We start from the raw sequence: 115,343 nt of genomic DNA, 5'->3' as shown, positions 1-115,343 counted from the left end.
CTCCCGTTGCACCTAACATGTGGTCTTTGGGAGTTGTAATATTTACCGTAAAATCTCCAAATTCTAAAGCAAATTCGCTTCTTCCCCAAAACTGACCGTTTTGCCATCCTTCTACATTATCATATACACACAATCTTGGATAAAACTGTGCAATTACATAATTGTTATTGTCATTTTCTGTAAAATGTTCAAATCCAGAACGACCACCTTGTGTTCTGTGGTTATTAATATTGTACCACCAATTTATTTTAAAAGAAAAAGTTTCTCCAGAAGCCAAAGGTTTTGGTAAGTTAATACGCATCATTGTTTGGTTAATGGTATGAGATAAGTTGCTACCGTTTGTGTTTGTTACACTTGTAATTTTAAAACCACCATCAAAAGGTTCAGAATCATAAGTACTCTCAAACTGGGTTTTACTAATGCTTTTAGCAATTTTATTAGGTTGAATATCTGGCGTTTTAGAATCTTTAGCCCTCATATTTTGGTCTAATTGTACCCATAAATATGATAAATCATCTTTAGAGTTGTTATGATAGGTAATGGTTTCTTTACCTGTTATTTTTTGATTTTCATCATCTAAAACAATATCCATTACATAATCTACCTTTTGCTGCGTGTAATTTACACCTGGAGCACCAGAAGCTGTTCTTTGGCTATTTGGGGTAGCTAGTTCGTCTTTAAGTTGTTTAAATTTGTTTTGATTTGTGTGCCCCTGTTTTGTAATGTTTTGTTCTTGAGCATACATGGTTGTCCCAATAAAAAACAGCGTAAGTAAGAGTAAAGTAATTTTTTTCATTTGTACCTGAGTTGAATTAGCGTACAAATTAAGGATAAGTAGTTAAAAAAGTTAAAAAGAGTTAAAATTTTAACAAACCTTTATCATTTTTAGCGTTTAACAAAATACTTTTGTGTTTTTTACCCACTTTAGACTTTATTAAATTTTGTTGTTGAGGAAAATGTGTTGTAAGTATTTTATTTGAAATTTCTATGGTATTTACTCCAGTAACATCTTCTATTTCTAGATAGAAATAAACTAAATCACCATCGTACTCTTTACCAATGTAATTAAAGGTTTTAGAAACGTCATCAATTTTTAAATGTAATTTTTGATTTAGATATTTCTTAAAATAAACATCATTATCTTTTAATTCTTTTTTGGTATCTAATTGTAAATCGATATTGTAATCTTTGTTTAAGGCAGTCTCTATATCATCAATAAAAACATTTATAGTTATTTGTACTGTATGTAATTCGCTTCTATATTCTATTTGTGTTAAGCTCAAATAGTACTTGTGAGCAGAGAAGGAGAGAAGGGGAATTATAAATAAAAGTAAAATAGTTTTTTTAGTATTCATGAGGATGATAAAACAATTATTGCGCCAAATTACTCTTTTTTTATGATTTTTAAATAAGGAACACTTTCTTTCTGAAAGATTTTTATAAGTTCTAATATCTTATTTTCTTTATGTAATTCTTCTACACCCAAAGGATTACAGTATTCTAAAAAATGGAAGTAATGATCTACTGGGATTTTTAATTTTTCGAAAAAGAATTTTTCACCTAATTCTGACATTATTTTATACGGAAATTGTTTTTTACGTTCTAATTTTTTACGCAATGCCCATAAACGTTCAGAATCACGAAAAGGAATTTTAGCACCAGCTCCTGCGCCTCCAAAGGAATTAGGTACGGTGTTTACAATAGGTGGTTTTGCTTTAACAACGGCATCAATTGTAGGGTCTTTTTGTTTAAAATTGATGTTAGAAAAATCTAATACCTTGCTTAATAAAGAGTCTTTTCTACTTCTAGGAACTCCTTTTAAATCTGCAGTTAATCTGCCCATTAAATCATTTCGTTTTAAATCGAATGCATCTAAAACATAAGTGTTTTGTTTAAGTGTAATAGTTATCGATTTTAAATCTTTAATTGTTTTGGTAATCTTTATTTTTTTGGTAATGTGTTGTATTGTTGAGACTTGTAAAGAATCTCCTTCTGAAACAAAAATTCTAAATCGGCCATCATCCGAAGAAAAAGTACCTTGGTTTGTTTGTATGTTAATGATATTTGCATTTTTAACAATGCCCAAAGAATCTATAACTTTACCAGATAGTAATATTTTTGTTTCTTGTGATAGAGTAGTAAACGTTACAAAAAACACGAAAATTGTAAGTAGTTTTTTTACCATGTCAGATAGGTTTATTCTTCGTTTAAAGTTTCTAAGTAAGATGCGCTTTCTTGTTGAAATATTTCTATAATCTTTAAAAGTCTATTTTCGGCATACATTTTTTCAATACCAAAAGGTAAACAATATTCTATAAAATGAAAGTATTTTTCTTTAGGAATTTTTAATTTATTAAAGAAAAAATGGTCACCAAATTCCACCAATATTTTATTTTTAAATACTTTTTTACGATCAAATTCTTTATCTCTAGATTGTGTTTTTTCAAACTTTTTAGAAGAAAATAAACCACCTATAATTCCGCCTACATTAAGTCCAGAATACGAATTAGCAACCGTGTTTACTACTTTAGAACTTGCTCTATTATTAGCATCAATTCTATGGTCTTTTAAAGAGAAATCTACATTAGAAAAATCCATATTACTTTTTAATAACGCAATTTTTTCGTTTTTCGGTACAGATTTAATATCAACAGCTAACTGCCCAATTAAGTGGTTTCGTTTTAATTCAAATTCATCTAAAACATAAGTATTTTGTTTTAAAGGAACAATTAACGCTTTATTTATGATTGTTTTTTTGTTAATTATGATTGTTTTGGTGCTGTATTGTATGTTTGAAATTTGTATAGAATCGCCTTCTGAAACATAGATTTGAAAACGGCCATCATCAAAAGAAAAAGTACCTTGTTTTGTTTTTAGGTTGATGATATTTGCATTTTTAACAATACCAATAGAGTCTATAACTCTACCCGAAATTAATGTTTTATCTTCTTGAGAAAAAGCAGTAAATGATAAAAAAAATAAAAGTAATTGAAGTAGTTTTTTTTCCATTTACGAGTATTAATGGTTGGTTAAATAGATGTCTTCTTCCATTATTCTGTGAGGAAATAGTCTACTTTCTTTTATTAATAGTTTGATGACATCTAATTTGTTATCCCTTTTAAAAATACGAATTATATTTTTATCAATACAATCATTTAAAAACTGATTGATATAAAGTTTCTTGATTTTTAAATCAGTAATAAAAAAATCATCCGTAAAATGTTTTCTAATTTTTTCGAGTTCACTATCTTCTAACGCCATCTCTTTCATTTGTTTTTCTCTTCTGTGGCTTCCGTTTAAAGCACATATTAAATTATCTAAACTGATGGCAGCTCCAGAACTAAAACTAACGATAGATTTATCTTTCTTAGCAAAAGTATTTGCATATGGCAGGTTTAATTTCTTTGCATTTACAACAGGGCCACTATAATTTGTTATTTCTGGATCTTGATAAAAAATACTTCGTTGTTTTTCTAAAACCATCTCTTTTAAAACAACCGTTTTTTCTTCTAAAGAAATGTTTATTTTTTGATTTACAATTGTTTTATCTGTGATGATAATAACTTTGTCTTGATATTGTAAATGTGAGAAAAATAAGGTATCACCAAGACGAACAGGAATTTTGAAAATACCATTATCATTACTAATTGTACCAATTTTTGTATGTTGATTGATAATATGTACATTAACAATAGGCAAACTATCTAACACCATTTTACCTGATATGATTTTTCTTTTTTCTTGTGCGTTTAAGAAATTTAGACACATAAAAAGAGTTAGAAAAGTAAGTATTTGTTTCATTATTACAAAGAAAGGAGGATTGGGTCTTAAAACTCTATTAAGAGAATTGTAAACTTGTGTTAAAAAGGATGGTTTAAAATTCTTATTTTTGATGTATGAAAAAAATGATTATTGCAAGTACATCTACAGTGCATGGAAGTAAATATTTAGCATATTTATTACCTACTTTAAAGAAGCATTTTACTGGAGTAAAAGAATTGTTATTTATACCGTATGCTAGACCAAGTGGAATTTCTTACGACGAATACACTGCAATAGCTAAAAAAGCCTTTTCAGAGATAAATATTGATGTAAAAGGGATTCATGAATTTGAGAATGCAAAAGAAGCTGTTAATAATGCATCAGCAATTTTTACAGGAGGAGGAAATACGTTTGAATTAGTAAATCAATTGTATAAAAATGATGTTTTGACTACTTTAAAAGAAGTGATTGAAAACGGAACACCTTATTTAGGTACAAGTGCTGGAAGTAATATTTGTGGGGTTAATATGAAAAACACCAATGACATGCCTATTGTGTATCCGCCAAGTTTTACCACCTTAGGTTGTATTAATTTTAATATCAATGCCCATTATTTAGATCCTATTGATGGTTCTACACATATGGGAGAAACCAGAGAAACGCGCATTAAAGAATTTCATGTGTTTAATGAAACTCCAGTTTTAGGTTTGCGTGAGGGAAGTTGGTTAGAGGTTGATAATGATGCTGTTTTTTTAAGAGGAAAATTGACTGCTCGTTTGTTTAAAAGAAACGAACAGCCAATTGAATTAATAAGCGGGGATTTATTAAAATTTTAAATAGACTAAACCATAGCTCCGTTTGCGCCAATAACTTGACCAGAAACCCATTTAGAATCATCATTGGCTAAAAATAAAACAACACGAGCAATATCTATAGGTTTTGCTAATCTGTTAAAAGCATTCATACCACTAAGTGTTTTTATGAATTCTGGCGATTTACCTGTTAAAAATAATTCGGTTTCTGTTGGGCCAGGAGCAAGGGCGTTTACCGAAATTCCTCTACCAATTTCTTTAGAAAATACACGTGTTATTTGCTCTACAGCCGCTTTTGTGGCAGAGTAAATAGCGTAAGTGGGTAACATTAGTTTTACGGTACTCGATGAGATGTTAATTATATTACCATTATCTGCAAGTTTACTTTCTGCTTCTTGTAATGTATTGTATACGCCTTTAACATTTACATTAAAATGATGGTCAAAATCATTTTCTGTAATGTCTTTCAGTTTTTTAGAATTCATAACACCAGCATTGTTAACTAAAACGTCTACTTTGCCGTAGAGCTCAATTGTTTTATCGAACAAATGTGTTACTTCTTTCCTTTTACTAACATCGGCCTTTATGGCAAAAGCAGAACCACCTCTATTAATGATGATATTTACGGTTTCATTGGCTTCTGTTTCACTATTGGCATAGTTTACAATTACTTTAGCATTATTTTCTGCTAAGAGTATAGCTATTTCTTTCCCAATTCCTTTTGATGATCCCGTTACAATTACAACTTTGTCTGCTAGTTTCATAATTTGTTTATGCTTTTATTTGGTTAATGTATAAGGATAAACCTAGAATATATTCCTCTATAATTTCATCATTATCATATAGTTTTCGTATTCCTCTGATGCCTTCAAAAGCACTGATTAAATAAACAGCGGTAGCCTCACTAGAAATAGCATTTTTAATAGTTTTTTGTTCTTTTCCTTTTTCAATTAACTGAACTATTGCAGATTTCCAATCTTCAATAATACTTTTTAGTGCCAATTGATAAATTTTGTCTGAGTTTCCAATTTCATTGATTAAATTATTCATTGGGCAACCTTGTTGTTTTTCTTCTATCGGAAAAGATTTAATTCTATCTAAAAAAGTAGATTTTAGAATCTCTATTGCATTACCATTGGTAAAAAGAGGAGAAATCATACCTTCATAAACTCTTTTTTGTAGTTTTAACTTAATTACATCTAAACCTAATTCTCTTTTGTTTTTATAATGGTAATAAAAAGCACCTTTTGTAAGCTTTGTCTTTAGCATTATTTTATCTACACTGGTTGTTTTAAAACCATCTTTATAGAATAGTTTAAAAGACTCATTAAGAATTAATTGCTTGGTAAATTCAGATTTTTGCTTTTGTAACATTTTCAAAGTTAATAAAAAATACCAAGTAGTATGTTTTATTAACTTTGTTTAACATTTTTGATATTGTAATTTTAAAAAACAGTAATTTGATAAATAGGGAATAAGGTCTTAGTAGCCTACGTAATCTACAATTTCTAAACCATAACCGATCATACCTACACGTTTTGTTTGTTGTGTATTGGTAATTAGTTTTAATTTTCGGATGTTTAAATCGTGTAAAATTTGAGCTCCAATTCCAAAATCTTTATTATCCATTTTAATTTCTGGCGCTTTCATTTCTCCGTTTAACTGATTTATTTTTAAGCCAGCCAATCTACTTAATAAGTTTTGAGATTGATTTTGTTGATTTACAAAAATAATAGCACCTTTTCCTTCTTCATTAATCACCTGAAACATTTTATCTAGCTTCTTATCAGCATCATTTGTTAAGGTTCCTAAAATATCATTATTTACTAAAGTAGAATTTACTCTTGTAAGAATTGGTTCGTCTTTAGTCCAAGCCCCTTTTGTAAGAGAAATATGTACTTGATTATTTGTTGTTTGTTGGTATGCTCTTAATCTAAATTCGCCAAATCTAGTTTTTATTTCAAAATCTTCTTTGATCTCAATTAAAGAATCATGTTCCATTCTATAGGCAATTAAATCTTCTATAGAAACAATCTTAATATCTAGTTTTTTAGCTACTTCTAAAAGTTGAGGTAGACGTGCCATTGTTCCATCCTCATTCATAATTTCTACAATAACACCTGCTGGTTGTAAACCTGCTAAACGAGCAAAGTCTATTGCAGCTTCTGTATGCCCCGTTCTTCTTAAAACACCGCCTTCTTTTGCTATTAAAGGAAAAATATGACCAGGTCTTGCTAAATCGAAAGGTTTTGTATCTTTATCTACCAAAGCTTTTATAGTTAAAGCTCTATCTCCTGCAGAAATACCAGTTGTAACACCTTTACCACGTAGATCTACAGAAACTGTAAAAGCCGTTTCCATAGGGTCTGTGTTGTTGTTAACCATAACATGTAAGTCTAGTTCTTTACAACGAGTTTCTGTTAAAGGAGCACATATTAACCCTCTACCATGAGTAGCCATAAAGTTAATCATCTCTGGGGTTACTTTTTCTGCTGCAGCTAAAAAATCACCTTCGTTTTCTCTATTTTCATCATCTACAACAATAATTATCTTACCATTTCTAATATCTTCAATTGCTTCAGAAATTGAGTTTAATTGCGTAGTTGTTTTAGTATTTTGAACTGTCATAATAGTTATGCTTCTTTTTTTGAAAATATTTTTTTAAAGAAATTAATAATAGGTTGCGTAATAGCATCTACATTAAAAATTCCTTTGTCTTTTGTAGCTCTTCTTGTTAATAGGATGGCTATTGGAACCATAATAAAAGCAGCTATCCAAGAGCCTAAAAATGATGAAATAGAACTTTCTTCTGCTAAGTTTTTACCAAAGGTATTACTAAAGAAATAGGTTACGTAAATAGCTATTGCAAGAATCATGGGTAAACCAAAACCTCCTTTTCTAATAATAGAACCTAAAGGTGCGCCTATAAAAAATAAAATTAGACAAGAAAGTGAAAATGCAATTCTATTATAATATTCTGTATCAAAGAAATTAAGATTTTTTCTTTTGTATTTAATAGAACTCATATTGTTTTTTATAGAACTTAATGCTCTACCTGCTTTTGTAGAAGCAGAATTTAGAATATTAATTTTGGCTTGTAAATCAAAATTTGCTAAAATATCAATATCAATGTTTTCTGTTTTTAATGAATCTGGATATTGGTATAAATCCCTTGCAACAGTTGTTGCGTATAAGTTTTTAGATTTAAGTAATAACACTTCATCGTAGCTTGCTTTTAAATCTGGAATTGTGTCTCCTAGTTGATTTAAACTAAGCATCATAAAGTTCTTGGTATGATTTGTTTTATCTAAGTCGCCTTCTCCTGTTACAGATGAAATATCAATGTTAAATTCATATTCTTTAAAGGTAGCATTAGATGCTGCCATTTTTTTTATTTGCAGATTTGTTCTTGCAGATTTTACATGCTCTTGATAATAAAAACCATCGTACAAAACAAAGGTCATGTATCTACTTCCTTCTTCAGAGATAATTTTACCTCTTTCTGCTGTAATAACTTTTTGGTTTCCTTTACCTTCTGATAAATCGTAGATTAATACTTTTCTAAGTAAGTTTTCATCTTCACCATATTTTTCATCAAACTTAATTTGAAATCCTGGAATATCACTATTAAAACTTCCCGGAACCAATGCTAGTGCAGGTTTTTTCTTTTTAATATTTAAATATAAATTCTTTTGCTTTAGTACAGCATAAGGATAAATGTTGTTTAGAAATAAAAAATTTATACCACTAAGAATTATGGTTAAGAAAACCAATGGCCTTACTAATCTTTGTAAAGAAATACCAGCAGATTTTGCAGCGGCAAACTCGTAGTTTTCTCCTAAATTACCTAAGGCCATGATAGAAGATAAAAGTACGCCAATTGGCAATGCTTGCGGGGTTATAATTAAGGTAGAGTAATATAGAAATTTTAAAATAAAAGGCAAGCTAATACCTTTACCAGCTATGTTTTCGAAGGTTTGCCATAAAACTTGCATCACCAAAACAAAAAGCACAATTAGAAATGTAGCTACAAAAGGTACTAAAAATGTTTTTAGGATGTATTTATCTAAAATTTTCATCTCGACAAAAGTAGTTTCTTAAGATGAAAGAAGCTACTAATTTTCTGTTAATTGGACAATTATTAATCTATTGAAAAATGTAGCTTTTTGTATTTTTCTTCATCAAAAGAGAAAAAACTGCTAGATAAAGTTTGATTACTTTTAAATTCTGTAATTGTAAATGTAGTTTTAGAACCATTAGAACCTGTTTGAATTAGCTTATAAATATGCTTTGTTTTAGCATCTATAGCCAACTCTACTTTTACTATGTCAGAAGCGCTATCTATTGGGCTTAAGGTGATTAATTGAATTTTTCTGCCGTTTAAATTTTTTAATTCTCCCATTTCAAAATTGTAACCTTCTTTGTAAAAAGTTAATAATTTAGAAGGGTAAATAAAACCATCATCTCCACCCATATCACCTTCTGTAATGGTGACTTCTTTTTCATCATTGTTAATTACGTATAGTTTTTTTCCGTCAAAAATAAATCTATTTCCTAAGTAATTAAGGCTGTATTTTTCCCCTTGGAGTGTAATTTGTCCTCTAATTGGTGGTTCATCACCTTCCATAATACCTGCATCTTCATTACTTAAGGTTTGGCTAAAACTTATAGACATATTTTTATAAGCTCCCATTTTGGAAGAAACTTCGTCTAAAAGAGATTTTGCTTGGTCTGCATTTTGAGAAAAAGTAATGGTTGTTAAAAATAAACTTAAAAATAAGATTCCTATTTTTTTCATAATTCTATTTCTTGTCATCCCGATTTTAGTCGAGAAACTATTGATTTTTTTCGTTTTCTAATAATTGTTCTAAGGCTATAAAATCGGGTACTAAAACTTGTCTGGCTTTGCTTCCTTCAAAACCACCAACAATACCAGCAGCTTCTAATTGGTCTATCAATCTACCTGCTCTATTATATCCTAATTTTAATTTTCTTTGCAATAAAGAAGCAGATCCTTGTTGTGCTGTAACAATAATTTCCGCAGCATCTTTAAAGAGCTTATCTCTATCGGAGATATCTATATCAAGACTCGTGCCACTTTCATCATCTACATATTCTGGTAATTGGTATGCTTCTGCATAGGCTTTTTGTGACCCAATAAAATCGGTAATTTTTTCGACTTCAGGTGTGTCTACAAAGGCACATTGAATTCTTTTAATTTCGTTTCCTGCAGTATATAATAAATCTCCACGTCCAATTAATTGGTCTGCACCACCTGCATCTAAGATGGTTCTGGAATCTATTTTAGAGGTAACTCTAAAAGCAATTCTTGCAGGGAAATTTGCTTTAATAATACCTGTAATTACGTTTACAGAAGGTCTTTGTGTTGCTACAATTAAATGAATACCAATGGCTCTTGCAAGTTGCGCTAATCTTGCAATTGGCGTTTCTACTTCTTTACCAGCGGTCATAATTAAATCGGCAAATTCATCAATAACCAAAACAATATATGGTAAAAATTGATGTCCATCATTAGGATTTAATTTACGCTGCTTAAATTTAACATTGTATTCTTTAATATTACGTACCATTGCCGCTTTTAGCAAATCGTAACGGTTATCCATTTCTATACACAAAGAATTTAAAGTGTGTACAACTTTGGTGGTATCTGTAATAATAGCATCTTCTACATCGGGCAGTTTTGCTAAGTAATGACGTTCTATTTTATTGAATAAAGTTAACTCTACTTTCTTTGGATCGACTAAAATAAACTTTACTTCTGCAGGATGTTTTTTATATAAAAGTGATGTTAAAACTGCATTTAAACCAACCGATTTTCCTTGCCCTGTGGCACCTGCCATTAATAAGTGAGGCATTTTTGCTAAATCAACTACAAAGGTTTCATTAGAAATTGTTTTACCTAAAGCAATTGGCAACTCCATAGTAGATTCTTGAAATTTCTTTGATGAAATAACAGAATGCATAGAAACTATGGTCGATTTTTTGTTAGGTACTTCTATACCAATAGTTCCTTTACCTGGAATAGGAGCAATAATTCTAATACCTAAAGCAGATAAAGAAAGCGCAATATCATCTTCTAAATTTTTAATTTTAGAAATTCTAATTCCGGCTTCTGGTACAATCTCGTACAATGTAATTGTTGGTCCTACAGTTGCTTTTATTTCTGCAATACCAATTTTGTAGTTTTTTAAGGTTTCTACAATTCTATCTTTGTTAGCTTCTAGCTCTTCCGGATCAATAGAAATAGATTCGTTATATTGTTTTAAAAGATTAAAAGTTGGAAATTTAAAGTTGCCTAACTCTAGAGTAGGATCAAATTCACCGAAATCTTTTACCAATTGATTGGCTAAATTTTCTGTAGAGTGTTCTTCATCTCTACCAATAGCTACATCAATTTCAACATCCATTTCTGTACCTTCTTCAATTCCCTTTTCTTCTTCTTTGGCAACTTCTGTTTTTAATACAGGACCCGATTTTTTTTCTACATTTAAAGTAATTTCTTCTTTTTTTGTAGTTACCTCAGAATGTTTAGAAATAGTTGGCTGTAAATTTTCTAATGAAAGCTCAACATCAGATTTTTCTTTTTTATCTGTTTTTAAAGAGATCGTTGCTGTTTCTTCTGATGCTTTAACAGGTGGTTTTTCTATAATTTTTTCTTCTGTTAAAGTTTCATTTTCTATAAGTGCTTGCGCTTTTCTTTCTTCTCTTTTTATTTTTAAATTTTCTATATGCTTATCAAAAGTTACTTTGTAGCGTACCACTAAATAGGTAATCAATAAAAATGTTAATAGTATTACTAAACCTGTATTACCAATAAAAGCATGTAAATACTCATTAATTTCAAAACCAACAATACCAGATAGAATCGCATAATTATCATGTACAAAACCCAAAGAAATAGAAATCCATAACATGGCAATAAGACCCCAGTTCCAAGAAATAATTATAGCAGCTAATTTCTTTTTAACAAGAATGTAAGAGCCTGTTAGAAATATTTGAAAAGCAATTATAAAAGCGGCAATACCAAAACCTTTGTAAATAAAAAAGTTACTTAAACTGGCGCCGATTTTACCTAATAAATTTTTACTTCTAACCGTTTTATTTGCCAATTCTGTAAGTGCACTTTGATCTTCTTGCCAATTAAAGAAAAAAGAAATAAAAGCAATACAAAGAAAGGCTGAAAATAAAATTAAGAAGGTACCTAAAATTGTTTGTGCCTGTCTAGATTTAAAAAAGGCAAAAATATTCGGTTTATTTTCCGAAGAATTTAAGGGTGTTTTTGTGCTTGTTTTCCTTTTAGTCATTAATAATTTTTGGTAGTTTTTAGCAGTAAATATACGTATTTACCTAAAATAATAAGGCTATTTTAGGAAGGTATATAAAGCCCGCAACAATTAATGAAGTAAAAGCTGCAAAACTTGGTGCGCCTGCAGCTATATCTTTTATAAAACCTATTTTTTCATGATAATCTGGATGTACAAAATCTGCTACTTTTTCTATAGCAGTGTTTAAAGCTTCGGCTACTAAAACGAGCCCAATTACTATAAACTGAAACATCCATTCTACATTAGATATCTTAAAATAAAAACCTAAAATAGTAGCAAGCACAGCAATAAAAAGTTGCGCTTTAATGCTATCTTCGGTAGTCATTAAAAGCCACATTCCTCTCAATGCAAACTTAAAACTACGAAGTCTTCCTCTTAAAAAGCTATCATTAGGATTCTTCATAGACTAAATTGCGTTTAAAGCAGCTGTATAATTAGGTTCGTTAACAATTTCAGAAACTTGTTCTGTGTAAACTACGTTTGCATTTTCGTCAAGAATAACAATTGCTCTAGAATGTAAATGAGCTAAGGGACCATCTGCAATTTCTAATTGGTATGATTTACCAAAGTTTCCGTCTGCAAAATCAGATAACATTACTACATTATCAATTCCTTCTGCACCACAAAAACGAGCTTGAGCAAATGGTAAGTCTTTAGAAATACATAAAACAACAGTGTTTTCTAAATCGGCTGCTTTTTTGTTAAATTCTCTAACAGAAGTAGCACAAGTACCTGTGTCTACACTTGGAAAAATATTTAAAATTACTTTTTTACCAGAGAAATCTGATAAACTTTTTTGAGATAAATCTACTGCAATTAACTTAAATTCAGAAGCTTTAGTTCCTACTTTTGGTAAATTACCTATTGTGTTTATTGTGTTTCCTTTTAATGTGATATTTGCCATTTTAGTATGTTTTTTTGGAATTTCAAAAGTAACTATTTTTATTCATAAAACTTTATTAGAAAATGGATAACTTCAACATAAAATGATCTTGCATTAATACTTATCTTCGCAGTCTTAAAAAAATAAAAAAGACATTGAATATTTCTCAATACACATCAGAATTCAAATACAATTGGAAACTTGCTGCACCTGTAATGTTAGGAATGTTAGGACATACATTTGTGAGTTTTGTAGACAATATTATGGTTGGGCAATTAGGTACTGCAGAATTAGCTGCAGTTTCTTTGGGTAACAGTTTTATGTTTATTGCCATGTCTATTGGTATTGGTTTTTCTACAGCTATTACGCCTTTAATAGCAGAAGCAGATTCTTCTAATAATTTACAACAAGCAAGAGCTACTTATAAAAGTGGTTTGTTTTTATGTACAACATTAGGGATTGCCTTGTTTTTAGGAATTTACTTTTCTAAACCTCTTATGTATTTAATGAAACAACCAAAAGAGGTAGTAGAATTGGCTATTCCATATTTAGATTTGGTAGCGTTTTCTTTGATTCCTTTGGTTGTTTTTCAGGCTATTAAACAATTTAGTGATGGTATGTCTATGACTAAATATCCTATGTATGCTACTTTAATAGCTAATATTGTTAATACCTTTTTAAACTATGTATTAATTTTTGGGAAATTTGGTTTTCCAGAAATGGGAATTGTAGGTGCCGCCTATGGTACGCTAGTTTCTAGGCTTATTATGGTTGTTTACTTATGGTTGTTGTTGCGTTATAAAGAACGATCTGCAAAAATTGTAAGAAATATAAAATTCTTTGTTTTAGATATTTTTACAATCAAAAAAATTATCAATTTAGGTTCTTTAAGTGCCATGCAAATGTTTTTTGAAGTTGCTATTTTTACATCTGCAGTTTGGTTAAGTGGTTTGTTGGGCAAAAACCCACAAGCGGCAAATCAAATAGCATTAAATTTATCTTCTATGACATTTATGGTTGCAACCGGGTTAAGTGTTGCTGCTATGATTAGAGTAGGGAATCAGAAAGGATTGCAGAATTATAAAGAATTGCGTAGAATTGCTTTTTCAATCTTTTTGTTAGGTGTGTTATTAGCAACGTTTTTTGCACTACTTTTCTTTATTTTTCATGAAAGTTTACCATATATGTATGTTGATTTAAGTGATGCTACTAATTATATGGATAATATGGAAGTAGTTTCTATTGCTTCAAGCTTATTATTAGCGGCAGCTTTTTTTCAAATTTCAGATAGCATACAAGTTGTTTTTTTAGGAGCTTTGCGCGGTTTACAAGACGTAAGAGTACCCACTATTCTTACCTTTATTTCTTATTGGGTGGTAGGTTTTCCTATTTCTTATTTTTTAGGAAGTGAAGAAATGTATGGTAGTTTTGGTATTTGGTTGGGCTTGCTAGCAGGTTTAACTACGGCTTCTATTTTATTATTTATTAGATTTAATTCGTTAACTTTAAAGTTAATAAGAGAAAAGGAATAATAATTACCTCTCGAGCGCAGTTGAGAGGTTGTTTACAAAAAAAATAAATTAATTTTCGACTGCGCTCGAACAGACATAATTACTATAATAACAATGACTTTACCTAAATTTTTATTAGCAGATAACAGTAAGTTTCCTGAAGATATTTTTGTGTTACACACAGAATTTCCTCGTTTTTTAATTAATTTAAAAGATGATGAAATAGAGTGGTTCGAAGATTTAACAGGAGAAAGTGAAGAAGATATAGCAACTGAATTAGCCGATTTAATGGATAAAGCCGGTGCTTTTTATGATGAAGAAATGAAAGACCTAGAGTAGGGCGGCTTAGTTGCTTTGTATACATAGTAATTACATAAAAAAACAAAGGCTCAAAATACGAATGGATTGTATTATGAGCCTTTAATTTTAGTGTCTAAATTTATTGAAGAATAGTCTTGTTTTTTTAGCTGAGTTCTTTGTTGTGTGTTCGGCTTTATTCTATTCTTTTCTTAATTTCATCAAACCAAGACTTAACTTCATCAAAAGCATTTCTTTGTTTTAACGTTTCTATAGTTATTCCAGATGATGTTTTTCCATTTAAATGTTTTTTTACAAAACTAGAACATCTGTCTTTGTAATTTTTTCCTTGTTGTTCCCATGGTTTATCAGGATTTCTTTTTAAATGTCTCAGTTTTGCAATTGAAGTAGGAATGTCGGAATCGTCATCAATTGTTAGATTAATAGAGAAGCCGTCTGAAACCGCAAAACTTGGAATTATAATATTTTCGTGATAATAATTTTCTATTTCTCTTTTTTTAGTAAGTGTTGCGTAATGATTCAAACCTCTATTGTTTATTTCAGTTACAAAGTCTTGATATTTTAAATCTTCATCTTTATCATATACGTGAATTTCAGTTTTATTAAGTTTCTTTAGGTAATTATTAGTAACCCAATGTCCTAATGTACCACCTCCTAAACTAATAGCTACAATTCTTTCGTCATTAATTAAGTCTAAATCAAATAGAGGTGAAACATTATTGAAAAACATTATGTCTGTTGGTCCTTCTAGACATAGAAAGGCTTTAACTTTATCTGTATTTTTTTCTATCGAAGGTAGAACACCTAATGTTGAGGCTATTTTTTCCAAATTTTCATTGTTACCAACTTCAATGAGATTATTTCCATTTACTTTATGAATAAAACGTAAATTTTCCACAGCAATAAGACTCGCTAATGCAGGACTATGCGTTGTAGTTATTACTTGAGAAGTACCACTTTCAGAAATTTGGGTTAGTGCTTCAATTAATTTTATTTGCCAATCGGGATGTTGAGATGTTTCAGGTTCTTCTACTGCATAAATTACACTAGGTATATTTTTAGCATTTTTCTTTCTTTCCGCTTCGGCTCTAAAAAAATTAATTAATAATAAACGTCTTACTCCACTTCCTCTTTTATTCATAGGAATTTCATCACTTGTCAATGTGGGTGAAAAAAGATTAGCCCATTTTAATTCAGCAGGAAAATTTGTTGAAAGTTGAGATGCTACTTCAGGATTCATTTCTTTCAACTTTTCTATTGTTAAATTAGAAAGTTCAGCAATTTCATCTTCAACTTCTTTTTTGATTTTATTAAGAGCTTCTGTATGCTTTTTTAAAGCTTGTTCAGCAGCAAATTTTAAAGGGTCTTGAATTTCTTTGTCTTTCTCATCATTTTTTCTGTCCGATTGAAATAAAGCAAATAATGGTAATTGTGGTGATATTTTATTCCAAATATCTTTCACTCCATCTTGACTTATTTCAATCTCAGCGGTTGAAAGGTTAATTTGGTTTTCAAAACTTTTCCAAATTGCTTTTCTTATTTCATTTTTGACATTAGCCTTAAAATCCTCTTCTAAATTAATTTTCTTAATTCTATTCTGAAGGTCCTTAATTTTTAGACTATGTAAATCATTTCCATTCTCATTAGTTGGATGGTTACAAACGATATAAGTCTTGGGTTTTGTAAGGGCTGTGAAATCTTTTTTTATTTCTAAAAACTTTTCTTTATTTAAAAGGTACTCACTTTCCAAATCTGTTATTGCTCCAGCATCTAAACCAATTTCTTTTGGAAGATTTGAAAAGGCAACTGATAATTTTACAGTTTCCTTGTTTTTCTTAGCTTCTATATTTACATCATTAGAATCTAGTTTTCTATTTTCAAAAAATATATCGAGAGCTTCTAAAATAGTTGATTTGCCAATGTCATTTTTACCTATTAATACTGTTAAATCATTAAAATAAATTTTAGTTGAATTTCGATAACCTCTAAAATTTTCTATAGTTAAACTTGCAATTTTCATTGGATTACTGTTTTTTTTTAGCTGACGTACAACTTCTTAATAAAGAAATTGCAACGATGCATATCCACCATATATCAAAGGGATATACGTGTTAATTTTTTTCATTTTTAAGGAAATTCTTTCATAGCTAATTAGAAGAATTTGATGTTATAAATTTACAATAAATACCAATGCTCTGCAGTGTGATAGTTTTAACATTTAAGGGGAGTTATCAAAAAGAAACCAATCAGTAAAAATGGTTTTATTTTTAATAGTGTTTACAGATGGATTTATTAAGTTTGAAATGGCTTCACAACTATGTAGATCTGTAGGAATCACTCCAACGATAAGAGTCTCTGGAAGTAGTGTATTGCAAAGAATTAGAATACCTAAAGTAGGCAATAGGAAGTTACAGAACCTTTTGTTGCTCTGTGCTTTTACAGCTTGTAAGCATCTTAAAGGATGTCGTGAGATTTATGAGCGAATTGTAAACAAGGTTTAGGGTAATAAATTCGCTTTCAGAGTGGTTTGTAATAAGCTTTTAAAATAGGCTTTTGCTAATGCATAATCAGGACTAACTTACGATACTAATTACAGAAGTACTTTTGTGAAAAGTTAATGAGTTTTTACTAGTTTTTTACCACAGTACTTTGTTGTGTTTAGTTTTTATTCAGTTCTCACAAATTTACTTCTAATTCCATCCACATTATTGTCAGAAATATTGAGGTTTTCGTTTTGGTCAATTTGCACAATTCCATTTTTTACAAATTCCAAGTATTGTTGATCAATTGTTTGAAGTTTAATAAACCTTTCCATTTCTCCAGAGTATATAGATTTTTTCATAATTAACTCATAAACTCCATTTGATATTTCAGTCTCATTTTCGGTTACTGAATATTCATAGTTTTTGTTTAAATTCAGAAGGATTATTTTTCCAGTTGTTTCTGGTGTTTCGTGAATATGAAATCCAATTCCACCGTCGGTATTTGTCCAGTTCCAACTTCCAATTAAATCGGAGTTATCAATTCTCGTTTCGTCATCTGAACTACAAGAAATAATTCCTAAAGTCAAAATAAATAAGTAAATCAAATTTTTCATAATTTTCTTTTTTTATTAGATGTTTAAATTTCAATTTGGTTGCGTCAAATTACACACAACGTTGTTTTGGATGGAAAGTTGCGTTTATTTAAAACGCAATAAACCTTGATTAAGCCAAATTTAGAAATTTTTTATACAAGGTGTTGTGCGTTCGTTTTTTTACCATTCAGCATTATTTTTCAATAATTCAATTGGTATTTTTCTTTTAATATAAATTTTTTTTCCAAATGAATTTCCTTTTCTATTTATTAATAGCGTGTCTCCTCTAAATTCAAAAGTTTGTTTTATTATTCCTACATCACCCATTCCAGAAACTTGAGTTATTAAATCTCCTTTTATTTCACCATTTTTAGAATATAAAACTCCACGCCAACCTGTAAATTCAGGGTCAAACATATTGCTTTTCAATTCAGGGTTTTCTCTGTTTAGAATAAATAAATTAAAATTTCCATTCTCATAAAACTTATAAACTCCATATGAAGTGTGAGAGTTTTCATAATTTTTTCTAGCTAAAACATTAACAAGTTTATTTCCAGAATAAAAAGTCGTATTATATTCTTCGTAGATTATTTGAGTATCAATATCTTTTAAAACACCTTTTTCAAAATGTTTTTTATTCTTGTAAACTTTTTCGTTTATTGCTGCTCTTGAATAACCATTCTTCAATTTAAATGTTTTTATTCCACAAGATATAGTGGTTGCTAAAACAAATAATATTATTAAGTTTTTTTTCATTTTCAATAGTTAATTCTTCAATTCAGCGTTTTGCTTGGTAATGACGCACAATTTCTTAATATAGAATTTACAACTATGCATATCTGCCATTTATCAAGGGGATATACGTTTTAAATTGTTTCATTTTTAAGGAAATTCTTTCATAGTAAATAGGAAGGATTTGAGCATATAAATTTACAATAAATGCCAATGTTATGCAGTGTTAAGGTTTTAACATTTAAGAGGAGTTATCAACAAGAAGGGTATTGATTTTGGTGATGTAAGCTACTTGTTTAAAACTAATTCTAAGTTGGAAAAAGGTTCATTTAAATAGAAAAAGCTCTCTGATTTCAGAGAGCTTTTTGTAATTATATAACTTGTAAAGAATGTTATTCTTATTTAACATCCATTAATTCAACATCAAAAATTAGTGTTGCGTTTGGTGGAATTACGCCTCCTGCACCTGCAGCACCATACGCCAAATTAGATGGAATTACAAAACGAGCTTTATCTCCTACTTGTAATAACTGAATTCCTTCATCCCAACCAGAAATAACCTGACCAACACCAACATTAAAGTCAATTGGTTCTTTTCTTTTGTAAGAAGAATCAAAAACAGTACCGTCTAATAATTGACCTTTGTAGTGTACAGAAACTCCAGCTCCTTTTGTAGCTTTTTTTCCTGTTCCTTTTTGTAAAATTTGGTAACGTAAACCACTTGCAGTTTCGTCATAACCAGCAGCAACAGTATCTAATAATGCTTTTTGTTTTGCTTTTTCTTCAGCTTCACGTTTTTCTCTAGATCCTTCAAAAACTCTAAAAGCTTCTACAGCATTAAAAGCCTCTGCATCTGCACCAACTCTAATAATTTCTACAGAAGTTAATTCATCTCCTTGTGCAATTGCATCAACAACATCTTGCCCTTCTATTACAGAACCAAAAACAGTGTGTTTACCGTCTAACCATGGAGTAGGAACGTGGGTAATATAAAATTGACTTCCGTTGGTTGCAGGACCCGAATTAGCCATTGCTAATTTTCCTGGTGCATCATGTTTTAATTCTGGATGAAATTCATCATCAAATTTATATCCTGGGTTACCTGTACCAGTACCTTGTGGACAACCACCTTGTATCATAAATTCTGGAATTACTCTGTGGAATTTTAATCCATCATAATAAGGAGTTCCTTGCTCTTTTACTGCATTTTCTAAATTACCTTCTGTTAAAGCAACAAAATTACCTACAGTTCCAGGAGTTTTTTCATGTTCTAATTGTACTAAAATTTCACCTTTTGGAGTGGTGAATTTTGCATAGATTCCGTTATTCATTGTATTCTTATTTAATTTTGTTTTCTCGAGCGCAGTCGAGAGGTTTTATTCATTTATTAGTTCTCGACTGCGCTCGAACTGACATTAATTGTAATCTTAAAATGGATTAAGATTTTTTTTGATAAAAGCTGATATTAAATCAGTAGATATTATTTTTTAGCATTTAAAATTGATAGTCCATAAGACAAGCCTATATTAATATTTGTTGAATTTACGTTACCATATGGAGACCACATTTGTCCGCCCGAAAAGTTAAAAGATAAATCATCATTTACGTGGTAATTAATACCTGCGGTAGGTCTTACTAAAACACCTTCACCAGAATCTACTCTTCCGCCACCTGCAACACCTGCAGCAGCTTCTGCAAATAAAGATAGTTTGTTATTAGCAAATCTATTTGATTTTATTCCCAAACCAAAAATTCCGTGAGCATAACCACCAGATTCTCCTTCGTATGCAAAAGAAGCTTCTCCAGCAATATAAAAACGATGATTTAAATCGTAGTTTACTTTGATGGCAATTAGTTGTAGATTTCTATAGGTTTCTTCTGGAGTTAGTCCAAATCTTTTAACTTTTAAATAAGTTTGATTTTGAACGCCAATTTGTATTCCTTGTGTTTTTATACTTGTTGCTTCTTCATTCGAAAAAGGATCTTTAGTTCCGCCACTTAAGCCATAATATTTAATACTAAAACCAGCCGTATAAGCTTTGAAGGTACCGCCAATAGACCTGTGATAACCGCCATGAGCACTTAAACCAAATTTTTCTGTAATTTTTACATCGGCACCAACACTTGGGTACATGGTTAAACCTCCTTCTGGGTAAATTCTACCACCTGCAGCTCCCATACCAAACTTACCAAAGAAATTTACATATTTGGTTTCAATAAAGTTTTTTCCAACACCCATAAATAAATCCATAAAACCAGCAGTTAAACCTGCATACATAGCATCTACATGTGCATAAATAAAAGTATTACTTGTTAAATAGCGTTGGTACTCAAAACCAATAACAGATAATGTGTGGTCTATAGGTTTGTAGTTTGGTGTTGTACTAGCATCTGTTCTAGAGTCACCAAAAGGAAAAAAGTAGTCGAAAGTTACTTGTTGCACACTTTTTACAGCTGGTTTTGTCCAAAATGCATCTTTAGACTGGTTGTTGTTTATAAAAGTTTTTTGAGCATCAGCATAAGTAGTAGATCTTAATGAAGTTGGTATTTCTATAAAAAATGAAACATTATCACTTTTCTGAATACCCGTAAAAAAGTTTACGTAACCATACTGCACACCAAAAGAATAGTTTTTGGCTTTGTATTGTAAACCTGCATTAGGGTAAATAATTCCACCTCCGTTAACCAAACTTCTAAATCCACCACCACCACCAAAGTGAACGTTAGCATCAAAATATAGGTTTTTATAAAGTTGTTTGTTTACGCCTAAATTAACACCCAAAGTAAACAAGCCGCCTTGATCTCCTGTAATTGCTGCATGGAAACCTACACCAGTATACAACCAATCATTTAAAGGGAAATTATAATTTAAACCAATAAACCCCATGGTTGGGTCTAACTCGTAGTTTACATCACTTACCGGTTGATGAACTAAAATATAATTTAAACGAATACTGTTGCGAAGTTCATTACCTTTTAAATTGGATAGATTATCTGTTTGAGAAAAAGTATTTAGGGCTACAAAAGTAATCAGTAAAAAAAATATTTTTTTCATAACTTTAATTTTTAAATTCACTCGTAAAATGCAATTTTACTGTAGGATATTTGCTTTGAGTCATTTGTATGGTAAACTCAGAATCTGCTAAAAATACTAACTGACCTTGTTTATCTTTAGCTAAATAACGTTGTTTAACACGTTTAAATTCTTTAAATTCTTCGTTTTTAATATCTTCAGGCTCTACCCAACACGCTTTGTGAACACTTAAGTTTTCGTAAGAACATTTTGCGCCATATTCATGCTCTAATCTATATTGAATAACCTCATATTGTAAGGCACCAACAGTACCAATAACTTTACGACCATTCATGTCTAATGTAAATAATTGGGCAACACCTTCATCCATTAATTGGTCTAAACCTTTAAATAATTGTTTAGATTTCATAGGGTCTGCATTATTTACGTAACGGAAATGTTCTGGAGAAAAACTAGGAATTCCTTTAAAATTCAATTCTTCACCTTCGGTTAAAGTATCTCCAATTTTAAAGTTTCCGGTATCATGTATCCCTACAATATCACCCGGAAAAGATTCTTCTACAATTTCTTTCTTTTCAGCAAAAAAAGCATTCGGACTAGAAAACTTTACTTTTTTACCGTTTCTAACATGTAAATAAGGTGCATTTCTTTTAAAAGTACCCGATACTATTTTAATAAAAGCCAAACGATCTCTGTGTTTTGGATCCATGTTTGCATGAATTTTAAACACAAATCCTGTCATTTTTTGCTCTTTAGAATCCACTAAACGCTCTTCTGCCTTTTTAGGTTGAGGCGAAGGTGCAATTTCTATAAATGCATCTAACAATTCTTTTACTCCAAAATTGTTTAAAGCAGAACCAAAAAATACAGGTTGTAAATTTCCTTCTAAATAATCGTTTCGGTTAAATTCTGGATATACTTCACTAATCAATTCTATTTCTTCACGTAGTGTGTCGGCGGCTTTTTCTCCAACAATTTTATCTAATTCGGGGTTCGATAAATCATCAAACTCAATTCCTTCAGAAATAGAGGTTTTATTATCACCAGAAAAAAGATTTAATTTCTTTTCCCAAATATTATAAATTCCTTTAAAGTCGTATCCCATTCCAATTGGGAAACTCATAGGTGTAACAGTTAAACCTAATTTTTGTTCTACTTCGTCTAATAAATCAAAGGCATCTTTTCCCTCTCTATCCAACTTGTTGATAAAAACCAACATAGGGATACTTCTCATTCTACAAACTTCAACCAGTTTTTCGGTTTGAGGTTCTACACCTTTTGCAACATCAATAACCACAATAACACTATCTACAGCGGTTAAGGTTCTAAACGTGTCTTCAGCAAAATCTTTGTGACCAGGCGTATCTAAAATGTTTATTTTTTTATCTTGGTAGATGAATGCCAATACGGAAGTAGCTACAGAGATACCACGCTGACGTTCAATCTCCATAAAATCGGAAGTTGCTCCCTTTTTAATCTTATTATTTTTTACAGCACCTGCTTCTTGAATTGCTCCTCCAAAAAGTAATAATTTCTCTGTTAATGTGGTTTTACCAGCATCTGGATGCGATATAATACCAAAAGTTCTTCTACGTGCTATTTCTTCTAAAAAAGTCATCTACAAAATTTGAGGTGCAAAGATAGGTTTTACTAAGAGAAATATCAATCTAAAATTTCGATGGTCATTTTTACATTATCAATAGGCCATTCATCAACACCCACCCTTACTTTAGAGATTTTTTCCATGGTAGAAAAACCAGAAATTACTTCACCAAAAACTGTATGTTCGTTATCTAAATGATGCGCGCCACTTTTTTTCTGAACAATATAAAATTCAAAAGGACTCGATAATTTATTAGGATTATGATCCCATTCTCTAGCAGCAGCCACTGCGCCATATTTATGTTTTCTATTACTTTTAAATTCGGGCTTTAATAAGTAGTTTCCGTATTTTCTTCGTTCTCGTTGGGTGTACATTTCATCAGAATTACCACCTTGAATTACAAAGTTTTTAGCAATTCTATAAAAAACTGTTGTATTAAAATATTTTATTTTAGTTAAAAATATAAAATTAGCTCTGTGTATAGGTACATCTTCGTATAAACGAATTTTTATGTTACCAAAATCGGTTTTAATTAACACCTTTGTTTCTGGGTTTTGTTTGCCAAACTCGGTTAAAAAAGCTTCTGTATTATGGCTGTTTAAACTATCCCAAGCTTTAACTATTTCTTTTTTTACTTTCTTTTTCTTTAACGATAAAGTCTTTTTTTCTACCGTTTTTTTTTCGTCTTTGCATTGATAAAAAGCGATGATTGAGAGTACTAAAAAGAGTTTAAATAAAATTTTCATGCAGGCAATTGGTTGTTAATTCTTACAAATATATGTTATCATAATAAAAGAATAGAAAAGACTTATGGGTTTTGTAAATATTTTATGATTTATTACTCTTTGATTTTCTTATTTTTGCAATTATGGAAGAACAAGTAGTTTTAGTTGATGAAAAAGACAATCCGATAGGATTGATGCCAAAAATGGAAGCACATGAAAAAGCTGTTTTACATAGAGCTTTTTCTGTATTTGTATTTAATAAAAAAGGAGAATTAATGTTGCAGCAAAGAGCAGCAAGTAAATACCATTCGCCTTTATTATGGACTAATACTTGTTGTTCTCATCAAAGAGATGGAGAAACTAATTTAGAGGCAGGTAAAAGAAGGCTTGAAGAAGAAATGGGTTTTGTTACCGAAATTAAGGAAGTTTTTTCGTTTATTTACAAAGCGCCTTTTGATAATGGTTTAACAGAACACGAATTAGACCATGTAATGATTGGGTATTATGATGATGCGCCAAACATAAATAAAGAAGAAGTAGAGGCTTATAAATGGATGACTTTAGTAGATGTGCAAAAAGACATTGAAAAGAATCCGCAAGAATATACAGAGTGGTTTAAAATTATCTTTGACAAATCTTTCGAAAAATTAACAAATGCCTAAAGTAAAAGTTTACAGAAGAGCACATTTTAACGCAGCACATAGGTTGTTTAATGCGGCTTGGTCTGATGCCAAAAATGCAGAAGTATTTGGTAAATGCAGCAACCCTAATTATCATGGTCATAATTATGAAATGATAGTGGCTTTGTTTGGAGAAATAGACCCTGTAACAGGTTTTGTATATGATTTAGGTTTGTTAAGAGAGTTGATAAAAAAAGAAGTAGAAGATCCGTTTGATCATAAAAACTTAAATATTGAAGTGGCAGAATTTAAAAACTTAAATCCAACTGCAGAAAACATTTCAATTGTTATTTACAATAAATTACGTCCTCATATACCAGCACATTTAGAAATAGAAGTAACTTTATACGAAACACGAAGAAATTTTGTGCGTTATGCAGGAGAGTAATTACTTTTACAAGCGCCTCATTAAAAATATTTTATGAAAATAATTGCCATGATTCCTGCACGCTATAGTGCATCTCGTTTTCCAGGAAAGTTAATGAAAGATTTAGGGGGTAAACCTGTTATTTTAAGAACGTATGAAGCGGCTTTACATACCAATTTGTTTGATGATGTTTATATTGTAACAGATTCTGATATCATTTTTAAAACGATAGAAAATGCCGGAGGAAAAGCAATTAAAAGTACCAAAGAACACGAGTGTGGTTCTGATAGAATTGCAGAAGCTGTAGAAAATATAGAAGCAGATATTGTTATTAATGTACAAGGAGATGAACCTTTTATAGATGCAGTTTCTCTTTCTAAATTAATTGATGTCTTTAAAAAAGATGATAAAAAAGAAATTGATTTGGCTTCTTTAAAAGTACAAATTACCAATAAAGAAGATATAGAAAACCCTAATAATGTTAAGGTAATTACCGATGTAGATAATTTAGCTATTTACTTTTCTAGAAGCGTAATTCCTTATCATAGAGATAAAGATGTAGCAGTAAAATACTACAAACACAAAGGAGTCTATGCGTTTAGAAAACAAGCATTAATAGACTTTTACAATACTCCGATGACGCCCTTAGAAGCGGTAGAAAAAATTGAAGCCATTAGATATCAAGAAATTGGTAAGAAAATTAAAATGGTAGAAACAGATGTAGAAGCTGTTGGTATAGATACACCAGAAGATTTAGAAAAAGCAATTCAATTTTTAAAACTATAAATTATGACTAAAATAAGTAAAAACATAAAGGTAATTGCTTTTGATGCAGATGATACTTTATGGGTAAATGAAACTTATTTTAGAGATGCAGAGCATCAGTTTGCAAAACTATTAGCAAAGTACGAAACCGAAAATAAAATAGATCAAGAACTTTTTAAAAAAGAAATTAAAAACTTAAAACTTTATGGTTACGGAGTTAAAGGTTTTGTTTTATCTATGGTAGAATGTGCTTTAGAATTGTCTAATTATCAAGTAAAACAAAAAACGATAGCGGCAATTTTAGAAATAGGTAAAGAAATGATAGAAAAACCTATAGAATTGTTAGACGGAGTAGAAGAGGTGTTGCAGTCTTTGCAGGATAAATATAAATTAATTGTGGCTACTAAAGGAGATTTACTAGATCAAGAAAGAAAACTAGAGAAATCTAATTTGTTAAAATACTTTCATCATATAGAGGTGATGAGTGATAAAAAAAAGAAAGATTATAAAAAACTGATAAATCATTTAGATGTATCTCCATCAGAATTTTTAATGATTGGTAATTCTTTAAAGTCAGATGTTTTACCTTTAATAGAATTAGGTGCTTCTGCCATTCATGTTCCTTTTCATACCACTTGGATGCATGAAGAGGTGAGTGATGAAGAAAAATTAGAAGTTGATTATAAAACAGTTGCAAATATTAAAGGTATAATTGATTTGTTATGAATTATTTAGATATAGATAACTGGAATAGAAAACAACATTTTGAACACTTTAGTAAATTAGAAGATCCTTATTTTGGAATCACAGCAAATGTAGAGGTTACTAACGTTTTTAATAAATCTAAATTACAAAAGGAATCTTTTTTTGCGATGTATTTACATGACTGTTTAAAGGCATTAAATAAGGTAGAAAATTTTAAATATAGAATTGTTACAGAAAATAAAGTTGCTATTAGTGATGTATTGCATGCTTCGGCTACAATTGCAAGAGCAGATAATACTTTCGGATTTTCATTTATAAACTTTTCTGAAGATTTTAAAACCTTTAATCAGAATTTTTTAAACGAAAAAGAACGAATTTTAAATTCTACAGATTTGTTTCCGCCTATAAATTCTGATGATTGTATTTATTGTTCTGCATTACCTTGGGTTTCATTTACAGGGCATAAAGAGCCCAATTCTGGACAAAAAAACGAAAGTATACCCAAGTTAGCATTTGGTAAAATATTTAAAGAAAACACAAAAATTATGATGCCTGTGGCAATTTCTGTAAATCATGCATTGGTAGATGGTTATCACATTGGTTTATTTTTTGAAGAATATCAAAGGCAATTAGATAAAAACACCTAACTTTGCAAAATTAAAATTTATAATAAGTTATGGCAAGTATAAAAAACTTAAAAAAAGATATCAATTACGTTTTAGGTGATGTTATCGAATATGCATTAGATGTTTCAATCTTAAAAAATGCACCAGAAAAAGGTGAAGCAATTATAGATGAAGCTATCGAAACTTTTGATGCTTTAGTATCTAAAGTTAACAATAACAAGGTAGAAAACAAAAAAGCACACTTTAAATCTATTAATGAAGAATTAGAGGTAAAAGCAAAAGGTTTGGTAGAAAAGATTAACGCTTTATAATCTTAACAAATTTTTAAGCAAAATTTAAGACCATCATTTGATAAAAATGATGGTTTTTTTGTTAAATTTGATAAAACATACTAAAACGATATAGTAAACGTTATTATTGTATAATTTAATTCTTAAAAATGGCTAGAGCAATGTTTGAGTACACTAAAACGGTACTAAAAAAGGTGAGTTTTAATTCAGATTTGTTTTGTAAAGAAGTAGAAAAGGCGTTAAGTCGATTGTTACCTTATGAGAGAGATGAGTTAACAATTTGGTTAAAGCAGTTTACCTCTAATAAACCAGAATTATATTCTTGCTTAGCATTAATAGAGTAAAGACAAAAAAAGGAAGCGATTAGCTTCCTTTTTTTGTTTTACCTATTAGAATTTTATTTTCTATGCTTGTATTTTCGCATTAACTTCCTACCAAATTCCATTTCTGCTAATTGTAATTGAATTATTTTTTTGTAAGAAATTACTTTTTTTATGTTTTCTATAAAACTCTTTTGAGATTCGTAAAACTTTTTATCTGTTGTTAATTTTAACACGATTAATCTTTCTGCTTCTTTTTCTGAAACAGCATTTATATCATTTTTAATCGAATTTTTTATTTCAGATTTAAGTTTATTTCTTAAAGCGTATTGCTCTTTAGAATAGGCATTGTAAATAGGCCAAAATTTTTCAGCTTCCCTTGGTGTTAAATTTAATTGCTCTGTGATGTACGATACTTTAAGGGCCTTAATTTTTTCTCTACTATCTATGTTTTCTTGTGCAGATAAAGTAAGACTATAAAAAAGGGTAAAGCATATAATTGTGATTAATTTTTTCATATTCTTAATTTTAGTTTATTTCATTTAAAAATGAAGTGTTATCTATGGAGTTTATATAATCTTCTATATTTTCATCTTCTAAGGATGAAAAATAAAAATCGGTTTCTTCTAAAACCTCATTTTCTAATACATTCGCAATATCTGTGGTATTAATTGTGTTAGAATCTAACCAATATTCAATATCATCATCAGAAAGAGAGTCTATTGTAATTTCTTTATTCTGATTAAAAACAAAAGAATTTAATCCAATAAATAAAATTACAGAGGCAGCTGCTGCAAAAGGAATTATTTTAAAAACTCGTTCTTTAAAAGATATAACTTTTGCTTCTTTTTTTGGTATTGTAACTTTAGCTAATATTTCGTTTTCTAGTTCTTTAAAATAATTGTCTGGTATTGTAAATCCTTGCTCTTTTGTTAAAGCTTGTTCAGCCAATTTTGTTTCTAATGTTTCTTCAATGTTGGCAAAATAATCTTTAGGAACAGAAAAACCAGTTTTTTTTCCTAGTATTGAGTTTAAATATTGTTCGCTATTTTTGTTTTTGTCTTCCATGATACTTTTTAGACCTTTTATTTGTAAAAAGGTTTAATTTGTTTCCTTTTTAATATAGAGTTCAATTTTCTTAACTGCATGAAAATAAGAGGCTTTTAAGGCACCTATTGAGGTTTCTAGAATTTCAGAAATTTCTTCATATTTCATTTCATCAAAATATTTCATGTTAAAAACTAGTTGCTGTTTTTGTGGTAAAGTAGCTACTGCTTTTTGTAAAATAACTTGAATTTCATCGCCTGTAAAAAAATCATCATCCGCTAATGTAGAGGTTAATTCTTGTTGATAATCAGCAATATCTACATTTCTGTTTTTTGCTCTTTTATTGATAAAAGTAATCGACTCATTGGTGGCAATTCTATACATCCAAGAAAATAGTTTGCTTTCTTGGTTAAATTTATCGATATTTTTAAAAATTTTAATAAAAGTATTTTGTAAAACATCATCTGCATCATCATGAGATATCACAATTTTACGTATGTGCCAATACAAACGTTCTTTATAGAGCGTAATTAGTTCTCTAAACGCTTTTTCTTTAGTCTTAACGTTTTTTAACTGTTCTATTAAAAGAGTTTCATCTGTCAATTAAGTAGTTTCTAATATTTAGACTTTAAAAGGTTACAAAGGTTTAATGTTTATTTTTTTACTCTAGATCTAGAGTACCCAAATAGTCTTTTTTGTTTAATAGTATCTGCAATACCTTCTGGTAACATTTCTTCCCAACCTTGTTCTCCGTTTAAGATCATTTTTAAAACGGTACGAGAAAAAATATCTAAAATATTTTTGTCAAAATCATCAATATTAACAAGTTTACCATTGTGTTTAAAGAATTTGTACAATTCTTTCATTCTAGGATGTACTTTTAAGTTTTCGCTATCTATATAGTCTCCGGTAGCTGCATCATGGTATGGGTACATGTATACTTTTAAATCTCTATAAAATAATTTACCAAAAGCTTCTAAGATCCCTCCGCTTAAATTTCTGTAGTATTTTTCATCAAAAATTTGAATTAGATTTTGCACTCCCATGGTTAATCCCATTCTTTCTTTTGTAAATTCACTAAAATATTCTACTAACTTAAAGTATTGTTGAAAACTAGTAATCATTACATTTTGTCCTAAAGAACACAGTAATTCTGCTCTATCTAAAAAGTCTCTTTCATTAATTTTACCTTCTGCAGAAAGGTTACTTAATGTAATTTCGAAAATAACTTGCGTTTTACTTTCTTCAACTTTATTTTCGGCTAAAAATAGTTTTTTAGATTTTTCATACATGTCCATATTTACCTTGGTAACAGGTCTAAAGCTACCACGTAAGGCTAATATGTTTTTTTTGTACAATACCTGTGCAGGTAATAAGTTGTTTCCGTCAGGGCCAAACATAACCGCATTGGTCATACCGTTTTTAAGTAGCTGTAAACTCATTAAACGGTTGTCTACATACATAAAACGTGGCCCAGAGAAATTAATCATATCAATTTCTAACTGGTCATTACTTAAGTTATCATAAAAAGATTTTACTAAATCTTTAGGGTTGTCATTTAAATAAAAAGCACCATAAATTAAATTTACTCCTAAAATACCTAAAGTTTCTTGTTGTAAACGTGCATCCGTTTCTTTAAAACGCAAGTGTAAAACAATTTCATTATAACCTTCTAAAGGATCTAATTGAAAACGAATACCAACCCAACCATGGCCTTTAAATTGTTTTGCAAAATCTATGGTAGTTACTGTATTGGCATAACTAAAAAACAATTTATCAGGATGTTTTTGTCTGCTTAAACGATCTTCCATTAAATCGATTTCGTGACCTAACATTTTTTTTAAACGTGGCTGTGTTACATAACGATTGTCTTGTTCCATGCCATAAATTGCATCAGAAAAATCTTTATCGTAAGCACTCATCGCTTTAGCTATTGTTCCAGAAGCAGCGCCAGATCTAAAAAAGTTACGAGCAGTTTCTTGTCCTGCGCCAATTTCGGCAAAAGTTCCGTAAATATCTCTATTTAAATTAATTCGTAGTGCTTTGTTTTTTATAGTAGGAACACTACTAATTTCTTGATCTCCTTTTAAAGAAATTGCCATATAATGCTATTTTTAGGTTGAAACAAATGTAGTAAAATAGACTGCTATGAGTCAATTTTTATGTTATTTTTGTTCTAATGAACTTTACCAAGAAACAACTGAATATTACCTTTTTAGGAACAGGTACTTCGCAGGGAATTCCTATGATAGCAAATAACGATCCAGTTTGTCTGTCTAAAGACTTGAAAGATAAGAGATTGCGTTCTTCTATTTTAATATCTTGGGATGCTGTTTCTTATACCGTAGATTGTGGCTTAGATTTTAGGCAACAGATGCTAAGAGAGAATGTACAGTCTTTAAATGGAGTCTTTTTTACACATGAACATGCAGATCATATAGGTGGTTTAGATGATTTAAGAGCTTTTTGTTATCAAATAGGTGAGATGCCTATTTATTTAAATGAAAGAACGCTGCATAGTTTAGAAAAAAGGTTCGAATACATTTTTAGCACAGAAAATAGGTATCCGGGTGCGCCAAGTGTGCTGCCAAATATAGTAGATTCATCTAGTTTTTATGTTGATGAATTAAAAGTAACCCCTATAAAAGTTTTACACGGAAATTTACCAATAACTGCATATAGATTTGGTGATTTTGGATATTTAACAGATGTAAAATCTGTTTCTGATGAAGAAAAATTAAAACTGCAAAACTTAGATGTTTTAGTAGTAAATGCGTTAAGAATAGAAGAGCATCCAACTCATTTTAATTTACAAGAAGCATTAGATTTTATAGCAGAATTAAAACCCCAAAAAGCATATTTAACTCATATAAGTCATAAGTTAGGTTTCCATGAAGCTGTTTCTAAAATACTACCAAATAACGTTTTTTTAGCTTACGATGGCCTAAAAATAAGCGTTTAGATTTTTATAAACTGTTTTTTAACGTATATTTGTTAGGAGTGCTTCTTTTTAAAAAATTATAAAGAATAAAATAACTCTTTTTAGTAATCAACCTTTAGTATAAATGGAAAAAAATTCAGAAAATAAACAGCCTGTAGTTGAAAATCATAAAATTGATGATAGAATTGCAGCTGTAAGAGATTTAATTTTTGGTGAAAACATGCAACAATACAGCAGCGAGTTTGCTGATGTTTATGACAAAATTAAAACACTTAAAGAACAAACTGATAAAAATATTTCTGAGTCTGTTACAAACCTAGAAAATAAATTAGCCGATTTAGAAAGTTTAATGGAACACAAGTTTCAGGACTTAAATGACGATTTAGATAAGAGATTGGCAGATTTAGATGATGAAAAAGCAGACAGAAAAAAACTAGGTAAAGCTTTAGAGAAAATTGCATTGATGTTGCAAGAATAAATGAAAAATACACCTGCAGATAACAATAAAGACAATCGTTTTGAGTTGCTCAGAGACCTTTTATTAGCCGAAGATAGAGAAAAGTTTGATTCTTTAAGTGAAGAAATTATTCTAAGAGAAAAGTTGTCTAAAAGAGTTACTCCTCTTGTAGATGAGAAAATTTTAGATTTACGTAAAAATTTTTCAAGAGACTTTGGTGATACAATTACAGAAACAATAAAAGTTCAAATTAGAGACTCTCAAGACGAAGTTGTAGAAGCCTTGTACCCAATTATGGGTAAAATGGTTAAGAAATTTATTGTTGCAGAAATTACAAAGTTATCTGACAGTATTAATAGAACAGTAAAAGAAAAATTCTCTATTAAAGAAATGCTTAAACGATTCTTTAAAGGAAAAAGAAATGATGCTGGTATTGTTTTAGAAGAGGTTTTTGAATTTGTTATCGAAGAAGTTTTTGTAATTGAAAAAGACTCTGGGTTACTTTCTGGTAGCTATTCTAGAGGTAATATTGCAGATAAAGATATGATTTCTGGTATGTTAACGGCAATTAAATCTTTTGCCGAAGATGCATTTTCTAAAGAAGGTCAGGATTTAGAAAATATAAAATTTGAAACATTTCAACTTTCTATTAAAAACTTTAAAACCATTTATATTGCAATTGCTACCTCTGGTGTTTTAACACAAGAACATACAGATGAACTATCTGATAATATCAATAATTTTACAGAAATTATTTTAAGAGATCGTTCTTATTTAGCAGATGAGGAACGCTTAAATCAATTAATATTTAACGAATTAATTAAAGAGTAAAAAATCAATCATAATTTATGATAGCAAAAAAAGTACTACTCGTTGGTAATTTTGGTGTTGGTAAAACTTCATTAATTAGAAGGTTTGTTTTAAATGAATTTTCTGAAGATTACATTAGTACTATTGGCGTAAGAGTAAGTAAAAAAGTAGTAGAATATCAAAATGAAACCATTAAATTAATGATTTGGGATGTTGCTGGTACCAATGGTAATGAAAAAATACCGAAAGCCTATTTTTTAGGTTCTCATGCAGCCATGTTTGTGTTTGATGTAAGCAGAGAAGAAACTTACCTATCTATTGATGAGAATTTAAAGATGGTTAAAGACCTATCTGGTTTAAATAATATAACTATTGTTGGTAATAAAAAAGATTTACTTTCTAATGAAGAATTAGAAAATGTAATACAGAAGGTTTCTGTAGATATCGATTTAATTACAAGTGCAAAAGAAGATGAAAATGTAGAAGATGCTTTTATGAAATTAACCAGTTTAACTTTAAAATAATTTTTATTGATACCTGCAAAAATAGAAGATGTTTTTTTACAATTAACTACTGATTATTCAGGAGTTATTACAAACATTATTGCAGGAAAATTTACAAGAAAAGAATTTGTAATTCAAGAATCTATCTATGATGCTTGTCCGTTTTTAGAAGGTACTTTAGAAGCCTTGCCTTTAAAAGAACCCTTTCTTTTAGAAGGGATGATTTTAAACTCAGATACAATAGAATACAATATAGATTTAGAACTTTTTAAGGCCGATGATTCAATAGCTATTTTAATACATAATAGAACAAATGTATATAAATATGTAAGTGAATTAAATCAGAATAGAAATGATATTTTCTTTATAAAAAGAGAGCTTGCAGAAAAAAACATAGAGTTAGATGCATTGCGAAAAATTGCTGATAAAGCTAATGAAGAGAAATCTCGATTTTTAGCAATGATGAGTCATGAAATTAGAAATCCTTTAAACTCAATTCTTGGTTATGCAGCAATGATTTCTTCAGAAAACTTAAATCAAAAAGTAGCGGCATATATTAAGAGTTTATCGTCTGCGGGTAATAACTTAAAAGTTATTGTTGAAGATATTTTAGATTTATCTCGTATTGAAGCGGGTAAATTAAGGTTAGCTTCAGAAGAAGTTTGTATTCAAAAAATAATTCAGAATTGTAAAAATGATTTTGAACAACTACATACAAATACAGCGGTAGAATTGATTTTTATTACTTCTAGCAAGCTTCCTAAATTTGTGTTAGGAGATGCTGTTAGAATACAACAAATACTAGTAAACTTAATAAGTAATGCTATAAAATTTACGAGTATTGGGCGTGTAATAACAAGTGTAAAAGTGGCATTTGAATCTGCAAAAGTGGTTAACCTTCTTTTTGAAGTTACAGATTCTGGAAGAGGAATGTCTGAAGCACAATGCTTAAAAATATTTGAAGAATACGAACAGAATGAATTAGATGATAATAGAATTCATGGAGGTGCTGGTTTAGGTTTGGCAATTGTAAACCGTTTAATAGTTGCCATGAATGGAAAAATTTCTGTTAAAAGTGAATTGAATGTTGGTACTTCTTTTTTTGTTGAAATTCCTTTTTCTAAAACCACTAAAATATCAAAAGAAATAGAAGAAACTCTACAGCAGAAAGATAAATCTCTAAAAGGTAAAAATATTTTAGTAGCTGATGATGATATTATGAATCAAACTATAGTTGCGCATATTTTAGGAAAAGAAAAATCTAATTTAACCCTTGTAAATGATGGTTTAGAAGCGCTAGCTAAAATAGAAAAGGAAACCTTTGATGTTGTTTTATTAGATATTAATATGCCTAATATGACAGGTGAGGAGTTGATGAGGAAGTTACCCTCTGTAAAAATGAACTTAGAGACACCTTTTATGGCTTTAACAGCCAATACGTCTAATGAGGATTTAGAAAGGTATTTGGCTTTAGGTTTTTCTGGTGTAATTTCTAAACCGTATACAATTGCTGGTTTTGTAGATAAGGTTAAAACTGTTTTGTAGTAGTTGTAGAGGAGGTTTTAAGTAATCAATTCAATAGTTAAGTCTCTCTTTTTTATAAATATAAAAACTATTTACGGTCCATAAAATCTTGAAAAGCATCTTGCGAAATTGCTTTTCCTAAGGAATCTAATGCGGTAGCGGCTGTACCTTCTTCTAAAATTGGTTTTTTACTCACATAATCAAATAAATAAAGACCGTTTTTGGTTAATGTACCAAACCCTTTGTTAAATATATAATGCGCGTATTGTTTGTTAGAGGTATTAAAGATGTTTTTACTGAATTTAAAATCAGAATTATCTCCTTTTAATAAATCTAGTAATGTGTAAGAAATGTCTATTTGACTGGCAATATTATCAATTTCAATTCCTTTTTGGTGTAAAGCTCCACCTAGCCATAGCATTGGTATTTTAAATTTTTTAGGCGAATTAAAAGCTCCTTCATGTTTAGGAGTACGATGCCCATGATCTGCAACAATAATAATTAAAGTGTTTTTGTACCAAGGTTGTTGTTTTGCAAATTTTATAAAATTACCAATGGTTTTATCAGTGTAAGCATGTGCACTTCTAAATTTATTTTCTTCTGTATCTTTGCCAAATTTATAGGTGTCAGGGAACTCGTAAGGCTCATGACTGGTAAGTGTTAAGGCAATTTTAAAAAAAGGTTGGCTCTGTTTGTTTTCTAAATCTTTAGCAAAACGATTCATAAAAACATGATCATGAGCGCCCCATTTAGAGTTCCAGTCTTTTTTGTCAAAATCATTTCCATCCACAAAATTGGTAATTCCTGCATTTCGTAAATAGGTATTCATGTTACCAAAGTTTAAATCTCCACCGTAATAAAAGGAAGTTTTGTAACCTAAATCAATCATTTTTTTAGGTAACATGGGTAAGCTTCTTGTTTTATTTGGCATTTTCATAATGCTCTGAGTCGGTTGTGGGTAATAACCGCTTAAAATAGCAGGAATTCCTTTATCTGTTCTATCTCCATTTGCGTAAAAATTTGTGAATAGAATTCCTTCTTTAGAAAGTTTGTTGAGGTTTTCTGTTACGTTAGGCTCGCCACCTAAACAGCCAACAACTTTTGCGGTTAAGCTTTCCCAAACAATTAAAATAACATTGGGGTTAGTAGTGTTTAAAATACTATCTGTATTTGCTGTTAACAGTTTGTTTTGTCTTTTATTGATGATGTTTTTTGCAACTTCTTCATCAAAATATTTATATACATTTTTAGTAATAGACTTATGAGTGAGTGCGTTAAAAAAATTCCATCCATAATTAATGGCTGCATGGTTGGCAAACATTTTTTTAGAAAAATAAACGTTACTTTGGTTAACAGGTATGGTTTGTAAACCACCTCTAACAGGTATAATTAGGGCGGCAGTTATCAATAAAAAAATAACAGATTGTAGCCAGAAACCTTGTTGAACGTTATTTATTTTATTAGTAATTACTTTATTAAAAATTTTAATAAAAAGAAAAGAAATAATTACCCAAAAAAAAGTGCCTGTAATTTTTTGAAATGTAGATGCAGAAGCAATCATAATTTCAGGAGTATTTAAATACTTTAAGAAAGAAGTGTCTAGACGAGTGCCCCAAGATTGGTATAAACTGGCATCAATAATTAATAATAAACTTAAAATAATAATAAGAGTTGCCGAGTACCATTTTATAATAACTCCTATTTTTTTAGGGTTGATAAAAACAGAAAAAAAGATTGCTAAAAACGGAATAAAACATAAATAAGCAGCAAAAGAGCTATCTAATCGTAAACCGTAAACAAAAGTATTTAATGTCGTTAAAAATCCTAAATCCTTGGTGTTATCAAAATAAAAAAGCAGGAAAAAGAAACGCGCAAATGCAAAGTATCCAATCCATAAAAGAAAATAGTAAATATTGAATAAAAGCCTGTTTTTAAATGTTTTCAAGGAGTGAATTCTATGAGTTAATTATGCGTTTTCTGATACTTTTAAACGAGCCTTTGCGGTTACGGAAACATCAGAATAATCGTTGTTTAAGTATTTTAAATACCCTGTTATAGCAATCATTGCTGCATTATCTGTTGTGTATTCAAATTTAGGGATGTAGGTAGTCCATCCAAAATGTTTTTCTGCTAATTGTAAACGAGCTCTAATTTCTGAATTTGCAGAAACCCCACCAGCAATAGCTATGTGTTTAATACCTGTTTGTTTAACCGCATTTTTTAATTTATCCATTAAAATTTCTACAATAGTATATTGTATAGAGGCACAAATGTCATTGAGGTTTTCTTTAATAAAATTAGGATTTATTCTTACTTGTTTCTGAATAAAGTATAAAATTCCGGTTTTTAATCCACTAAAACTAAAATCTAAATCGCCTACTTTAGGTTTTGTAAATTGAAAAGCTTTTGGGTTTCCTAATTTTGCGTGTTTGTCTATTAACGGGCCTCCAGGATATTTTAAGCCTAAAATTTTTGCAGATTTATCAAAAGCTTCACCAACCGCATCATCTATGGTTTCACCTAAAACTTCCATTTCAAAATGATTGGTAACCTTAACAATTTGCGTATGTCCGCCACTAATTGTTAAGCATATAAAAGGAAAAGGAGGCATTTTTTTGCCATCATCTTCAATAAAGTGCGATAATATGTGTGCTTGCATATGGTTTACATCAATTAAAGGAATTTGTAAACCTAAAGCAAGAGACTTTGCAAAAGAAGTGCCTACTAACAAAGACCCCATTAAACCAGGACCTCTAGTAAATGCAATTGCAGACAAATTTTCTTTAGTAATACCTGCTTGTTCTATGGCTTGTTGTACTACTGGCACAATGTTTTGTTGATGCGCTCTAGAAGCTAATTCTGGCACAACTCCGCCATATTTAGAATGTATTACTTGGTTGGCAACAACATTACTTTGCACTTTGTTGTTACAAATTACAGAAGCACTCGTATCGTCACAAGAAGATTCAATACCTAAAATATAAACAGGTTTTTTCATTAAAAAGGTTAATTTAAAGCAAAATTAAGGATAATTTTAGGTTGTCGTCCTTTTTTAAGAATAGAAATTTAATTCTTTGTTAAAATTGCACGTTCTTTGTAATAATTGGCAGTGTTTTTGATTCGTTTATATCATCTTTGTTACATTCATTTTAAATAAAAATCATTATCAAAAAAGTTGGAAAAATATTACTAAAATGGCTTAAGTACTTTGTACTCTTTTTGCTATTTGTTATTATTTTACTTTCTATACCAGCTATTCAAACAAAATTAGGAAATTACGCTACTAAAAAATTAAATGAAGATTTTAATACTAATATTTCTATAGAAAAAATAGATCTATCTTTTTTAGGAAATGTACAGTTAAAAGGAGTAGAAATTAGAGATCATCACCAAGATACTTTAATCTTTGTAAAAAAATTAAGTACTTCTATTTTAAATGCAAAAAAAGTTTTAGAAAGTCAAGTTAATTTAGGTAGTATTTCTTTAGATGGAGGGTATGTTTATATGAAAACATATAAAGGAGAAAAAGATGATAGTATGTCTGTTTTTATAGATGGCTTTGATGATGGTTCTCCTAAAGACTCTTTGGCGCCAAAGTTTATATTAAAATCTTCTAATGTTTATGTTAGTGATTTAAACTATAAATTGATTGATGATAATCGTAAAAGTCCTATTTTATTTTCTGCATCAAACGTAGGTGGAAATTTGCAAGATATGTTAGTTTACGGACCTGATTTTTCATCAAAAATTAGAGGCCTCTATTTAAAAGATAACAGAGGATTAGATATTACAAACCTTACTACCGATTTTTCGTATTCTAAAACAGCAATGCATTTTGTAAATACAACGCTACAAACAAGAGAATCAGAAATTAAGGCAAATATAGATTTTACTTACAAAAGAGAAGATTTAATAGATTTTAATAATAAAGTAAATATAACAGCCTCCTTTGTTAAAAGTAAAGTTTCTGTGCAAGACTTAAAAAAATATTACAATGAGTTAAGTGGTAATGATGATATATACTTTTCTGGAAATTTAAAAGGTAAATTAAATAATTTTTCTTTAAATAAACTTTGGTTAACTTCTAGAAAAGGAATTAAAGTAATTGGTGATTTAGATTTTGTAAATGCTGTTAACTTTGAAAAAGGGTTTGTGTTTAGAGGTAATTTAAGGGATTTAACAGCTACTTATAAAGATTTAAAAAGTGTTTTGCCAAATGTTTTAGGAAAAACGTTGCCTTCGGAATTTATAAAATTTGGTGAGTTTACAATAAAAGGAACAGTTGATGTTACCCCAAAGGAAATAAAAGCGAACCTAGATTTAAATTCGGAAATAGGTGCTGTAGTTTCTGATTTACAGATCTCTAATATAGATGATATTGATTACGCTGCTTATAGCGGTAAAATTGCATTAAATAAGTTTAATGTTGGCGAATTGTTTAACGATCCTTTGTTTGGAGAAGCTTCTTTAAAAGGAGATGTAGAAGGAAGTGGATTTAAGCTAGAAAATATTAATACTTCTTTTATAGGTACAGTTTCTGAACTCAATTTTAAAAACTATACCTATAAAAATATTGAGGCAAATGGGCAATACCAAAACAATAAATTTGATGGAGATTTAAATATTGATGATGTTAATTTTAAAATGAAATTTAATGGGTTGGCAGATTTATCTACAGAGGTAAATAAGTTCGATTTTAAATCTAATATTGAATATTTAAATTTAAAAGAAACAAACCTTTTTACCAGAGATAGTATTGCTGTTTTAAAAGGAGATATAGCATTAGATGTAGAAGGTAATACGTTTGATGATATAACTGGTAAAGCTACGTTTAAAAATGTTTTATACACCAACCAATCAGAAGAGTATAATTTTAAAGAATTTAATGTAACATCATCTTTAAAAGATAGTATTAAAACCATAGAAGTATCTTCTAAAGATATTGCAAAAGGGTATCTTTCTGGTAAGTTTTCTTTTTCAGAACTGTTACCTGTGTCGCAAAATGCTTTGGGTAGTATTTATACAAATTATACACCTTATAAGGTAGCTCCTAACCAATTTTTAGATTTTAATTTTACCATATACAATCAAATTGTAACTGTATTTTTTCCTGATATTTCTATAGATGATAATACAAAAATCAAAGGAAAAATAAAGGCAGATAAAAATCAATTGAGATTAACTGTTTCATCTCCAAAAATTGAAGCTTATGGTAATGAAGTAAAAGATCTTTTGTTAAGGACAGATAATCAAAACCCGCTTTATAATTCGCATTTAACAGCCTCTGAAGTACATACAAAATATTATGATGTTTCTAAGTTAAACCTCTTAAGTTTAAACCAGAATGATACTTTGTATTTTAAATCGGTATTTAAAGGAGGAGTAAAGAAAAATGAAGATTTTAACCTTGATTTCTTTTATACCTTTAATCCCGAAGGGAAATCTGTAGTTGGTTTTGAAAAATCGTCATTTATATTTAAAGAAAACACGTGGGAAATTAATCCTAATGAGTTAAATAAAAACAAAGTTACGTTTAATATAAAAGAAAATGATTTTAATTTTAGTCAGTTTAAATTAACCTCAGGCGAACAAAAAATAGAATTTTCAGGAACTTTAAAAGGAGATTCAGAAAAAATACTTTTAGCTGATTTTACAAAAGTAAAACTGCAAAGTTTTTTACCTAAAATAGATAGTTTGTCTTTAAAAGGAAAACTTTCTGGGCACTTAGATTTTGTACAAAACAAAGGCGTATATAGTCCGGAAGCATTGCTTTCTATTAAAGATTTTCAAGTAAATAACTTTAAACAAGGAGATTTATCTTTAAATGTAAAAGGAGATAATTCTTACGAAAAGTATAATGTTGATTTGTCTATAAATAATGAAAAAGTAAAAAGTATTGCTGCAACAGGTTCTTTAGATTTTTCAGAAAAAAGACCTTTGATAGATTTAGAGGTATATTTAGAAGAATTTGGTCTTGATGCTTTTAGTCCATTAGGGCAAGACGTTTTATCCTCTATAAGAGGAGTTGCAAGTGGCGATTTTTCTTTAAGAGGTTTTTTAGGAAATCCAGAAATGGAAGGGACACTTACCCTTAAAGATGCAGGTTTAAAGTTTCCGTATTTAAATGTAGATTATGATTTTGAAGGAGAATCTATTATTAGTTTGCAAGAACAATCTTTTATCTTTGAAGGAGTTTCATTAATAGATACCAAACACAAAAGTAGAGGGCGGCTTATTGGAGATATAACCCATTTAAATTTTAAGAAATGGTTTTTAAATATTGAAATAGAGAGTAATAATTTATTGGTCTTAGATACCGAAAATACAGATGAAGCATTGTACTATGGTACCGCTTTTATAGATGGTGTTGCTAATATTACAGGTTTAACAGACCAACTAACTATAGATATTAATGCTAAAACAATGGCGGGAACTAGTTTTGTAGTTCCTTTAAAAGATGTAGAAACCGTAGATAGTTATAGTTTAATTCATTTTAAATCTAAAGATTCAGAAGTTAAAAAGAATCAAAAAGAAGTTGCTTTAGAAGCCATTAAAGGACTGTCTTTAAATATAGACTTAGATGTAACAAAAGACGCAACAGCACAGGTTGTTATCGATGAGATAAACGGGAGTCAGTTAACCGGTTCAGGTAAAGGAAACCTTCGAATAGAAATAAATACCCGTGGTAAATTTAATATGTTTGGCGATTATACGATTGACAGTGGAGTTTACGATTTTAAATATGGAGGTATTGTAAATAAACCATTTTTAATACAAAAAGGAGGCACCGTTTCTTGGAACGGAAACCCTTATGAAGCTAATTTAGATGTTACTGCAATTTACAAAGCAAAAGCAAACCCAGGTGTTTTATTACAGAATTTTAATTCTAATAGAAAAATTGAAGTAGACTTGGTAACCAGAATAACAGGGGGTTTGTTTAGTTCTAAGCAAGATTTAGATATTCAATTAACCAACGTAGACCCAACAATTGCAAGTGAGTTAGAGTTTATTTTAAATGATAATAATGTAAACGAAAAAACAACTCAATTTATATCATTACTTGCTTTAGGTAATTTTGCAAACCCAGATAAAGCAGACTTTAGTGCGAGTGAAACTTTTTCTAATACAGCTTCTAGTGCTGTTTCTACAGCTTTTTCTAGTTTATTAAATAATCCTGATGGTAAATTTCAATTAGGGGTAGATTATCAACAAGGGTATAGTGGGAGTGATGTAGATAGGCTTAATATAGACAATCAGGTAGATGTTTCTGTAAGTACACAATTAGGCGATAAAGTAATTATTAATGGTAAGGTAGGTGTGCCTGTTGGTACACAAACTCAATCTAGTGTTGTAGGAGAAGTTAAAGTAGAGGTATTGTTAAATAAAGAAGGTAATTTTAGAGGAGTTATTTTTAACAGACAAAACGAAATACAATATTCTACAGAAGAAGATGGCTACACGCAAGGAGTGGGGCTTTCTTACCAAGTTAACTTTAACACCCTTTCTGGCTTATTAAATAAAATAAGAGGTAAAAAGGGTAAAATAAGAAAACCTAAAGCACCTGTTAAAAAAGATTCCGTAAAGAAATTAAGAGAAAATTTAATTAATTTTGAAGGAAATTAAAAAAATATCTATTTATTAGTAAAGGTGATTTTTATCATTTAATTTTCTTGCTTCCAAGGTTAATTTTGCGTTTCAAAAAATTAACAAAATAATAATGAAAACTATTAAAATTGATTTAAAAAAAACAGCTACTTTTCACTTATAATAGCGAGAATTAGCCTAAAACGATTTCGTAGTTTTATTATTTTAAATGGTTATAAAGCAGTAAATTTACATCAGAATATATGAAAAAAATTACAAAAATAGCAGTTATGACTTCTGGAGGAGACGCTCCAGGGATGAACGCCGCAATTAGAGCCGTAGTTAGGTCTTGTGCTTACTATAGTTTAGGTTGTGTAGGTATTTATAGAGGGTATGAAGGTTTAATTGAAGACGATCTAGTAGATTTAAATGCAAGAAGCGTTCATAATATTATTAACAAAGGAGGTACTATCTTAAAATCGGCAAGATCTAAAGGATTTAGAACCAAAGAAGGCAGGCAAAAAGCTTACGAGAACTTAATGGAACGTGAGGTAGATGCTATGGTGGTAATTGGTGGAGACGGTTCTTTTACTGGGGCAGTATTGTTTAACGAAGAATTTGGTTTTCCTGTAATTGGTATTCCAGGAACTATTGATAATGATATTTTTGGAACTTCTCATACATTAGGATATGATACCGCTTTAAATACAGCAGTAGAAGCAATTGATAAGATTAGAGATACAGCATCTTCACACAACAGACTTTTCTTTGTAGAGGTAATGGGGCGTGATGCAGGTTTTATTGCTTTAAATGCAGGTGTAGGAGCAGGAGCAGAAGAAATCTTAATACCTGAAGAAGATTTAGGATTAGATAGATTACTAGAATCTTTAGAAAAAAGTAGAAGAGCAGGTAAGTCATCTAGTATTGTTGTAGTGGCAGAAGGTGATAAATCTGGTAGAAACGTGTATGAATTAGCTTCTTATGTAGAAGAAAATTTACCTCAGTATGATGTTAGAGTTAGTATCTTAGGGCATATGCAAAGAGGAGGTTCTCCTTCATGCTTTGATAGAGTTTTAGCAAGTAGATTAGGTGTAAAAGCAGTAGAGTTATTATTAGACGGTCAAACCAATCTAATGGTAGGTTTAAAAGATAATAAAGTAATAAGTACAGATATTAAAGAAGCAATTTCAGGTGGTCATTCAATAAACTATGAGTTACTTAGAATTTCTGATATTATAACAACATAAAATAATTAATTAAAAATTAGTAAAATGATTAAAATAGGAATTAACGGGTTTGGAAGAATTGGAAGATTAGCATTCAGATCTACAGTAAATAGAAAAGACGTACAAGTAGTAGCAATTAATGATTTATTAGATGTAGATTATTTAGCTTACATGTTAAAATACGATTCAGTTCATGGTAAATTTGATGGAACTGTTGATGTAAAAGACGGTAAATTAATTGTAAACGGTAACGAAATTAGAATTACAGCAGAAAGAGATCCAGCTAACTTAAAGTGGGATGAAGTTGAAGCAGAATATGTAATTGAATCTACAGGATTTTTCTTAACAGAAGAAACTGCAGGAAAACACTTAGAAGCAGGAGCTAAAAAAGTAGTTTTATCTGCACCTTCTAAAGATCATACACCAATGTTTGTAATGGGTGTAAATAATACTGAGTTAAAAGCAGATCAAAAGATTTTTTCTAACGCATCTTGTACTACTAACTGTTTATCTCCTATCGCTAAAGTATTAAACGATAACTGGGGTATTTCAGAAGGATTAATGACAACTGTACACGCTGCAACTGCAACTCAAAAAACTGTTGATGGTCCTTCTATGAAAGACTGGAGAGGTGGACGTTCTGCAATTGGTAACGTAATACCTTCTTCTACAGGAGCTGCAAAAGCTGTTGGAAAAGTAATTCCTGCTTTAGATGGAAAATTAACTGGTATGGCTTTCAGAATTCCAACTATGGATGTTTCTGTTGTTGATTTAACAGTTAAATTAGAAAAACCAGCTACTTATGCAGAAATTTGTGCTGCAATGAAAGCTGCTTCTGAAAGTGGAGCTATGAAAGGTGTTTTAGGATACACTGAAGATATGGTAGTTTCTCAAGACTTTGTTGGAGATACTCGTACTTCTATCTTTGATGCAAAAGCAGGTATCGCATTAAATGATAACTTTGTAAAAGTTGTTTCTTGGTATGATAACGAAATAGGATACTCAACTAAAATAGTTGATTTAATTGAATATGCAGCTTCTTTATAAGAACTCAAAAATAAATTCAATAAAAAACCTGATAGATTAATTTCTATCAGGTTTTTTTAGTTTTGAATACTGAATACTGAATACTGAATACTGAATACTGAATACTGAATACTGAATACTGAATACTGAATATTATTTTACAGCAATAGCGCTAATTTCTACATTTACAAATTTAGGTAAGTTAGCTACTTCCACCGTTTCTCTTGCTGGAGCCGTTTCTTCATTAAAATAGTTTCCGTAAACCTCGTTTATTTCTCCAAAATTATTCATATCAGAAATAAATATAGATGTTTTAATTACGTTTTCAAAAGTCATATCAGCAGCAGCTAAAACTTCTTTTAAATTTTCCATAACTTGTGTTGTTTCTTCTTTAATAGAGTCTAAAACAAGTTCTCCTGTATTAGGGTTAATAGCTATTTGGCCAGAAGTATATAAAGTGTTTCCGCTTAATACCGCTTGGTTATATGGGCCTATTGGAGCTGGTGCTTTTGTAGTTGTTATTATTTTTTTCATTTTTTTAAAGTTTCAAAGTTTCAAAGTTTTCATTTTTGCTAACTGCTAACTGCTAACTGCTAACTGCTAACTGCTAACTAGAATAACCTTCTATCTGCTGGTTTGTTTTTATCCCATTTTAAATCTGATAATACAGAAGATTTTACCCCTATAAAGAAGGTGTAAGAAGAATTTGTACCAAAAGGAACCCAGTTAAAATTAAATTGCCAGCTATCTAAATCTCTTGTAAAATTAAATCTAGAAAACGTAAATGCACCTCCTTTAACATCGTATCCAGAAGAATACCCCATTTTCCATTTAGGAGATAACTCTAGATTACCGCTAAACATAATACTGTGTATACCTATATTTCCACCATCTATACCATTATTGGTATAACTTGTAGAATATGCCAAATTTATAGACCAAGGTATGTCTGCTCTATATAGTTTTGCTTCTTTGTTTTTATCTTTCTCTTCAGTATTAATGCCTTTTTGTTCTCCAAATCGATCCGTTGGGTTTATATCTGCTCCAATAACATCAGGAGGATTGTTTGCGTTGTTATTTTGTTTGTCTTTAGAGTCCTTATCAAAATCGGCACTAGAAATAGAATAATTTGCGGTTAAACTTGCATTGGTTAAGCGCAGTATGTTTGCATTGTATTCATTAATTCTTATTCCTTTACTGTTTACTTTATAAGGATCCATAGAACCACTTAAATTAACAGATAATTTATCTTTAAACAATCTTGTTCCTGCAGAAAAACTAACAGGAGACCATCGTAAACTATCCGCAGCAATATTATAAGAACTACTAAAGTTTAAATTATTTAAAATGGTAATTTTTTCATCCTCTTCATCACTATCTGGGTCTTTAGGTGCTACTTTGGCTTCAATTACGTTGTTTAACGAAATTCCTATAGAATTACTTAGTCCTGATGATGGAGCTCCGTAGATACCTTGATCATAAACGGTGTAGTCTAATAAATCGGTAGCATCTGCACTTTGTTGTACTTGCTGAATGTATTTATCTTTAAAATCGGGTCTGTATGAATAAGAAATAGAAGGCCTAAAAGTATGTCTAATTGTTTTTAAACGTCCTTTCTTAAAATTGAAGGTACCATAAATATTTGTAGATAAACTAATACCAGCATTGTATTCTCTATAACTTTTAAAACCTCTAAGAGTATCGGTTACTACAACATTATCTGTAATGTCGTATTTTTTTTGAATATAATCAAATTGCCACGTTTCTTCATAATTAGCACTTGGTGATAAAGTAAAGTATTTAAATGCTTTTATGTTTGTGCTGGTTCCTGTTTTATGTTGTACACCAGATCTTGCTGTTTCAAACATTTTAGCAGTAAAAAACTCATCATCATTGGTGTTAATTAAATACTGACCTTGCATGGTGTAATTAAAACCCATTTTTTGAATGGGCGTTTTTTGCACACCACCTTTTCCTGCAAACGGATATACCCTGTTCATGTTTACCGTTAACGATGGTAAAGTCATGGTGATTTTTTCTGTATTGGTGTTTTGCTGATGACTCGCCGTAAGGTTCATATTAAAAGGTGTACCAACAAATGTTTTACTATAGTTTATAGATGAATTAAATGTATTTGTTTGTGTCTGAGAAACATTATATTGATTTTGAGATTCTCTAAAAAACTTACTACTCCCTAAGTTTACAGAAGCTGTAAATCTAGAATTAGGACTTGCTTTTGCGTCTTGATTATGAGACCACCTGATATTAAAATTATTGGCTTTGCTATAATCATCAAAACCTCTAATTCCGTTAATATTATTTTCAAAATTGAAACTAAAAGAACCACTAAAACGATATCTTTTTCTGTAGTTAGAGCTTATTCTGGTTCCCCAACTTCCATTAGAGTAAGCATCACCTAAAACAGTTAAATCCATATAATCACTTATAGCAAAGTAATAACCACCGTTTTGAAAACCGATACCTCTATCACTACTACCTGTATCAAAAGCCGGAATTAAAAAACCAGATACACTTGTTTCCGTTATCGGAAAATAGGCAAATGGTAAAAAGATAGGTGTAGGTATGTCTGCCAAAACTAAATTACTTGTACCAACAATAATCTTTTTTCCAGGAACAAGTTTTGCTTTGTCTGTAGCAATATAATAATCGGGTACTTTTTTTTCTGATGTTGTAAAACGGATGTTTCTAATGTAAATAGTAGAGTCGTTTACACGTTTGGTTTTTTCACCATAGGTAAACATTTCTCCTTGTTTGGTTTTTAAACCGTAAATTAATGCTCTTTTACTTTTTAAATTATAGATAATAGAATCTTGTTCAGATTCTTGGCTACCTTGTTTAAAAACGGGGCGCTGTGTGTACCCTGTACTATCTATAATTCCTTTAGCAAAAACGGTGTTCTTTTTATAATCTACTATTATTATTCCTGCTTTTAAATCGATGTCTGTATACGTAATATTCGCTTCGTTATAAAGTGTAACCTTTTTGTTCTTTGCGTCTTGTATGGTGTAGTCTTTAGCTACGTGTACAATAAGATCTTCTATAGTTTCTTTAGGTTTTAAAGAATCTAATGCAATTGTATCCGCTTTTTTTAAGGCTAAAGAGTCTTTTGAGCTTTTAAAGATAGAGTCTTTCTTAGCTACAGAAAGTGCCGTTGTGTTCTTAGATTTAAGGTCTTGTGAGAAGCCTATTTCTATAAAAAATATAGAGCAAAATAAAAGAATGTATGATAGGTTTGTTTGCAATGCTTTAAATGCTATTTTTGTATAAAGGTAAAAGTATGGCTCAATATTTGGAACACCAAATTTAAGAAGCCAAAATTAGTTAAATTTTATTGATGCATTTTAAACAAAACAACAAAATTAATATCAAAGTAAGAAATCTTTTATTTTTTTTCTTTGCATTCTCCTTTTTGATGAATTCATCAACGGTGTTTGCTCAGAAAAAATACGTCATAGTTATTGATGCAGGCCATGGAGGAAAAGATCCTGGTAATTTAGGAAATGGTTATAAAGAAAAGAATATAGCATTAAAAGTTGCTTTAAATATTGGTAAAAACTTATCTAAAAAGAAAGATATAAAAGTAATTTACACCCGTAATAAAGATGTTTTTATTGATTTGTGGAAAAGGGGAGACGTCGCTAATCATGCAAAAGCAGACTTATTTATATCGATACATTGCGATTCTCATACATCAAATGCCTACGGAGCAGGAACCTTTGTTCTGGGATTAAGAGGTAATAAAAAAAACTTAGAAATTGCAAAAAGAGAAAATGCAGCCATTTTTTTAGAGGATAATTACAAAGATAAATATGTGGGATTTGATTCTAATTCGGCAGAATCTGTTATTGGGTTATCTTTATTGCAAGAAGAAAATTTAGATAGAAGTTTGGCCATGGCTAGCCTAATACAGAATAATTTTGTCTTTAAATTAAAAAGGCACGATCGTAAGGTAAAGCAAGATAATTTTCAGGTTTTAAGAGAAACCATTATGCCAAGTGTTTTGGTAGAACTAGGTTTTTTAACGAATAAAACAGAAGGTAGGTTCTTAAATTCTAAAAAAGGGCAAGAGCAAATGGGGAATGCTATTTCAGATGCTGTGTTAAATTATATTAGTAATTTAAAGTTAAATACAGTTATTAATAATGTAGTAGAAGGTAAAGAGATAGTAGGAAATGTAGAGTATAAAGTGCAAATTGCTTCTGGAAAAAATAAAATAGCAACTAAATCATACAATTTTAAAGGCTTAAAAGATGTTGAGAGAGTTTCTATTGGGAATTTTTATAAATATTATTTTGGAAATACTTCTAATTATAAAAATGTAAAGCAATCGTTAAAGGTTGCTAAATCTAAAGGATATAGATCTGCTTTTATTGTGGCATTTATGAATGGAGAAAAAATATCTGTTCAAGAAGCTATTAAAATGCAGTAGTTTTGGTGGTTTCTACCAAAAATTATTAGTAATATTGTTGTTAAATTTTTATGGATGTCTAAAGAATTAAAAACAGGAATTGTAGCAATTGTCATTATAGCCATATTTATATGGGGCTATAATTTTTTAAAAGGGCAAAACTTGTTTGATACAAATACGCGTTATTTTAAAGTAGAATATACCAATATTGGTGGGTTAACAGAGTCTAGCCTAGTAACAATTAACGGACTAAAAGTAGGTAAAGTTATAGATATTGGGTTTAACAAAGCAGAAGATAAAAAAGGGCAATTAGTAGTTCGTTTTGCTATAGAAAAAGATTTTAAATTCTCTAAAAAGAGTATTGTAAAAATATATTCTCCAAGTCCTTTAGGAGGTTCTAATTTAGCAATTATACCTAATTATGAAGGAGAAGATGCCGTATCGGGAGATTACCTTAAGGGGCAAATTGAGTCTAGTTTATTTACTTCTATAGGTGAGCGTTTAGATCCGCTTCAGGCAAAATTAGAGCATGTAATTATTAGTGCAGACACTTTGTTTAAAAACGTTAACAATGTTTTAGATTTAAACACTCAAAACAGTTTAAAAAATTCAGTTAAAAGTCTTGAACATACTTTAGCAGAAGTAAAAAAAATGATGTTTTCTGTAAATGGTATGATTGCATCTACATCTACAGATTTAACAGAAAGTGTTAAAAACACAAAAGTAATTACAGCTAATTTTGCAAAAGTTTCTGATACTTTGGCAAATGCAAATATTGGCGGAATATTAAATAAAGCAGAAGTTACCTTAAATTCTGTAAATTTAATGTTAGAAGGAATACACTCTGGTAAGGGAACAATTGGTAAATTAGTTACAGACGATGCTATGTATAACAATTTAACATCGATGTCTAAAGAGTTGGAAAACTTATTAAGAGAAATGAAGTTAAACCCAAAAAGATTTGTTCATTTTTCATTATTTGGAAAGAAAGCAAAACCCTATACACCTCATAAAGATGGTGAAGTAGAGAAAGAAGCTAATAAATAATTTTATATATAATTTACCTGATATGCAATATTTACCAAACATACTTTTTGCCTTGGCTCTTGTTCTAGGAGTCGGTTTTTTTGTGATGAATATTCGCAAATTATCTAGAAACATTAAATTAGGTAAAGATGTTAACAGAACAGATAATAAACCAGAACGTTTAAAAAATATGATAAAGATTGCGTTAGGGCAATCTAAAATGGTAAAAAGACCACTTTCTGGGGTGCTTCATATTATTGTTTATGTTGGTTTTATCATTATTAATATAGAAGTTTTAGAAATTATTATTGATGGACTTTTTGGCACTCATAGAGTTTTTAGAGGTTTTTTAGGTGATGGTTTTTATGGATTTTTAATTGGTTTTTTCGAAATATTAGCAGCCTTAGTTTTTATAGCTGTTGTTGTTTTTTGGTTACGTAGAAACATCTCTAACATAAAACGTTTTTTGAGTAAAGAGATGAAAGGTTGGCCTAAAAAGGATGGTAATAATATTCTTTATTTTGAAATGGTTTTAATGACCCTGTTTTTGGTAATGAATGCAACAGATTTTCATTTTCAGCAAGCAGCAATTGGTAACCCTATCAGTCAATTTATAACTCCTTTGTTTGATGGTTTTTCTTTAGAAACTATTCATACGATTGAAAGAAGTGCTTGGTGGATTCATATTTTAGGAATCCTAGTTTTCTTAAACTATTTATATTATTCTAAACATTTACATATTTTATTAGCGTTTCCAAATACGTATTATGCAAATTTAAATCCTAAAGGACAATTTACAAATTTAGAATCGGTTACTAATGAGGTAAAGCTAATGATGGATCCAGATGCAGATCCTTATGCAGCACCACCAGAAGGAGAAGAAGAAGCAATTCCAGAAAAATTCGGTGCTTCGGATGTTACAGATTTAAACTGGGTTCAGTTAATGAATGCCTATACATGTACAGAGTGTGGTAGATGTACATCATCTTGTCCTGCAAATTTAACAGGAAAAGAATTATCACCAAGAAAAATCATGATGGATACGCGTGATCGTTTAGAAGAAGTTGGTAGAAATATCGATGCTAATAAAGGAACTTTTGTTGATGATGGTAAACAATTACTAAACGATTATATTTCTCCAGAAGAACTTTGGGCATGTACAAGTTGTAATGCTTGTGTAGAAGAATGTCCTGTAAATATAGATCCATTATCTATTATTATGGATATGAGAAGATATTTGGTGATGGAAGAAAGTGCAGCACCACAAGAGTTAAATATGATGATGACTAATATCGAAAACAACGGTGCTCCTTGGCAATACAATCAACAAGATAGGTTGAATTGGGCTAATGAAGAGTAAAATTAATTTTTAGTTTTAAGTGTAAAACTAAAAACTAACAACTAAAAACTACAGAGTATGAACGTACCTACAATGGCAGACATGATGGCGAAAGGCAAGCAACCAGAAGTATTATTTTGGGTTGGAGCAGCAGGAAGTTATGATGATAGAGCCAAAAAAATATCGAGAGCATTTGTAAAAATATTGCATCAAGCCAATGTAGATTTTGCTGTTTTAGGAACTGAGGAATCATCTACAGGAGATGCTGCAAAAAGAGCAGGAAATGAGTTCTTGTTTCAAATGCAAGCCATGATGAATATTGAAGTTTTAAATGGTTACGAGGTTAAAAAAATAGTTACCTGCGATCCGCATTCCTTTAATACTTTAAAAAATGAATATCCGGGGTTGGGTGGTAAATACGAAGTTTTTCATCATACACAATTCATTCAAAATTTAATTGCAGAAGGACGTTTAAAAATAGATGATACTACTTTAAAAGGTAAAAGAGTTACATTTCATGATCCTTGTTATTTAGGAAGAGCTAATGAGGTTTATGAATCACCTAGAGAATTAATAAAAAGATTAGGAGTTAATTTAACAGAAATGAAACGCAACAAATCTACGGCTTTATGTTGTGGAGCTGGAGGTGCACAAATATTTAAGGATGCAGAAAAAGGTGATAAAGAAATTAATGTTTTAAGAACTGAAGATGCTTTAGAAACCAAACCAAATATTATTGCTACTGGTTGTCCGTATTGTAATACCATGATGACAGATGGAATAAAGTTTAAGGAAAAAGAAGCAGAAGTAGAAGTTAAAGATATTGCAGAATTAATTGCAGAAGCAAATAAATTATAACATAAAAAGGCTTAAAAATATATTTGTTGTTCCCGCTTATGCGGGAATCTCATTTTATATAAATCAGAATTTGTATCCTAAAGATGATTAAAAATTATATTAAAGCAGCACGTTTAAGAACTTTACCTTTATCTGTTTCTGGTATTATTGTTGGAAGTTTTTTAGGTGTAAAGAGCTTAAATAATCAAACTTCAATCTTAGAATCATCAATTTTTTGGTTGGCAATTTTAACAACAATTGGTTTTCAAGTGTTATCTAATTTTGCCAACGATTATGGAGACGGAATAAAAGGTTCTGATAAAAATAGAACAGGAGAAGCACGTATGGTTTCATCTGGCGCAATTACTCCAAATCAAATGAAATTTGCGATGATAATTACTACTATCATCACTTTAATAATAGCTTTATTGTTAATTTATGTTTCTTTCGGGAAAGAAAATTTTGGATTTTCAATTTTATTTTTTGGATTAGGAATTGCATCAATAGCAGCAGCAATAAAATATACCGTTGGTAATTCTGCATATGGTTATAGCGGTTTTGGTGATGTTTTTGTATTTTTGTTTTTTGGTTTGTTAAGTGTATTAGGAAGTTATTTCTTGTATACAAAAAACCTCAATTTAGAGGTTGTTTTACCTGCAATTTCTGTTGGTTTACTAAGTACAGCTGTACTTAATCTAAATAACTTAAGAGATAAAGAAGAAGATAAAAAGAATAATAAAAATACCTTAGTGGTTAAACTAGGGAGTCAAAAAGCAAAAAAATATCATTATTTTTTAATTTTCGGAGGGTTAATTTCAGCTTTAACATATGTTTTTTTAGATTTTAGAACAATATATCAGCTTCTTTTTTTAGTTGCATTTGTTCCATTAACTAAAAATGTAATCACAGTTACACAAAATAAAATACCTGCAGATTTAGATGGTGAATTAAAGAAAGTAGCGTTAAGTACATTTTTATTTGCCATTCTTTTTGGAATCGGACAATTTTTATAATTTAAATATAGTTTTAGTATGAAGATTCAATTTTTAGGACATTCTTGTTTTTCTATAGAAATTAATGGAGTATATCTTTTAATAGACCCTTTTATAACGGGTAATTCATTAGCAGCACATATAGATGTATCTAGCTTAAAAGCAGATTTTATTTTGTTAACACATGCACATCAAGATCATGTTTTAGATGCGCAAGTTATTGCCGAAAGAACAAATGCGGTTATTGTATCTAATTATGAAATTGCCATGTATTTTGCAGCAAAAGGATTAGAAGTAATTGCTTTAAATCATGGTGGAGTGGTCAAAAAAGATAATTTTACGGCTAAATATGTAAATGCAATTCATACTTCTTCTTTTGAAGATGGCACTTATGGTGGTGTACCAGGTGGTTTTGTGATATCATCTAAAGATAAAAATTTATATGTTGCTGGAGATACTGCGGTAACTATGGATATGAAATTAATACCAATGTTTACGACATTGGATGCTGTTATTTTTCCAATTGGTGATACATTTACAATGGGAGTAGAAGATGCCATTATTGCAAGTAATTTTGTGGAGTGTAATAAAGTAATAGGTTGCCATTTTAATACTTTTCCTCCAATAGAAATAGATACCAATGATGCTATAGCTAAATTTGCATCAAAAGGAAAAGAATTAGTAATTTTAGAAATCGGAAAAAATATAAATATATAGCATGAAAATAATTAAAATAATTTTAGGGATTATTTCTGCAATTGTAGTGGCTTTTCTTCTTACGGGTTTAATCGTAAAAGAAACAGTTTATAAGGTTCAGGTAACTGTAAATAAGCCTGTTTCAAACGTTTTTGAAGCTTTTAATAAATCAGAAGATTTAAAAAACTGGATTCCAGAAGTTCAGTCTTTCGAAGTTTTAAATGACAATCCAGGTAAAACGGGTAGTGTGTATAAAGTTGTTGTACTTAACCAAGGTCAAGAAATTACCATGACAGAAAAAGTGATGGCGTATGTACCAAATGAAAAAGTAACTTTGTTTTTTGATGCAGAAGGGATGCTAAAAAAAGATGATTATACTTTTACTGAAAATGATGGAGTTACAACCATTACTTTAAACGCTAGTTGCCAAAGTGAAACATACCTTATGGCTTGTGTTTTTCCTTATTTTAAAGGAACTTTTATAGAGCAAGACCAATCATACTTGAATAATTTTAAAGAATTTGTAGAAAATAAATAAGCTATACTTTTGATAAAAGCTACCTATAAAAAATACATCCTTAATTTTAAAAATCCAAGTGGAACATCACGTGGAATTTTAAGAACAAAAGAAACGTGGTTTATCATTTTAGAAGAAAATGGCAAAACAGGTGTGGGAGAAACGGGCTTGTTTAGAGGTTTAAGCTTTGATGATGTAGCCAATTATGAAGAGAAATTAATTTGGGCTTGTAATAATATCAATAAAGGTTTAATTTTTTTATTAAATGAACTTCGTCAGTTTCCATCCATACAATTTGGTTTAGAGCAAGCTTTTTTATCACTTAAAAGTCAGGATTCGTTTCATTTATTTCCATCAGAATTTACAAAAGGAAATAACGCTATTGCTATAAACGGACTTATTTGGATGGGCGAAAAAGAGTTTATGAAAAAGCAAATCAAAGAGAAATTAGAAACCGGTTTTTCTTGTATCAAAATGAAAATTGGTGCCATTAATTTTGATGCTGAAATAGAATTATTGACATCCATTAGAAAAGAGTTTTCTTCTAATGAAATAGAATTAAGGGTAGATGCAAATGGTGCTTTTAATCCAACGGATGCTTTAGAAAAATTAGAAAGATTATCAGCATTAGAAATTCATTCTATAGAACAACCTATAAAGCAAGGGCAGGTAGAAGAAATGGCAACTTTATGTGCAAAAACACCATTACCAATTGCTTTAGACGAGGAGTTGATTGGCGTTGTAAATACTGAAGCTAAAAAGGAACTATTAAAAATAATTCAGCCTCAGTATATTATCTTAAAACCAAGTTTAATTGGTGGTTTTGCAGGGAGTTTAGAGTGGATTAAGTTTGCAGAAGAGTTAAATGCAGATTGGTGGATTACTTCTGCCTTAGAAAGTAATATTGGGTTGAATGCAATTGCACAATTTACATATACTTTACAATGTAGTTTGCCACAAGGTTTAGGAACTGGTGGTTTATTTACAAATAATTTCACAAGTCCGTTAACCGTAAAAAACGGAACTTTACAATACAATCCAGCAAAAAACTGGAATTTTAATTTATAAAAATGAATTATATACAACAAGCATATAAAGGAAACAATGAGTGGTTTCATTGGGTACTAACAATTATTTTAGTATTTGTAGGTTGGCAAGTTATAGGCGTATTGCCTTTAATGGCATTGGCTATTATGCATTCTGCAAACATGGCAGAGTTTACAAAAGCAGCACAAGATAATTTTATGAGCTTAGGTATTGATAAAAATCTTTTTCTCTTTTTTATGATTCTAATGTTCTTTTTTGGTTTAGTAAGCCTTATTATTGGTGTAAAATACATTCATAAAAGAACCGTAACTTCTTTGGTTACAAGTAGAAAAAAAATTGATTGGAAACGTTTTTGGTTTGGTTTTATTCTTTGGGGAGTTATCTCTTCTGTGGTAATTATGATGGGGGTTTTTATTTCTCCAGAAAATTATGTGTGGAATTTTAAACCTGTTCCTTTCTTTACTTTATTAGCAGTTTCTTTTCTTTTTTTACCTTTTCAAACTTCGTTTGAAGAATTGCTTTTTAGAGGTTATTTTATACAGGCTTTAGGTATTTTGACTAAAAACAGATGGTTTCCATTAATTTTTACCTCGGTATGCTTTGGTTTGCTGCATGGTGCAAACCCAGAAGTAGAAAAACTAGGGTACATCTCTATGGTTTTTTATATTGGTACAGGTTTCTTTTATGGGATAACTACTTTAATGGATGAAGGTACCGAGTTGTCGCTTGGTTTGCATGCTATTAATAATATAGTAGCTGCTTTTTTTGTAACTACAGATTGGACTGTTTTTCAAACAGATGCTTTGTATGTAGACACTTCAGAGCCATCTGTAGGATGGGAAATGTTTTTCCCTGTATTGGTTTTATATCCTTTAATTTTATTTGTTTTTTCTAAAAAATACGGATGGAAAAACTGGAAAGAAAAATTAACTGGAAAGATTTACGAACCCGTTGTTTTAAAAGAAAACTATAGAATTTTAGAAGATTGATACTAGATAAGTTTCATAAAGATTTTCGATTAAATGGTACTTCATTTTCTTCGGTAGATGAAATTCTAGGTTATACTAGTAGTTTTTCTGATGAAATTCATCAATTTTTAACAATTTGGTTCTCAGATCAAGCTTGTGTTGTTGTAAAAACATCAGGCTCTACAGGTATTCCAAAAGAGATTAAACTAGAGAAAAGACAGATGATAAATTCTGCCTTAGCTACCGGTGATTTTTTTGATATCAAAGAAAATACAACGGCATTATTGTGCTTGCCAACAGAATACATTGCGGGTAAAATGATGTTGATAAGGGCTTTAACTTTAGGTTGGCATCTAGATATTGTTAATGCAACTTCTTTTCCACTTCGTGGGATAAAAAAACACTACGATTTTTCTGCAATGGTACCGTTACAGCTAGAAAATTCAATAAAGGAACTACATCAAATTAAAACTTTAATAGTAGGTGGAGGAGTTGTTTCTGTTAATTTACAAGATAAAATTAAGGATACTACCTGTGCTATTTTTGCTACTTATGGTATGACAGAAACCATAACACATATTGCGGTTAGAAAGTTGAATAATAGTTCGTTATTTTCAGGAAGTGTGATTAAGCAACCAATTTATAAAGAATACTATAAAACCTTACCAGATGTAGAAATTTATATAGACTCAAGAGGTTGTTTGGTAATTCATGCTCCCAAAGTATCTAATGAAGTTATTTTTGCAAATGATAGGGTTCGTTTAATTTCTGATCATCAATTTGAATGGTTAGGGCGTGTAGATAATGTGATAAATTCTGGAGGTGTAAAGTTACATCCAGAAGAAATTGAAGAAAAATTAGCTAAAATTATTCGTAACCGCTTTTTTGTAACAGGGATACCAGACGAGCAACTAGGGGAGAAGCTTGTTTTGATTATAGAGCAAGTTGGTTCTTGTGATATAAGTAAGTCTTTAAAATTAGAAATAGCAGAATTAAAGACAATTAGTAAATTCGAAATTCCTAAAGAAATTTATTTTGTAGATAAATTTATAGAGACTGAAACAAAAAAAATCCAACGAAAAAAAACGTTGGATTTAGTTAATTATTCAACTAAGTTTAAAAGGTAATCTCTTAAGTCTTCCTCTTCACTCAAATTCATTTTCTTTTTAATTCGGTACCTTGCTGTTTGTACAGATCTTGGATCAATTAATAATATTTTTGCAATTTCCTTAGTATGCAAGTGTAATTTTATAAACATACAGTGTCTAAGTTCTGTTTCAGTAATTGTAGGGTGTTTTGCAATTAAAGTATCGTAAAAGTTATCATAAACTGCATTAAAATGTTCCTTTAAGATAGTCCAATCTTCATCTCCTTCTAAAACATAGTCTATTTGATTAATAATGGCCCTAGTTGCAGATTTATCATCTGTTTTAATTCCTTTTAAATCGGCTTTTATTTCTTTAAAATATTGTTTATGATATAATAAGTTTGTAGATAAAGTAATCATCTCTTTATCTTTTTTTGTGTTTTTAGCTTCAATAAGTGCCATTTCTTTATTTTTTTCTAGGTTATTTTTTTTAACATTTTCTAGAATAAAATAATAGCCAATTAATGCCATAATAAATAAGAGGCTAATTAAGGAAACCATTACTTTTAGATTGTAGTTGGTACTTTCTAAGCCTTGTTTTTGTAGTAGTATTTTCTCATACTCAAATTTAGAATTTAAATCTTTTATCCTACTTTCTAATTCTTGGTTTTTTTTATCTTTATTTTCTAAAACAAAAGATAAAATATCAGGATTATTGTGACCTATTAACTCTAAACTAAAAATACAATCACTAGAGTTTCGATAAGCTTGATGAATAGACACGCTAATAATATTTTCTCCGGTTTTAAAAATGGTATTGTCAAAGAAATGTTGTTTAAATAAATGTTCATCTTCTCTTTTAATGGTACTTAAGGCAAAGGTATTACTGCTAATGGTAGAATTGGGCATATTATCTCTAAAAATCTCTTTTCCATTTACGTAAACTACAGCACCATCATCTCTTTGAATTTTAAATTCATAAGCTATATAATTGTTGTCAAAATTGAAGGTTTTTTTAAAATACTTTGTAATGTGTTTCTTTTCTTTATCTCCACCATAATCAAGTTTTGTGAAAACTTTATCATCTCCATAACCTAAAGGAGATTTGCCACTTTTCCAATCAGAAAAATCCGAGAGTTCTATCCAATCATTTTCTAAGTATCCTTTGTCATAATAAGACCAAAAATCTTGATCTTTTATGATTAAATCTTGTGAAAAAAAGTGGGTGATTTGAAAAAATAATAAAAGAAAAAGTATTTTCTTTAAAATAGGTAGTTTATTCATTTACACGCAATTATTCTTTATTGTTGTGTAAATATAGTAGTTTTTGTGTAAAAAATATACATGTGTAGTAGTTTAGTGTGTATTATTATATATTTTGTATTTAAAACTATTGTATATTTGTGCTTATTCTGAAGATAATATGTAATAATGAAATTGGGGGATTGAATTTATTATATTCTAAGAATAAAAAAAGAAAGTCGTAATTTTATAATTACGGCTTTTTACTTTTTAAGAACTATATTGGCACTTATTTTTACAGAATAAATGATTGCTTTTTTTAGAAAAAAAGGAAGAATTTTATTATTATTTAGGTCAAACTTTCTCTAGTGTTTTTTTTTTGGTATTATTTTTGATATTTTTGATAAAACTACTATTTATGAAAAAAGTTATATTCCTTTTTGCTATTTGTTTTTTTACGATTACTAATAATGTAGCTCAAGAACAAAATGTACAAGTGTTAGATTCTGTTTCTTTAAATTGGGAATCTACTTTTAAGAATGCTTTAAAAAAATCAAAACAAGAAAATAAACCAATACTTATTTATTTTACTGGATCAGATTGGTGTGGTCCTTGTAAAGTTTTAGATAAAAAGCTTTTTCATACAGAAAAATTTAAAGCAATTGCTGAAAAGGACTTAATACTTTATGAGGCAGATAGTCCTAGAAATATAGATATAATTTCTCCTGAAAAATTAGAAATAAATAATGATTTAAAGAGGCAATTTAAAATAAGATCATTTCCTACACTTGTTTTTGTAAATCATAAAGGAAAAATGATTGGTTATAAAAAAGGATTAATCTTAACGGAGTATTATTATCCGTTTATAGAATCTGTAATTGAAAATTACTAAATAAAAAAACCGAAGTTCTAGCTTCGGTTTTTTTTTGTTTTAAAAGAAGATGTTTACGTAGTTATTTACTTTGTTAAAGCTTCTCTTTTGTCGCTTGTAGGCTTTCTATATTTTTTATTTACCTTTCTTTCTAACTTATTCATTTAAGCTAAGTTCAACCTTATTATATGCGGTATACTCCTTTAGATTTTATTGATGTCTAACAAAAGAAAAAATACATAAGGTAGCTTATAAATATTGCTTCAATTGTTTTCTTATATACATATTGGGTTTTAAAAACAATATAGAGTTATCTAAATAAAAACCTTATACTATTTTAAAAATGCATTTGATTGCTGATAATATGGTTTTATAAAACGAAAAAACCGAAGCAGATAGCCTCGGTTTTGATCACCTTTCTAATAAATTAGAAGAGATTATTTTTCATTCACTACTCTAAATGTAGTTCTTCTGTTTGCTCTGTGTTGCGCTTCTGTACAAGAAACACCATCAGCACATCTGTTTGTTAATTTAGATTCTCCGTATCCGTTACCTGTTAATTTACTTGGATTTACACCTTTAGAAATTAAGTAGTTTGTAACTGCTTGAGCTCTTCTTTCAGATAAGTCTTGGTTGCTTTCTTTTGTTCCTCTTGAATCTGTATGAGATTCTAAAGCTACAGATACTCCTGTTTTTAATACAGGTAATAATCTAGTATCAATAATTCTTTTTGCATTAGGAGTTAAAGTAGCACTTCCTAAGTTCCAGTTAATTGGTAAAATAGTATTGTTAACTAATTCACATTCAACTTCTTTCCAAGTAGTTAAACCACCTTTGTTCACTAAGATTTCTTTAGTTACAGTTTTGTATTTAGCAGCAACAGTAACTTCTTCTTGCCATGCATCTTTAACTAATACTGTTTTGTTGATACTTCCGTAAACTGCAGGAATTTCAATAGAAGTAGTAGTAGGTCCTTTAACCATTACTTTAGTAGTATATGTTTTCTCATATCCAGGAACTTGGTTTGATACAGTACTTGCGTCTCTATCTAATTTAGTTAAAGGAATAGTAACATATTTTGCTGGTACTGGTTTGTAACACCAATATCTACAGTCGTTAGGATCACTAGATTCACAATCAGGAGCTTTTTCACTCATTTCCCAATTTGCAGAAGCAGCTTTTGTTTCTATAGTTTGAGAGTCTTGGCTAAATGTAGCAGGTACAACACTTAATTTATTAGCATCAACTTTAGCAGTATAGCTTATTGTTTTGTCTTCCCATATAGCAGGCACAACAACCAAACGTTGTCCAGCTTCTTTAATTAGAACTCTTTCTGTTACTGTATTGTATTCCGCTGGATGCGTAACAATTTTCTTGTAAGCCGGAGCCACTTCTATAGTTACATCTTCGTTTTTCCAAACTTCTGGAGTTTTACAACGAACGTAACATTTTCCTGGTTCTGGGTTTGTTGGTAAGTCTTGAGCAAAAGCTGTTGCTCCAAACATTAATAGCGTAGCACTTAGTAAAATTTTTTTCATAATAAACCTATTTTTGATTTTTTAGTTCAATTCTATGACACAACATTTTTTGATAAGTCACAGGAATTATAACAAAAATACAAAATTATGTTAAAGAAATCTTAAACTAACCTATAACTTATTGTAAAATAAGCTTTTAATAATTCCGTCTGAAAGTCCTATTTTAGGAACATAAATTTTTCTAGCGCCACTCCATTTCATTGCAGAGAGGTAAATTTTGGTTGCAGGTATTATTACATCGGCCCTATCAGGGTTTAAACTTAGTTCAGAAACGCGCTCATCAAAAGACATCTGCTTTAAAAATTGATATTGAGCATTTAGATAAATATAAGAAATTGGTTTGCCTTCTGTTCGTCCAGACATTTTAAATAACTTATTAATGTTACCACCAGAACCAATTAAAGAGACCTTTTTTAAATCTTTAGTATTTTTCTTAATCCATTTTTCTACATTGGCAAAAATCTCTTTATTTACGGACTTTTTATTATTTAACAAACGTACTGTACCCATTTTAAAAGACTTTGATGTAAGAATTTTTCCTTCAGAAAAAATGGTAAATTCTGTACTACCACCACCAACATCTACATATAAATAAGAGTTATCTCCTTCTATTAATTGATTTAGGTCTGTAGATGAAATAATAGCAGCTTCTTCTTTTCCGCCAATAATATCAATTTGTACACCTGTTTCTTTTAATATTCTTGAAGCTACTTCTTTGCCGTTTTCTGCTTCTCTCATGGCAGATGTTGCGCAGGCTTTGTATCTTTCTACACCATGAACATCCATTAATAATTTAAATGCTTCCATAGCATGAATCATTCTTGAGATGTTTTTTTCGCTGATAGTACCTTCTCCAACAAAAGCATCTGCTCCTAAACGAATAGGAACACGTACTAAAGAAGATTTTTTAAATTGAGGTTCTTTGTCTTCGGATACAATAACATTGGCAATAAGCAATCTAATTGCATTAGAACCAATGTCAATTGCACCGTATTTTTTAATTTCTAACAAACTATTTTATTTATGATTTTTAGGGAAATCTATTAAAAAAGTTTTCCCTTTTTTTATGTTTTTCCAGTGTTTTTCTTCAAACTGAATACCAATAACACCACAAGTGGATACATGAGAAATGGGTTTGTTACCAAATTTATTTACAAATGTATTGATACCATGATCATGGCTAAATATTATGGCAGAATTAAAACCATCATCTAGCGCATTTACAGTTTTTACCAAATATCCATCGCTAAAGCTGTATAATTGTTTTTTAATTTTTAGGTTAGATAAAGGGTATTCAAAATTTTCGCAAAAAATAACGGCTGTATGCAATGCTCTATTAGCACTACTTGATACAAATACGTCTGGTCTGCCAACTTCTTTTGCTAAGAATTTAGACATTAAATGTGCGTCTTTTATTCCGCGTTTTTTTAGAGGTCTGTCAATATCTTCTATTCCTGAGTATTCCCAAGAAGATTTAGCATGTCTAACAATGTATAATGTTTTCATTAAATTTTAATTGTTGAGTTGTAAATATAAAAATTTATGGCGCTAATCTTTCTTTTTTCCAAGAAAAATCTTCTTCTAAAGTGTATCTTATTCTATCGTGCATTCTATTGGGTCTCCCTTGCCAAAATTCTATAGAAATTGGTTTTACTAAATAGCCTCCCCAATGTTTTGGTCTTACAATTTCTTGTCCTTCAAACTTTTTTTCAAAAGTTTTTAAAAGAGTATCTAATTCTTCTCTAGAGGCAACAACAGCACTTTGGTTAGAAGCCCAAGCTCCTAATTTACTTCCGTCTGGTCTCGATTCAAAATAACCGTCAGATAAATTTTCTGCTAATATTTCTGCGGTTCCTTTTATAATAATTTGCTGTTCTAATGCAGGCCAAAAGAAAGACAAACAGATGTTATTGTTAGCAGCAATGGCTTTTCCTTTTTCCGAATTGTAATTGGTGTAAAAAATAAAACCTTCCCAAGTAAATCTTTTTAATAAAACAACTCTACTTTTAGGGAAACCATCTAAACCAATAGAAGAAACGGTCATTGCGTTGCTTTCATCAACCATGTTAGAGGTATCTGCGTTAATAAACCAAGTTTGAAATAATTCTATTGGGTTTTCTGGACAAGTACTTTCTAAAAGTTCTTGCTTTTCGTAGGATTTTCTATAGTTACTTAAATCTTTAGACATTCTTTTTAATTGGATAAAGTAAAAATACAGAATATTTTAAGAGTACAAACATTCTAAAACGCCCTTTTTTATGCAATTTTATTAAAATGTTTTGCAAGATAAACTCCAGAACTAGCACATCCCTGAATTAAATATCCTCCAGTAGGCGCATCCCAATTTAACATTTCTCCTATACAATATTGATTCTTAATTTTATGTAGCTGAAAATGAGTATCTACAGCATTTAAATCAATGCCTCCAACCGTAGAAATCGCTGCGTTTATATTGCCTAAACCTATAATTTCTAAAGGGAAATTTTTAATGTTTTTTGATAAAGTTACAATGTCTAAATAATCTTCTTTAGAAAGCGTTGTTTTTAAAAGTTCTATTTGTGAATTGCTAAGTTTTAATTCTTTTTTTAAAACTTGTGTGGTGTTTTTAAAAGTAGAATTTATCACTTTAGAGATGATGTTCTCTAAGCTTAACATCGGTTTAAAATCGATATAAATACTTGCTTTTTCTGATGATTTTAATTGAGTTCTAATTTGCGGACTCAACCCGTAAATAGCATTTCCTTCTAAGCCAAACTTTGTAATTATAGCTTCTCCTTTTTGTGTTTTATTATCACAAGTAATAGTGATGTTTTTTAAAGGATTTCCTTCGTTTTGGTTGATGAAATTAGATTTCCAATCAATATTTACAGCACAGTTTGATGCTTCAAAAGGGATGGTGGTTACCTCTTTTTTTTGAAATGTTTCTAACCAACTTCCGTTAGACCCTGTAACTCGCCAACTGGCACCCCCTAAAGAAAAGACAGTGTAATCAGAAGGAGTTATTTTATTATTTAAAATTAAATTATTTTGAGCATCCCAACCCGAAAAAGTATGTTCGTATTTAAAGCTAATTCCTTTTTCTTTTAAATGTTTTAAAATAGTATTGATAACCGTTATTGGTTTTATACCTTCTTCTGGGTAGATTCGTTTACTGCTGCCTATATAAGTTGGAACCCCAATACTTTGTAGCCAATTTCTAAAATCATCGTTGGTAAAACTAAGTAATGCATCCTTTAAAAAAAAAGTGGGTGTATAGCGTTCTATAAAATGAGCAATAGGTTCTGAGTGTGTTAAATTAAATCCGCCTTTTCCTGCAACTAATAGTTTTCTACCTGCTGTTTTATTTTTTTCGTAAATAGTAACCTCAAATTTTTTTGTATCTAAAAAAGCAGCTAAAAGCAGTGAGGAAGGTCCACTTCCAATAATGGAAATCGTTTTTTTCATTTTATAGAGATATTCAGTTTTATAGCCTGTTAGATTTCTGTTCTTTTTTCACTAAATATAAACCAAGAAAAGTTAATGCTCCATTTAATACCAATACAAAGAAGCCAAAATCGAACCCTAATTTTTCTTTAGAATAATAGCTAATTATAAAGGTAAGAATTGGTGCAATTAAACAAATTGCAGGTACAATTTTATCTTTTACATTCATTTTGGTAAACATTCCAAAAGCATATAAGCCTAATAAAGGGCCGTAGGTATAGCCTGCAAACGTAAATATTTTTGCAATTACACTTGCATCCGCAATAAAATATTTAAAAATTAGAATGGTTGCAATTAATATAAAAGAGAACATAATATGAATTTTCTTTCTAATTTTTTCTTGCTCATTTTTGTCTTTCTTTTTATCAATTTCTAATATATCGATACTAAAAGAAGTAGTTAAAGATGTTAAGGCAGAATCTGCACTAGAATAGGCTGCTGCAATTAAACCTAATAAGAAAAATAGGGCAGTAGCCAAACCAAGGTTTCCTTGGGTGGCTATTATTGGAAAAAGTTGGTCTTTGTGTGCATCAATTCCGTTTTGTTGTGCATAATCTGTTAGTAAAACACCTAAAGCTAAAAAGAAAAAGTTAACAATTACTAAAACAATTGTAAACCAAAACATGTTTTTTTGCGCGTCTTTTAAGTTTCTACACGTTAAGTTTTTTTGCATCATATCTTGGTCTAAACCTGTCATTACAACAGCAATAAATGCCCCTGATAAAAACTGTTTCCAGAAATAATTTCCTGCATTTACATCCTCAAAAAAGAATGTTTTAGACAATTCACTATCTGCAACGTAAGTAAATAGATTGTCAATTTTCATTTCACCAGAAATAGTGTAAATACAAACTCCAACTGCAACTAACATAAATAAGGTTTGTAAAGTATCTGTCCAAACAATTGTTTTTATACCGCCTTTAAAAGTGTACAACCAAATTAATAAAATAGTAATAGAAACGGTTACCCAAAACGGAATACCGTAGGCATCAAATAGAATAACTTGTAAGACATTTGCAACTAAAAAAAGCCTAAAGGCAGCTCCAACTACTCTAGAAAGTAGAAAAAAACTTGCACCTGTTTTGTATGAGTAATTGCCAAAACGATCATCTAAATAACTGTAAATGGATGTTAGATTTAGTTTATAGTAGAGTGGTAGTAAAACCAAACCAATTACAGCATATCCAAGAACATAGCCTAAAACCATTTGAAAATAACTCATGCTTTGTGCTTCTATCCAACCAGGAACGGAGATAAAAGTAACCCCAGAAAGGGAAGCGCCAATCATACCAAAGGCAACTAAATACCAAGGTGAAGAATTATTTGCTTTAAAAAAAGTTTTGTTGTCTGCAGATTTTCCGGTGATGTAAGAAATGAATATTAATACAGAAAAATAAGCGACTATTAATAATAAGATATAGAGTGGTTGCATTTGATAAATTACGAATGTTCTATTAAAATGTACGAATATAGGATTTTTAGAGAATAGAATATACAAAAGTGCACAAAGAAAATAATGAATAGCGTAGCGTGAGCTTCGTTTGTAAAAAGACTTTCTTTTCTCTAAGTTCTTTCTTCTTTTTTCTCTTTAAAATTGTAATTTTGCTGGCTATGGATTTTTCATCAAAACTTTTAGAAAATGCAGTAAACGAAGTGTCTCGTTTACCAGGAATTGGAAAACGAACTGCATTGCGTTTGGTTTTACATTTGTTAAAGCAACCGTCGGATAATACAAAGTTTTTAACGGAGGCTTTATTGCATTTAAGAAATGATGTAAAAACTTGCGAAAAATGCCATAATATTTCTGATACGGAATTGTGTGATATTTGCAATAATGTAAAAAGAAATCCAGAAATTGTGTGTGTTGTAGAAGATATTCGTGATGTAATGGCAATTGAAAGTACGTCGCAATTTAATGGTTTGTACCATGTTTTGGGAGGTAAAATATCGCCTATTGAAGGCATTGGTCCTCAAAATTTACAGATAGAATCTTTGGTACGTAAGGTAGAAAGTGGAGAAGTTAAAGAATTAATTTTTGCCTTAAGTTCTACCATGGAAGGAGATACTACCAACTTTTATATTTTTAGGCAAATAGAAAAATTTGAAATTACAACATCTACAATTGCACGTGGAATTTCTGTGGGTGATGAATTAGAATATGCCGACGAGGTTACTTTAGGAAGGTCTATTGTTAATAGAATTCCGTTTGAGCAAAGTATAAGAGGGTAACTATTATTAGTTAACAGTATTCAGTTGGCAGTTGAGTAACTGGGATTGAAAAATGTTACTATTCTCTACTTTTATCACTTTCTAAAACTTCTCTTTCTGCTTTTTCCCAAGATCTTTTGGCTCTTATTTTTTTGTAGAGTCTAATGCCTAACATTAGTAAAACTCCAAAAAGAATAATACCAACAACACCCCAAATCCAATTTACAGCATTTTTTAATGTTACTAAAAATACAACAGCAAATAGAATTATTGTAGGTACTTCGTTTATAATTCTTAGTTTGAATGCGGTATATTTTATAACATCTTGTTGTAATTGTTTATATATTTTATGACAAAATCCGTGGTAAACATATAGGGCTAATACAAAAGATAGTTTTACTAACATCCAAGGTTCAGATAAGTATTCTGGAAAATGATATAAGGTCCAAAAGCCTAAAATAAAAGTTAAAATAGCTGAAGGCCAAGTTATAATATACCACAACCTTTTGCTCATTAATTTGTATTGAGTTTGTAAAATTTCTTTTGCTGGTTCGTCTTTTTTTTCTGCTTCAACATGGTACATAAATAATCGAATAATATAGAATAACCCAGCAAACCAAGTAACTACAAAAATAATATGTAAGGCTTTGATATAATAAAGACTCATGATTTTTAATTTTATTTATTCTAATTAACCTCATTCTGTTAGAAGAACGAGGAATAATTTAAGTTTTACTTATAATGAGATTTCTAAATCGCTTAAAAAAAGCTTATTTCGAAATGACATATTGAATACTTGAATATGTTATAAGTTTTGCTATTGGTTTGCAAACAAGTTTAGCCCTGATTGAAGCGGCATCCTTTTTTCTGTCAGTTCGAGTGAATTTGCTTTTTTGCAAATTTGTATCGAGAACAGAAGAAAAAAGATATAGCGGAAAGCAGGAAATAGCTACTTATAATTTTATTTATTTTTCCAATCGTTAATCCATTTAACCATAACATCTACCCAATCATCATTATCATTCATACATGGGATGTGTTTATAATCTGTACCTCCAAATTTAAGGAATTCGTCTTTTCCTTCCATAGCAATTTCCTCTAAAGTTTCTAAACAATCTGCCACAAAAGCAGGTGTAATTACGGCTAGTTTCTTTTTTCCTTCTGATGGAAATTTCTCTAGTTCAAAATCTGTATAAGGCTTTAACCAAGGGTCTTTTAATAAGCGAGACTGAAAAGAATTGCTGTAGGTACCTTCTTTTAAGTTTAATGTTTTTGCAATTTCTTTTGTGGTTTCAAAACATTGATGTCTGTAACAGGTGTGGTGTGCAACCGAATTTCGTTCGCAACAAGAACCATCTATTTTACAGTGGTTTTTAGTAACGTCTGATTTTAAGATATGACGTTCTGGAATTCCGTGATAAGAAAATAAAATATGATCGTAATCGAAACCTTTTAAATGATTGGCAATGTTGTTACTCATTGCTTTTATATAATCTGGTTCGTTATAAAAAGCCGGTAAAACGTCTAATTTTATCTGTGGATATTTCTCAGCGATAATTTCTTCTGCTTTTACAACTACGGTTTCATAAGAAGACATTGCGTAATGCGGATATAATGGTGCTAAAAAGATTTCTGTAACTCCTTTATCTACCAATTCTTTGATACCTTTTTCCATGGTCATAGAGCCGTAACGCATTGCCAAAGCAACAGGTAAATCTACTTTTTTAACCACTTTGTCTGTAAATCTTTGAGAGATTACCACTAACGGAGAGCCTTCTTTCCACCAGATTTTTTTGTATGCGGCACCAGATTTTTTAGGTCTTGTTTTTAAGATAATTCCGTTAATTAGTAACCAACGTTTCCAATACGGAATGTCTATAACTCGTTCATCCATTAAAAATTCACCTAAATATTTTTTTACATCTTTGGTGTCTGTAGAATCTGGTGATCCTAAATTGTTAAGTAATATTCCTTTCATTTAAAAAAGTTTCAAAGTTTTTAAAGTTGAAGTTCAAAGTTTAAAGTTTAAAGTTCAAAGTTTTAATTTTTTATTTTTGCTTACTGCTTACTGCTTACTGTTAATTGATTAGTTACTTCATACAACGTTATTGCTAAACTGTGTATTACATTCATACTAGAGTTTCTACCAAACATTGGTATGGCAATGGTATGGTCTAATAAATCTACATTTTCAATTCCGTTTCTTTCGCTTCCCAAAAGTAAAACTATTTTCTTGTGATTTTTAAAATTAAAATCTTGAATATCGATACTTTTATCAGTAATTTCTATTCCAATAATTGTGTTACCTTCTGCTTTTAATTGATTTATAAGGGCTTCGAAATTATTGTAAACCTCATGTTGAATTTGATTTACCGTATTTCTGGCAGTTTTTTTTACAATTCTATTTTCTGTAGAAGGGGAAGCTTCATGAAAATAGATTTTTTGTACTCCAAAACTTTCAGAAATTCTAAAACACATACCTATGTTTTCTGGTGTTCTTATAGCATCGCAAACAATTGTTATTGGAAACTGTTTTTGATTGTTTTCTATGTCGTAATGTGTTAATTGTTCCAAGTTAGTTTAGTTTCAAAGTTTAAAGTTTAAAGTTTCAAAGTTAAAAAGTTTCAAAGTTAAAAAGTTTCAAAGTTAAAAAGTTTCAAAGTTAAAAAGTTAAAAAGTTAAAAAGTTAAAAAGTTAAAAAGTTCAAAGTTTAAAGTTTCAATTTTTTTAATTTTGCTTACTGCTTACTGCTTACTGCTTACTGCTTACTGCTTACTGCTTACTGCTTACTGCTTACTGCTTACTGCTTACTGCTTACTGCTTACTGCTTACTGCTTACTGCTTACTGCTTAATACGTGCTTTTTAGGTGTGGTGCCAAATTTCTTTTTAAAGGCTGCAATAAAATGACTTGCTGTACTGTAACCAATTTTTACGCCCACTTCATTTACGTTAAATTGATTACTTTCTAATAACTTTCTAGCATATTCCATTTTATAGTCTAATAGAAAACTGTACACGGTATCGCCGTAAATTTGTTTAAAACCTTCTTTTAGTTTTTTAATATTTAGACCAATTTCATTAGCTAATTCTTGTAAACTAGGTGGTTCTGCCATTCTAGCAATAATAATTTCTTTGGCTTTTCTAATTTTAAGTACGTTTTGTTCATCAACCAAAAAAGGACAAAACTCACCTTCTAAGTTTTCTTCTTTCTGAAAATGAAGGCTTAAAAGCTCATATACTTTTCCTCTAACAAATAAATCTCTAATAGAATTATTGGTTTTAGAGTTGATGATTTCTTGTAAAACCCTAGCAACCGAAGATTTTATTTCTGTATCATCATAATATTTTTTATTGCTATTTTCATCACTTAAAAAAGGGATATAACCAGATTCTTTAGAGAATAGTGAGTGAAATTTTTCAATAGAAATTAATAGTGAAACCAATGTTGTTTTAGGTTGAATTTCTAAATTGATGGGTAAAACACCTTGTGGGTTGTATAATAATATGGCTCTATTGTCTAAAACATCAAAAGAATAGGTGCCGTTATTAAATAAAAATTTAGCTTTTCCTCTTAAGCAAAAATGAATTTGTATAAAAGCATTGTTAATTTTTCTATCAAAATTCTCTATTTCTTTACTTTCGTTCTGAAAATGAAGCACATAAAAACCTTTTTCTAAAGTAATTTCTTCAAATGTACTTTCTCCGACATTTTTGAACATAAATAATCTTTTTGATTTGAAGTTTTTTATTTAGAATGGTTCTATATAAAAACAATTAAAAACTTAATTCTGTAGCAAAAGTACTGCTTTTCGGTTGTTTTATAAATAAAAATTAAGTAAAAAACATATAACGTTATAAAAAGTCCTTTAAGCGACATTTTTTTCTAATTGAAGTTTATACTTTTGTCCAACTTTTAGAATTATATGCAAGAGCACAGGCAAGAGCACTTTTATAATATTGGCGTTAGTTACAAAAAAGCGGATGCTAACACGCGCGGAAAATTTTCTTTATCAAAAGAAAACCAATCCCTGTTGTTAGAACTTTCTAAAGAAAAAGGATACGAAGGTGTTTTTATTATATCTACTTGTAACCGAACAGAAATTAGTGGTTTTGCAGAACGTCCTTGTCAACTAATAGAATTGTTATGTGAGTTTTCTGAAGGAACAATAGAAGAGTTTTCTAAAGTTTCTAACGTTTATAAAGACCAAGAAGCAATACAACAATTATTTAGAATTGGTACTGGGTTAGAAAGTCAGATTTTAGGAGATTACGAAATTGTAGGTCAATTAAGACAGTCGTTTAAAATGGCAAAATCTTTAAAAACGACCAATGCGTATTCAGAAAGATTAATTAACTCTGTACTACAAGCAAGTAAAAGAGTTAAAAATGAAACTAGATTAAGTTCTGGTACTACTTCTGTTTCTTATGCAGCCATTCAATACCTTATTAAAAATTTACCAGGCTACAATACTAAAAATATTTTAGTTTTTGGTTTGGGTAAAATGGGGAAACATACCTGTAAAAATTTAGCAGAGTACACCCAAAATAAGTCGGTGTGTTTAATTAACAGAACAGAAGAAAAAACATCAGAATTTGTTAAAGAACACACAACAATTAGAAAAGCTGTAATTGCTAATTTAAAAGAAGAAATAGCACAAGCAGATGTTTTAATTGTTTCTACTGGATCCGATAAACCTACCATAACAAAAGAACATATTGCTGAAAACAAAGAGCTGTTAATCTTAGATTTATCTATGCCAGAAAACGTGGCAAAAGATGTTACAGATTTTAAAGGAGTATCAATAGTAAATATTGATGAACTTTCTAAGATTACAGATGAAACTTTGGCGGTTCGCCAGAAAGAAGTACCGTTTGCAGAAGCAATTATAGATACCCATAAAGCAGAGTTTAATGAATGGTTAAATCATAGACGATTTACACCTGCAATTGCAGCTTTAAAGAAATCATTAGAAAATATTACAAACGATGAAATTAATTTTCAGAAGAAAAAGATTGCTGGTTTTGATGAAAATCAAGCAGAAATCTTAACTTCACGTTTTATTCAGAAAATAACCACACAGTTTGTGAAACATTTAAAAGATGAAGAAACATCTGTTTCACAAAGCCTACAAGTAATTAATAAGGTTTTTAAATCTTAATCAAATAACTCCATGCAGAAAATAATAAGAATAGGAACTCGCGATAGCCAATTAGCGCTTTGGCAAGCTAATAAAGTGCGCAATGAATTAACGGAGTTAGGCTATGAGTCTGAGCTGGTACCTATAAAATCTCTAGGAGATATTGTTTTAGATAAACCTTTATATGATTTAGGTGTTACCGGTGTTTTTACAAGAAATTTAGATGTTGCTATGTTAAATGGTGATATTGATATTGCTGTACATTCTCTTAAAGATGTACCTACCGTTTTGCCAGAAGGAATTATGCAGGCTGCTGTTTTAAAACGTGCAGATTATATAGATTTATTGGTGTTAAAAGATAACGAAGAGTTTTTTGGTCAGCCAAATGGAGTTATTGCAACGGGTAGTTTACGTAGAAAAGCAATGTGGTTAGATCGTTATCCTACGCATAGAGTAGAAGATTTACGAGGAAATGTAAATACCCGTTTAGAGAAATTAGACAATAGTGAAACTTGGAACGGAGCAATTTTTGCTGCAGCAGGTTTAGAAAGATTAGGCTTAAGAGATGCAGAAGCAATTCCGTTAACGTGGATGATTCCTGCACCTGCTCAAGGAGCTATTATGGTTACTTGTTTAGAAAAAGATGATTTTGTTAAAGATGCTTGCGAGCAATTAAACCATTACGAAACTAAAGTTTGTGTTGGTATAGAAAGAGAATTCTTAAACCTTTTAGAAGGAGGTTGTACGGCACCAATTGGCGCTTTGGCATATGTAGATGCAAGAACTGAAGAAATTGTTTTTAAGGGAGTTCTACTAAAAAAAGACGGTTCTAAAAAAATTACGGTTACTAAGAATGCAAAAATGGGAAGCCATCGTTATTTGGCCAAAGATTGTGCAGACTATATAATTAATAAAGGAGGGAAAGAGTTGATGGCAGAAGATGCTGCAGAAGCTGTAGAACCTTTACAAAAGATTTATTCTACTAAAAAATTATCAGAGCTTCAAAAAGAAACTTTATCTTCAACTATTGGTATCACAGATAGCGATTTTATTAAAATTCGTTTTAACAGAATTCCTGCTAAAGTGATGAAAAAAGAAATCGAAAATGTTGTTATTACTAGTCAAAATGGAGTAGAAGCACTTTTAAATTCTTTCACAAGAGATGAAATGAATTTTAAGAATATTTATTGTGTTGGTAGAAGAACAAAAAAACTGATTGAAAATAGAATTGGTAAAGTGGCACATGTTGCCAAAAATGCTAAGAAATTAGCAGAATACTTAGCAACAGCATTAGAAAATAAAAATGTAACCTATTTTTGTAGTAACGTAAGATTAGACGTTTTACCAACCTACTTAAAAGCTCATGATATTTCTGTAAACGAAGTAGAGGCTTATAAAACAATGTTAAGCTCAGAAAAAATAGCTGATGATGTTTCTGGAGTTTTATTTTACAGTCCTTCTGGTATAGAAAGTTATTTAGAAGAGAACAATCCAGATAGAGTTGCTTTTTGTATTGGAGAAACTACAGCAGTAGAGGCTAGAAAATATTTTGAGAAAGTAGAGGTTGCCAATATGCCAAGTGTAGATAGTGTTTTAGAATTAGTAAATAATTATTTCTCTAAATAATAGAGAATGTCTCCTCGAGCGCAGTCGAGAGGTTTTATTAATTAGGTCTCGACTGCGCTCGACCTGACATAAGCTAAAAATTTATGTTCAGAACAAGAAGATTAAGAAAATCAGAAGGAATTAGAAGATTGGTTAGAGAAACTAAATTATCTGTAGATGATTTTATCTATCCGCTTTTTATTGAAGAAGGAGAAAATGTAGAAACAGAAATTGTTTCTATGCCAGGAATCAAACGTTTCTCTTTAGATAGAATTTCTAAAGAATTAGATGAGGTTGTTTCTTTAAATATACCCGCAGTTTTATTGTTCGGAATTCCATCAGAAAAAGATGATGAAGGAACCGAGACGTGGAATGATAACGGAATTATGCAACAAGCAATTCGTTTTATCAAGAAAAATTATCCGAGCTTATATGTAATTACAGACGTTTGCTTTTGCGAATATACTTCTCATGGTCATTGCGGAATTATACATGATAATGATGTAGATAATGATGCTACTTTAGTAAATATTGCAAAACAAGTAATTTCTCATGCAAAAGCAGGAGTAGATATGGTGGCGCCTTCCGGAATGATGGATGGTACTATTGATATGATTCGTCAATCTTTAGACAATACAGGTTTTGTTAACTTGCCAATTATGGCATATTCTGTAAAATATGCATCTGCATTTTATGGTCCTTTTAGAGATGCTGCAGATTCTGCACCAACATTTGGAGACAGAAGAACGTATCAAATGGATCCATCAAACAGAGATGAAGGAATGCGTGAAGCTACTTTTGATGATCAAGAAGGAGCCGATATTTTAATGGTAAAACCAGCATTGTCTTATTTAGATATTATTAGAGATTTAAAAAATAGTTTCGATCGTCCGATTGCATGTTACAATGTAAGTGGAGAATATGCTATGGTAAAAGCCGCAGCAGAAAAAGGTTGGATTGATGGCGAAAAAGTAATGATGGAAAGCTTACTATCTATGAAAAGAGCAGGCGCAGACATTATTATTACGTATTTTGCAAAAGAAGCAGCGAGAGTATTGTTGAAGAAATAGTAACACGTGCTGTCACATCGAGTGAATTTGTGAAGAATGAACAAATTTGTATCGAGATGATATATTAAGAAGTTCTCGATACATTTTTATTTCGCAAAAGCTACATAAAAACACTCGAACTGACATTGTAAATAAAACAATTATGGAATTCAAAAAATCAGAAAAATTATATAAAAAAGGATTGGTGAACCTTGTTGGAGGTGTAAATTCTCCTGTAAGAGCATTTTCATCAGTGGGTGGTAATCCGTTGTTTATCAAAAAAGCAAAAGGAACTAAAATTACAGATGTTGATGGTAATAAATATGTAGATTTAGTGCTTTCTTACGGACCAATGATTTTAGGTCATCGCCATAAAAAAGTGCAAAAAGCTGTTGAAAAAGCATTGAAAAATGGATATTCTTTTGGAGCATCTACAGAAAACGAAATTAAATTAGCAAAAATAGTTTGCGATGCTTTTCCAGGAATGGACAAAGTACGTTTTGTAAATTCTGGTACAGAAGCTGTTTTAAGTGGAATCCGTTTAGCAAGAGCCTTTACCGGAAAGGATAAAATTATAAAATTTGCAGGTTGTTATCATGGTCATCAAGATGCTTTATTAGTAGCAGCTGGTTCTGGTTTAGCAACATTAAGTTTACCTGGTTCTAAAGGAGTGCCAGAAGGAGCTGTAAAAAATACATTAATTTCTAATTATAATGATTTAGAAAGTGTAAAAAAACATTTCGAAAACGACGATAATATTGCAGGTGTAATTATTGAACCAATTGCAGGTAATATGGGCGTTGTAGTTCCTGAAAATAATTTCTTAGCAGAATTAAAGGCGTATTTAGAAACAAAAGGAGCGTTGTTAATTGTTGATGAAGTAATGACCGGTTTCCGTTCTAAATTTGGTGGAGCACAAGAGTTATTAGGCGTAGAAGCAGATATTACGTGTTTAGGTAAAGTTATTGGAGGAGGTTTCCCAGTGGGGGCATACGGAGCAAGAGAAGAAATTATGCAAGAAGTTGCACCTTTAGGCGGAATGTATCAAGCAGGAACGTTAAGTGGAAATCCAATTGCAATGGCAGGAGGAATTGCTACTTTAACGGAATTGAAAAAACAAAATCCGTATAAAAAGTTCGAAGAAACAGGGGCTATTTTAGAAGTAATTTTATTAGAAACTGCTAAGAAATACAATGTAGCTTTAACGGTAAATAGATTTGGTTCTATGTTAAATCCTTTCTTTGTAAATAGTGAAGTAACTAATTTTGTGGAGGCACAATTGTCTGATACAAAAAAGTTTGCTGTTTTCTTTTGGGAAATGATCAAAAACGGAGTTTTCTTACCGCCAAGTCAGTTTGAAGCATGGTTTTTATCATCTGCTTTATCAGACAAGGATATAAAGAAAATAGCAGAAGCAATTGATAAGGGTATGTTAGCTGTTTCTAAAATGAAAGCTTAACCGCAAAGAGACAAATGAAAGCGCAAAGGTCGCAAAGAAATATTTATAAAACCTTTGCGACCTTTGCGAAAAACTCAGCGCCTCTGCGTTTAAACAAAAAAAATGACTGAGAACGAAATCTCTAAAATTATTGTAGACTGCGCTTTAAAAGTTCATAGAGCTTTAGGTCCAGGTCTTTTAGAAAGTTCTTATGAAGAATGTTTGTTTTATGAGTTAGGTAAGAGGAATCTAAAAGTAGAAAAACAAAAAGCATTGCCTTTAGTTTATGAAGAAGTAAAACTCAATGTAGGTTATAGAATAGATTTAATAGTTGAAGATAAAGTAATTGTTGAGTTAAAATCAGTAGAAAGTATAAATGACGTTCATTTAGCTCAAGTTTTAACTTATCTAAAGCTATCAGAATGTAAATTAGGTTTGTTAATTAATTTTAACGTTGCTTTAATAAAATACGGTATTAAAAGAGTAGTAAATAATTTGTAAAATTAACCGCGAAAATGCAAAGGTAAGCGCAATGTGCGTTAAGAAGTATTTATAAAACCTTTGCGAACTCTGCGAAAAAACATAGCGCCTTTGCGTTTAAAATCATGATAAAAAACGATTTATTTTTAAGAGCCTTAAAAGGAGAAACTGTAGACCGTCCACCAGTTTGGATGATGCGTCAAGCAGGAAGATATTTACCAGAATTTCAAGAAATCAAAAAAAAGTACGATTTCTTTACACGTTGTCAAACTCCAGAATTAGCATCAGAAATTACAGTACAACCAATTCGTAGATTTGGTATGGATGCTGCCATTCTGTTTTCAGATATTTTGGTCATTCCACAAGCAATGAATATTGAAGTGGAAATGAAACCCAATTTTGGACCTTATTTACCAAATCCTATTCGTACTCAAAAAGATTTAGATAGCGTAATTATTCCTGATGTTCACCAAACTTTAGGTTACGTAATGGAAGCAATTAAAGCGACTAAAGAAAAATTGAATGATGAGGTGCCGTTAATTGGTTTTGCAGGTTCACCTTGGACAATTTTATGTTATTGTGTACAAGGGCAAGGTTCTAAAAACTTTGACAAAGCAAAAGAATTATGTTTTACAAACCCTGTAGTTGCACATAGTTTATTGCAAAAAATTACAGATACAACCATTGCGTATTTAAAAGCTAAAGTTGCAGCAGGTGTAGATGCTGTTCAAGTTTTTGATTCTTGGGGAGGAATGTTATCTCCAGTAGATTATCAAGAATTTTCTTGGCAATATATGCAACAAATTATCGATGCTTTAAAAGACGAAACTCCTGTTATTGCATTTGGTAAAGGATGTTGGTTTGCTTTAGACGAAATGTCTAAATCTGGCGCTTCTGCATTAGGTGTAGATTGGACGTGTTCTGCAAGAAACGCCCGTTATTTATCTGGCGGAAAAATTACCTTACAAGGTAATTTCGATCCAACAAGATTGTTCTCTCCACCAGGGGTAATCAAAAAAATGGTACACCAAATGATTAATGAATTTGGTAAAGACAGATTAGTTGTAAATCTAGGCCATGGTATTTTACCAAACATTCCGTTAGAAAACGCAAAAGCATTTATCGATGCTGTAAAAGAATATAAAGCAAATTAAGAATGCCGCATTTTATTTTAGATTGTTCAGAAAACATTTTAGAATTACGAGAACCAAGAAAAATTTTAGAAGCCGTTTTTGAAACGGCTTTTTCTACGGGTTTATTTGAAAGAGATGATATTAAAGTACGCTTAAATCCGTTTAAACATTCTTTGGTACAAAGTGAATCGGCAGATTTTATTCATGTTTTTGGAAATATAATGGAAGGAAGAACAGAAGAACAAAAATCAGATCTTTCTTATGCAATTGTAGCTACTTTAACTACCTTGTTTCCAAAAGTACCCGTTATTTCTATGAATGTTGGAGACTTTGAAAGTGCTTCGTATTGTAATAAAACAATGATTTAAGTAACAATTTTGGGCGTTACTTTATACTGAGAAAAATCAGCATAAAGTCGCGCTTTCCATTATATCTTTTTGCATAAAAAGCAAAAAGGATGTCATTTCAATCGCTAACGCAAACCAACGCTAATGATTAAAAATATACTTTCAGGAATACAAGCTTATGTAGGTTCTTTTGGTTTAATTTCTAAATTAAAACTTTGGAAATATTTTATTGTTCCAATTGTAATTAGCCTTGTAACCGCAACAATTATTGGTTTTACTGCTTATGGATTATCAGATAATATAGGTGATTTTTTAGCCAAAATATGGATTTGGGATTGGGGTAAAGAAACAGTAACAACCATTGCTTCTTTTATAGGTGCTGTTTTTGTTTTAGTTATTGGTTTTCTATTATATAAACATATTGTAATGGCGCTATCCGCACCATTTATGAGCCCTGTTTCAGAAAAAATAGAAACTCATCTTAATGGAAGTTTTAAGCATAACCATAGAAAAACTACCTTCCAGGAGCAATTAATTAGAGGTGTTAGAATCAGTTTAAGAAACTTATCAAAAGAAATATTATTTACAATACCATTGTTATTGCTAAGTTTTATACCTATTATTGGGTTAGTTTTTACTGTCGTTTTATTTTTGGTACAAGCTTATTATGCTGGTTTTGGTAATATGGATTATACTTTAGAGAGACATTTAAACTATAAAGAAAGCATCAATTTTGTAGGTAAAAATAAAGGCGTTTCTATAGGAAATGGCATTATTTTTATGCTGTGTTTATTAATTCCTGTTTTAGGGTTTATTATTGTTTTACCATTATCGGTAACCGCAGCATCTGTAAAAACAGTAGCCTTATTAAATAAAGAAAATGAAAGAGCAATTTTATAAATACATAGAAAATCTTCAAAATACAATTACTTCTAAATTAGAAGAAGTAGATGGAGTTGCAAAATTTCAAGAAGATATTTGGGAAAGAAAAGAAGGCGGAGGAGGCAGAACTCGTGTAATTGAAAATGGAGGCGTTTTTGAAAAAGGTGGTGTAAATATTTCTAAAGTTTTTGGCGAATTACCAGAAGCATTAAGAAAGCAGTTTAAGGTTAAAGAAGGTAATTTCTTTGCTTGTGGTTTAAGTTTAGTATTGCATCCAATAAATCCTTTTATACCAACGGTACATGCAAATTGGCGTTATTTTGAGATGTATGACAATGATGGTAATATTGTAACACAATGGTTTGGTGGCGGACAAGATTTAACTCCGTATTATTTATTTGATGAAGATGCAACTCATTTTCATCAAACATGTAAAACAGCTTGTGATAAGCATCATTCAGAATTTTATCCGAAGTTTAAAAAAGTTTGTGACGAGTATTTTTGGAATGCACACAGAAATGAAGCACGTGGAATTGGTGGTTTGTTTTTCGATTATTTAAAAGAAACAGGAGTATTTTCTATAGAAGATAGATTTAACTTTGTAACCGAAGTTGGTAATAGTTTCTTAGAAAGTTATGTGCCAATTGTAGAAAAAAGAAAAGAAATAGCATTTACCAGAGCGCAAAAAGATTGGCAAGAAATAAGAAGAGGTCGTTATGTAGAATTTAATTTAGTGCATGATAGAGGCACTCTTTTTGGTTTAAAAACCAACGGAAGAATAGAAAGTATCTTAATGAGTTTGCCGCCAATTGTGCAATGGAAATACAATCATCAACCAGAAGAAAATACAGAAGAAGCTAGATTGCTAGCTATCTTAGAAAAACCTAAAGATTGGGTTTTATAGAAATTTTAAGGGTAAAACGAATTGTTTTGCCTTTTTTATTTTAAAGAAACATTAGTTCTAACAAATATTTGTTAAAATAATTTATTATATTTTGTTTTCGTTTTTATAAAATATAGATAATTTATACTGTTTTTATAAATCTTAAAATATTAATGATCTAAAAAATGTATTACAAGTTTATAGTTCTCTTTTTGTTTCTTTCTGTTTTAAAAACCAATTCCCAGAATTTAGATTCTATTTTTCTTTCAAAAAAAGAAATTTTTAAATCAATAAAAGCGGATGAAAATAAAGATCAGTTTTTATTTGAATGTGGAGAATTCTTTTATTCAAAAGATATTCCTAAATCTGAATATTTTTTTAACGAAGCCTTGCAATTATCAAAGGGTAAGAATAATACTATGGAGGGCAAAGCTTTGCTTAAATTAGGGTTTATTGAGAAAAATAAAGGGAATTTAAGTACCTCTCTTAGGTACTTTAATAAAGCAAAAGATATCTTTAAAAAGACAAATGATTCTGTACGTTTTGCTTCTATCCATTTTGATATAGGTTATGTATATCGCTATAAAGATCAAAAAGAGAAAGAGCTTGAGTTTTATAATAGAGGGTTAGAACTCAGTAAGGGGAGTGAAGAAGAATTAATGGGAAAAGGTTATTTACATTTAGGGAATTACTACACCAGGCTTAAAAAGTTGGATTCATCTATTTACTACTATAATAAAGCACTTGAGGTTTTTAAAAAAAATAATAAAGACGATCGAATTTATAATGTTTACAATAATGTATCAAATACATATTACAAACAAGGTAAATATAAAAAAGTAATAGATATTAGAAGTTTGGTTTTAGAGTATGCTAAAAAAGAAAATAATAAACTACTTATAACAGTCAATTATCATAACATAGCAGCTGCTCATAGCAAGTTGAGAGAATATACAACAGCTTTAAAGTACCTAGATTCTGCTATTATAGTAGCTAAAGAAAACAATTTTAAACTACGATTATCAAAATCATATAGTTCACTAGCAAAATTGAATTATGTACTTAAAGATTATAAGAATTCTTATATATATTTAGAAAAACATAAAATCTATTCAGATTCTATTTTTCAATCTCAATTATCAAATACAATTGAAGAGGCTGAACTGCAAAACAAGCTTAAATTAGAAAAGAAAAATTTACAAATAATAAACCAAAAGCAAGCTTTTGATAAGAGGTTATACTTGATTGTAATTGCTTCTTTTTTATTATTAAGTATTCCTATTGTTATTTTAGTTTATAGAAATTCAGTTAATAAAAACAAAATAATAGAAGGGAACTTAGAAAAAGAAAAAATAAAAAAAGAAGTTTTATTGCAAAAGTTTAAAAGATCTGAAATAGAAGTAAAAAATTTAGTAGCAGATAACTCAATGCGATTAGAGTTTTTAAAACAACTTTTAACGCAACTTAAACAGCAAAGAAAATCATATAATTCTGTTGAAGTAAAAAACTATATTAAAGATTTATCTTTTAAAATTCAACAACAAATTACAACGGAAAGTAAACTAACATTACTAAAGAAAAAAATAGATTCTGTTAATGATGGTTTTGATAATATGTTACTTACGGTTTATTCAGAGTTGACTAAAACCGAAAGAGAGGTTTGTGCTTTACTAAGGTTAAATCTATCGGTTAAGGAAATTGCATCAATTAGGAACTCAAGCTCAGATGCTATAAAAGTTACCCGTTATCGGATAAGAAAGAAAATGAATATACCTAAAAATCAAAAATTAGAAGTGTTTATTCAAAATTTAGGGGTATAGTTAGCGGTTTGTCTTTTTTTTGTTTAATGCCAGAATTTTGGTTTTTTATTTTTAATTAATTAATTGCTAGTGTTTTATGTTTTTAATGTTACTTGTTGTTACTTTTATTTATATGATTGTTACTTTTTATTACTTGATTTTTAATAAATATAATAGCTTAAATATTTATATTTGAGTAAGTTTTTTAAATGAAAATTAATCCCCCAAATTTATTTATCCCCCAAAACGATATTCCCCCATTAAAAACAAAAAGTAGCTTGTAATAAGCTGCTTTTTTTTGTTTATGGAGCTCTTTTTTATTCATTTTGATAATCGTTTATTGTGAGTTTTAAAAGAAAGCATAGACAATTACAAAATAGTATAACTACTTTATTATTTCCAAATGACATTTTTTTTGGTTATTTGTTTATCTCGATTATAAATATGAGAAAGTCTTGCTTTTATTAATAGGCGTCTCCCTATTTTATTTCTAGTGTAAATTAATTTTGATTTTCCTAAATGATACAACCAGTTTTTCTGAAATAATAAAGCTGTTTTTTTATTGGTAGAAAAAATTTCTGGCATTGCAAAAAAGTTAGAAATGTTTAATTTTTTTCGATACCAATTTGTTTTTACAATTACATATTTAGAGTTTTCAATAGGTTTTAATAACTCTTCTAAAGCAGTTGTAAACAATTGGCTTTCTAGTTTATTAGCACCCTCTATATTGCAAGAAATATTTCCGTTGCTTAATTTTTCTGTAGAAATATGTATTTTATTTTTATCTGTTGTTATTAATTTTAGAGTAACTAAAGAGTCTAAAATAATTAACCCCATTTTGTTTATTTTCTTATAAATAAAACCATAACGAATATATAATTGAACGATTTTAACTAGTTTATATCCAAATGTAAGTGCAAACGCACTTAATAAAGAATAGAAGAAAACTAACATACCCTTATTTAAGATTATGTTTAAGTTCTTTAGAAGAAAATTAGGTAAAAAATAAGAAATACCAATAATTATTTCTACCGATAAATTTTTTACCAAGTCTTTGTAAAAAACTTTTTTCTTAGTAATGGGGTGTTCTTTTTCTTGATTTAAAAAAAGAACTTCTTGCGTCATGTTTTTACCAATAGAAACTGCTTTTTTCCAATTATCTTTTATTTGATTCCTGTTTTTTGATCTTTCAAAATTCTGTTGATTGTACGTTTTGATGCTATCAGAATTTAATTGAGTAGGAATTTGTAAACGGTCTACTCCGTTGGTAATAATTATTTTTTCGGAATACGTAATTCCTAGAAATGCGGTAAATCTTCTCGATAAAATTTCTAAGTCTTTTCCGCCACGTTTATCAGATAAATCTACACAAGCCAAATGCCAAATAACCCCCACTTTATTTGGGTTATTTTGTTGAGTTCTAATTGCTCTACCGCGCATTTGATTAGAAGTAACAAAAGATCCCACAACAGAAGCTAAAATTAATGAATTAATGGAGGGAGCATCCCAACCTTCTCCTAATAACGATTTTGTACCAATTAAAATTTTGATATCTCCAGATTCAAATAGCTCTGTAATGCTATTTACATTCTTATTTTTAGAACCATTGGTGTTGATAATTAAAAACTCTTTATCTGAAGATAATGGAGTTGCGGTATACGTATTTAAAGGTTCTTTTTCTTGTAATTTAGAAAAAATACTTTGATGTATAATAACTAAAGAGCCAGTTAAAACTGCAATGGTGTTTTTACAGCGAACACTTTTTCTTAATTTGTGAAATATAGGAAGAATTCCTAATTTATTTATTGTTTCAATTTCGGAGTCGTTTGTGTTTAAATATTCTTTTCTAATATAATCAGATAAAATTACACAACGCAAACTGTCTTTTAAATCTTCTTGTTCGTGTTGTACAATTTTGCAGATACTATTTAGCTTGCTTGGGCTAGAGGTTAAAGACTTATAAAGTGTTTTGTTTCCTTTAAGGTTAACTTTAAGCTGTCTGTAAGCAGAAATTTTTCTTAATTTTTTCTCTAATTCTAGTAGGTAGTTTTCCTTTTTAATAAGGTTTTTTCTGTCTGTAACTACTAAATTTTGTAATAAAATTTCTATCCAATTATTATTAAGTTTAGGAAACTCAATGGTTTCATTCTTTTCAAAACCTAAAACGCTTAGTTTTTCTTGTGTAATATAAGTTGAAGTTTGATTGAGAAATATTAATAGAGATGAAAAGAATTCTATGTTTTGATAAATTTCATCAATATATTTTTCTGTTTCTGTATAATAACGATGTTGTTTTAGAAAATTGATAAAATCGGTATCTATTAATAATTCATCAACAAAATTGGCTATTTTAAAACGATAATCAACAATAAAATTTATTTCATGATCTAAAGGTTCAGACAAATAAACAAGGTCTTGGTGCGGACAAAGGTTTTTTTCTTTCACCAAATCTGGTACAACAATTTCGTCATCTACCTCTCCGCATAAACTAAAATACTTTTTAATTTCAGCATTTGTGCTGTCGTAAGGAGGTGTTGCTGTTAAAGAAATTACAGTTTTATTATATTGTTTTTTTAGCTGGTATAAACAATTCCACCATTCTTTTTTTAGGTGATGTGCCTCATCCAAAACTAAAACTTCAATATTATGATCTTCAAAAAATTGAAAATAATCAGCTTCGTCCTTAAAAGATTTATATAAAGAATGTAAAGATTGATAGGTAGAGAAAGTAAGTGTGTTTGGGTTTTTTATATCAAAAGAAAAATCAGTAAAAGAAGTGTTTTTTGTAAAAAAAGTTTGTAACCTATTTTCCCATTGATTTCTTACAGTTAAAGTAGGTGTTAAAATAAGTGTTTTTTTTTGAACTCTTCTAATTAATTCGAGACCTAAAATAGTTTTTCCAGAACCTGGCGGAGCAATAATATGAAAATGATTATCGTCTATAAACTTATCAAAGTTTTTTAGAACTTTTGCTTGATAAGGTCGCCAAGAGAATATAAAATTTAAATTTCTTAGTGTATTGTTCAATTTTTTTTAATCTAAAATCAAATATAAATAAAATTTAAAGGTATCTCCTTAAAGAGGTTACATATTTTAGTTTAAAAAAAAGAATTACTTCTGATATAGTTTGTTTTGTGTAAATGATATTGAAATTGGTTTTTTATTGTGTTTTATTTATTAAAATAGTGTTTTTAAATAATAATATTATGAATAATATAAAATGAATTTATTCTTTAATATTATTTTAAGAGTTAAAAAAGTTAAAAAATCAACGAATTTTCGTACTTTTGCATTCTGTAAAAACAGATAATAATGGCAAGATTTGAATTGAAATTACCTAAAATGGGAGAAAGTGTTGCAGAAGCAACGATAACTTCTTGGTTAAAAGAAGTTGGAGATACCATTGAATTAGATGAGGTTGTGGTGGAAATAGCTACAGATAAAGTAGACTCTGAAATACCTTCTGAAGTAGAAGGTACTTTAATAGAAGTTTTATTTGAGAAAGATGATGTTGTTGCTGTAGGTGAAACAATTGCAATTATAGAGGTTGATGGTGAAGAATCTGATGATAATAAAGTGGTAGCTGATGATGATGTAAAAAAATCAGAAGTAGAAGAACTTGAAAAAACAATAGAAAAAGTTGTTGAAAGTGTTTCAGTACCAATTACTAAAACTTCAGACTCGGGTAAGTTTTATTCGCCTTTAGTTAGAAATATTGCACAGACAGAAAACGTTTCTATGCAAGAGTTAGAAGCAATTGCAGGTTCTGGAAAAGACGGTAGAGTAACTAAAGAAGATATTCTTTCTTATATTGAAAGTAGAGGTACAGCAAATAAAGAAACACCTATTGTAGCTTCTGTAAAAAAAGAAACTGTAAAGCAAGTAGAAAAATCAGTAGCTAAAGCTGCACCAATTTCTGTGAATGGAGGAGACGAAATTATAGAAATGAGCAGAATGGGTAAATTGATTGCTAAACATATGGTAGATTCTGTACAGACTTCTGCGCATGTACAATCATTTATAGAAATAGATGTAACAAATATTGTAAAATGGCGTAATAAAGTAAAAGATGCTTTCTTTAGAAGAGAAGGAGAGAAGCTTACATTTACACCAATATTTATGCAAGCCATTGCTAGTACCATTAGAAAATATCCATTAATTAATATTGCTGTTGATGGAGATACAATCATTAAAAAGAAAAATATTAATTTAGGAATGGCAGCTGCATTACCAGATGGCAACTTAATTGTACCTGTAATTAAAAATGCAGATCAATTAAATTTGGTAGGTATTACAAAATCTGTAAATGATTTAGCTTCTAGAGCCAGAAATAATGCTCTAAAACCCGATGAAATTCAGGGAGGTACTTATACTGTTACAAATGTAGGTGGCTTTGGTTCTATTATGGGAACGCCAATTATAAACCAACCACAAGTAGCTATTTTAGCTTTAGGAGCTATCAGAAAAGTACCTGCAGTTATAGAAACACCAGATGGAGATTTTATAGGTATTAGACAAAAAATGTTTGTGTCTCATTCTTACGATCACAGAGTTGTAAATGGCGCTTTAGGTGGTATGTTTATTAAAACGTTAAAAGATATTTTAGAAGCTTGGGATGTAAATCAAGATTTCTAGTTTTAAAAATATAATTATACTAAAAACGTTCACATTTTGTGAGCGTTTTTTTGTTACAAAAGATTATATTCGTTAACTATAAATAATAACAAATTTAAAAGTAAAAAAAAATGAAAAAATTGTTAATCTTATTTCTAGTAGTTACAGCAAACTTAAGTTTTGCGCAAGACGCTGTATTGCTTAGATTAAATTATGAAAAAGGAGCTACTTATGATGTTGCTATGAATATCTCTCAAGAAATGGGTGCGGTGATGTCTATGGGGATGGTTATGAATATGGACATTAAAGTTATCGATGTAAAAGATGATACTTACGATAGTGAAATGAAATTTACTAAAATGACCATGGACATGTTACAAGGTGGCCAAGTAATGAGCTTCGATTCTTCTAAAAGTGATGAAGAATTAGATGAGACAGGTAAAATGATGAAAGCACAAATGGGGCCAATGTTAGGTGCTGTAATTTCTGCTAAAGGAAATAATTTAGGTCAAATTTTAGAGGTAAAAGTAGCACCAAGTGTACCTGGTGTAGAAGATATGGCCAAACAATCTAGTAATGTTGTTTACCCAAAAGAAGCAATAAGCGTAGGTAGTACTTGGACAATGACTAAGGAAGAAAAGGGAATGAAAATGGATTTCTTATATACAGTTAAGTCTATTGATAGTGATAAAATTGTATTAGATATTACAGGGGATGTTTCTGGAATGGCTACAGGAAAAATTTCTGGAAACATGAATATTGATAAAGCATCTGGTATTCCAAAAAACTCTTTAATAGACATGAATATGTCTGTAAGCGGACAAGAATTAAAGTCTAAGATTACAATGACAATGGTTAAAAAATAATCATTTAGTTTTAATGAATAAAAAGCTTCAGAGAAATCTGAAGCTTTTTTTGTTTTATATAAATTTAGGCTGTTTTTACAAAGATCTTGCGTTAAAAGTATCTCCTTGATTTACATCACCAGTATCAAAACCTTTTTTAAACCAACGCATTCTTTGTGCGGAGGTTCCGTGGGTAAAAGAATCTGGTACAACTCGTCCTGTAGCATTTTTTTGCAAACGGTCATCTCCAATGGCATTTGCAGCGTTTAAAGCTTCTTCTAAATCGCCGTTTTCCATCATTTTACTAATTCTTTGAGAATGGTTTGCCCAAACACCTGCATAAAAATCTGCTTGTAATTCTAACATTACAGAGTACTTGTTGTATTCTGTAGTACTTACTTTACCACGCATGGCTTGTACTTTTCTGTTCATTCCTGTAATATTCTGAATATGATGCCCAACTTCATGTGCAATTACGTAAGCTTGTGCAAAATCTCCTGGGGCATTTAGTTTTTTCTCCATTTCTTCAAAAAAACTTAAATCTATGTATAGTTTTTCATCACCAGGACAGTAAAAAGGCCCTGTTGCACTCGATGCGTTTCCACAGGCAGAACTTACAGAACCAGAAAAAAGAACTAAAGTAGGTTCTCTATAATTAGGAATTATTTGATTCCAGACATCTTCTGTATTCGCTAAAATAGTAGCACTAAAGTCTGCCAATTCATTTTCTTTTGCAGTTCCTTTATAAGTAGCAGAAGACTGTATTTGGTTGTTGGTATTGCCTGTTATAAAGTTTAAAGGATTGTTACCTGTAAAATACATAACTGCTAATACGATACCCACAATAATTAGCCCCTTTTTAGAAGTGACCAATTTTAGTAAAAGACCTATTAACATAGGATTTAAACCTCCACCAGAACTTCCTCCGGAAGATGCGCCTCTTCGATCTTCTACATTAGCACTTTTTCTATTTCCTTTCCACTTCATATAATTATCTTTAAAAAGATAAATTTACTGTTTATTTTTTAGTTGATATAATTCCGTCTTAAAGAAATAGGTATTTAGCTGTTTACATTAAAGGTATAAGTAGTTATTACTTTATTTTTATATAGAAAATGAACATCATAAAATCCTTTTATCTTAAATTGATGTTTGATAAAAAGGAGATTCTTTTTTCTAAATATAGAGGTTGGTTTTATTTTAGGTATCCTTTTATCAATTTGTATCTCAATTTTAGTTAAATCGATATTTTCTTTAATCCGAAGATGAAAGGTGATTTCTTTATGTTTAGAAACTTTGTTTCTCATCTTTTTTGGAAAAACGGGGGTTATTTGATGTTTAAAAGTTGCACCGTAAATTAACGGTGCTTGTACAAATTTTTCAGTTGATATTACTTCGTTTTGTAGAAGACTCCATTTTTTATCTAAAGGAAAATGAGTTTTAATAAATAATTGAGGTTCTGTTAAAAAATAACCATCATTATAATCAAAAATAAAGGTATTTGTACTTAGATCAGTATAACCAGCAGACCAAGTAGCATCTACTAAATACCATTTGTCGTTTAGTTTTACAGCATTCCAAGAATGATTTGGAATTGATAATTTACCAATATTTGCTGTTGCGCTTCTTCCATAACCATCAATAATTTTAGATTCTATATTAGCTAGCGTACATAATTCTCTAATTAAATAAGCATAACCTGTGCAAACCGTTTTTTTATTTTTTAATAGTTTTTTAAAGAGCACTTTGTTAAAAGAATTGTTCCATTGAGTAAGTTTTGTTCTATCATTTTTAAATCTTTTCCTTTTTCTTGTGTTTTTAGAAACAGCAGCATGGTCACCTTTAATGTTTTTAGACACCCAACTATAAATGGCTCTAAATTTTTCTACATCAGTATCTAAATTAGAAGTTAAAAGAAAAGAAAGTATGGGTAAACTATGTATGCTTTTAGCTTTATAACTATGCGCAATACTGTCAGCCTTTGTAAAGTTGATGTATTTAAAATCTTCCTTTTGGGCATTAGAATAACATGCAATCATCAGAAAAAGAAAAAAAATAATTTTTTTCATATTTAATTTTTAGAAGTTAACCTTTTCCACAAAGAACGTTTGGTTTTAAAGACTTCTTTAGTGGCAACTTTACCCATTATGATGCACGTGTCTAGTTTTAACTCTAAGTTATAATTTAGTTTTATATCTAATTTATTTTCTTTAATAACTACGTTTTCCGTTTTGTAACCTAAGTAGCTTATAGTTAAAACATCTCCTTTTTGCAAAGGTTTCGGAAATGTAAATTCGCCATCAAAATTGGTTGCAGTACCAATTGTAGTTCCTTTTAAGACAATACTAGCCCCAGGTAAAACACCGTCTGCATCACTAATAATTCCTTTTACAATTTGTGCTTCTTGCTTCTCTTTAGAAACAACTTTATTGATTAGTGTATCTTTATGAATTTCTGTTTTGTTTTTTTGTTCTTGTGCTTTCATTTCATTTATAGGAAACAAAGAAATAATTGACAAACCTAACCCAGCAAGCGCTCTAAATTGCCATCTATTTTTAGGAAGCGTTTTTTCTTGATAAGAAGTTAATTGCATTTTATTAAAAACACCGCAAGTACCGTTTTTTGGTTTCTTAAAATATTCAATAATTTGTTGCGAAGTCATTTTTGTAAAATCGATAACTTCTTTGTTACAAGAATTACAAAAGCCTCCGTTGTTGGTTTTTGTAAAATTGTCAAATTTTTCTAAACAAGGTGTTTTTATTGATAAATCAAATTGCGTTTTCATGATATGTTTTTTAATAATTACATATCAAAACTATTGAATAGAGTAGGAGTTTAAAAGTAAGAATGAGTAATGCGGTTTGTTTTAAAGGTAAAATATCGTTTTGAGTTAGTTTACCAAAGTTGTGATTTTTAATTACTACTATTTAATTCTTTTAGATTGTGTAGAAAAAGACAAACCTTGTTGTCCTTTTGTAGAATTCATAATGCCTTCAAATAAAGGTTCCGGACAGCCTTTTGGTGTTTTCCATTCAAAAATAAAATTAGAGCCTGTACCGCCTTCAGTATCAATTTCGTCTATTATAATTTCTGTAGTTTCTAATGGCGCTAAATAAATAGGCTTTTTAAAATACGTACGAACCGACTTACCATGTGTATCATAGTAGTTTGCTTTTAATAGATAGATAGTATCTGTATCACTTGTATTTCTTAAACTAACCATAGCTGTTAAACTATGTGTTTTGTGTTCTGAAACACTATAAATTTGAGAGTAAATAGAAAGGTAAGATTTTCCGTATTCTAAAGAATCTTTTGGATTGATATTCGCATATCTTTTGGTCCAATTCTTTACATTCATAGAGCTTACTTCTTTATCTTCTTTGCAACTTGTTATTAAAAGACCTAGTATTAAAAGTAGTATGTATTTTTTCATTTCAGTAATTTAAAAGCAGTTTATAATCTTTATAAAGATAGATATAACGAATTTACTCGTTTTTATCTTTAAAATCAAAAAGTACAAACAAATCTTAGTGTTTTGTATTAATTATCTGTTGCAATTCCAAAATAAACCCAAGTAACATTTTTAGAAAATGGATTGCTCATAGAATGAAACTCTCCTTGTTCGATAGTGATGCAATCACCAGAGATTAATATCATTTTTTTATTATTTACAATAAATTCTGCTTTACCAGATTGTATGTAAAAAACCTCATACATGGTGTCGTGCTTATGTGTTTCTACAGCTTGTCCTGGTTTAAAAGTAGCAGAACCAAACATCATTAATTGAGGAACATTTCCTTTTTCTATAAAAACCTTTTTCTTAATATCTGTGTTATGGCTTACACCTATTTCTGGTAAGCTGTTTGTATGTGTTAGTTTCATTGTGAGATTTAATTCTTAGCCCAAAAGTACAAAACATTAAAATTATCAAAAGAGAAAAATATAATATTTAAGTTTAATAGAAAAGAGGTTAGATGCTGTTTATTCTGATAAAAAAGGCAAATAAAAAAACCTCTCTGAATACACAGAGAGGTTATGGTATTATAAGTCATTGCGAGGTACGAAGCAATCTGTAAATTTAAAGAAACAGATTATTTCATTCGTTCCTCATTTATAATTACGTTTTTACTATTTAATCAATTGGTAAGAACGTTTAATAAAGTTTGTTAGCTCTTCACCATGTAAAAGGTTTTGAGATAATTTAGCCAAATCAAATGCTTGCGAAATCAAACCTTTTTGAGCAGCCTCATCTTTATTATTTAAGATTTCAGAAACAAATGGGCTGTTTGTGTTTACAACTAAATTGTACATGTCTGGGAAATTACCCATTCCCATCATTCCGCCACCACCAGAAGCTTGCATTTCTTTCATTCTACGCATAAATTCTGGTACTGTAATCATAAACGGAGAAGAGTTAGAATCCATTGCTTCTAATTGTACCGTATATGTTTTAGAATTTACTGCACCTTCTATAATTGGTTTTAAGGTAGCTATTTCTTCGTCAGATAATTTAGAAATGATGTTTTCGTCTTTCTTAATTAAATTATCAACATGATCAGCATCTACTCTAGAGAATTTTATTTTCTCTCCAGATCCTTCTAATTTTTGCATTAAATGCGAAATAATAGGAGAGTCTAACAACAATACTTCATATCCTTTTGCTGTAGCTTCTTGTATATAACTGTGTTGAGCTTCTTTGTTAGAGGTATATAAAATAATGTGATTTCCGTCTTTATCAGTCTGAGTATCTTTTGTTTTTTCAAGGAATTCATCAAAAGTAAAGAAAGCATCTGCAACTGTTGGATACAATGCAAATTTCTTAGCTTTGTCAAAGAATTTATCTTCAGACAACATTCCGTATTCAATAATTACTTTAATATCGTTCCATTTTGTTTCAAAATCTGCTCTGTCTTTTTTGAAAAGAGAAGCTAATTTATCACCAACTTTTTTAGTAATGTAACCAGAAATTTTCTTTACAGCTCCGTCTGCTTGTAAACCAGAACGAGAAACGTTTAAAGGAATATCTGGAGAATCGATAACACCTTTTAACATTTGTAAGAAATCAGGTACAATACCTTCTACATTATCCGTTACAAAAACTTGATTTTGGTATAATTGAATTTTATCCTTTTGTACATCCATTGATGGAGATAACTTAGGGAAAAATAAAATACCCGTTAAGTTAAAAGGATAATCAACATTTAAATGAATATGAAATAAAGACTCTTCAAATTGCATTGGATACAATTCTCTGTAGAAATTTTCGTAATCTTCATCACTTAAATCTGCAGGGGCTTTTGTCCAAGCAGGTTCTGTATTGTTAATAATTTTATCTACAGTAATTTGTTTATGAGGCTCTGTAGTTTCTTTACCATCTGCATCTTTTGTAGTTGCAGGTGTAAACTCAGGATCGTTAATTTCTTTTGTTCCAAATTTAATTGGTACTTGGTTAAAACGATTGTATTTATTTAATAAACCTTCAATTTTACTTTCTTCTAAGAAGTCTAAAGAGTCTTCTGCAACGTGTAAAATAATTTCTGTACCTCTATCTTTTTTATCGCTTTCTACTAACGTAAATTCTGGAGAACCATCACAAGTCCAATGTGCAGCAGGTTCGTCTTTAAAAGACTTTGTAATTAATTCTACTTTTTCTGCAACCATAAAAGCAGAGTAAAAACCTAATCCAAAATGACCAATAATTCCTGCTTCGTTGTCTTTATATTTATCTAAAAACTCTTCAGCTCCAGAAAATGCAATTTGGTTGATGTATTTTTCAACCTCATCTGCAGTCATTCCTAAACCTTGATCTTTAATGGTAATTGTTTTGGCCTCTTTATCAATGCTTACTTCAATTTTAGCATCACCTAGCTCTGTTTTTGCTTCACCGATAGCAATTAAGTGTTTTAATTTAGAAGTTGCATCTGTTCCGTTAGAAATTAATTCACGTAAAAATATTTCGTGATCAGAATACAAGAATTTTTTAATCAGTGGAAAGATGTTTTCTACCGATACATTAATATTTCCTTTTGCCATTTTATATTTGTTTTGTTTAAAATATTATTTGTAATTCTAATAGTCAAAAAAAATACCAAAGAGAATTTTATGACAAGATGACAGAATTATTATTTTATATGGCAAGTATCTTAATTATTTTTATAAATTAGTATTTTTATGTACTATAAGTTGCAAATTATCAAAAAATCAATATAAAATTATGTATAATTCAAAAATAACCGGACTTGGATATTATGTTCCAGAAAATATTGTTACAAATAACGATTTAAAAGAATTCATGGAGACTTCAGATGAATGGATTCAAGAAAGAACAGGAATAAAAGAAAGACGTTGGATTGACCCTAAATCTGATGATACTACAGCAGTTATGGGGGCAAAAGCATCTAAAATTGCTATAGAAAGAGCTGGTTTAACTAAAGATGATATTGATTTTATTGTTTTTGCTACATTAAGTCCAGATATGTATTTTCCTGGAGGAGGAGTTCAGGTGCAAGATCTACTAGAGATGCCTACAATTGGGGCTTTAGATGTACGTAACCAATGTTCTGGTTTTATTTATGCAATGTCTGTTGCAGATCAATTTATAAAAACAGGTATGTATAAAAACATTTTAGTAATTGGGGCAGAATATCATTCTGGAGGATTAGATAAATCTACAAGAGGAAGAAATGTTTCGGTAATTTTTGGTGATGGGGCAGGAGCCTCAGTACTTTCTAGAAGTGAAGAAGCAGGCAAAGGTATTTTATCAACTCATTTACATTCAGAGGGAAAACACGCTAAAGAATTGATCTTAGAAGGGCCATCAACCAAACATTGGGTACCAGAAATTTTAGAAGCAAACAATCCTGATGATGTTTCATATTATCCTTATATGAATGGTCAATTTGTGTTTAAACATGCAATTACTCGTTTTTCTGAAGCAATTGTAGAAGGTTTAACTGCAAATAAATTAGAGAAGGAAGATATTGATATGTTAATTCCGCATCAAGCGAATTTGCGTATTTCTCAATTTGTACAACGAAAGTTTAGATTGCCAGATGACAAGGTTTTTAATAATATTCAAAAATATGGAAACACAACTGCTGCTTCTGTAATTATAGCCTTAACAGAAGCTTGGGAAGAAGGTAAAATAAAAGATAACGATTTAGTTGTTTTAGCTGCTTTTGGTAGTGGTTTTACTTGGGGTAGTGTTATTATTAGATGGTAAATTTAGCCTAACTATTTAACTGAGCTTGTTTGGGAGCAAATAAAAAAGTTTTCTACAAGCTCAGACTTACAATCCCTTTTTTTTGATTAACCTTTATGGGGTATTTATTCTTTTTCAATATCTCAAAATAAAATCTATAAATCTCTCAGATTTTGTTAAAGTGTTACTCAGAATTAAAGGAGTTTCATCTTAACCTTTATAATCTAGAAAATATGGTTTTTTTCTTTTTATTAAAGTAATATTTTAATAGACTTTGAACTGAATTTTTAATTGTTTATATTAGTGATATAATTAAATTATTATCTAAATGAAAAACGTAACACTTGTTTTAGGAGCCTCTACAAACCCTAATAAATATTCTAATATTGCTATTAAAAGACTGGTAGATAAAAATATAGAAGTTGCAGCTATAGGAATTAGAAAAGGTACCGTTTTAGGTGTTGTAATTGATGATGAAAAAAAAGAGTATAAATCTATAGATACGGTTACTTTGTATCTAAATCCTAAAAGACAAGAAGAATATTATAGCTACATTATTGGGTTAAAACCAAGAAGGGTGATTTTTAATCCGGGAACTGAAAATATGGAGTTTGTAAAACTTTTAAAAGATAATAATATTGAGTCTGAAATTGCATGCACGTTAGTAATGTTAAGTACAAATCAATATTAAAAAGTAAACTGAATTGGTGTAACTTACTTCCCCTTTTTCAAAATATTGTAGTAACTAATAAAACTTTTTTTGTTTATCAGAAATAACCAATCCAATTTACTTAATCAGGCTAAATTAATTTATAAATAAGTTTCTTACAATACTCATATTGAGTAGGTTTATAGTAGGCTTAGATTGTTTTTAAAATAGTTAACTAGCTCATAAGTTGAGTTTAGATCTAATTTTTTTAAAATATTTCTTCTATGAGTGTCTACGGTATGTTTGCTAATATTTAAGTCGCTAGCTATTTTATTACTTGTTTTATGGGTTAGTAATAGACGAATAATATCTCTTTCTCTATGACTAATTACATTTAATAAATTTTCACTAGAAACATTTTTATAAAATAGGGTTTCATACTCGTTTTTGCCATTTAAGTATTTTGCACAAGCACAAATATCCATATTTAAGTTACCTTCTAAAACCGTGTAATGAGCTAAGCCAATAATTGGTTTTTGGTCTTTGTCAAATTGTAGAGGTGTGGTGTTCTGAATAATTGTTATATAATTTCCTTTCGAGTTTTTTATTCTGTAGTTCCAGGTATAACTCATTCTAGATCGCTTTTCATCTGTAAGGTCATTCATTGTAAAAGTCATTAAACTTTGCAAACAAGTTAGCCAAGGTTTAATGTCATCTGGGTGAAATAAAGACCAAAAATAATCCATTCCACCTTTTTCTAACTCATTATTAGAAATGCCTGTACACGCTGTAAAGTTTTTACTGATGTATTCAAAACTTTGATAAACGGTATTGGTAATACAAAAAAAAGTGGTGTTATAAGGGTAGTAAAAATCTAGTTCAATTAATTTTTTAATGTGTTCTTTAATTTCTACTTTAGGGTAAGTATCGAAGATTTCGTTATAAATTGAATTAATATTGAATGTTTTCAAATAAAATTAGATTAATTAAACATTAAATACTTTTCCTGGTTCCGCTAAGTTTGTATTTTCAAAAACCTCATTCGCTTCTTTTTTAAATAAAGAAATATCTTTATATCTGCCAGAATAATGACCAATAATTAATTCTTTTACGTTTGCTTGTTTTGCAATTTCAGCGGCTTGTTTTGTTGTAGAATGTCTTGTTTTTTTTGCTAAATCTTCTCTATCTTGTAAAAAAGTAGCTTCATGGTATAATAAATCTACATTTTTAATAATAGGTACAATATCTGGTTTGTAACTTGTATCGCTACAAAAAGCAAAACTTAAAGGTTTTGGAGGGTTTAAAGTTAATGCTGCATTTGGCACAACTTCTCCAGAAGGTAAAACAACATCTCTACCAGCTTTAATATTTAAATAATCAGCTTTATCAATTTCTGGATATCCGCTAATATTTAGCATGTTTAATTTTCTTGATTTTTCTTTTTCTGTAAATAAATATCCGTTTGTGTATACTCTATGTGTTAAAGGAATGGTACGAACAGAAACTTTATCATCTTCAAATATGAGTTCACTTTTTTTAGAAGTCAATTCATGAAAAATCATTGTATATTTTGCGTGAGACTGAGATATTTTTAATTGCAATAAAGTAACTTCTTTAATGCCTTTTGGTCCATAAATATGAAGCTCTTTCTCTCTGTTTAAGATTCCAAAAGTAGCTAACAATCCAACTAAGCCATAAAAATGATCTCCATGTAAGTGAGATATAAAAATATGATTAATCTTAGAAAAACCAACTTTATATTTTCTCATTTGACGCTGTGTGCCTTCGCCACAATCAATTAAAAAATGGCGATTGTTAATTTCTAAATATTGAGAAGTAGGAAAAGCGTTTAATCTTGGTGTTGCAGAATGACATCCTAAAATAGTTAGTGCTATACTCATCTAATAACAAGTCTTTTAGAAATAGTTTTCTTTTTATCTTGAATACTATAAATGTACATCCCTGTAGGTAAATCATTCTTGTAAAAAGGAATGGTGTTTTTGCCTGGTTTTATTAGGATGCTTTTTCTATATACGGTTTTTCCTAATACATTTTTAACCGTAAAATAGATTGTTGAGTTTGTAGTTGATAAAAAACTAACCTTTGTAGAATTTGTAAATGGATTTGGAGCAGCAGATAAACCATCAATAGATTTTTCTTGAGAAAAACCTAAAGTCATACTACTTAAAAATAAAATTAAAAGTAATTTTTTTATCATTTGTTTCTTGTTTAAAATCCTAACTCTCTTTCCATAGCTTCCATTTCTAATACATCTATTGCTTCTTGCAAAGTAGGAGTAATGTTTAATCTGTCAGGAAAATCGTCTATATTTACATTAGAGTTAACTATTACAAATGATGTGCCATTTTCCTTTTTTTGTTCTGCTATTCTCAAAAATAGTAAAAATTCTTTGATAGAAGCCTTACAATCATTAGAAATTTGTACAATAATGTTTTCTTTTTGACGTTTTTTCTCTTCGATTAAGAAAGAATCGTAAAATTCAGAGAAAGTGTTTTCTTCACAACTAATAATTGTGTAAGTTTCTTTTTGGTCTATTTGCATCACTTATCTTTTAACTTGTTGCGCTAATAAATAAATAACCGCCATTCTAACCGCAACTCCGTTTTCTACTTGATTTAAAATAATAGATTGGTTAGAATCAGCTACATCACTTGTAATTTCTACACCACGGTTTATAGGCCCTGGATGCATGATTACAATCTTTTTATCTAGGTTGTCTAAAATTTCTTGGTTAATTCCAAAAAGCTGAGTGTATTCTCTAGTTGATGGAAAATATTTAATATCCATTCTTTCATTCTGAACACGTAAAACATTGGCAACATCGCACCATTCTAATGCTTTTTTTAGGTTGGTTTCTACCTGTACACCTAAACTAGAAATGTATTTGGGTATTAACGTTGTGGGCCCACAAACCTTTACCTCTGCACCTTGTAATTGCAATGCAAATATGTTAGATAAGGCAACCCTAGAATGTAAAATATCACCTACAATAACAATTTTTTTCCCCTTTACACTTCCTAATTTTTCTCTAATAGAGTAAGAGTCTAATAAGGCCTGTGTTGGGTGTTCATGCGTACCATCACCAGCATTTATAATTTTAGCATCTACGTGTTTAGATAAAAATACTCCTGCACCAACACTTGCGTGTCTCATTACAACAATATCTACTTTCATCGCTAAAATATTGTTTACGGTGTCTATTAAAGTTTCTCCTTTTTTTACAGATGATTGCCCTGCAGAAAAGTTAATAACATCAGCAGAAAGTCTTTTTTCTGCTAATTCGAAACTTAATTTTGTACGTGTACTGTTTTCAAAAAACAAGTTGGCAATGGTAATATCTCTTAAAGAAGGCACTTTTTTAATAGGTCTATTAATAACCTCTTTAAAATGATCTGCAGTTCTAAAAATAAGATCAATATCAGTTGATTTTAGATACTTTATTCCCAATAAATGTTCTACACTTAATTCTGACATAATTATTTTAATTCTATATAAACTGCGTCTTTTTTATGGGTCTCTGCCCAAGTTACCAACACTTTTTCTTTATTAATAGCATCTACTTGTCTACCTCTATAATTAGGCTGAATAGGTAAATGTCTACTAAAACGTCTGTCTATTAATACTAATAACTCTATATTATCTGGTCTTCCGTAGGCTTGCATTGCAGTTAATGCAGCTCTTACGCTTCTTCCAGAGTACAAAACATCGTCAATAATTACTACATTTTTACCTTCAATAATAAAGTCCATTTCAGTGGCAGTTGCTGCTAAAGGCGCATCTCTACGTCTAAAATCGTCTCTGTAAAAGGTAATATCTAAAAGTCCTAATTGTAAGCCTTCAACGTGGTAAGTAGTTTTTAATAAATCAGCTAATCTTTTAGCTAAAAAACTACCTCTTGGTTGTAGACCAATTAAAACGGTATTAGAAAAATCGTTATGATTTTCGATTAACTGACACGCTAATCGATGTAAAATTATTTCAATATCCTTTGAGTTAAGTAAGGTTTTTTTGCTCATAAGAAAGCTATCAATTTAGCCTGATAGTTATTGAAAATCAAAATTACTGTAAATAAATGTATGTGCAAAATTTATATCTACTAAAATGGTAACACTTCAATGTTAATTAAATTGTTGAAAACAAATGCGCCTAAATAAAAAGGAAGATAAGAGTTGTAGTATCTTTAAATATAATGTAAAAACCAATAGTTATGTCCCTCTTAAAGTTTGAATCGATGCTCAAAACCAATTCGGTTTATTTTTTTGATTTGGTAGAATTTGAAGAAATAATTGTACATTATTTAGATGCAGGTAAACATGCACTTGCTAAAAAGGCAGTAAAACTAGGGTTGCAACAACACCCTGCTTCTGTAGATTTAAAATTATTACAAGTAGAGATTTATGTTTTTGAAGATGAGTTAGATAAAGCCTCTATGTTGTTGAAAATTATAGAACGTTTAGAGCCAAATAATGATGAGGTTTTTATACAAAAAGCAACGATTAGTTCTAAAAAAGGAAATCATAAAGTAGCTATAGATTTACTTAAAAAAGCACTTACTTTTACAGATGATAAGGTAGATGTTTGGTCTCTTTTAGGCATGGAGTATTTGTATTTAGATGATTTTAAAAACGCACGATTAACGTTTTCTAAATGTGTAAATGTAGATTTTGAAGATTATTCTGCCTTGTATAATGTGGTGTATTGTTTTGATATGGAACAGGAGCATGAAGAAGCCATTATCTATTTAAATACCTATGTAGAAATAAACCCATATTGTGAGGTTGCATGGCATCAACTAGGAAGGCAATATTTTATCTTAGAAGATTATGAAAAAGCATTAACCTCTTTTGATTATGCTGTTTTAATTGATGAATCTTTTATTGGTGGATATTTAGAAAAAGCAAAAACTTTAGAACAGTTAATGAGGTATAAAGAAGCTATTGATAATTATCTAATTACTTTAGAGTTAGATGATGCAACTGCTTTTGTGTATACTAGAATAGGCGAATGTTATGAAAAATTACTAAATTTTGAAGAAGCTATTTCATTTTATAAAAAGGCGGTTCATGAAGATCCTTTGTTAGATAAAGCTTGGGTGTTATTATCTAATTTGTATTTTATAGAAGAAAATTATGAAAAAGCAGCATATTATCTTTCTAAAGCATTAAAAATAGAAGAGGATAATGCTTTATATTGGAAACGTTATGCAGAAATAAATTTAAAACTTAATTTTTATGAAGAAGCTTTAACGGGGTATAAAAAATCTTTAAGTTTATATGATGATGGTTTAGAAAGCTTTATTGGTTTAGCAGATGTTCTGTCTTTTTTAGGCGAATTTACAGAGGCAATTAGCATTCTAATAAAGGCACAAAAAAAGCACAGAAATACAGCAGAAATAGAATACAGGTTGGCAGGCTTGTTTTTTATTCTGAATAAAGAAAAATATGGTTACAAGCACTTAATTACTGCTTTAAAAATAGATTATGATTACCATATTGTTTTAAAAGAATTGTATCCTATTGTTTATGATAATGAAAAAGTACAAAAGCTTTTAAATAATTATAAAAAAGCAATGGAGTAGTACGGTGTTAAATTTACTTTAAAGCTTCTTTTTAAATATATAAGAAAACCTCACAAATTTGTGAGGTTTTTTGCTTTTTGTTAGTACAGTTTATTGACTTTATTTCTTTTTTGGTTGTGCCTTATCAACAATTAATCTAGATTCTCTATTGGCAACTTCCCAAGCGGTATAAAAGACTAAGCGTGTTCTTTTTGCTAATAAATCATATTCAATTTTGTCTGGTGTGTCAGAGGGTTTATGGTAATCATCATGTGTTCCGTTAAAGTAAAAAATAACAGGTATGTTGTGTTTTGCAAAGTTATAATGATCAGATCTGTAGTAAAAACGATTCGGATCATTTTCATCATTATATGTATAATCTAAATTGATATTGGTATATTTAGTATTTACATTTTCAGAAATTTGGTGAAGCTCAGTACTTAATTTATCAGCACCAATTAAATACACATAATTAGAGTCTAAAGTATGCGCTTTATCAACTCTACCAATCATATCAATATTTAAATCGCACACTGTGTTTGCTAAAGGAAAAACAGGGTTTTCTGTGTAGTATTTAGAACCAAGTAATCCTTTTTCTTCACCTGTAACATGTAAAAATAATACAGATCTTTTTGGACCTTTGCCTGCTTTTGCAGCTTTTTGAAAAGCTTCTGCTATTTCTAAAATTGCCATAGAACCAGAACCATCATCATCAGCTCCATTATAAATTTTACCATTTTTTATTCCTTCATGATCTAAATGTGCAGAAATAACAACAATCTCATCTGGTTTTTCTGTACCTTTAATATAGGCTAAAACATTTTCAGAATCTTTTAATTGGCCACGTCTAGAGTTTTTGTTTAAAAATTCGGCAGAAACTTCCTGAAAATAGTCATCGCCTCCTAATGGAGAAGCAATTCCTTGACTTACGTAAAAGTCTTTTAAATATTTAATCGCTTTTTTTTGTCCAGGTTCTCCCGTATTTCTTCCTTCAAACTCATCAGAAGCAAAAATGTACAAATGTTTTTTTAAATTTTCGGCTGTAATTGTAGCAGCATATTTAGCAGAGTAATCTGTGTTTATATCTTCTTTAGAAGCGTTTTGACTAGAGCTACACGCTATAAAAAATAAAAGACTAAAAGAGTAAAGTAGTTTTTTCATTGAATTGTTTGAGTGAGTATTAAAAATTAACTGATTTTAAATTAAAAACAGAAAACCAAAATTAACTTTTGTTAATCACAAATTGTTGTAACGTTTTGTTAAAATTAACTAATCCTTTAGGAAATAGAGTATCAAAAGCATTGCTTGCTATTAATTCTGATGGAGTACCACTGTGTAATGTGTTTTCTGTTAAAAGAATAATTTCATCGGCCAATTGAATTGATAAATTAATCTCGTGAGACGAAATAATAACAGTTTTGTTAGTTTCTGCTACAAGTCGTTTTAACAACGAAAATATTTTAATGGTATGATGCATATCTAAATGTGCAGTAGGCTCATCTAAAATAATAATTTCTGTATCTTGTGCTAATGCCCTTGCAATTAGAACCCTTTGCAATTGACCATCACTTAATTCGTAAAAACGATTGTTTTTAAGGTGTTCTATTTCTGTTTGATGAATTGCCGTTTCTACCTTTTCTATATCCTTGGTAGAAAGTTTATCAATCCAATTTGTATAAGGTTGCCTACCTAAAGCAATAAGCTCATAAACCGTTAATTGGCTTTCTGGCAAACGCTCTGTTAAAACCAAACTTAATTGTGTAGAAAGTTCTTTTTCGCTAAGTTCTGTTAGTTTTTTATGATGGATAAAAACATCGCCAGAAATAGGTTTTTGTACTTTAGAAAGTGTTCTTAATAATGTAGATTTCCCAATTCCGTTTTTACCTAAAACAGTTACTAGTTTTCCTTTTTCAATTTCTAAATTAATATCAGACGCTACAACTTTGGCGTTCTTTTTTTGCTGATAACCTATAGAGAGATTTTCAGTTCTTAAAATGATATTTTCGTTTGTTTTTTTAATGACGTAATTTTTTTAATTAAGTTTTAAAGTTTCAGGTTTTTGTCTGTTTGTTTTACTACTTTGTTATTCATTTTAGCCTGCCACTTTGTAGTTTTTTATCACTTTAATACTTTTTTTTAATTTCTCTGTACTCTTCATATCTCCTTAGACAAATAATCTTTTTTTTCTAATCAATAACCAAATTACTACAGGCGCTCCAAATAAGGAGGTAATAGCATTTATAGGAAGTGTAAATTCACTAGTTGGTAATTGAGCAATAGCGTCGCAAATTAATAAAACAATAGCGCCAATAATTGCAACAGCGGGTAATAATATTTTATGATTAGAGCTTGCAAATAACATTCTTGCAATGTGCGGAACTGCTAATCCTACAAAGGCAATTGGTCCAGAAAATGCCGTAATTACACCTGTTAAAATACTGGTAATTAGTAAAATGATGTTTCTACTTTTTTTTACGTTAATACCTAAGCTTTTTGCATAGTTTTCTCCTAATAAAAAACTATTTAAAGGTTTTATAACAGCGATGGTTCCTAAAATGCCAATAGAATAAATAATAACAAAAACGGTAATCTCGTTCCAAGTTAAATTGCCCAAACTACCAAAACTCCAAAATAAATATTGTTGAATTTGGGCTGCTTCACTAAAATAGGCTAAAACGCTTATTACTGCAGAGGTTAAAGAGCCAAACATTAAACCAATAATTAAAATTGACATGGTGTTTTTTACACGATTAGCTGCTATAATAACTGCGGATAAAACTAAAAAAGCCCCTAAACTAGCAGCAATGGGTAAAGACCAGTTAGATATAGAGGTGGTTAGAAAGAAGCCTCCAAAAACAGATGATCCTAAAATTAAAATTGCAACGCCTAAACTTGCACCAGAAGAAATACCTAAAACAAAAGGTCCTGCTAATGGGTTTCTAAATAAAGTTTGCATTAGTAAACCACAAATAGACAAACCAGATCCCACTAAAATGGCAGTAATAGCTTTAGGTATTCTAAAATTGATAATTATGGTTCTCCAACTGTCTTTAGTTACTGTGCCTCCAAAAACACTATTAAAAAGATCTTTAAAAGGAATAGAAACAGATCCTAAACTGATGTTTAAAAAGAACAAAATTACCAGTAGAATAGATAAAAGGATAAAATGTTTTGTGTATTTTTTTTGTTCCATTCTGTAGTTCCTTTAGAAACAGGAAGCTTTTTTTTATGGTTTTAACTTTTAGTTTTTTTTCTTTTGGTAGACATAAAATAATAGCTTTATGAATATTTTTCTTCTAAAAAGCTTACTAATTTTTGTATGGCAATTCCTCTGTGTGATATCTCGTTTTTTTGTTCTGAACTCATTTCGGCAAAAGAAACGTTAAAACCTTCTGGTTTAAAAATAGGATCATATCCAAAACCTTTTTCGCCATGTTTCTTTTTTAATATTTCACCTTTACAGATACCTTCAAAAAGAAACTGCTCATCATTTAAATTTAATGAAACAACTGTTCTAAATTGTGCTTTTCTATTCGTTTTATCTTTTAGATCTTCTAAAAGTTTTTGCATATTATTTTCAGAATTAGCAGGTTCGCCAGCAAAACGAGCAGAATATACTCCGGGTTTACCATCTAAACTTTCTACTTCTAAACCGGTGTCATCAGCAAAACAATTAAAACTAAATTTACGAGTAATATATTCTGCTTTTAATTTAGCGTTTCCTTGTAAAGTGGTTTCTGTTTCTTCTATTTCATCAAAACAATTAATGTCTTTTAAACTCAGTAATTTTATAGAGTCTGGCAACATTTTTTGAACTTCGGCAAGTTTGTTTAAATTATTGGTAGCGAAAACTAATTTCATCTGTTTCATTTTAGCAAATGTAAGAAATTTAACAGTGAAATTTTAATGAGATTTACTATTGAAAACCTATAGTTTAAGAAAGCTACTTTAATATGTTTTTTAGAAGAATTATAAATTATAAAGAAAGGAGTGTAAAAGAAATATTTGTTTAGTTAAAGACCTTTTTTTAAAAGGGCAATATAACTTGTCAACATGTGTTTACGTGAAAATTAAAAGAAACTATTTTATTATTTCCCCAAATTCATAAAAAATTACTTTTTATATTTTCTATAAACACATAATTAAGTTGACAAGTATATTTAAAGTACTTTTCTAATTAATTCAAACTTAAAAAAAATAAATAGAGTAAACTTCATTAAAATGGTTAGGTAATGGTTGTTTTAATGAAATCAGTAAAGATTTTAATAAATCAGTAACAGAAAATAAAACAGCTATGTTAATTTTTTGTAATTTTGGTAAAATATAAATCCCCAAAAAAGTTTGATAGAAGCCTTTTTATTTTTATTTACAGGTATTATTGGGCTTGTTACACTTACCTTAATGATTAGATCATATAACTCTAATCCTTTTTGTAACCTTTTTTTAGTACTAATAATTAGTGTAATTTCTTTTCGTTATTTTTTTCATGGTAGTTACAATTTAGGTTTACAAACAGTTTTAAAACCAGATAGTGGTTTGTATTCTTTATTGTTTTTGATAATAGCTCCTTCTTTGTATTTGTATTATAAACACTTAACAGATCAAAAAAAAGCATACAATCCTAAAGATTTTAAACATCTTTTTTTTATAATTTTTTTGTATTTAATCAATTCAGTTGAAGTTCTACGTGATAGCTTTTTATTTTACTTTGGAGTGATGACTAATTTTTATTTGATAACAATTTTTGTAACATTTTATATCGTTTTAATTTTTAATTTATTAAAAAAGAAGGTTTGGTTTAGAAAGAATTTAGAATTAAATAGCAATCATTTTAATTTGGTTAAAAACTGGACTATATATTTTTTTATTATTAATCTGCTTTGTAGTTTAATGGTTTTTGTTTCTTTATATACAGAGTTTAAAACAGGGGTTAAGGTTTCTGGAAAGACAATGGCTGTTTTTTCGGTGATTTTTTGGTCATCAGCTTTTTTTAAAATTTTAATTTCACCAGAAATTTTATATGGACTGCCTGTATTAAATAAAACCTTGTTAAAGTTTAACAATTCTGAAGGCGAAAAAATAGAGGCTGTAAATCTTCAGAATGATGTTGTTGGTAGTAATTGGGTTTTAGAAGTAGCTATTAAAGAAGATAGTCAAGATTATAGATTGCAAGAAAATATAAGAGCTAATATTGTAAGTTATATTCAGGAGGTTGATAAATTAAGTACAGAAAAATTTATTTTTCGAAACCCAAAAGTTTCACAGAGCGACATTGCAGAAACTTTAGGAGTTCCAACAAGTCATATTGTGTATTTGTTTAAATATCACTCTAAAATTTCTTTTACAGAATATAGAAAAAATAGTAGAATACAAGATGCGCTTAAGCTTATAGATGAAGGTTTTTTAAATTTAGAAACGTTAGAATCTTTGGCATACAAAACAGGTTTTGCTTCTTACAATCCCTTTTTTATTGCTTTTAAAAATAGCACCAATTATTCTCCTCAAGATTATAGTAAGGTAAAAAAATAGTATAAAAATGATTATTCATGATGATAAGGTTCATTCTTTAAAATTGTAAAACCTCTATAGAGTTGTTCTACAATAAAAAGACGAATCATTTGATGTGAAAAAGTCATTTTAGATAATGATATTTTTCCTATTGATTTTTTATAAACAGCATCAGAAAAACCATAAGGTCCGCCAATAACCAAAACGAGTTGTTTAATGCCAGCATTCATTTTCTTTTGTAGGTAAATAGAAAACTCAATAGAACTATAATGTTTGCCTTTATCATCTAACAACACCAATTGATCTGTGTTTTGTAGTTTAGATAAAATTAATTCTCCTTCTTTTTCTTTTTGTTGAATTTCGCTTAAATTCTTTACATTTTTAATATCCGGAATTATTTCTAACTCAAACTTTATATAATGTTTTAATCTATTTTGATATTCATCAATTAACTGAATTAACTGTTTGTTATCAGTTTTACCAATGGCAAGTAATTTAATTTTCATACGTGCAAAATTACGAATTAAGATTTACGAATTTGCAATAATTTGCCCTAATTGATAATTCGTAATTCATAATAAAAATAGTATTTTTACATCAGAATTCAATAATTATGATATCAAAAGAACAATTTCAAAACGAGTTAGATTTAATTATAAAAAACGCCATTAGAGAAGATATTGGCGATGGAGATCATACATCACTTTCTTGTATTCCTGCAGATGCAGAAGGAAAAGCAAAATTATTGGTAAAAGAAGATGGAATTATAGCTGGAGTAGAATTTGCAAAACAAGTATTTAGTTATGTAGATAAAGATTTACAAGTAGAAACGTTTATTAATGATGGAGAGGATGTAAAATATGGAGATATTGTTTTTCATGTTTCCGGAAAATCTCAATCGATTTTAATGGCAGAGCGTTTGGTGTTAAATGCTATGCAAAGAATGTCTGCAATTGCAACAAAAACAGCCTTTTTTGCAAACTTACTTAAAGGCACAAAAACAAAGGTTTTAGATACAAGAAAAACAACTCCAGGAATTAGAGCTATAGAAAAATGGGCTGTAAAAATAGGAGGAGGAGAAAACCACCGTTTTGCGTTGTATGATATGGTAATGATAAAAGACAATCATATAGATTTTGCTGGTGGAATTACAGCAGCAATTACAAAAACAAAAAAATATTTAGCAGAAAAGAATCTTGATATTAAAATTATTGTAGAAGCAAGAAGTTTAGAAGAAATTAAAGAAATTTTGTCTAACGAAGGCGTTTATAGAATTCTAATAGATAACTTTAATTATGAAGATACTAAAAAGGCAGTTGCTTTAATTGGTGATACTTGCTTAACAGAATCTTCTGGCGGAATTAATGAAGAAACGATTAGGAAATATGCAGAATGTGGTGTAGATTTTATTTCTTCTGGAGCATTAACACATTCGGTTTATAATTTAGATTTAAGTTTAAAAGCAATAGATTAATTTATATGAAAAAATGCATAACAGTAGCAGCTTCATTACTATTAATAATTTCTTGTAGTACAAAAGAAGTAAAGAAAGAAAACATTATGGATATCTCTAAAAATCCTTTATTAGTAAAAAGTACATTAGAATATGGTACACCAGATTTTACTAAAATTAAAGCAAAACATTTTTTACCAGCTATTTTAGAAGGGATGAAATTGCAAAATGAAGCAATTGTAAAAATCACTCAGAATACTGAGACTCCAACTTTTGAAAATACCATTTTAGCTTTAGAAGAAAGTAGCAAAAAGCTAGATGCTGTAACTGCTGTTTTTTCTGGATTGGCAGGTGCGCATACAAATGATACAATAAAAGCAAATCAAAAAGAATTAGCTCCAAAATTTTCTAAACATTCTGATGACATTTTGTTAAACACACAATTGTTTGCGAAAATTAAAACGGTTTATAATAATTTGTCAACAGCTAATTTAGATGCAGAATCAGAACACTTAGTAAAAGAATATTTTAAAGATTTTACCAAAGCAGGTGCAAATTTATCCGAAGAAAAAAAGGAAAAATTAAAAGAGATTAATTCAGAAATAGCGAGTTTGTCTAATGATTTTGGAAAAAAACTATTAGATGCTAGTAAAAAAGGTGGTATTGTAGTTTCTGACAAAGCACAATTAAAAGGTTTTTCTGATGAAAAAATAGCTTCTTTAGAAAAAGATGGTAAATATGAAATTCAGTTAATAAACACAACACAACAACCTTCTTTACAAACGTTAGAAAATAGAGATGTTAGAAAACAGTTGTTCGAAAAATCGATTCATAGAGCTGATGCTGGGGATTATGATACTAGTGATTTAGTAAAGAAAATGGTGCTGTTAAGAGCTCAAAAAGCACAGATTTTAGGCTTTGATAATTATGCAAGCTGGAGTTTACAAGGCACCATGGCATCAAATCCAGAAAAGGTTTTTGATATGTTTAAAAACTTAATTCCGGGTTCTTTAGAAAAAGCAAACTCAGAGATTAAAGAGATTCAGGCAGAAATAAATAAAGAAGGAAAAGACTTTAAATTGGCTGCTTATGATTGGAATCATTATGCAGAAAAGGTGCGTAAATCTAAATATAATTTAAATGAAGATGAGGTAAAACCTTATTTTGAAATGACCAATGTGTTAGAAAAAGGTGTTTTCTACGCAGCTACAAAATTATACGGAATTACTTTTAAAAAACGTACAGACATACCAACGTATCATCCAGATGTTGTGGTGTATGAGTTGTTTGAAGAAGACGGAAGTAAATTAGGATTATTTTTTGGAGATTATTTTGCAAGAGATAGCAAACGTGGTGGTGCTTGGATGAGTAGTTTTGTAAAACAATCTAAATTACGCAACCAAAAACCTGTAATTTATAATGTTTGTAACTCAACAAAACCTGCAGCGGGAGCGCCTGCTTTAATTAGTTTTGATGAGGTAGAAACGATGTTTCATGAATTTGGACATGCATTACATGGTTTTTTCGGAAATCAGAAATATGCATCCATTTCAGGAACAAGTACCGCTAGAGATTTTGTAGAATTTCCTTCTCAGTTTAATGAAAACTGGGCAACGCATCCAGAAATTTTAAATAATTACGCAATTCATTACAAAACCGGAAAAGTAATTCCTGCAGCATTATTGAAGAAAATAAAAGACGCTGGTACTTTTAACCAAGGATATTCTATGATAGAAAACTTATGTTCTTCTAGTTTAGATATGAAATGGCACACAATTTCTGCAAATGAAAAAATAGAAGATGTTGCTAAGTTTGAAGCAGAAGCATTAAAAAGTATGAACTTAAATGTAAGTGAAATTCCGCCTAGATACCGTTCAACTTACTTTGCACATATCTTTAGTGGAGGTTATTCTGCAGGGTATTATTCTTATTTATGGACAGAAATGTTAAGTCACGATGCATATGATTGGTTTAAAGACAATGGTTTATTAACAAGAGAAAACGGACAAAAATTTCGTGATCAAGTTTTATCAAAAGGAAATACAATGGATTATGCAGAAATGTATAAAACCTTTGCAGGTAGAAATCCTGAAGCAGCACCAATGTTAAAGGCAAGAGGTTTAAAATAGGTATTTAAATGAAATCAATTTTAAAAATTTTAGTGGTTGTTTGTATGTTCTTTTTGTCTTGTAAAAGTAATGAAGCAATCGATGTAACAGGTATTTATACAGGTGAATTTCCTTGTGGAGATTGTGCAGGAATAGAGCAAAAAATGACGCTAAATGCAGATAGTACTTTTGTTTTAGAAAGAGTTTACAAAGGAAAAGGTGATGGTAATGTTTTTAAAGAATCTGGGAAGTATTTAGTGGTAGAAGGAAAACTAGTTTTAGATATTAAAACCTCGCCTTTTAAGTATAAAATAGGCGAAAACTTTATCGAATTACTAGATATTGATGGCAATATAATTAAAAGTGATTTAAATTATAAATTGATAAAACAAAACTAAGTGTTTAAAATTATTAGATGACAGACAATTATTTTGATAGCGAAGAATACTCTAAAATTGATTTTACAAAAACAAAAATAGAAAAAGGAGAATATGAAAATTGTATGTTTTCTAACTGTAATTTCGAAGGAATTCATGCTTCCAATATACAGTTTATAGAATGTGAGTTTTTCGACTGTAATTTTAGTAATACAATTGTAGATCATACAGCTTTTAAGGATGTTAATTTTACCAATTGTAAAATGATAGGTGTAAAATTTAATGGATGTGATCCTTTTTTATTACAGTTTAGTTTTAAGGAATGTCAATTAAGTTTTGCTAGTTTTTATCAACTAAAAATACCAAAAACAACATTTAAAGACTGTAACTTACAAGAAGTAGATTTTACAGAAAGTATGTTAACAAATGCTGTTTTTGATAATTGCGATTTTAAAGGGGCTGTTTTTGGCAGAACTAATATAGAAAAGTCAGATTTTAGAACGGCATATAATTTTAATATCAACCCAGAAAAAAATCAATTAAAAGGCGCAAAGTTTAGTAAGGAAAATATTGTAGGCCTTTTATCAGAATATAAAATTGTGGTTGAATAAATTATCAAGAGAAATAGAACAAATGTTATTAAGTATTATTAGAAGTATAATAACACAAAGGAACTAATTTAAAGTTTTAACCTTTGTAACTTATAAAACTGTAAATCGCTACAAATTTGTTCCTTTGAAACTAAATTAATGACAAAAGAAATAGAAGACAAGCTAGAAAAAATACCAGTTGTAAACCTCTTGGTTAAATTTGGCAAGAAAATAAAAGTACCAGGGTTACAAGGTATGTCTTTGTATGATGTAATAGAAATGTACATTATAGGTATTGTAAAAGGAGCTTTAACTACAAGAGCAGGCGGAATTGCATTCAGTTTTTTTATGGCCGTTTTTCCTTTTATGCTATTTATACTTACATTAATTCCGTACATTCCTATAGAAGGTTTTCAAGAAGGTTTATTTTCATTTATAAAAGAAATTTTACCACCACAAACTTTTGAAGCGGTAAACACGGTAATTGGAGATATTATTAACAATCAATACGGAGGCTTGCTTTCTTTTGGTTTTCTATTATCTATTTTTTTAATGACAAATGGTGTGAATGCTATTTTTGGTGGTTTTGAATATTCGTATCACGTAACAGATGTTAGAAATGTTTTTAGATCTTATTTTATTTCGTTAGGTGTATCTTTATTGATGTCGTTTTTCTTAATTGTAACCATTACATCACTTATATTATACCAAGTAGCGTTGTCTAAAATAGATGAAACAGGTTGGTTAAATACAAGCGATTTAAATCTATTTCTTTTAGGTAAAAATGCACTATTTCTAATAATGCTATTTACTATTGTTTCTTTACTTTTTAGGTATGGTACAAAGCAAGGAAAAGAAACAAAATTCTTTTCTGCAGGCGCAATTTTAACTACCGTGGTTTCTTTGTTTACCTTTTATTTATTTGGTATTTACGTTGTAAAATTTGCACAATACAATCAATTATATGGCTCTATTGGTACACTTTTAATCTTAATGTTATTTGTATGGTTAAATGCCATAATTTTATTATTAGGGTTTGAATTAAATGCTTCTATATATAGTTTAAGACGAAGAAATAAAACCTTTACAACACCTAAAAAAGTATAATTTTTCACGATATTTGTCCCCGCTGCGGATTTAGATATTTCACTTTCATGTGAGATTCTTTTCGTTTAGTTTGTTAGAAATCTATAAACACAATTTAGAAATTAAAAATAAATTCCTGCTTTCGCAGAAAGTACAGAAAATATAAAAGATTAACATCCAAAAAAATATTAATGAAACCAAGTATACCAAAAGGAACCAGAGATTTTTCACCAACAGAAGTAGCAAATCGTACCTATATCATGAATACGATTAAAACTAGTTTTGAAACATTTGGATTTCAACCTATTGAAACTCCAAGTTTTGAAAATTCATCAACCTTAATGGGTAAATATGGTGAAGAAGGCGATCGTTTAATTTTTAAGATTTTAAATTCTGGTGATTTTTTAAAGAAAGCAGATGCTACACTTTTATCAGAAAAAAATAGTTTAAAAGTTACCACTCAAATATCAGAAAAAGCGTTGCGTTACGATTTAACAGTGCCTTTTGCGCGTTACGTTGTACAACATCAAAATGAAATTACATTTCCTTTTAAAAGATATCAAGTACAACCAGTTTGGAGAGCAGATAGACCTCAAAAAGGACGTTTTAGAGAGTTTTTTCAATGTGATGCAGATGTTGTTGGAAGTAAGTCTTTATGGCAAGAGGTAGAGTTTATACAATTGTACGATACTGTTTTTACCAAATTAGGTTTAGCAGGAACTACAGTTAAAATAAATAATAGAAAAATACTTTCTGGTATTGCAGAAGTTATTGGAGCGCAAGATAAATTAATCGATTTTACAGTTGCTTTAGACAAACTAGATAAAATAGGTAAAGAAGGTGTTGTTAAAGAAATGCTGTCTAAAGGAATTACAGAAGATGCCATTGAAAAAGTGCAACCTTTGTTCGATTTTACGGGTTCTAATTTAGATAAATTGGCTTCTTTAGAAAGTATGTTATCAACTTCAGAAGAAGGAACGAGTGGAGTAGAAGAGTTGCGTTTTGTTATTAATTCTATAGTGGAATTAGGTTTAGAAACGGCAGCTTTAGAAGTAGATGTAACTTTGGCTAGAGGATTAAATTATTACACAGGTGCTATTTTTGAAGTTGCAGCTCCTAAAGGTGTAAAAATGGGCTCTATTGGTGGTGGTGGAAGATATGACGACTTAACAGGAATTTTTGGATTAAAAGATGTTTCTGGAGTTGGAATTTCTTTTGGATTGGATAGAATTTATTTAGTTTTAGAAGAATTAGGTTTGTTTAAAGCAGTTGATAACCCAAAGCCGAAAGTAATTTTCTTAAATTTTGAAGCTTCAACAGATGTGCTTAAAATGAAAGCGATTAAAAGTTTGAGAGAAAATGGAATAAAATCGGAATTTTATCCGGATTTAGGTGAAAGTAATAAGGCGCAAAAACGACAATGGAAATACGTTACCAATAGACAAATAGAATATGTTGTTTCTAAAGTTGAAGATGATGTTTTTGCCTTAAAAAACATGATTTCTGGAGAACAAACAGATTGTACTCTAATGGATTTGATAACAAAGTTAAAAATATAAAAATTATAGTTTTATAATTTTTATTGATTAGGAAACTAAGATAATACGTTGCAAACACGTAAATTTGCACTTTAATAAAGAATGAAATGTTTGAATTAAGCAGCAAAATGAATGACGAAAGAATTGAAGAAATAGGAGAGAACCACGTTGGTACATCAGCTAAAACTCCATTAAGAGCAGATGCTTTTGATATTTCTGACGAAGAAAAAATTGAAAGAATCCAAGAAAGTGTAAAAGATATTTTAACCACTTTAGGAATGGATTTAACAGATGATAGTTTACAAGGAACTCCAAGAAGGGTGGCTAAATCTTTTGTAAATGAACTATTTATGGGATTAAATCCTAAAAATATGCCAAAGGCTTCTACGTTTGACAATAATTACAATTATGGTGAAATGTTGGTAGAGAGAAACATTGTGGTTTATTCTACTTGTGAGCATCATTTATTACCAATTATTGGTAGAGCACATGTTGCTTATATTTCTGATGGTAAAGTAATAGGTCTTTCTAAAATGAATAGAATTGTAGAGTATTTTTCTAAAAGACCTCAGGTGCAAGAGCGCTTAACAATGCAAATTGTACAAGCAATGCAAGAAGCTTTAGGTGTAGAAGATGTTGCTTGTGTTATTGATGCAAAACATTTGTGTGTAAACTCTAGAGGAATTAAAGATATAGAAAGTTCTACTGTTACAGCAGAATTTGGTGGTAAGTTTAAGCAGAAAGAAACAAAAAGAGAATTTTTAGAATATTTAAAGATGAAAACAAGTTTTGAATAAGACTTTAATTTATTTTTAATTAAAATATAAGTTATAAAAACCGTTTAGAAAATTTCTAAGCGGTTTTTTTATGATTACATGGTTTATAATAATAGTAATATAATGTCTTATAATAGTAAATCTAAATCATTTGTTATTATAATATAATAAATAGACTAAGTTTGTTTTAATCCATAATTATTATGGTATTCTAAAAGTTGTTTTTTTAAAAATATGAATAAGTGTAAGTTTTTAATAATGAGTAGAATAGTTGTGTTAATGTTGTCTCTTTTATTTTTAGTTTCATGTTCAAAAAATGAAGAAGTTAAGATAAAGAGAACGAAGAAGACAGAAGAGATTTATCAAGCAAATTGGGAATCATTATCTAAACATAATGAAACTCCAGAATGGTTTACAGATGCTAAATTTGGTATTTATTTTCATTGGGGAGTATACTCTGTGCCTGCTTATGGTAGTGAATGGTATCCTTGGAATATGTATAAAAAAGGATCATCGGAATATGAACACCATAGAGAAATTTATGGAGCACAAGAAGAGTTTGGGTATCATAAATTTGTACCTCAATTTACAGCAGAAAAATTTAATGCAGATGAATGGGTATCGTTATTTAAAAAAGCAGGAGCAAAATTTGCGGGCCCCGTAGCTCAACATCATGATGGTTTTGCAATGTGGAAGAGTACCGTTAATCCGTGGAACTCTTTTAATAAAGGACCTAAAAGAGATATTACAGGAGAAATTGCTGCAGCTGTTCGTAAAAGTGATATAAAACTAATCACAACATTTCATCATTCTAGAAATTTACAGCGTTATGCGGATGATGAAAAGAATTGGGGAGGTTTTAATAGTCATTTTATTTATAATCCAAAGTATGATACTTCCACAACAGATCCAGAATTAAGTTTATTATATGGTAATATTTCTGAAGATCTTTTCCTAAACAATTGGTCAGAACAAATCAATGAAGTAATTACTCAATACAAACCAGATATGATTTGGTTTGATGCTTGGTTAAATTACATTCCTGAAAAAAGAGTTCAACAAATGTGTGCCGATTACTTCAATACAGAAAAGGAAACAAAACAAGAAGTTTTAATTGGCTATAAACAAGCAGATTTACCAAAGGAAGTTGGTGTTTTAGATATTGAACAAGGAGGAAGAAAAGATATAACTGATAAACCTTGGATGACCGATATTACTTTAAGTAATAAATCTTGGAGTTATGTTAAAGGACAAACGTATAAGAATTCTGCATTAGTAATTCGTAATTTAATTGATGTGGTTAGTAAAAATG

Annotated in this window: 111 protein-coding genes and 1 pseudogene (2 of these 112 only partly in view); 55 read left to right on the top strand and 57 right to left on the bottom strand. The window is 29.7% G+C overall.

Going from position 1 to position 115,343, the window contains the following annotated elements; all coding sequences use genetic code 11:
* From WHD07_RS04695 to WHD07_RS04675, 5 genes are all read right to left on the bottom strand, one after another.
* Nucleotides 1-796, bottom strand: partial view of a M1 family metallopeptidase gene (locus WHD07_RS04695; RefSeq protein WP_343330266.1) — the beginning only. The gene continues 1,334 nt to the left of window position 1, outside the view; the window shows 796 of its 2,130 coding nt (coding positions 1-796); the start codon lies at nucleotides 794-796; its stop codon lies off the left edge, out of view.
* A 61-nt stretch (nucleotides 797-857) separates the two neighbouring features.
* Nucleotides 858-1,355 (bottom strand): DUF6702 family protein, encoded by a 498-nt coding sequence (locus WHD07_RS04690; protein WP_343330265.1) that lies wholly within the window; start codon nucleotides 1,353-1,355, stop codon nucleotides 858-860.
* A 29-nt stretch (nucleotides 1,356-1,384) separates the two neighbouring features.
* On the bottom strand, nucleotides 1,385-2,185 hold the full coding sequence (locus tag WHD07_RS04685; RefSeq protein WP_343330264.1) for a hypothetical protein: 801 nt from the start codon (nucleotides 2,183-2,185) through the stop codon (nucleotides 1,385-1,387).
* Between the two features lie 11 nt (nucleotides 2,186-2,196).
* Nucleotides 2,197-3,009 (bottom strand): hypothetical protein, encoded by an 813-nt coding sequence (locus WHD07_RS04680; protein WP_343330263.1) that lies wholly within the window; start codon nucleotides 3,007-3,009, stop codon nucleotides 2,197-2,199.
* Between the two features lie 9 nt (nucleotides 3,010-3,018).
* On the bottom strand, nucleotides 3,019-3,801 hold the full coding sequence (locus WHD07_RS04675) for a carboxypeptidase-like regulatory domain-containing protein (RefSeq protein ID WP_343330262.1): 783 nt from the start codon (nucleotides 3,799-3,801) through the stop codon (nucleotides 3,019-3,021).
* Nucleotides 3,802-3,896: 95 nt separating this feature from the next.
* Here WHD07_RS04675 and pepE point away from each other — a divergent pair, with 95 nt between their 5' ends.
* Nucleotides 3,897-4,598, top strand: a complete 702-nt coding sequence (gene pepE / locus WHD07_RS04670) for a dipeptidase PepE (protein WP_343330261.1) — start codon at nucleotides 3,897-3,899, stop codon at nucleotides 4,596-4,598.
* A gap of 5 nt (nucleotides 4,599-4,603) precedes the next feature.
* Here pepE and WHD07_RS04665 read toward each other — a convergent pair whose 3' ends face one another.
* The 8 genes from WHD07_RS04665 to tpx form a co-directional block, all read right to left on the bottom strand.
* Nucleotides 4,604-5,338 (bottom strand): SDR family oxidoreductase, encoded by a 735-nt coding sequence (locus WHD07_RS04665; protein WP_343330260.1) that lies wholly within the window; start codon nucleotides 5,336-5,338, stop codon nucleotides 4,604-4,606.
* A gap of 7 nt (nucleotides 5,339-5,345) precedes the next feature.
* Nucleotides 5,346-5,948, bottom strand: coding sequence for a TetR/AcrR family transcriptional regulator (locus WHD07_RS04660; protein WP_343330259.1), 603 nt, complete (start codon nucleotides 5,946-5,948; stop codon nucleotides 5,346-5,348).
* Nucleotides 5,949-6,056: 108 nt separating this feature from the next.
* Nucleotides 6,057-7,202, bottom strand: a complete 1,146-nt coding sequence (ribB, locus tag WHD07_RS04655) for a 3,4-dihydroxy-2-butanone-4-phosphate synthase (protein WP_343330258.1) — start codon at nucleotides 7,200-7,202, stop codon at nucleotides 6,057-6,059.
* Nucleotides 7,203-7,207: 5 nt separating this feature from the next.
* Nucleotides 7,208-8,653 (bottom strand): LptF/LptG family permease, encoded by a 1,446-nt coding sequence (locus WHD07_RS04650; RefSeq protein WP_343330257.1) that lies wholly within the window; start codon nucleotides 8,651-8,653, stop codon nucleotides 7,208-7,210.
* 62 nt (nucleotides 8,654-8,715) lie between these two features.
* Nucleotides 8,716-9,372 carry a LolA family protein gene (locus WHD07_RS04645; RefSeq protein WP_105049160.1) on the bottom strand — a complete coding sequence of 219 codons (657 nt, stop codon included), beginning with the start codon at nucleotides 9,370-9,372 and terminating at the stop codon, nucleotides 8,716-8,718.
* A 37-nt stretch (nucleotides 9,373-9,409) separates the two neighbouring features.
* Nucleotides 9,410-11,899 (bottom strand): FtsK/SpoIIIE family DNA translocase, encoded by a 2,490-nt coding sequence (locus WHD07_RS04640; protein ID WP_343330256.1) that lies wholly within the window; start codon nucleotides 11,897-11,899, stop codon nucleotides 9,410-9,412.
* 43 nt (nucleotides 11,900-11,942) lie between these two features.
* Nucleotides 11,943-12,323 carry a diacylglycerol kinase family protein gene (locus WHD07_RS04635; RefSeq protein ID WP_105049158.1) on the bottom strand — a complete coding sequence of 127 codons (381 nt, stop codon included), beginning with the start codon at nucleotides 12,321-12,323 and terminating at the stop codon, nucleotides 11,943-11,945.
* A gap of 3 nt (nucleotides 12,324-12,326) precedes the next feature.
* A complete protein-coding gene (gene tpx, locus WHD07_RS04630; RefSeq protein WP_343330255.1) occupies nucleotides 12,327-12,824 on the bottom strand; it encodes a thiol peroxidase in 498 nt (165 codons plus the stop codon).
* Between the two features lie 134 nt (nucleotides 12,825-12,958).
* Here tpx and WHD07_RS04625 point away from each other — a divergent pair, with 134 nt between their 5' ends.
* Nucleotides 12,959-14,335 (top strand): MATE family efflux transporter, encoded by a 1,377-nt coding sequence (locus WHD07_RS04625; protein WP_343330254.1) that lies wholly within the window; start codon nucleotides 12,959-12,961, stop codon nucleotides 14,333-14,335.
* A gap of 93 nt (nucleotides 14,336-14,428) precedes the next feature.
* Entirely contained in the window at nucleotides 14,429-14,653 is a 225-nt protein-coding gene (locus tag WHD07_RS04620) for a hypothetical protein (RefSeq protein ID WP_343330253.1), read from the top strand.
* Between the two features lie 154 nt (nucleotides 14,654-14,807).
* On the opposite strand, the gene WHD07_RS04615 is transcribed toward WHD07_RS04620, so the two are convergent.
* Entirely contained in the window at nucleotides 14,808-16,652 is a 1,845-nt protein-coding gene (locus WHD07_RS04615) for an ATP-binding protein (RefSeq protein WP_343330252.1), read from the bottom strand.
* Between the two features lie 232 nt (nucleotides 16,653-16,884).
* On the opposite strand from WHD07_RS04615, the pseudogene WHD07_RS04610 reads away from it, so the two are divergent.
* Nucleotides 16,885-17,199, top strand: a pseudogene (locus tag WHD07_RS04610) (transposase); the annotation flags it as partial.
* 98 nt (nucleotides 17,200-17,297) lie between these two features.
* Here WHD07_RS04610 and WHD07_RS04605 read toward each other — a convergent pair.
* The 6 genes from WHD07_RS04605 to WHD07_RS04580 form a co-directional block, all read right to left on the bottom strand.
* Nucleotides 17,298-17,729, bottom strand: coding sequence for a hypothetical protein (locus tag WHD07_RS04605; protein ID WP_343330250.1), 432 nt, complete (start codon nucleotides 17,727-17,729; stop codon nucleotides 17,298-17,300).
* A 159-nt stretch (nucleotides 17,730-17,888) separates the two neighbouring features.
* Nucleotides 17,889-18,464, bottom strand: coding sequence for a hypothetical protein (locus WHD07_RS04600; RefSeq protein ID WP_343330249.1), 576 nt, complete (start codon nucleotides 18,462-18,464; stop codon nucleotides 17,889-17,891).
* Between the two features lie 374 nt (nucleotides 18,465-18,838).
* Nucleotides 18,839-19,771, bottom strand: a complete 933-nt coding sequence (locus WHD07_RS04595; RefSeq protein ID WP_343330248.1) for a peptidylprolyl isomerase — start codon at nucleotides 19,769-19,771, stop codon at nucleotides 18,839-18,841.
* 149 nt (nucleotides 19,772-19,920) lie between these two features.
* Nucleotides 19,921-21,495, bottom strand: a complete 1,575-nt coding sequence (locus tag WHD07_RS04590; protein WP_343330247.1) for a hypothetical protein — start codon at nucleotides 21,493-21,495, stop codon at nucleotides 19,921-19,923.
* Between the two features lie 4 nt (nucleotides 21,496-21,499).
* Entirely contained in the window at nucleotides 21,500-23,092 is a 1,593-nt protein-coding gene (locus WHD07_RS04585; RefSeq protein WP_105049154.1) for a peptide chain release factor 3, read from the bottom strand.
* 44 nt (nucleotides 23,093-23,136) lie between these two features.
* A complete protein-coding gene (locus WHD07_RS04580; protein ID WP_343330246.1) occupies nucleotides 23,137-23,823 on the bottom strand; it encodes a peptidylprolyl isomerase in 687 nt (228 codons plus the stop codon).
* A 122-nt stretch (nucleotides 23,824-23,945) separates the two neighbouring features.
* Between WHD07_RS04580 and idi the strand changes: the two genes are divergently transcribed.
* From idi to WHD07_RS04545, 7 genes are all read left to right on the top strand, one after another.
* Nucleotides 23,946-24,464: an isopentenyl-diphosphate Delta-isomerase gene (idi, locus tag WHD07_RS04575; protein WP_105049152.1), complete on the top strand. Its 519-nt coding sequence runs from the start codon at nucleotides 23,946-23,948 to the stop codon at nucleotides 24,462-24,464.
* Entirely contained in the window at nucleotides 24,457-24,870 is a 414-nt protein-coding gene (locus WHD07_RS04570) for a 6-pyruvoyl trahydropterin synthase family protein (RefSeq protein WP_105049151.1), read from the top strand. The genes idi and WHD07_RS04570 overlap by 8 nt, the downstream gene beginning before the upstream one ends.
* A 33-nt stretch (nucleotides 24,871-24,903) precedes the next feature.
* On the top strand, nucleotides 24,904-25,635 hold the full coding sequence (kdsB, locus tag WHD07_RS04565) for a 3-deoxy-manno-octulosonate cytidylyltransferase (protein ID WP_343330245.1): 732 nt from the start codon (nucleotides 24,904-24,906) through the stop codon (nucleotides 25,633-25,635).
* Nucleotides 25,636-25,638: 3 nt separating this feature from the next.
* Nucleotides 25,639-26,340, top strand: coding sequence for an HAD family hydrolase (locus WHD07_RS04560; RefSeq protein WP_343330244.1), 702 nt, complete (start codon nucleotides 25,639-25,641; stop codon nucleotides 26,338-26,340).
* Nucleotides 26,337-26,966 carry a chloramphenicol acetyltransferase gene (locus WHD07_RS04555; protein WP_343330243.1) on the top strand — a complete coding sequence of 210 codons (630 nt, stop codon included), beginning with the start codon at nucleotides 26,337-26,339 and terminating at the stop codon, nucleotides 26,964-26,966. Before WHD07_RS04560 ends, WHD07_RS04555 begins: the two co-directional genes overlap by 4 nt.
* 29 nt (nucleotides 26,967-26,995) lie before the next feature.
* Nucleotides 26,996-27,256, top strand: a complete 261-nt coding sequence (locus WHD07_RS04550; RefSeq protein ID WP_105049148.1) for a hypothetical protein — start codon at nucleotides 26,996-26,998, stop codon at nucleotides 27,254-27,256.
* A gap of 128 nt (nucleotides 27,257-27,384) precedes the next feature.
* Nucleotides 27,385-27,579, top strand: coding sequence for a hypothetical protein (locus WHD07_RS04545; protein ID WP_105049147.1), 195 nt, complete (start codon nucleotides 27,385-27,387; stop codon nucleotides 27,577-27,579).
* 53 nt (nucleotides 27,580-27,632) lie between these two features.
* Here the strand turns inward: WHD07_RS04545 and WHD07_RS04540 are convergent, their stop codons facing one another.
* From WHD07_RS04540 to WHD07_RS04525, 4 genes are read right to left on the bottom strand one after another with little or no spacing between them, the layout of a single operon-like run.
* Complete coding sequence (locus WHD07_RS04540) at nucleotides 27,633-28,073, bottom strand: sensor of ECF-type sigma factor (protein WP_343330242.1); 441 nt, start codon at nucleotides 28,071-28,073, stop codon at nucleotides 27,633-27,635.
* A 10-nt stretch (nucleotides 28,074-28,083) separates the two neighbouring features.
* On the bottom strand, nucleotides 28,084-28,623 hold the full coding sequence (locus WHD07_RS04535; protein WP_105049145.1) for a hypothetical protein: 540 nt from the start codon (nucleotides 28,621-28,623) through the stop codon (nucleotides 28,084-28,086).
* 33 nt (nucleotides 28,624-28,656) lie between these two features.
* Nucleotides 28,657-29,205, bottom strand: a complete 549-nt coding sequence (locus WHD07_RS04530; protein ID WP_343330241.1) for a sigma-70 family RNA polymerase sigma factor — start codon at nucleotides 29,203-29,205, stop codon at nucleotides 28,657-28,659.
* Between the two features lie 50 nt (nucleotides 29,206-29,255).
* On the bottom strand, nucleotides 29,256-30,704 hold the full coding sequence (locus WHD07_RS04525; RefSeq protein WP_343330240.1) for a TonB-dependent receptor: 1,449 nt from the start codon (nucleotides 30,702-30,704) through the stop codon (nucleotides 29,256-29,258).
* Between the two features lie 77 nt (nucleotides 30,705-30,781).
* On the opposite strand from WHD07_RS04525, the gene WHD07_RS04520 reads away from it, so the two are divergent.
* The 5 genes from WHD07_RS04520 to WHD07_RS04500 all read left to right on the top strand — a co-directional run bounded on the left by WHD07_RS04520 (nucleotide 30,782) and on the right by WHD07_RS04500 (nucleotide 34,858).
* Nucleotides 30,782-31,564 carry an MBL fold metallo-hydrolase gene (locus tag WHD07_RS04520; protein WP_343330239.1) on the top strand — a complete coding sequence of 261 codons (783 nt, stop codon included), beginning with the start codon at nucleotides 30,782-30,784 and terminating at the stop codon, nucleotides 31,562-31,564.
* A 103-nt stretch (nucleotides 31,565-31,667) separates the two neighbouring features.
* On the top strand, nucleotides 31,668-32,021 hold the full coding sequence (locus tag WHD07_RS04515) for a hypothetical protein (protein ID WP_105049141.1): 354 nt from the start codon (nucleotides 31,668-31,670) through the stop codon (nucleotides 32,019-32,021).
* Entirely contained in the window at nucleotides 32,022-32,831 is an 810-nt protein-coding gene (locus WHD07_RS04510) for a cell envelope biogenesis protein OmpA (protein WP_343330238.1), read from the top strand.
* 17 nt (nucleotides 32,832-32,848) lie between these two features.
* Complete coding sequence (locus WHD07_RS04505; protein WP_343330237.1) at nucleotides 32,849-33,334, top strand: Rab family GTPase; 486 nt, start codon at nucleotides 32,849-32,851, stop codon at nucleotides 33,332-33,334.
* A 6-nt stretch (nucleotides 33,335-33,340) separates the two neighbouring features.
* Nucleotides 33,341-34,858 carry an ATP-binding response regulator gene (locus tag WHD07_RS04500; protein WP_343330236.1) on the top strand — a complete coding sequence of 506 codons (1,518 nt, stop codon included), beginning with the start codon at nucleotides 33,341-33,343 and terminating at the stop codon, nucleotides 34,856-34,858.
* A 67-nt stretch (nucleotides 34,859-34,925) separates the two neighbouring features.
* Here WHD07_RS04500 and WHD07_RS04495 read toward each other — a convergent pair whose 3' ends face one another.
* The gene (locus WHD07_RS04495) at nucleotides 34,926-36,782 is read right to left on the bottom strand and encodes an LTA synthase family protein (protein ID WP_343330235.1); all 1,857 of its coding nucleotides are present in this window, start codon (nucleotides 36,780-36,782) and stop codon (nucleotides 34,926-34,928) included.
* Nucleotides 36,783-36,803: 21 nt separating this feature from the next.
* On the bottom strand, nucleotides 36,804-37,835 hold the full coding sequence (tsaD, locus tag WHD07_RS04490; RefSeq protein WP_343330234.1) for a tRNA (adenosine(37)-N6)-threonylcarbamoyltransferase complex transferase subunit TsaD: 1,032 nt from the start codon (nucleotides 37,833-37,835) through the stop codon (nucleotides 36,804-36,806).
* A 221-nt stretch (nucleotides 37,836-38,056) separates the two neighbouring features.
* On the opposite strand from tsaD, the gene WHD07_RS04485 reads away from it, so the two are divergent.
* The 3 genes from WHD07_RS04485 (at nucleotide 38,057) to gap (ending at nucleotide 44,694) form a co-directional block, all read left to right on the top strand.
* A complete protein-coding gene (locus tag WHD07_RS04485; RefSeq protein WP_343330233.1) occupies nucleotides 38,057-42,460 on the top strand; it encodes a translocation/assembly module TamB domain-containing protein in 4,404 nt (1,467 codons plus the stop codon).
* Between the two features lie 224 nt (nucleotides 42,461-42,684).
* Nucleotides 42,685-43,668, top strand: coding sequence for a 6-phosphofructokinase (gene pfkA / locus WHD07_RS04480; RefSeq protein WP_105049135.1), 984 nt, complete (start codon nucleotides 42,685-42,687; stop codon nucleotides 43,666-43,668).
* A 24-nt stretch (nucleotides 43,669-43,692) separates the two neighbouring features.
* Entirely contained in the window at nucleotides 43,693-44,694 is a 1,002-nt protein-coding gene (gap, locus tag WHD07_RS04475) for a type I glyceraldehyde-3-phosphate dehydrogenase (RefSeq protein ID WP_105049134.1), read from the top strand.
* A 132-nt stretch (nucleotides 44,695-44,826) separates the two neighbouring features.
* Here gap and WHD07_RS04470 read toward each other — a convergent pair whose 3' ends face one another.
* Together WHD07_RS04470 and WHD07_RS04465 are read right to left on the bottom strand one after the other, a co-directional pair.
* Nucleotides 44,827-45,207: a RidA family protein gene (locus tag WHD07_RS04470; protein WP_343330232.1), complete on the bottom strand. Its 381-nt coding sequence runs from the start codon at nucleotides 45,205-45,207 to the stop codon at nucleotides 44,827-44,829.
* A gap of 77 nt (nucleotides 45,208-45,284) precedes the next feature.
* Nucleotides 45,285-47,936, bottom strand: coding sequence for a putative LPS assembly protein LptD (locus WHD07_RS04465; RefSeq protein ID WP_343330231.1), 2,652 nt, complete (start codon nucleotides 47,934-47,936; stop codon nucleotides 45,285-45,287).
* 92 nt (nucleotides 47,937-48,028) lie between these two features.
* Here WHD07_RS04465 and WHD07_RS04460 point away from each other — a divergent pair, with 92 nt between their 5' ends.
* The 10 genes from WHD07_RS04460 (at nucleotide 48,029) to WHD07_RS04415 (ending at nucleotide 57,651) form a co-directional block, all read left to right on the top strand.
* Nucleotides 48,029-49,123, top strand: a complete 1,095-nt coding sequence (locus WHD07_RS04460; RefSeq protein ID WP_422897649.1) for an N-acetylmuramoyl-L-alanine amidase family protein — start codon at nucleotides 48,029-48,031, stop codon at nucleotides 49,121-49,123.
* A gap of 54 nt (nucleotides 49,124-49,177) precedes the next feature.
* The gene (locus tag WHD07_RS04455) at nucleotides 49,178-50,149 is read left to right on the top strand and encodes an MlaD family protein (protein ID WP_105049131.1); all 972 of its coding nucleotides are present in this window, start codon (nucleotides 49,178-49,180) and stop codon (nucleotides 50,147-50,149) included.
* A gap of 22 nt (nucleotides 50,150-50,171) precedes the next feature.
* Complete coding sequence (locus WHD07_RS04450) at nucleotides 50,172-51,488, top strand: (Fe-S)-binding protein (protein ID WP_343330229.1); 1,317 nt, start codon at nucleotides 50,172-50,174, stop codon at nucleotides 51,486-51,488.
* A gap of 57 nt (nucleotides 51,489-51,545) precedes the next feature.
* Nucleotides 51,546-52,325: a (Fe-S)-binding protein gene (locus tag WHD07_RS04445; RefSeq protein WP_343330228.1), complete on the top strand. Its 780-nt coding sequence runs from the start codon at nucleotides 51,546-51,548 to the stop codon at nucleotides 52,323-52,325.
* Between the two features lie 83 nt (nucleotides 52,326-52,408).
* Nucleotides 52,409-53,317 carry a 1,4-dihydroxy-2-naphthoate octaprenyltransferase gene (gene menA, locus WHD07_RS04440; RefSeq protein WP_343330227.1) on the top strand — a complete coding sequence of 303 codons (909 nt, stop codon included), beginning with the start codon at nucleotides 52,409-52,411 and terminating at the stop codon, nucleotides 53,315-53,317.
* A gap of 18 nt (nucleotides 53,318-53,335) precedes the next feature.
* The gene (locus WHD07_RS04435) at nucleotides 53,336-54,013 is read left to right on the top strand and encodes a metal-dependent hydrolase (protein WP_343330226.1); all 678 of its coding nucleotides are present in this window, start codon (nucleotides 53,336-53,338) and stop codon (nucleotides 54,011-54,013) included.
* 1 nt (nucleotide 54,014) lies between these two features.
* A complete protein-coding gene (locus WHD07_RS04430) occupies nucleotides 54,015-54,530 on the top strand; it encodes an SRPBCC family protein (protein ID WP_343330225.1) in 516 nt (171 codons plus the stop codon).
* Between the two features lie 9 nt (nucleotides 54,531-54,539).
* Complete coding sequence (locus WHD07_RS04425) at nucleotides 54,540-55,577, top strand: o-succinylbenzoate synthase (protein ID WP_343330224.1); 1,038 nt, start codon at nucleotides 54,540-54,542, stop codon at nucleotides 55,575-55,577.
* Between the two features lie 2 nt (nucleotides 55,578-55,579).
* A complete protein-coding gene (locus WHD07_RS04420; RefSeq protein WP_343330223.1) occupies nucleotides 55,580-56,545 on the top strand; it encodes a lysostaphin resistance A-like protein in 966 nt (321 codons plus the stop codon).
* On the top strand, nucleotides 56,542-57,651 hold the full coding sequence (locus tag WHD07_RS04415) for an AMP-binding protein (protein WP_343330222.1): 1,110 nt from the start codon (nucleotides 56,542-56,544) through the stop codon (nucleotides 57,649-57,651). Before WHD07_RS04420 ends, WHD07_RS04415 begins: the two co-directional genes overlap by 4 nt.
* Here the strand turns inward: WHD07_RS04415 and WHD07_RS04410 are convergent.
* Nucleotides 57,627-58,895, bottom strand: a complete 1,269-nt coding sequence (locus WHD07_RS04410) for a hypothetical protein (RefSeq protein ID WP_343330221.1) — start codon at nucleotides 58,893-58,895, stop codon at nucleotides 57,627-57,629. The genes WHD07_RS04415 and WHD07_RS04410 overlap by 25 nt on opposite strands.
* Nucleotides 58,896-59,271: 376 nt before the next feature.
* Here WHD07_RS04410 and WHD07_RS04405 point away from each other — a divergent pair, with 376 nt between their 5' ends.
* The gene (locus WHD07_RS04405) at nucleotides 59,272-59,745 is read left to right on the top strand and encodes a thioredoxin family protein (RefSeq protein ID WP_343330220.1); all 474 of its coding nucleotides are present in this window, start codon (nucleotides 59,272-59,274) and stop codon (nucleotides 59,743-59,745) included.
* Nucleotides 59,746-60,161: 416 nt separating this feature from the next.
* Here WHD07_RS04405 and WHD07_RS04400 read toward each other — a convergent pair whose 3' ends face one another.
* The 6 genes from WHD07_RS04400 to WHD07_RS04375 all read right to left on the bottom strand — a co-directional run bounded on the left by WHD07_RS04400 (nucleotide 60,162) and on the right by WHD07_RS04375 (nucleotide 66,177).
* A complete protein-coding gene (locus WHD07_RS04400; RefSeq protein ID WP_343330219.1) occupies nucleotides 60,162-61,262 on the bottom strand; it encodes an OmpA family protein in 1,101 nt (366 codons plus the stop codon).
* 111 nt (nucleotides 61,263-61,373) lie between these two features.
* Nucleotides 61,374-62,273, bottom strand: coding sequence for an exopolyphosphatase (locus WHD07_RS04395; RefSeq protein WP_343330218.1), 900 nt, complete (start codon nucleotides 62,271-62,273; stop codon nucleotides 61,374-61,376).
* 6 nt (nucleotides 62,274-62,279) lie between these two features.
* Nucleotides 62,280-62,768, bottom strand: a complete 489-nt coding sequence (locus WHD07_RS04390) for a histidine phosphatase family protein (protein WP_343330217.1) — start codon at nucleotides 62,766-62,768, stop codon at nucleotides 62,280-62,282.
* Between the two features lie 34 nt (nucleotides 62,769-62,802).
* A complete protein-coding gene (gene pdxH / locus WHD07_RS04385; protein WP_105049116.1) occupies nucleotides 62,803-63,450 on the bottom strand; it encodes a pyridoxamine 5'-phosphate oxidase in 648 nt (215 codons plus the stop codon).
* 68 nt (nucleotides 63,451-63,518) lie between these two features.
* Complete coding sequence (locus WHD07_RS04380) at nucleotides 63,519-64,706, bottom strand: NAD(P)-dependent oxidoreductase (RefSeq protein WP_343330216.1); 1,188 nt, start codon at nucleotides 64,704-64,706, stop codon at nucleotides 63,519-63,521.
* A gap of 19 nt (nucleotides 64,707-64,725) precedes the next feature.
* Nucleotides 64,726-66,177, bottom strand: coding sequence for a sodium:solute symporter (locus WHD07_RS04375; protein ID WP_343330215.1), 1,452 nt, complete (start codon nucleotides 66,175-66,177; stop codon nucleotides 64,726-64,728).
* A 179-nt stretch (nucleotides 66,178-66,356) separates the two neighbouring features.
* Here WHD07_RS04375 and recR point away from each other — a divergent pair, with 179 nt between their 5' ends.
* Entirely contained in the window at nucleotides 66,357-66,974 is a 618-nt protein-coding gene (gene recR / locus WHD07_RS04370) for a recombination mediator RecR (RefSeq protein WP_343330214.1), read from the top strand.
* Between the two features lie 58 nt (nucleotides 66,975-67,032).
* On the opposite strand, the gene WHD07_RS04365 is transcribed toward recR, so the two are convergent.
* The 4 genes from WHD07_RS04365 to WHD07_RS04350 all read right to left on the bottom strand — a co-directional run bounded on the left by WHD07_RS04365 (nucleotide 67,033) and on the right by WHD07_RS04350 (nucleotide 70,673).
* On the bottom strand, nucleotides 67,033-67,620 hold the full coding sequence (locus tag WHD07_RS04365) for a CopD family protein (RefSeq protein ID WP_105049111.1): 588 nt from the start codon (nucleotides 67,618-67,620) through the stop codon (nucleotides 67,033-67,035).
* 294 nt (nucleotides 67,621-67,914) lie between these two features.
* Complete coding sequence (gene hemH / locus WHD07_RS04360; protein WP_343330213.1) at nucleotides 67,915-68,931, bottom strand: ferrochelatase; 1,017 nt, start codon at nucleotides 68,929-68,931, stop codon at nucleotides 67,915-67,917.
* Nucleotides 68,932-69,011: 80 nt separating this feature from the next.
* Nucleotides 69,012-69,527 (bottom strand): TrmH family RNA methyltransferase, encoded by a 516-nt coding sequence (locus tag WHD07_RS04355; protein ID WP_343330212.1) that lies wholly within the window; start codon nucleotides 69,525-69,527, stop codon nucleotides 69,012-69,014.
* 261 nt (nucleotides 69,528-69,788) lie between these two features.
* Entirely contained in the window at nucleotides 69,789-70,673 is an 885-nt protein-coding gene (locus WHD07_RS04350) for an AraC family transcriptional regulator (protein ID WP_343330211.1), read from the bottom strand.
* A 204-nt stretch (nucleotides 70,674-70,877) separates the two neighbouring features.
* On the opposite strand from WHD07_RS04350, the gene hemA reads away from it, so the two are divergent.
* From hemA to WHD07_RS04300, 10 genes are all read left to right on the top strand, one after another.
* Entirely contained in the window at nucleotides 70,878-72,113 is a 1,236-nt protein-coding gene (hemA, locus tag WHD07_RS04345) for a glutamyl-tRNA reductase (protein ID WP_105049107.1), read from the top strand.
* A 12-nt stretch (nucleotides 72,114-72,125) separates the two neighbouring features.
* A complete protein-coding gene (gene hemC, locus WHD07_RS04340) occupies nucleotides 72,126-73,718 on the top strand; it encodes a hydroxymethylbilane synthase (protein ID WP_105049106.1) in 1,593 nt (530 codons plus the stop codon).
* A gap of 83 nt (nucleotides 73,719-73,801) precedes the next feature.
* The gene (hemB, locus tag WHD07_RS04335) at nucleotides 73,802-74,767 is read left to right on the top strand and encodes a porphobilinogen synthase (RefSeq protein ID WP_343330210.1); all 966 of its coding nucleotides are present in this window, start codon (nucleotides 73,802-73,804) and stop codon (nucleotides 74,765-74,767) included.
* 142 nt (nucleotides 74,768-74,909) lie between these two features.
* Nucleotides 74,910-76,205: a glutamate-1-semialdehyde 2,1-aminomutase gene (hemL, locus tag WHD07_RS04330; RefSeq protein WP_343330209.1), complete on the top strand. Its 1,296-nt coding sequence runs from the start codon at nucleotides 74,910-74,912 to the stop codon at nucleotides 76,203-76,205.
* Between the two features lie 102 nt (nucleotides 76,206-76,307).
* Nucleotides 76,308-76,685, top strand: a complete 378-nt coding sequence (locus tag WHD07_RS04325; protein ID WP_343330208.1) for a GxxExxY protein — start codon at nucleotides 76,308-76,310, stop codon at nucleotides 76,683-76,685.
* A 104-nt stretch (nucleotides 76,686-76,789) separates the two neighbouring features.
* On the top strand, nucleotides 76,790-77,818 hold the full coding sequence (hemE, locus tag WHD07_RS04320) for a uroporphyrinogen decarboxylase (protein WP_343330207.1): 1,029 nt from the start codon (nucleotides 76,790-76,792) through the stop codon (nucleotides 77,816-77,818).
* A gap of 2 nt (nucleotides 77,819-77,820) precedes the next feature.
* A complete protein-coding gene (locus tag WHD07_RS04315) occupies nucleotides 77,821-78,165 on the top strand; it encodes a 5-carboxymethyl-2-hydroxymuconate Delta-isomerase (RefSeq protein ID WP_343330206.1) in 345 nt (114 codons plus the stop codon).
* A 123-nt stretch (nucleotides 78,166-78,288) separates the two neighbouring features.
* Nucleotides 78,289-79,044, top strand: coding sequence for an EI24 domain-containing protein (locus tag WHD07_RS04310; RefSeq protein WP_343330205.1), 756 nt, complete (start codon nucleotides 78,289-78,291; stop codon nucleotides 79,042-79,044).
* Entirely contained in the window at nucleotides 79,025-79,930 is a 906-nt protein-coding gene (gene hemF / locus WHD07_RS04305; protein ID WP_343330204.1) for an oxygen-dependent coproporphyrinogen oxidase, read from the top strand. The genes WHD07_RS04310 and hemF overlap by 20 nt, the downstream gene beginning before the upstream one ends.
* Nucleotides 79,931-80,094: 164 nt before the next feature.
* The gene (locus WHD07_RS04300) at nucleotides 80,095-81,729 is read left to right on the top strand and encodes a tetratricopeptide repeat protein (protein ID WP_343330203.1); all 1,635 of its coding nucleotides are present in this window, start codon (nucleotides 80,095-80,097) and stop codon (nucleotides 81,727-81,729) included.
* Nucleotides 81,730-82,101: 372 nt separating this feature from the next.
* Here WHD07_RS04300 and WHD07_RS04295 read toward each other — a convergent pair whose 3' ends face one another.
* Nucleotides 82,102-84,735, bottom strand: coding sequence for a DEAD/DEAH box helicase family protein (locus WHD07_RS04295; RefSeq protein WP_343330202.1), 2,634 nt, complete (start codon nucleotides 84,733-84,735; stop codon nucleotides 82,102-82,104).
* Between the two features lie 285 nt (nucleotides 84,736-85,020).
* Between WHD07_RS04295 and WHD07_RS04290 the strand changes: the two genes are divergently transcribed.
* Together WHD07_RS04290 and WHD07_RS04285 are read left to right on the top strand one after the other, a co-directional pair.
* On the top strand, nucleotides 85,021-86,343 hold the full coding sequence (locus WHD07_RS04290; protein ID WP_343330201.1) for a dihydrolipoamide acetyltransferase family protein: 1,323 nt from the start codon (nucleotides 85,021-85,023) through the stop codon (nucleotides 86,341-86,343).
* A gap of 110 nt (nucleotides 86,344-86,453) precedes the next feature.
* The gene (locus tag WHD07_RS04285; protein WP_343330200.1) at nucleotides 86,454-87,188 is read left to right on the top strand and encodes a DUF6263 family protein; all 735 of its coding nucleotides are present in this window, start codon (nucleotides 86,454-86,456) and stop codon (nucleotides 87,186-87,188) included.
* 75 nt (nucleotides 87,189-87,263) lie between these two features.
* Here WHD07_RS04285 and ypfJ read toward each other — a convergent pair whose 3' ends face one another.
* The 6 genes from ypfJ to htpG all read right to left on the bottom strand — a co-directional run bounded on the left by ypfJ (nucleotide 87,264) and on the right by htpG (nucleotide 93,200).
* A complete protein-coding gene (ypfJ, locus tag WHD07_RS04280) occupies nucleotides 87,264-88,154 on the bottom strand; it encodes a KPN_02809 family neutral zinc metallopeptidase (protein ID WP_343330199.1) in 891 nt (296 codons plus the stop codon).
* Nucleotides 88,155-88,228: 74 nt separating this feature from the next.
* The gene (locus WHD07_RS04275) at nucleotides 88,229-89,236 is read right to left on the bottom strand and encodes a transglutaminase domain-containing protein (protein ID WP_343330198.1); all 1,008 of its coding nucleotides are present in this window, start codon (nucleotides 89,234-89,236) and stop codon (nucleotides 88,229-88,231) included.
* Between the two features lie 2 nt (nucleotides 89,237-89,238).
* A complete protein-coding gene (locus WHD07_RS04270; protein ID WP_343330197.1) occupies nucleotides 89,239-89,952 on the bottom strand; it encodes a carboxypeptidase-like regulatory domain-containing protein in 714 nt (237 codons plus the stop codon).
* 138 nt (nucleotides 89,953-90,090) lie between these two features.
* On the bottom strand, nucleotides 90,091-90,600 hold the full coding sequence (locus tag WHD07_RS04265) for a DUF3124 domain-containing protein (protein WP_105049092.1): 510 nt from the start codon (nucleotides 90,598-90,600) through the stop codon (nucleotides 90,091-90,093).
* Nucleotides 90,601-90,707: 107 nt separating this feature from the next.
* On the bottom strand, nucleotides 90,708-91,049 hold the full coding sequence (locus tag WHD07_RS04260; protein WP_343330196.1) for a cupin domain-containing protein: 342 nt from the start codon (nucleotides 91,047-91,049) through the stop codon (nucleotides 90,708-90,710).
* A 246-nt stretch (nucleotides 91,050-91,295) separates the two neighbouring features.
* The gene (gene htpG, locus WHD07_RS04255) at nucleotides 91,296-93,200 is read right to left on the bottom strand and encodes a molecular chaperone HtpG (RefSeq protein ID WP_343330195.1); all 1,905 of its coding nucleotides are present in this window, start codon (nucleotides 93,198-93,200) and stop codon (nucleotides 91,296-91,298) included.
* 181 nt (nucleotides 93,201-93,381) lie between these two features.
* On the opposite strand from htpG, the gene WHD07_RS04250 reads away from it, so the two are divergent.
* Nucleotides 93,382-94,389 carry a beta-ketoacyl-ACP synthase III gene (locus WHD07_RS04250; protein WP_343330194.1) on the top strand — a complete coding sequence of 336 codons (1,008 nt, stop codon included), beginning with the start codon at nucleotides 93,382-93,384 and terminating at the stop codon, nucleotides 94,387-94,389.
* Nucleotides 94,390-94,696: 307 nt separating this feature from the next.
* Nucleotides 94,697-95,059, top strand: coding sequence for a CoA-binding protein (locus tag WHD07_RS04245; RefSeq protein WP_343330193.1), 363 nt, complete (start codon nucleotides 94,697-94,699; stop codon nucleotides 95,057-95,059).
* 158 nt (nucleotides 95,060-95,217) lie between these two features.
* On the opposite strand, the gene WHD07_RS04240 is transcribed toward WHD07_RS04245, so the two are convergent.
* Genes WHD07_RS04240 through pyrR form a run of 6 tightly spaced genes read right to left on the bottom strand, consistent with a single transcriptional unit; the run spans nucleotide 95,218 to nucleotide 99,054 of the window.
* Entirely contained in the window at nucleotides 95,218-95,988 is a 771-nt protein-coding gene (locus WHD07_RS04240; RefSeq protein WP_343330192.1) for a helix-turn-helix transcriptional regulator, read from the bottom strand.
* 15 nt (nucleotides 95,989-96,003) lie between these two features.
* Nucleotides 96,004-96,918 (bottom strand): ribonuclease Z, encoded by a 915-nt coding sequence (locus tag WHD07_RS04235; protein ID WP_343330191.1) that lies wholly within the window; start codon nucleotides 96,916-96,918, stop codon nucleotides 96,004-96,006.
* On the bottom strand, nucleotides 96,915-97,235 hold the full coding sequence (locus tag WHD07_RS04230) for a T9SS type A sorting domain-containing protein (protein ID WP_105049086.1): 321 nt from the start codon (nucleotides 97,233-97,235) through the stop codon (nucleotides 96,915-96,917). Before WHD07_RS04230 ends, WHD07_RS04235 begins: the two co-directional genes overlap by 4 nt.
* An 11-nt stretch (nucleotides 97,236-97,246) precedes the next feature.
* Nucleotides 97,247-97,579, bottom strand: coding sequence for a DUF1829 domain-containing protein (locus tag WHD07_RS04225; RefSeq protein WP_343330190.1), 333 nt, complete (start codon nucleotides 97,577-97,579; stop codon nucleotides 97,247-97,249).
* 3 nt (nucleotides 97,580-97,582) lie between these two features.
* Nucleotides 97,583-98,512, bottom strand: a complete 930-nt coding sequence (locus WHD07_RS04220) for an aspartate carbamoyltransferase catalytic subunit (protein WP_105049084.1) — start codon at nucleotides 98,510-98,512, stop codon at nucleotides 97,583-97,585.
* 2 nt (nucleotides 98,513-98,514) lie between these two features.
* Nucleotides 98,515-99,054 carry a bifunctional pyr operon transcriptional regulator/uracil phosphoribosyltransferase PyrR gene (gene pyrR / locus WHD07_RS04215; protein ID WP_105049083.1) on the bottom strand — a complete coding sequence of 180 codons (540 nt, stop codon included), beginning with the start codon at nucleotides 99,052-99,054 and terminating at the stop codon, nucleotides 98,515-98,517.
* Nucleotides 99,055-99,245: 191 nt separating this feature from the next.
* On the opposite strand from pyrR, the gene WHD07_RS04210 reads away from it, so the two are divergent.
* A complete protein-coding gene (locus tag WHD07_RS04210) occupies nucleotides 99,246-100,616 on the top strand; it encodes a tetratricopeptide repeat protein (protein WP_343330189.1) in 1,371 nt (456 codons plus the stop codon).
* A gap of 99 nt (nucleotides 100,617-100,715) precedes the next feature.
* Here WHD07_RS04210 and WHD07_RS04205 read toward each other — a convergent pair whose 3' ends face one another.
* The 4 genes from WHD07_RS04205 to WHD07_RS04190 form a co-directional block, all read right to left on the bottom strand.
* Complete coding sequence (locus WHD07_RS04205; RefSeq protein ID WP_105049081.1) at nucleotides 100,716-101,756, bottom strand: M28 family metallopeptidase; 1,041 nt, start codon at nucleotides 101,754-101,756, stop codon at nucleotides 100,716-100,718.
* 61 nt (nucleotides 101,757-101,817) lie between these two features.
* Nucleotides 101,818-102,522 carry an ABC transporter ATP-binding protein gene (locus WHD07_RS04200; protein ID WP_343330979.1) on the bottom strand — a complete coding sequence of 235 codons (705 nt, stop codon included), beginning with the start codon at nucleotides 102,520-102,522 and terminating at the stop codon, nucleotides 101,818-101,820.
* Nucleotides 102,523-102,759: 237 nt separating this feature from the next.
* Nucleotides 102,760-103,788: a FecCD family ABC transporter permease gene (locus tag WHD07_RS04195; protein WP_105049079.1), complete on the bottom strand. Its 1,029-nt coding sequence runs from the start codon at nucleotides 103,786-103,788 to the stop codon at nucleotides 102,760-102,762.
* Nucleotides 103,789-103,874: 86 nt separating this feature from the next.
* Complete coding sequence (locus WHD07_RS04190) at nucleotides 103,875-104,456, bottom strand: non-canonical purine NTP diphosphatase (RefSeq protein WP_343330188.1); 582 nt, start codon at nucleotides 104,454-104,456, stop codon at nucleotides 103,875-103,877.
* Nucleotides 104,457-104,936: 480 nt separating this feature from the next.
* Here WHD07_RS04190 and WHD07_RS04185 point away from each other — a divergent pair, with 480 nt between their 5' ends.
* Entirely contained in the window at nucleotides 104,937-106,124 is a 1,188-nt protein-coding gene (locus tag WHD07_RS04185) for an AraC family transcriptional regulator (protein WP_343330187.1), read from the top strand.
* Nucleotides 106,125-106,135: 11 nt separating this feature from the next.
* Here the strand turns inward: WHD07_RS04185 and rlmH are convergent, their stop codons facing one another.
* On the bottom strand, nucleotides 106,136-106,609 hold the full coding sequence (rlmH, locus tag WHD07_RS04180) for a 23S rRNA (pseudouridine(1915)-N(3))-methyltransferase RlmH (RefSeq protein WP_343330186.1): 474 nt from the start codon (nucleotides 106,607-106,609) through the stop codon (nucleotides 106,136-106,138).
* 107 nt (nucleotides 106,610-106,716) lie between these two features.
* Between rlmH and nadC the strand changes: the two genes are divergently transcribed.
* The 8 genes from nadC to WHD07_RS04140 all read left to right on the top strand — a co-directional run.
* Entirely contained in the window at nucleotides 106,717-107,577 is an 861-nt protein-coding gene (nadC, locus tag WHD07_RS04175) for a carboxylating nicotinate-nucleotide diphosphorylase (RefSeq protein ID WP_343330185.1), read from the top strand.
* A 5-nt stretch (nucleotides 107,578-107,582) separates the two neighbouring features.
* Nucleotides 107,583-109,685 carry a M3 family metallopeptidase gene (locus WHD07_RS04170; RefSeq protein ID WP_343330184.1) on the top strand — a complete coding sequence of 701 codons (2,103 nt, stop codon included), beginning with the start codon at nucleotides 107,583-107,585 and terminating at the stop codon, nucleotides 109,683-109,685.
* Between the two features lie 8 nt (nucleotides 109,686-109,693).
* Entirely contained in the window at nucleotides 109,694-110,062 is a 369-nt protein-coding gene (locus WHD07_RS04165; protein WP_105049075.1) for a copper resistance protein NlpE, read from the top strand.
* Nucleotides 110,063-110,079: 17 nt separating this feature from the next.
* Nucleotides 110,080-110,652 carry a pentapeptide repeat-containing protein gene (locus tag WHD07_RS04160; protein WP_343330183.1) on the top strand — a complete coding sequence of 191 codons (573 nt, stop codon included), beginning with the start codon at nucleotides 110,080-110,082 and terminating at the stop codon, nucleotides 110,650-110,652.
* Nucleotides 110,653-110,790: 138 nt separating this feature from the next.
* A complete protein-coding gene (locus WHD07_RS04155) occupies nucleotides 110,791-111,738 on the top strand; it encodes a YihY/virulence factor BrkB family protein (protein WP_343330182.1) in 948 nt (315 codons plus the stop codon).
* A gap of 170 nt (nucleotides 111,739-111,908) precedes the next feature.
* Nucleotides 111,909-113,276, top strand: coding sequence for a histidine--tRNA ligase (gene hisS, locus WHD07_RS04150; RefSeq protein WP_343330181.1), 1,368 nt, complete (start codon nucleotides 111,909-111,911; stop codon nucleotides 113,274-113,276).
* 86 nt (nucleotides 113,277-113,362) lie between these two features.
* Entirely contained in the window at nucleotides 113,363-114,052 is a 690-nt protein-coding gene (gene folE / locus WHD07_RS04145) for a GTP cyclohydrolase I FolE (RefSeq protein WP_105049071.1), read from the top strand.
* A gap of 237 nt (nucleotides 114,053-114,289) precedes the next feature.
* Nucleotides 114,290-115,343, top strand: partial view of an alpha-L-fucosidase gene (locus tag WHD07_RS04140; protein WP_343330180.1) — the 5' portion only. The gene runs 476 nt beyond the window's last position; only the first 1,054 of its 1,530 coding nucleotides appear in the window; its start codon is at nucleotides 114,290-114,292; its stop codon lies off the right edge, out of view.

Origin of the sequence: Polaribacter staleyi (assembly GCF_038024045.1) — a bacterium.
GTDB classification, from domain to species: Bacteria; Bacteroidota; Bacteroidia; order Flavobacteriales; family Flavobacteriaceae; genus Polaribacter; species Polaribacter butkevichii.
The sequence above is the reverse complement of the archived record's forward strand: the minus strand, read 5'-3'. Positions and strand labels throughout refer to the sequence as shown.

What these genes read in the sequence shown, in the direction of transcription:
- WHD07_RS04640 (WP_343330256.1), bottom strand. Translation starts at nt 11,899, where the DNA reads ATGACTAAAAGGAAAACAAGCACAAAAACACCCTTAAATTCTTCGGAA.
- WHD07_RS04195 (WP_105049079.1), bottom strand. Translation starts at nt 103,788, where the DNA reads ATGGAACAAAAAAAATACACAAAACATTTTATCCTTTTATCTATTCTA.
- ribB (WP_343330258.1), bottom strand. Translation starts at nt 7,202, where the DNA reads ATGACAGTTCAAAATACTAAAACAACTACGCAATTAAACTCAATTTCT.
- WHD07_RS04375 (WP_343330215.1), bottom strand. Translation starts at nt 66,177, where the DNA reads ATGCAACCACTCTATATCTTATTATTAATAGTCGCTTATTTTTCTGTA.
- folE (WP_105049071.1), top strand. Translation starts at nt 113,363, where the DNA reads ATGTTTGAATTAAGCAGCAAAATGAATGACGAAAGAATTGAAGAAATA.
- WHD07_RS04555 (WP_343330243.1), top strand. Translation starts at nt 26,337, where the DNA reads ATGAATTATTTAGATATAGATAACTGGAATAGAAAACAACATTTTGAA.
- hemF (WP_343330204.1), top strand. Translation starts at nt 79,025, where the DNA reads ATGAAAGAGCAATTTTATAAATACATAGAAAATCTTCAAAATACAATT.
- nadC (WP_343330185.1), top strand. Translation starts at nt 106,717, where the DNA reads ATGATATCAAAAGAACAATTTCAAAACGAGTTAGATTTAATTATAAAA.
- WHD07_RS04420 (WP_343330223.1), top strand. Translation starts at nt 55,580, where the DNA reads ATGAATTATATACAACAAGCATATAAAGGAAACAATGAGTGGTTTCAT.
- WHD07_RS04445 (WP_343330228.1), top strand. Translation starts at nt 51,546, where the DNA reads ATGAACGTACCTACAATGGCAGACATGATGGCGAAAGGCAAGCAACCA.
- WHD07_RS04270 (WP_343330197.1), bottom strand. Translation starts at nt 89,952, where the DNA reads ATGAAAACGCAATTTGATTTATCAATAAAAACACCTTGTTTAGAAAAA.
- WHD07_RS04210 (WP_343330189.1), top strand. Translation starts at nt 99,246, where the DNA reads ATGTCCCTCTTAAAGTTTGAATCGATGCTCAAAACCAATTCGGTTTAT.
- WHD07_RS04520 (WP_343330239.1), top strand. Translation starts at nt 30,782, where the DNA reads ATGAACTTTACCAAGAAACAACTGAATATTACCTTTTTAGGAACAGGT.
- WHD07_RS04245 (WP_343330193.1), top strand. Translation starts at nt 94,697, where the DNA reads ATGAAAAACGTAACACTTGTTTTAGGAGCCTCTACAAACCCTAATAAA.
- WHD07_RS04685 (WP_343330264.1), bottom strand. Translation starts at nt 2,185, where the DNA reads ATGGTAAAAAAACTACTTACAATTTTCGTGTTTTTTGTAACGTTTACT.
- WHD07_RS04205 (WP_105049081.1), bottom strand. Translation starts at nt 101,756, where the DNA reads ATGAAAAAACTACTTTACTCTTTTAGTCTTTTATTTTTTATAGCGTGT.
- WHD07_RS04235 (WP_343330191.1), bottom strand. Translation starts at nt 96,918, where the DNA reads ATGAGTATAGCACTAACTATTTTAGGATGTCATTCTGCAACACCAAGA.
- WHD07_RS04595 (WP_343330248.1), bottom strand. Translation starts at nt 19,771, where the DNA reads ATGAATAACGGAATCTATGCAAAATTCACCACTCCAAAAGGTGAAATT.
- hemC (WP_105049106.1), top strand. Translation starts at nt 72,126, where the DNA reads ATGCAGAAAATAATAAGAATAGGAACTCGCGATAGCCAATTAGCGCTT.
- WHD07_RS04325 (WP_343330208.1), top strand. Translation starts at nt 76,308, where the DNA reads ATGACTGAGAACGAAATCTCTAAAATTATTGTAGACTGCGCTTTAAAA.
- WHD07_RS04645 (WP_105049160.1), bottom strand. Translation starts at nt 9,372, where the DNA reads ATGAAAAAAATAGGAATCTTATTTTTAAGTTTATTTTTAACAACCATT.
- pfkA (WP_105049135.1), top strand. Translation starts at nt 42,685, where the DNA reads ATGAAAAAAATTACAAAAATAGCAGTTATGACTTCTGGAGGAGACGCT.
- pyrR (WP_105049083.1), bottom strand. Translation starts at nt 99,054, where the DNA reads ATGAGCAAAAAAACCTTACTTAACTCAAAGGATATTGAAATAATTTTA.
- WHD07_RS04400 (WP_343330219.1), bottom strand. Translation starts at nt 61,262, where the DNA reads ATGAAAAAAATTTTACTAAGTGCTACGCTATTAATGTTTGGAGCAACA.
- WHD07_RS04525 (WP_343330240.1), bottom strand. Translation starts at nt 30,704, where the DNA reads ATGGCAATTTCTTTAAAAGGAGATCAAGAAATTAGTAGTGTTCCTACT.
- WHD07_RS04220 (WP_105049084.1), bottom strand. Translation starts at nt 98,512, where the DNA reads ATGTCAGAATTAAGTGTAGAACATTTATTGGGAATAAAGTATCTAAAA.
- WHD07_RS04550 (WP_105049148.1), top strand. Translation starts at nt 26,996, where the DNA reads ATGGCAAGTATAAAAAACTTAAAAAAAGATATCAATTACGTTTTAGGT.
- WHD07_RS04665 (WP_343330260.1), bottom strand. Translation starts at nt 5,338, where the DNA reads ATGAAACTAGCAGACAAAGTTGTAATTGTAACGGGATCATCAAAAGGA.
- WHD07_RS04515 (WP_105049141.1), top strand. Translation starts at nt 31,668, where the DNA reads ATGGAAAAAAATTCAGAAAATAAACAGCCTGTAGTTGAAAATCATAAA.
- WHD07_RS04540 (WP_343330242.1), bottom strand. Translation starts at nt 28,073, where the DNA reads ATGAAAAAATTAATCACAATTATATGCTTTACCCTTTTTTATAGTCTT.
- WHD07_RS04165 (WP_105049075.1), top strand. Translation starts at nt 109,694, where the DNA reads ATGAAATCAATTTTAAAAATTTTAGTGGTTGTTTGTATGTTCTTTTTG.
- WHD07_RS04615 (WP_343330252.1), bottom strand. Translation starts at nt 16,652, where the DNA reads ATGAAAATTGCAAGTTTAACTATAGAAAATTTTAGAGGTTATCGAAAT.
- WHD07_RS04680 (WP_343330263.1), bottom strand. Translation starts at nt 3,009, where the DNA reads ATGGAAAAAAAACTACTTCAATTACTTTTATTTTTTTTATCATTTACT.
- WHD07_RS04315 (WP_343330206.1), top strand. Translation starts at nt 77,821, where the DNA reads ATGCCGCATTTTATTTTAGATTGTTCAGAAAACATTTTAGAATTACGA.
- WHD07_RS04455 (WP_105049131.1), top strand. Translation starts at nt 49,178, where the DNA reads ATGTCTAAAGAATTAAAAACAGGAATTGTAGCAATTGTCATTATAGCC.
- kdsB (WP_343330245.1), top strand. Translation starts at nt 24,904, where the DNA reads ATGAAAATAATTGCCATGATTCCTGCACGCTATAGTGCATCTCGTTTT.
- hemA (WP_105049107.1), top strand. Translation starts at nt 70,878, where the DNA reads ATGCAAGAGCACAGGCAAGAGCACTTTTATAATATTGGCGTTAGTTAC.
- WHD07_RS04605 (WP_343330250.1), bottom strand. Translation starts at nt 17,729, where the DNA reads ATGAAAAATTTGATTTACTTATTTATTTTGACTTTAGGAATTATTTCT.
- hemH (WP_343330213.1), bottom strand. Translation starts at nt 68,931, where the DNA reads ATGAAAGGAATATTACTTAACAATTTAGGATCACCAGATTCTACAGAC.
- hisS (WP_343330181.1), top strand. Translation starts at nt 111,909, where the DNA reads ATGAAACCAAGTATACCAAAAGGAACCAGAGATTTTTCACCAACAGAA.
- WHD07_RS04350 (WP_343330211.1), bottom strand. Translation starts at nt 70,673, where the DNA reads ATGTTCAAAAATGTCGGAGAAAGTACATTTGAAGAAATTACTTTAGAA.
- hemB (WP_343330210.1), top strand. Translation starts at nt 73,802, where the DNA reads ATGTTCAGAACAAGAAGATTAAGAAAATCAGAAGGAATTAGAAGATTG.
- WHD07_RS04600 (WP_343330249.1), bottom strand. Translation starts at nt 18,464, where the DNA reads ATGAAAAAAAACTTAATAATATTATTTGTTTTAGCAACCACTATATCT.
- tsaD (WP_343330234.1), bottom strand. Translation starts at nt 37,835, where the DNA reads ATGAAAAAACCTGTTTATATTTTAGGTATTGAATCTTCTTGTGACGAT.
- WHD07_RS04275 (WP_343330198.1), bottom strand. Translation starts at nt 89,236, where the DNA reads ATGAAAAAAATTATTTTTTTTCTTTTTCTGATGATTGCATGTTATTCT.
- WHD07_RS04225 (WP_343330190.1), bottom strand. Translation starts at nt 97,579, where the DNA reads ATGCAAATAGACCAAAAAGAAACTTACACAATTATTAGTTGTGAAGAA.
- WHD07_RS04365 (WP_105049111.1), bottom strand. Translation starts at nt 67,620, where the DNA reads ATGAGTCTTTATTATATCAAAGCCTTACATATTATTTTTGTAGTTACT.
- WHD07_RS04380 (WP_343330216.1), bottom strand. Translation starts at nt 64,706, where the DNA reads ATGAAAAAAACGATTTCCATTATTGGAAGTGGACCTTCCTCACTGCTT.
- WHD07_RS04190 (WP_343330188.1), bottom strand. Translation starts at nt 104,456, where the DNA reads ATGAAATTAGTTTTCGCTACCAATAATTTAAACAAACTTGCCGAAGTT.
- WHD07_RS04660 (WP_343330259.1), bottom strand. Translation starts at nt 5,948, where the DNA reads ATGTTACAAAAGCAAAAATCTGAATTTACCAAGCAATTAATTCTTAAT.
- WHD07_RS04505 (WP_343330237.1), top strand. Translation starts at nt 32,849, where the DNA reads ATGATAGCAAAAAAAGTACTACTCGTTGGTAATTTTGGTGTTGGTAAA.
- gap (WP_105049134.1), top strand. Translation starts at nt 43,693, where the DNA reads ATGATTAAAATAGGAATTAACGGGTTTGGAAGAATTGGAAGATTAGCA.
- WHD07_RS04585 (WP_105049154.1), bottom strand. Translation starts at nt 23,092, where the DNA reads ATGACTTTTTTAGAAGAAATAGCACGTAGAAGAACTTTTGGTATTATA.
- WHD07_RS04470 (WP_343330232.1), bottom strand. Translation starts at nt 45,207, where the DNA reads ATGAAAAAAATAATAACAACTACAAAAGCACCAGCTCCAATAGGCCCA.
- WHD07_RS04390 (WP_343330217.1), bottom strand. Translation starts at nt 62,768, where the DNA reads ATGAAAACATTATACATTGTTAGACATGCTAAATCTTCTTGGGAATAC.
- WHD07_RS04535 (WP_105049145.1), bottom strand. Translation starts at nt 28,623, where the DNA reads ATGGAAGACAAAAACAAAAATAGCGAACAATATTTAAACTCAATACTA.
- rlmH (WP_343330186.1), bottom strand. Translation starts at nt 106,609, where the DNA reads ATGAAAATTAAATTACTTGCCATTGGTAAAACTGATAACAAACAGTTA.
- WHD07_RS04265 (WP_105049092.1), bottom strand. Translation starts at nt 90,600, where the DNA reads ATGAAAAAATACATACTACTTTTAATACTAGGTCTTTTAATAACAAGT.
- WHD07_RS04170 (WP_343330184.1), top strand. Translation starts at nt 107,583, where the DNA reads ATGAAAAAATGCATAACAGTAGCAGCTTCATTACTATTAATAATTTCT.
- WHD07_RS04405 (WP_343330220.1), top strand. Translation starts at nt 59,272, where the DNA reads ATGAAAAAAGTTATATTCCTTTTTGCTATTTGTTTTTTTACGATTACT.
- WHD07_RS04410 (WP_343330221.1), bottom strand. Translation starts at nt 58,895, where the DNA reads ATGAATAAACTACCTATTTTAAAGAAAATACTTTTTCTTTTATTATTT.
- WHD07_RS04155 (WP_343330182.1), top strand. Translation starts at nt 110,791, where the DNA reads ATGACAAAAGAAATAGAAGACAAGCTAGAAAAAATACCAGTTGTAAAC.
- WHD07_RS04300 (WP_343330203.1), top strand. Translation starts at nt 80,095, where the DNA reads ATGTATTACAAGTTTATAGTTCTCTTTTTGTTTCTTTCTGTTTTAAAA.
- htpG (WP_343330195.1), bottom strand. Translation starts at nt 93,200, where the DNA reads ATGGCAAAAGGAAATATTAATGTATCGGTAGAAAACATCTTTCCACTG.
- WHD07_RS04285 (WP_343330200.1), top strand. Translation starts at nt 86,454, where the DNA reads ATGAAAAAATTGTTAATCTTATTTCTAGTAGTTACAGCAAACTTAAGT.
- recR (WP_343330214.1), top strand. Translation starts at nt 66,357, where the DNA reads ATGGATTTTTCATCAAAACTTTTAGAAAATGCAGTAAACGAAGTGTCT.
- WHD07_RS04580 (WP_343330246.1), bottom strand. Translation starts at nt 23,823, where the DNA reads ATGAAAATTTTATTTAAACTCTTTTTAGTACTCTCAATCATCGCTTTT.
- WHD07_RS04510 (WP_343330238.1), top strand. Translation starts at nt 32,022, where the DNA reads ATGAAAAATACACCTGCAGATAACAATAAAGACAATCGTTTTGAGTTG.
- WHD07_RS04250 (WP_343330194.1), top strand. Translation starts at nt 93,382, where the DNA reads ATGTATAATTCAAAAATAACCGGACTTGGATATTATGTTCCAGAAAAT.
- ypfJ (WP_343330199.1), bottom strand. Translation starts at nt 88,154, where the DNA reads ATGAAGTGGAAAGGAAATAGAAAAAGTGCTAATGTAGAAGATCGAAGA.
- pepE (WP_343330261.1), top strand. Translation starts at nt 3,897, where the DNA reads ATGAAAAAAATGATTATTGCAAGTACATCTACAGTGCATGGAAGTAAA.
- WHD07_RS04230 (WP_105049086.1), bottom strand. Translation starts at nt 97,235, where the DNA reads ATGATAAAAAAATTACTTTTAATTTTATTTTTAAGTAGTATGACTTTA.
- WHD07_RS04545 (WP_105049147.1), top strand. Translation starts at nt 27,385, where the DNA reads ATGGCTAGAGCAATGTTTGAGTACACTAAAACGGTACTAAAAAAGGTG.
- WHD07_RS04450 (WP_343330229.1), top strand. Translation starts at nt 50,172, where the DNA reads ATGCAATATTTACCAAACATACTTTTTGCCTTGGCTCTTGTTCTAGGA.
- WHD07_RS04260 (WP_343330196.1), bottom strand. Translation starts at nt 91,049, where the DNA reads ATGAAACTAACACATACAAACAGCTTACCAGAAATAGGTGTAAGCCAT.
- WHD07_RS04435 (WP_343330226.1), top strand. Translation starts at nt 53,336, where the DNA reads ATGAAGATTCAATTTTTAGGACATTCTTGTTTTTCTATAGAAATTAAT.
- pdxH (WP_105049116.1), bottom strand. Translation starts at nt 63,450, where the DNA reads ATGTCTAAAGATTTAAGTAACTATAGAAAATCCTACGAAAAGCAAGAA.
- WHD07_RS04590 (WP_343330247.1), bottom strand. Translation starts at nt 21,495, where the DNA reads ATGAAAAAAATATTTTTTTTACTGATTACTTTTGTAGCCCTAAATACT.
- WHD07_RS04430 (WP_343330225.1), top strand. Translation starts at nt 54,015, where the DNA reads ATGAAAATAATTAAAATAATTTTAGGGATTATTTCTGCAATTGTAGTG.
- WHD07_RS04310 (WP_343330205.1), top strand. Translation starts at nt 78,289, where the DNA reads ATGATTAAAAATATACTTTCAGGAATACAAGCTTATGTAGGTTCTTTT.
- WHD07_RS04290 (WP_343330201.1), top strand. Translation starts at nt 85,021, where the DNA reads ATGGCAAGATTTGAATTGAAATTACCTAAAATGGGAGAAAGTGTTGCA.
- hemE (WP_343330207.1), top strand. Translation starts at nt 76,790, where the DNA reads ATGATAAAAAACGATTTATTTTTAAGAGCCTTAAAAGGAGAAACTGTA.
- idi (WP_105049152.1), top strand. Translation starts at nt 23,946, where the DNA reads ATGGAAGAACAAGTAGTTTTAGTTGATGAAAAAGACAATCCGATAGGA.
- WHD07_RS04560 (WP_343330244.1), top strand. Translation starts at nt 25,639, where the DNA reads ATGACTAAAATAAGTAAAAACATAAAGGTAATTGCTTTTGATGCAGAT.
- WHD07_RS04570 (WP_105049151.1), top strand. Translation starts at nt 24,457, where the DNA reads ATGCCTAAAGTAAAAGTTTACAGAAGAGCACATTTTAACGCAGCACAT.
- WHD07_RS04460 (WP_422897649.1), top strand. Translation starts at nt 48,029, where the DNA reads ATGCATTTTAAACAAAACAACAAAATTAATATCAAAGTAAGAAATCTT.
- menA (WP_343330227.1), top strand. Translation starts at nt 52,409, where the DNA reads ATGATTAAAAATTATATTAAAGCAGCACGTTTAAGAACTTTACCTTTA.
- WHD07_RS04650 (WP_343330257.1), bottom strand. Translation starts at nt 8,653, where the DNA reads ATGAAAATTTTAGATAAATACATCCTAAAAACATTTTTAGTACCTTTT.
- WHD07_RS04620 (WP_343330253.1), top strand. Translation starts at nt 14,429, where the DNA reads ATGACTTTACCTAAATTTTTATTAGCAGATAACAGTAAGTTTCCTGAA.
- hemL (WP_343330209.1), top strand. Translation starts at nt 74,910, where the DNA reads ATGGAATTCAAAAAATCAGAAAAATTATATAAAAAAGGATTGGTGAAC.
- WHD07_RS04690 (WP_343330265.1), bottom strand. Translation starts at nt 1,355, where the DNA reads ATGAATACTAAAAAAACTATTTTACTTTTATTTATAATTCCCCTTCTC.
- WHD07_RS04635 (WP_105049158.1), bottom strand. Translation starts at nt 12,323, where the DNA reads ATGAAGAATCCTAATGATAGCTTTTTAAGAGGAAGACTTCGTAGTTTT.
- tpx (WP_343330255.1), bottom strand. Translation starts at nt 12,824, where the DNA reads ATGGCAAATATCACATTAAAAGGAAACACAATAAACACAATAGGTAAT.
- WHD07_RS04160 (WP_343330183.1), top strand. Translation starts at nt 110,080, where the DNA reads ATGACAGACAATTATTTTGATAGCGAAGAATACTCTAAAATTGATTTT.
- WHD07_RS04675 (WP_343330262.1), bottom strand. Translation starts at nt 3,801, where the DNA reads ATGAAACAAATACTTACTTTTCTAACTCTTTTTATGTGTCTAAATTTC.